This window comes from Microbacterium sp. Leaf288, assembly GCF_001422925.1.
Lineage (GTDB): Bacteria > Actinomycetota > Actinomycetes > Actinomycetales > Microbacteriaceae > Microbacterium.
In genome coordinates this window covers 111,589-226,931 of record NZ_LMNI01000012.1, presented here as the reverse complement: position 1 = coordinate 226,931, position 115,343 = coordinate 111,589, and the positions used below count along the sequence as shown (strand labels likewise).

Below are 115,343 nucleotides of genomic sequence, written 5' to 3'. Positions count from 1 at the left end.
ATCCGCGAGTTCCGGGTGCTCTGGCGCCAGGACCGCTTCGAGTTCGCGATCGGCGCGGTGTGCTTCCTCGTGACACTGTTCGTCGGCGCGATCCCCGGGATCGTCGTGGCGTTCGTGCTCGCGCTCATCAACCTCGCCAAGCGCGCGGCGAACCCCGCGATCGACGTCCTCGCCGCCGATGACGACGCGAAGCAGTCGCTCCTGGAAGACGCGGCGGCCGGCGCGACGACCGCGCCCGGCGTCGTGGTGGTGCGGATGGCAGCGCCGCTGTTCTTCGCGAACGGCGCCGTCTTCTCCGCCGCCGTCAAGCGCGCGGTGACCGGCGCCGACGAGCCCGTGAAGCACGTGGTCATCGACATGGAGGCGGTGACAGACATCGACGTGACGGGTGCCGAGGCGTTCGCGTCGCTCGAGGAGTGGCTCGACGAACAGGGCGTGAGCCTGGCGTTCAGCCGCGTGCGGGTGCCTACGAAGGCGCGACTCGACGAGCTCGGACTGCTGTCCGGGCAGACCGTCTACTCGACCAACCGAGAGGCTGTGGCCGCGCTGGAAGCGCGGGCGCCGCAGGACTGAGGGACTCACGGCCGCCGGGGCCGGAACGAAGGGAACAGGAAACATGGAACAGCGGGAACCGGAAGCGTCGATCCGTCAGGCTCACGCCGCCGCCCTGGCTGCGCTGCCGTTCGACGACGTCGATGACTTCGTCGCCGCGGACCGCGGATACATCGGCACGCTCGATGATCCGAAGATCCGCAACGACAAGGGCGACGTCGTGTGGGATGCCTCGAGCTACGACTTCGTGCAGGGCGACGCGCCCGCGTCGGTGCACCCGAGTCTGTGGCGGCAGTCGCAGCTGGTCGCCAAGCATGGACTGTACGAGGTCGTGCCCGGGCTGTACCAGGTGCGCGGACTGGACCTGTCGGTCATGTCGATCATCGAGGGTGACACCGGAGTGATCGTCGTCGACCCGTTGATCTCGGTCGAGACGGCCGCGGCCGCGATGGCGCTCTACCGCGCGCACCGTGGCGAGCGCCCGATCCACGCGGTGATCCACTCGCACAGCCACATCGATCACTTCGGCGGCGTGTTGGGAATCGTCAGCGAGGACGACGTCGACTCCGGAAAGGTGCAGATCATCGTGCCCGAGGGATTCCTCGAGCACTCGGTCGCGGAGAACGTGTATGCCGGCACCGCGATGGCCCGACGCGCCGGGTACATGTACGGCGCCGCCCTCGCCAAGGGACCGCAGGGGCAGGTCGGTGCGGGGCTGGGGCAGACCACGTCGACCGGAAGCCCGACCATCCTCCCGCCGACGCTGGAGATCACCACCACTGGCGAGACGCACACGGTCGACGGCGTCGAGTTCGAGTTCCAGATGGCGCCGGGCACCGAGGCGCCGTCCGAGATGCACTTCTACCTGCCGCGCTACCGTGCGCTGTGCATGGCCGAGAACGCGACCCATACGCTCCACAACCTCCTGACGCTGCGGGGCGCGCTCGTGCGCGACCCGCACGTGTGGTCGCAGTACCTCACCGAGGCTCTCGAACGCTTCGGCGAGGAGGTCGAAGTGGTGTTCGCGTCCCACCACTGGCCGACGTGGGGCAATGCGGAGATCCGCGAGTTCCTCGCGATCCAGCGCGACCTCTACGGCTACCTGCACGACCAGACGCTGCGGCTGCTGAACCAGGGATACAACGGCGCCGAGATCGCCGAGATGCTCGAGCTGCCCCCGGCGCTCGAAGCGTCGTGGAGCACGCACGGCTACTACGGCTCGGTGAGTCACAACGTGAAGGCGATCTACCAGCGCTATATGGGCTGGTTCGACGGCAACCCCGCGCGCCTGTGGCCGCACCCGCCTCAGGCTCAGGCGGAGCGTTACGTCGCCGCGATCGGCGGCGTCGACCGGGTGGTCGAGCTCGCGCAGCAGGCGTTCGACGCGGGCGACTACCGCTGGGCGGCGACACTGCTCGACCACGCGGTGTTCGCCGACGCCGACCACGAAGCGGCGCGCACCCTTTACGCCGACACCCTGGAGCAGCTGGCATACGGTGCCGAGAACGGCACCTGGCGCAACTTCTTCCTGTCGGGCGCCACTGAGCTGCGCGAGGGCAGCTTCGGCACGCCCACCCAGACGGCCGCGCCGCTGATCATCGCCCAGCTCACGCCTGAGCAGCTGCTCGACGCCGTGGCCATCCGCGTGAACGGCCCGAAGGCCTGGAGCCTCGACCTCGCCCTGGACGTGACCCTCACCGACCTCGGTCGCACCTTCCACGTGACGCTGCGCAACGGGGTGCTGGTGTATGTCGAGCGGGAGGCCGATCCCGAGACCCCGCTGCAGCTCACGCTCTCGAAGCCCCGCCTCATCCGGCTGGCCGGGGGCGATACGGACTCCGAGGGCATCGAGGTCCGCGGTGACGCCGGGGTGCTGCGGCAGATCCTCGGCGTGCTCGACCAGGGCGACCCGGATTTCGAGATCGTCCTTCCGTAATCGCGTGCCACCGGTCGCCGGCGCCGCGCCCCGCGGCGCCGGCGACCGGCTGTGAGGGGCGCTGGGGCGCCTGAACGGCCGGTGCGCGCGGGCCGCAGCATCCGCTCCCGCTGATCAGCCGACGAAGGGCGGACCACCGCTGGACCAGATCGCGTCCGGGCTGGGCGCGGGCAGCTCGTCCGGGAGGGGGATGATCGCCAGCGGAACCCCCCACCCTCCGCACACCCTGCAAGAGTGTCCGGATCTGCGACGTCACTCGCTCGACGCCCACGACTCGTGATGCGGTGCTCCAACCGGCTGCGACTCCCGCTCGAGCCACGCTGCCGCGGGCGGTCGATCCGCGTGGCTCTGCCAAGTTCTCGGGCTTTCTCCGCCACCTTTGCTCGCGGCACCCCCGATCGTCGTCGCGCCCGCTCCGGGTCAGTGAGACTCGTGGGTACGGCTGAGTGCAAAGGAACCTCGATGATCACTGTTCATCTTCGCTACGAGATCGATCCCGACAAGCTCGACGACTTCACCGAGTACGGCCGCGCCTGGATCCGACTCGTCGGCAAGCTCGGCGGCACCCACCATGGCTACTTCCTGCCCAGTGAGGGCGACAGCGACGAAGCGTTCGCGTTGTTCACCTTCCCGTCGCTTGCCGAGTATGAGGTCTACCGCAATGCCTCGAAGACGGATCCGGAGTGCCAGGAGGCGTTCGCGCTCGCGCGCGCCACGGGTTGCATCCGTCGCTACGAGCGTCGCTTCCTCTCTCCGGTCTTCTCCTGACAGCCGGCAGCCTGCGAACCTGCAGCCGTGGGGTCGACCTCGTCTCGCGGGAAGAGCAGAAGGATCGGGAGTCCTGATGACCCACCTTCGGGTGCGGGTGGAAGGGATTTCCCTTCCCGCTTCGTTCCGCTGATCCGCCCGACCCGGCTCCTCGCGAAGCGTGTTCGGAGGACACGAGCCGCACGGGTCAGAGGTGGGCGAACGCCGTGATGGTGCTGTCGAGTGGGACCTCCCACATCGAGACGTTCCACGCTGCGGTGCCGCAGCGGGCACGCGGTCGGTGAAGGTGAAGTTCACGCCCACGATCTGGCCCTGCGGGTTGCGCGCGATCAGGTCGATGCGCACCATGTCCTGGTCCTCGGAGAAGTTCGAGGTCACCGTGCCGTCGACGGTCATCCAGTCGTACTCCTGACCAGTCGTGATCGCGCAAGACGTCGACTGGCGACGGAGGGATCCGGCTGCGTCGTGCGAGGCGCCTCGACGCCCTACCAGTCTCTGGGGCCGGGCGTTGGGTTGAAGTCCGGGCGTTGCCGCCGTCCCTCGCGATAGTCGTCGAGCCCGCCGGGAGCCCGCCGCGAGGTTCCCGACGCGCCGGCGTCGGGGTAGCCGGCTCCAGTTGCCCACAGCTGTGGCAGCGGGTCGCGCTTGGACGACTTGAGGTAGCGCCGTTGCCGACGCCGCCGGCTCACGCGCTTCAACGCAGCAATCGCCCAACGGCCGGCCACCATCAGGAGCACTCCCCAGAGCACCCCGACAATGACCCCAGCCCAGAACGTCAACCCCACAGACGCATCCACGAGCCACACAGTAGCGCCCCACCTCGGTGCACGCCCTGCGCCTGCGCCGGCGCCGCAGATCCGCGCTGTCACAGCTCAGCTGGCGGGGCGCAGCTCCCGGATCATCTCCTTGAGCTCGACGATCTCGCTGCGCAGTTCCTCGACTTGCGTCTCCGTGGCGGAGACGGTCTTGCTGGTCTGGTCCGCGACGCGTTCGACGATCCAGGACGCGAGGGTGGCGGTGACGACACCGATGAGCGCGATGCCGCCGACCATCAGCCCGACTGCGACGATCCGGCCAGCGGCCGTCACGGGATAGTAGTCGCCGTAGCCGACGGTGGTGATGGTCACGAACGCCCACCACACCGCGTCGGGAAACGTGTCGATGTCGCCGACGCCGCGTTCTGCGTCGAACACGGAGAGCGCCGCGATGAACACGGTGAGGACGGTGGCGCCGACGGTGTACAGCACAACGCGGCCACGAAGCATGTTGCCGGTGCTGCGCCCGATCAGTGCCAAAACGGTCAGAAACCGCATGAGGCGCAGCGGCCGCAGCATCGGCAGCACGACGATCGCCAGGTCGAGCAGATGCCGGTAGAACCACCGCCACCGGCGCTTCGTGATCGCCAGCCGAACCACGTAGTCCACAACGAACACGGCCCACGTCGCGACCAAGACGATCTCGCAAGACAGGTTCAACAAACCGCCCGGTCGGGCAATGATCTGTATCGCGTAGGCGGCAAGGAAGAGGACGGCGGCGAGGGTGAGGGGCCATTCAACAGCCTTCTCCCATTTGGCGATACGTTCCCCATACATGGCGCGATTATCGCAACCGCATCGCCGCAACGGGGACGCCGGTGATGACGTGCAGAGCGTCTGCCGAGATCTGCCCCTCCGCGACGAGCCGTTGAGCTCATCTACGACGCTGTTCGAGTGCGATGTCATGGGTTCACACGAAGGCGCCCTTCGCGGCCGCCGACGGCACACGGATCCGCCGCGCTCGGTTCTTGCGTCTTCGAGGGTGCGGTGTCCAAGCTTGAGCCTCATGCCCGACGGACGGCCCTCCTCGTGCCACTGCCCGCACGAGGACCGTCGGGGTCGGCACGTCGACCAAGCATCGAGATGCGCGGTGCTAGTTGATGATCTCGGCGTCGCACTCGCGCAGCGCAGCCAGTCGGACGCGCCATGACTCGAGGGCCTCGGGTGTCAGCCGGGTCCATTCCGTGATTTCCTCGACGACGATCATGGGTGCGCTTGTCCGGTAGGAACGCGTGGGGTTGCCCGGGAACTTCTTGTCCGTGACGTTCGGGTCGTTCTCGAAGTCTCCGGTCGGCTCGACGAGGTAGACGTGCGGCTCCGCTTCGGCGGGTCCCAGCATCGCCGCGATCTCGGCGGCCAGGCCCGCGCCGTCTCGGAGGGCGGTGAAGTACACGTGGTTCATGATGACCTCGCGCCTGTAGTTCGACCGATGTCCGGCGACGAGCCGGTCTCCGGCGGCGAGGTTCGCACGCGTGCCGTGAAAGAACGGGCCGTCGTCGAGTGAAGCATTGCCGCTCATCGCGCAATTGTCGCACCCACCTCACGCAGGCTTGAGGATCGCGGCTGCACGGATGCGTCCCCTCAGTGCGCACCGCCCGTTTGTGGATCGATCGTGGCGTAGCAGATTGCGGCCTGATGGCGATCGGGTCAGGTCACGGGTGCAGCCAGCGTGTCGAAGGCGGGTTGCAGTCGTCGCGCGCGATCGGGGTCGGACTTCGTGACCTCTTCGAGGAGCAATCGGGTCAGTGCGATGCGGGCGCTGAGCGGGCAGTGCGCGTTTACGGATCCAGTGCGGCCCGGGATCGGCAGTTGTGCGAGATTGCTGGCATGCTTTCGCCTCAGTCGCTCAGCGAAGATGACCGGAGACAAGTCGCTGCGTGGGCAGCGGATTGCGCGGAGCGCGTCCTGGCGCTGTTCGAGTCCGAGGCGCCAGGCGACGACCGGCCGCGCGACGCGATCGCGCGCACTCGAGGGTTCGCCGCAGGGCGACTGACGGCCGCCGACCAGATCCGTCGACGGTTCATCGCAGGGCGCGCAGCCAAGTCCGCCGCCTCGCCGGCCGGCGCCGCCGCCGCTCGGGCCGCCGCGCAGGCGGCCGGTGTCGCGCACATGGGCGCGCACGCGCTTGGCGCAGCCGCCTATGCGGCCCGCGCGGTCAGGCTCTCCGCGGGCGACCCGAACGCTGTGAACGAGGAACTCGAGTGGCAGATCGCCAGCATGAGTTCCGACGTCGCGGCTGCACTCCGGTCGCTCCCGCCGATCGGCAGCGACTCTGCCGGCCCGCTCGGCCCGGGGATGCTGTCATCCGGTGAGCTCGGCGAACACATCCGACAGCTCCAGACGCGACTTCACAGCACGACCGCCTGAGCGCTACTCGCGCTCGGGCACGGCATCCGCACTGCTCGCAGAGGATCGACGCCGCTCGGGGGGTTACGGCCAGATAGTGTTCGCTCATGTCGTTTGCAATACTCACGACCCAGGCCGCATGGAGTGGATTCTGGGAATGGTCGCAGACGCAACTCGGGGCAACTATCGTCGGTGGACTCGTCGTAGCGGCGGTACTGGGCGCGGTCGGGTGGCTCGCACGTAGACGGCGATTGCGAAAGGCGGCCGCCACGAACCGGGTTGGCGAGAGTTCGGACGACTTGTCGACCACGCACCCGGCGAATCCGACCTTCCAGTGGCGTTTGGCCAAAGAAGGCGATGAAACCGTGCGGCTGATCAACGAGGGAGCCTTGGCTGAGGTGACGACCATCGTCGGCCGACCTGGACTCACCCGCGTGAGTACGGACTTCAGCCTCCCCGTCCGGGTGCCCCATAAGTCGTCGATCGAACTCCGTGTTCGCAAGGACGACGGGCACGAACGTCACTGGCTCAACGTCAATTGGCTCCGCGAAGGCAGAGGCAACTTGCAAAGTCACAGCTTCGACGTCTGATCGCCGACCCGCCCGGAGCAGCTGTCAGCACGCATCGGAACGCCCTCATGCACGCCCTGAGGCCTGCACGCATCGTTCCGGCTTCGCGCAGTGCCCGCAACGGGATCGACGACGCACGTCATGGTCTTCACAGGGGTGATGCCCGTTGAGGGATGCGCTCACACCGATGTCGGTTGCGATCCTCGACAACGGCCCCGGCAACGACCTGACAGCTCCACCGATCCGGACACCATCTGTCCGGGAGTATCGCTACCTTCTCATCATGACAACGGCAGATACTCCGGCATTCCTCTATGCGCAGATCCCGTACCGCGATGCACCCGCCGCCCTCCGATGGCTCGAGCGCGCGTTCGGGCTGACGACCACCGCGGAATGGCCCGACGGTGAGGGAGGCATCCAGCACGCCGAGATGCGGCGCGGCGATGCTGTCTTCACCGTCTTCACCGATCGAGCGGGCTACGACCGCGCGCAACCACGCGGCGAGTCGGTCGGGCTCGGGCTGGTGTTCGCCCTGTGCTCTCCGGCCGAGGTCGACGACATCTTCCGGTCTGCCGTCGCGGCCGGCGCAGAGGTCGTCTTCGCACCCACCGACACGGAGTGGGGGAACTATCGTTGCCGCGTCCGGGACCTCGAAGGCTATGAGTGGACCTTCGGGACGTATAAGCCCGGCGAGCCGCAGGAGTGGGCGGGCGACGACCAGGTGGACTAGCTGTTCTTCCCCGACACGTTGTGAACGGCTGAGGTGAGCGGAGACCGGTCGCGGTCGGTCCCGTATCCCGAGTTCCTGGCATCGCCGTTTGACGCAATAGCCGCTGCTCTCGATCGCGCCGAGCGCGCCACAGATGTTGTCAAGGTGTTGTCACGAGAAAGGGATCGAGAGTCCTGAAGACTCTCGATCCCTTGTCCCGACTGGTGCCCCCGACAGGAATCGAACCTGCGACCTTTGGTACCGGAAACCAACGCTCTATCCCCTGAGCTACGGAGGCGTGCCGATCGAGACTACCATCCAGGCGCCCGTCGCCCCGCCACCTCAGGGCGCCGGGGGAGTGTCGTCCAGCGGTGCGTCGGCGACGATCGCTGGCTGCTGCTCCATGCGTTCGATCGCCGTTGCGACGCGGTCGGCGAGGTAGGCGTGGCCGTTCGTCGAGGGATGGTCACGACCGATGGGCCCGGTGTCGATGACATCGAGGTAGTTGGCGTCGGTGATCCAGTCGTCGCGGATGGGGGAGACGTACCACCAGCCGCGTGCGCCGGCCAGCTCGCTCAGGTCGGCGTCGATCCGGCGCGTGGCGTCCTGTACCGGCAGCACCTGCGGCGACGGGCCGAGGATCACGATCTCGGCGTCGGGGTAGCGGGCCTCGAGGGCGTTCCACGCGGCGGTGACGGCATCCCGGTATCCGGCCGGATAGAGCTTGCGGTCGTTGATCGACCCCTCGACGATGATCAGGTCGGGGTCGAGAGCCGGATCCAGCCCGCCGATGCGCTCGCCGTAGGCGGGGCCGTCGAGGCCGGGCTTGAGGTAGCCGCTGCCGCGCACGCCGTCCACGACGGTCTCGACGCCGAGCTCGTCGGCGAGGAGGTAGGCGAAGCCGAGCGTCGGCACGTTCGCGGCCGAGCCGTAGACCCACGAGTCCCCGAAGACGAGCACACGCGCATCGTCTTCGAGTACGAGGGGAGCGGGAGGGACGGATGCTGCGACCGCCGCCTCACCCTCGGCCACCGCCGCCGGAGCCACCGGTTCGGATGCACCCCAGGGGCGCAGCACCGCGACCGCGCACACCGCCGCGACGGCCAGTGCGGCGCCCGCCAAGGGGAGCCATAGCCGCCGGGCTCGGGTGTTGCCGGGCGCGTGCATGTGAAGAGGGTAAGTCATGCACGGACGAGGTCGTCCCCTGGGCCGTGAACTGGGGAAAAGAGGGGCCCGATCCTGAGGGTGGGAATCGCTTCCAGAACACTCGCAGCAAGAGGTTGTCAACCCCGCGCGATCGAGCCCTCGCGGCATGCGAGGATACTTCGGTGCAACGCGTCGTGACCGCTGAGATGGACCTCGAATTGGGGGCATCCGTCGACCTCATCTTCCAGATCGCAGCCGCTCAGGCGGTGCCGATCTCGAATGAGCATCTGACGTTCATCCAGGGCGATCGCGTGTACACCCCGACCGAGATCGTCGATCAGTCGGGAAGCAGGCTGCACCGCCTCACGGGCGAGCCCGGCCACCTCGAGATCCGCTACGAGGCGACCGTCGACGGACAGGCCGCGAGCAGCCGCACGAGCGATCTCGAAGCCATCACCTACCTGCGCCCGAGCCGCTACGCGCAGTCCGACGAGGTGTTCCAGCAGGCCCGTCGCCAGTTCAAGGGGCTCTCGGGCCACGACCTCATCGCGGCGGTGTCGGAGTTCGTCTCGACGAGCACCACGTACACGCCGGGTCTCAGTCAGGGCACCGACAGTGCGGTCACGACCCTCATGACCGGCCAGGGCGTCTGCCGAGACTACGCGCACGTCGTCATCGCCCTGCTGCGCGCGATGGACATGCCGGCCCGCTATGCCGCGTGCTTCGCGCCGGGGCTGCGCCCGATGGACTTCCACGCCGTCGCCGAGGCGTACCTCGACGGCGCCTGGTACGTCATCGACGCGACACGTCTCGCGAACCGCAATTCTCTGGTGCGCATCGCGACCGGGCGCGATGCCGCGGACTGCGCATTCCTCAGCTACCACGGCGGCTACGTCGGCCTGAAGCGCCTGCGCGTCGACGCGTGGGTGGTCCCCGAGGCCGCGACCCTCGACGGACTCGACACTCTGCCCGAAGTGCTGCCCGAGGCATCCGATCCCGCCGCCGACGACTTCGGCGCGCTGGTGCAGATCTCCTGACCCCGCGCAGGGGCGGGGCGGGCCGCGCCCGTAGACTTGACGGGCTATGAATCCCGAAGCCCTCTCCGCCGCCCTGCTCGCCGTCGTCGCCCCGCTCGCGGAGGCGCGACGACCCGGTGCGGCCGAAGGGCTCACGGTCGCCGATCTGCCGCTCGAGCGGCCGAAGAACCGCGACCACGGTGACTGGGCCTCGAACGCGGCGCTCAAGCTCGCGAAGGCCGTCGGCGCGAACCCCCGCGAGTTCGCCGCCGACATCGCGGCCGGTCTCGCGCAGGTCGAGGGCGTCGCCGATGTCGAGGTCGCCGGTCCCGGCTTCATCAACATCCGACTGGATGCTGCCGCCGCCGGTGCGCTCGCGAAGACCATCGTCGACGCGGGCGCGGCGTTCGGAACGAACGAGTCGCAGCGCGGCAACACGATCAACCTCGAATTCGTCAGTGCCAACCCGACGGGTCCGATGCACATCGGCCACACCCGCTGGGCGGCGCTCGGCGACTCGATGGCGCGGCTGCTGCTCGCGAGCGGTGCGACGCTCGTCCGCGAGTTCTACGTCAACGACGCGGGCGCGCAGATGGACCGGTTCGGCCGCTCGGTGCTCGCCGCCGCCAAGGGCGAGCCGACCCCCGAGGACGGCTACCCGGGTTCGTACATCGCCGACCTCGCGCAGCGTGTGCTCTCGGCGGTGCCCGAACTGCTGACGCTGGCGGAGGACGAGCAGCTGCGGATCGCGCGCGACCGCGCCTACGAGCTGCAGCTCGGCGACCTGCAGTCGTCGCTCGAGAAGTTCAACGTGCACTTCGACGTCTTCTTCAGCGAGCGCACGCTGCACGCGAAGGGGGCCGACGGCGAGCCGAGCCTCGTGGACGAGGCTGTCGACCGCTTGCGCGAACAGGGCCACGTGTTCGACGACGAGGGTGCCGTGTGGGTGCGCACCACGGACTTCGGCGACGACAAGGATCGCGTCATCCGTCGCTCGAACGGCGAGTACACCTACTTCGCGGCCGACGCGGCGTACTACCTCAACAAGGGCGACCGCGGCTTCGCGCACAAGATCTACCTGCTCGGTGCCGACCACCACGGCTACGTGCACCGCCTCAAGGCGCTCGCCGGTGCGGCCGGCGACGACCCCGAGAAGGACATCGAGGTGCTCATCGGGCAGCTCGTGTCGGTCAACGGCGCACGGCTCTCGAAGCGCGCGGGCAACATCATCGAGCTCGACGACCTGCGGGACTGGATCGGCACCGACGCGCTGCGCTATTCGCTGGCGCGCTATCCCGCGGACTCGCCGCTCACGCTCGACCCCGAGATCCTGCGCAAGCGCACCAATGACAACCCGGTCTTCTACGTCCAGTACGCGCACGCGCGCACGCACAACGTGGCGCGCAACGCCCACGGCTCAGGTGTCGACCGTTCCGAGTTCGCCCCCGAGCTGCTGACCCACGAGACCGAGTCGGCCCTCCTCGGCGCGCTTCAGGAGTTCCCGCGCATCGTGGCGTTCGCCGCCGAGGTGCGCGAGCCGCACCGCGTCGCGCGGTACCTCGAGGAGCTCGCGGGGCTCTACCACCGCTGGTACGACAACTGCCGCGTGATCCCGCTGGGTGACGAGCCCGTCGAGCCGGTGCACCGCACCCGGCTGTGGCTCAACGACGCCACTGGCCAGGTGCTGCGAAACGGGCTCGATCTCCTGGGTGTCACCGCACCGGAACGGATGTAGCAATGGCCAGAGGCGACACGCAGGCGACCGAGCCGATCCCCGACGGGACGCTGTCGACGGCACCGGCGCAGCCGCGCCGCGTGTGGCCGTGGATCGTGGCGTTCGCGATCGTCGCTGTGCTCGCCGTGGCCGCGTGGTTCGCCGCCGAGGCGATCGCCCGGCAGATCGTGACCGGCGTCGTCCGCGACCAGGTGCGCACCCAGCTGTCGCTGCCTGCCGACCACCCGATCGACGTCGACGTCGCCGGCGCCGTCATCCCCCAGCTCATCTCGGGCTCCATCGACGACCTCACGATCGCCTCCGACGACGTCACGCTCGGCGGTGTCACCGGCGATGTGACGGTGACGGCGCACGATGTCGCCGTGCGCGGCACCGGAGAGATGAGCGGCGCCACGGCGACCGTCTCGCTCGACGAGTCGCAGCTGCGCACGCTGCTGGCGACGGTCGAGGGTCTCCCGTCCGACTCCGTGGGCCTCGCCGCGCCGAACGTGACGATGTCGATCGACCTGCAGCTGTTCGGCGCGTCCATCCCCGTCGGCGTCGCCCTGGCGCCGTCCGCGGTTGACGGCGCCATCGTCCTGACGCCCGCGGCGTTCCGTCTCGGCGAGTCGGAGGTGACCGCCGACGCCCTGCGCAGCCAGTTCGGAGGTCTCGCCGACATCGTCCTGCGCGAGTGGAACGTGTGCATCGCGCAGTACCTGCCATCCGGAGTGACCCTTACCTCCGTCGAGGTGACCGGCGACGTGCTCGTCGCCGACTTCGACGTCGATGGGGCGATCGCCACCGATCCGGCGCTGCAGGCGAACGGCACCTGCGCCTGAGCCGCCGCAGGGCGTCACACGGCGCAGGGCCCTGGAGCCGTGTGCCCTAGACTGCTACCACCGCCAGGCGCGTGACCCCCTCCGGCCTGGCAGAGCCGCACCCGGACTCCCGGACGGCCAGCGTCGAAGCTCCCACTGATTGGTCCACCGTGTCCGCCGACCCGCACCACCGTTCCGTCGCTCCCGCGTGGCTCGAGCGCCCCGCCGACGCGAACGGGCTCGCCCCGGCCGTCTGGCCGGCGGCAGCGGCGCGTGATGCCGACGGCGTGCTGGAGCTCGGCGGCATCCCTGCCACCGCCCTGCGTGAGCGATTCGGCACGCCTCTCTATGTCGTGGACGAGGACGAGGTGCGCCAGGCCGCGCGCCGCACACTCGACGCCTTCCGCGCGGCTGCGGCGCTGCACGGCGTTCAGGCCCGCGTCTACTACGCCGGCAAGGCGTTCCTCAGCACCGAGGTCGTGCGCTGGGTCACCGAAGAGGGGCTCGCCGTCGACGTGTGCAGCGGCGGAGAACTCGCCGTCGCGCTCGCGGCGGGCGCCGACCCTGCGCGACTGGGCTTCCACGGCAACAACAAGTCGGTGGCCGAGCTCGAGCGGGCCGTCGAGGTCGGCATCGGCTCGATCGTCATCGACAGCCTCATCGAGATCGAGCGTCTCGCGGCGATCGTCGAGCGCCGCGGAGCGACGCAGGCCGTGCTGCTGCGGGTCAACAGCGGCGTGCACGCCGAGACGCACGACTTCCTCGCGACGGCTCACGAAGACCAGAAGTTCGGCTTCACGCTGACGGATGCCCCGGCCGCCGTCGCCCGCATCCGCGAGCTCGGCGGGCTCGAGTTCGTGGGCCTGCACTGCCACATCGGCTCGCAGATCTTCGGCACCGCCGGGTTCGAGGAGTCCGCCGCCCGCCTGGTCGAACTGCACGCCGAGCTCCGCGAAGGCGGCGAGCTGCCGGTCCTGAACCTCGGCGGCGGGTTCGGCATCGCCTACACGTCGGTCGACGACCCCACCCCCATCGAGCAGCTCGCGCTGGGCATCGCCGAGTCGGTCGCGCGGCAGTGCGAGGTGCGGGGCATCCCCATGCCGAACCTGGCGTTCGAGCCGGGCCGTGCCATCGTGGGCCGCGCGGGCGTGACCTTGTACGAGGTGGGCACGACCAAGCCCGTCGCGCTCGAGAGCGGCGACACCCGCCTGTACGTGAGCGTCGACGGCGGCATGAGCGACAACGCCCGCCCGGCCCTGTACGGCGCGCAGTTCTCGGCCCGCATCGCGTCGCGCACCAGCGACGTCGAGCCGGCGCTCGCGCGCGTCGTGGGCAAGCACTGCGAGTCGGGCGACATCGTCGTCGACGCGGAGTACCTGCCGGGGGACGTCTCGCCCGGCGACCTGCTCGCCGTGCCCGCGACGGGCGCATACTGCTTCTCGCTCGCGAGCAACTACAACTACGTCTCCCGCCCGCCCGTCGTGGCGCTGCGCGGGGGAGAGGCGCGCGTCATCGTGCGCGGCGAGACGATCGACGATCTGCTCGCCCGGGACGCAGGCCTCAGCACCGTGCGCGACGGGCGCGAGCTCGCCGGCGCACCGACGGAAGGAAGACAACGTATGCCTGTACTGAGCGAGCGAAGCGAGTCGAAGTGACCGACTACCGCCGCCTCCGCGTCGCACTGCTGGGAGCCGGAGCCGTCGGCTCGCAGGTCGCCGCGCTGCTGCGTCAGCACGCCGACGAGCTCGCCGACCGCGCGGGTGCACGACTGGAGCTGGTGGGCATCGCCGTGCGCGACGTCGACGCCAAGCGCGAGACCGACCTTCCGCGCGAGCTCTTCACGACCGATGCGGACTCGCTCATCGTCGGCTCCGACATCGTCATCGAGCTCATGGGCGGCATCGAGCCGGCGCGAGAGTACCTGCTCCACGCGATCAATTCGGGCGCCGACATCGTGACGGCCAACAAGGCGCTCCTGGCGACGCACGGCCCCGAGATCTTCGACGCCGCCGATCAGGTGGGTGCCGAGGTCTATTACGAGGCGGCCGCCGCGGGCGCGATCCCCATCATCCGTCCGCTGCGCGATTCGCTCGCCGGCGACCGCGTCCAGCGCATCATGGGCATCGTCAACGGAACCACGAACTACATCCTCGACCGGATGGACACCGAGGGCGCCGAGTTCTCCGACGTGCTCGCCGACGCGCAGCGCCTCGGTTACGCGGAGGCCGACCCGACCGCCGACGTCGAGGGCTACGACGCCGCGCAGAAGGCCGCGATCCTGGCGAGCCTGGCGTTCCACACGACCGTGCCGCTCGATGCGGTGCACCGCGAGGGCATCACCTCGATCGACAAGTCGATGATGGATGCCGCACGCCACGCCGGGTACGTCATCAAGCTGCTCGCCGTGTGCGAGCGCCTGACCGAGGCATCCGGTGAATCCATCTCGGTGCGCGTCTACCCGGCGCTCATCGACCGCGCGCACCCGCTCGCGAGCGTGCACGGCGCCAACAACGCGGTGTTCGTTCAGGCCGAGGCCGCCGGAAACCTCATGTTCTACGGCGCGGGCGCCGGTGGCGTGCAGACCGCGTCGGCGGTGCTCGGCGACGTCGTCTCGGCGGCGCGCCGCCACATCGCCGGCGGCGTCGGCGTCGGCGAGTCGACGCTCGCGAACCTGCCGATCGTTCCCGTCGGACGCGTCACCACGCGGTACCAGATCACGCTCGAAGTCGACGACCAGCCGGGCGTTCTGGCTACGGTCGCGGGCATCCTGAGCGAGGGTCGCGTGTCGATCGCGACCGTCGAGCAGACCGTCGTCGAGTCGGCCGAGGGCGAGAGCGGCGTGGCGCGACTGGTGATCGGCACGCACAAGGCTCTGGAGCAGGACCTGAGCGAGACGGTGGACCGCCTCGCCGCGAGCGGCGTCGTCGAGCGCGTCGTCTCGGTGCTGCGCGTCGAAGGCAATTGAAGACTTTTCTGAAGGAGAACTGACATGGCACACGTTTGGCGCGGAGTCCTCCGCGAGTACGCAGATCGTCTGGGCGTCACGGATGCCTCGACCGTCGTCACCCTCGGGGAGGGTGGCACGCCGCTCCTGCCCGCTCCCGCGCTGTCGCGCCGCACCGGCACCGACGTGTGGGTGAAGTTCGAGGGCATGAACCCCACGGGCTCGTTCAAGGACCGCGGCATGACCGTCGCCGTCTCGCGTGCGATCGAGCACGGGGCGAAGGCCGTCATCTGCGCCTCGACCGGAAACACGTCCGCCTCGGCGGCCGCATACGCCGCCCACGCCGGCATCACCGCCGCGGTGCTCGTGCCCGAGGGCAAGATCGCGATGGGCAAGCTCAGCCAGGCCGTGGCGCACAACGGCCGTCTCATCCAGATCCGCGGCAACTTCGACGACTGCCTCGAGATCGCGCGCGAACTCGCCGACAACTACCCGGTGCACCTGGTCAACTCGGTCAACCCCGACCGCATCGACGGTCAGAAGACCGCCGCGTACGAGGTCGTCGAGCAGCTGGGCGACGCCCCCGACTTCCACTTCATCCCGGTCGGCAACGCGGGCAACTACACCGCCTACACGCGCGGCTACCGCGAAGAGGCCGAGGCCGGCGTCTCGACCCGCGTGCCGCGCATGTTCGGCTTTCAGGCCGCCGGCTCGGCGCCGCTCGTCACCGGTGAGGTCGTGAAGAACCCGGAGACGGTCGCCAGCGCCATCCGCATCGGCAACCCCGCGTCGTGGGAGCTCGCCCTCGAGGCGCGCGCCGCGACCGACGGGTACTTCGGCGCGATCGACGACGACCGCATCCTCGCGGCCCAGAAGCTCCTCGCGGGCGAGGTGGGCATCTTCGTCGAGCCCGCGTCGGCGATCAGCGTCGCCGGTCTCCTCGACCGTGTGGAGGCGGGCATCGTGCCGCAGGGCGCGCGCGTCGTGCTCACGGTGACCGGCCACGGCCTCAAGGACCCGCACTGGGCACTGCGCAACGCCGACGGCTCCGAGGTCGAGCCCACCGTGGTCGACGCCACGACGTCGGAGGTGGCATCCGTCCTCGAGCTCGCTCCCGCGGCGGCGACCGCGTGAACGCAGCCGTCGCTCCGGCCCCCGGCCGCCGCGTGGTGGTGCGGGTTCCGGCGACGAGTGCCAACCTCGGGCCGGGGTTCGACACCCTCGGCCTCGCGCTGAGCGTGTACGACGAGCTCGACGTCACGGCGCTGCCCGAGGGCGAGCTCGAGATCGAGGTCGAGGGAGCCGGTGCGGACGACGTGCCACGCGACGCCTCGCACCTCGTGGTGCGGGCGATCGCGTACGCGTACGAATCGGTCGGGCGACGGATGCCGGGACTCCGCCTGGTCGCCAAGAACGTGATCCCGCACGGACGCGGCCTCGGCTCGTCCGGCGCGGCGGTCGTGTCCGGCCTGCTGGCCGCGAAGGGCCTGCTCGAGGGCGACGTCGAGCTCGGCCCCGATGCCCTGCTCCGTCTCGCGACCGAGCTCGAGGGCCACCCCGACAACGTCGCGCCGGCGCTGTTCGGCGGCCTCACCATCGCGTGGGTGGACGAGGACGGCCCGCAGCACAAGAAGCTGCTCGTGCACCGCGGTGTGTCGCCGCTCGTCTTCGTGCCGACCTTCACGATGTCGACCGAGCTCGCGCGCAGCCTTCAGCCGATGCATGTGCCGCGAGAGGACGCTGTCTTCAACGTCTCGCGCTCTGCGCTCCTGATCGCGGCGCTCACGCAGAGCCCCGAGCTGCTGCAGGCGGCGACGGAGGACAAGCTGCACCAGAACTACCGCGCGAGCGCCATGCCCGAGACCGACGGTCTTGTGCGGGCGCTGCGCGCGGCAGGCTTCGCGGCGGTCGTGTCGGGGGCGGGACCGAGCGTGCTCGTGCTCGCCGACGGCCCGGGACGACGCCTCGAGGCGGCGGCGCTCGCGGGTACCGCGACCGACACCCCGTGGGAGGCGCTCATGCTCGCCGTCGACTTCAAGGGTGGTACAGTGAGGGAGTACGCGGAGGGTTCCACGTAAGACGTGAATCTGGCCTCCGTCGCAAATCTGCGAAACCACCGCACGGCATCCTGACCTGCTGACGTCCGCTGAGCACCCTCGCGGTCCCTCACCCCGTCGGCGGGCGTTTCGACAGGCGTGACAACTGATCGAGACAGGCAGACGCCACCCGGCAGCGCCGTGCGATCGTGCACAATCGTTCCGTTTTTCACAAGGGAGAACTCGTGGAGTCCATCTCCGAGATCCACGCCGACGTTCCGGCCGACGAGCGCGCGGAAGCGCCCGAGGCCTTCGAGGACGCCGGCAGCATCGAAGCCCAGGCCGAGGCCGTGGCTGAGGAAGCCGTCATCGAGGCCGTCGCGGCCGAGGTCGTCGCCGAAGCGGCCGTCGAGGTCGCCGAGGCGGCCGACGCCGTCGCCGACGAGGCCGTCGTCGAGGCGCTCGCCGCCGAAGAGGTCGCCGAGGAGGCGGTCGCCGAGGCGATCGTCGCCGAGGAGTCCGGTGACACCGCCGCCGCAGAGGCCGCCGAGGAAGCGGCAGAGGAGGCCGTCGCCGAGGCGATCGTCGCCGACGCCGTCGCCGAGGAGGCCGTCGCCGAGGCTGCGGTCGCGGACGCGGTCGCCGAAGAAGCGGTCGCCGAGGCCGTCGTCGCCGAGGTCGTGGCCGAAGAGGTCGTCGCCGAGGTCGTGGCCGCCGAAGCGGCTGCCGAGGCGCCCGCTGCGCCCGCCAAGGCCCCGCGCAAGCGCGCTCCTCGCCGTGCCAAGAGCACCGACGTCGCGCCGGCCGAGCCCGCCGCGGAAGCACCGGCCGAGGAGCCGGCATCCGCCCCCGCCGAGGCTGCGCCGGCTGAGGCCGCGCCGGCTGAGGCCGGCGAGCAGGCCGCAGACGAGGCATCCGCCCCCGCCGAGGCGTCCGCCGCCGATGCAGAAGCGCCCGCCGAGGGCCGCGAGCAGGCCGCTGAGGGCGAGGGCGCCGAGACGCCGTCGCGCGGCCGGAGCCGCAGCCGCAGCCGCAGCCGCAACCGCAACGCTCAGAACCAGAACGCCCAGGGCGGCCAGGGCGGCCAGGCCGCACAGGGCCAGAACGCGCAGGGCGGTCAGAACCAGAACGCCCAGCCCGTCGCGGAGCCGGCGAAGGCCGACGCGCAGGACGACGAGCAGTCGGCCCAGGGCAACGGCCGAGGCCGCCAGCGCAACAAGCGCCGTGGCACGCAGGCCGCCGCCGGTGGCGATGAGTTCGAGACCGAGATCGGCGAGGACGACGTCCTCATCCCGATCGCGGGCATCCTCGACGTGCTCGACAACTACGCGTTCGTGCGCACCTCCGGCTACCTGCCCGGCCCGAGCGACGTCTACGTCTCGCTCGGTCAGGTGAAGAAGTACAACCTGCGCAAGGGCGACGCGGTCGTCGGCTCGATCAAGCAGCCGCGCGAGGGTGAGCAGTCCAGCCGTCAGAAGTACAACGCGCTGGTCAAGGTCGACGCGATCAACGGCCTGTCGGTGGACGACGCTGCCGCGCGTGTCGAGTTCGGCAAGCTGACGCCGCTCTACCCGCAGGAGCGTCTTCGCCTCGAGACCGCGCCCGAGAAGCTGACGCAGCGCATCATCGACCTCGTCGCGCCGATCGGCAAGGGCCAGCGCGGCCTCATCGTCGCGCCCCCGAAGGCGGGCAAGACGATCGTGCTGCAGCAGATCGCCAACGCGATCTCGATCAACAACCCCGAGGTGCACCTCATGGTCGTGCTCGTCGACGAGCGCCCCGAAGAGGTCACCGACATGCAGCGCACGGTGAAGGGCGAGGTCATCGCCTCGACCTTCGACCGCCCTGCCGAGGACCACACCACGGTCGCCGAGCTCGCCATCGAGCGCGCCAAGCGCCTCGTGGAGCTCGGCCGCGACGTCGTCGTGCTGCTCGACTCGATCACGCGCCTCGGCCGCGCCTACAACATCTCGGCGCCGACCTCGGGCCGCGTGCTCACCGGTGGTGTCGATGCGTCGGCGCTGTACCCGCCCAAGCGCTTCTTCGGCGCCGCGCGCAACATCGAGAACGGCGGATCGCTCACGATCCTCGCGACGGCCCTCGTCGAGACCGGCTCCAAGATGGACGACGTGATCTTCGAGGAGTTCAAGGGCACCGGCAACAGCGAACTGCGCCTGAACCGCCAGCTCGCCGACAAGCGCATCTTCCCGGCGGTCGACGTCAACGCATCGTCCACGCGCCGCGAAGAGATGCTGCTCTCGCCCGACGAGGTCAAGATCACCTGGAAGCTCCGCCGCGCGCTGGCCGGCCTCGAGCCCCAGCAGGCCCTCGAGGTCGTGCTCGGCAAGCTCAAGGAGACGCAGTCGAACGTCGAGTTCCTGGTGCAGATGCAGAAGTCGATCCCGGCGCCCGCCAACGGGCACGGCGGCGGCCGCAGCCACGATCACGACAACAGCATCCGCTGAGCCGTGTTCGAGTCCGTCAAGGGACTGATCGACGAGCACCGCGCGGTCCAGGAGGAGCTCTCTGACCCCGCGGTGCACGCCGATGCGGCGCGCGCCAAGCGGGTGAACCGGCGCTACGCCGAGCTGTCGCGCATCGTGAAGGCCCACGAGGACTGGGTGGCGGCATCCGATGATCTGGATGCCGCCCGCGAGCTCGCCCGTGAGGACGACGCGTTCGCGGAGGAGGTGCCGGCCCTCGAGGCCGGGCTGGCCGAGGCGCAGGAGCGCCTGCGACGCCTGCTGATCCCGCGCGACCCCGACGACGCGCGCGACGTGATCATGGAGATCAAGCAGGGCGAGGGCGGTGCCGAATCGGCGCTGTTCGCGGCCGACCTCCTGCGCATGTACCTGCAGTACGCGGCGTCGAAGGGCTGGAAGACCGAGCTCCTCGAGCGCAACGAGTCCGACCTCGGCGGCTACAAGGACGTCCAGATCGCGATCAAGGGCTCCTCCTCCGACCCGGCGCAGGGCGTGTGGGCGCACCTCAAGTACGAGGGCGGCGTGCACCGCGTGCAGCGCGTGCCGGCGACCGAGTCCCAGGGGCGCATCCACACGTCGACCACCGGTGTGCTGGTGTTCCCCGAGGTCGACGAGCCCGAAGAGATCCACATCGACCCGAACGACCTGAAGATCGACGTCTTCCGCTCGTCGGGTCCGGGCGGCCAGTCGGTGAACACGACCGACTCCGCAGTGCGCATCACCCACCTCCCTACGGGGATCGTGGTGTCGATGCAGAACGAGAAGTCGCAGCTGCAGAACCGTGAGGCGGGCATGCGCGTGCTCCGGGCACGCCTCCTCGCCAAGCAGCAGGAGGAGCTCGAGGCTGCGGCATCCGACGCCCGCAAGTCGCAGATCCGCGGCATGGACCGGTCCGAGCGCATCCGCACGTACAACTTCCCCGAGAACCGCATCGCCGATCACCGCACCGGCTACAAGGCCTACAACCTCGACCAGGTGATGGACGGCGCGCTCGAGCCCCTCATCGAGTCGGCCATCACGGCCGACGAGGAGGCCCGTCTCGCGGCCCTCGGCTCCGACGACTGACCCTCCGCGCTGTGGCCGGGCGTGCGCGCCCAGACCTGGGGCGCAGCCCCCGGTCTCGGCGCGGATCCCCGGTCTCCGGATCCGTGGCGGTCGGCGGACTCCGGATGCTGCGCCGGTAGGCTTCGAGCGTGCTCACGCTGCTCATCCGCGCCCTCATCTTCCTGGTGTCGGCGGCGCTCGGCCTCATCGTCGCGGACCTCGTCCTGCCGGGCTTCTCCCTGCACTGGAACGACTGGTGGGGGATCCTCCTCGCCGTCGTGATCTTCGCCGTGCTGCAGAGCGTGCTCGCGCCCTGGCTGTTCAAGATCACGCGGCGGCACGCCAACGCGCTGATCGGGGGCATCGGACTGCTCTCGACGTTCGTGGCCCTGCTCATCGCGGTGCTCATCCCCGCGGCGGGCATCGGCATCGACGGCCCGGTCGCCTGGATCATCGGAACGCTCATCGTATGGCTGGTCACCGCGCTCGCGACGTGGCTGCTGCCGCCGCTGTTCATCAAGAACAAGGTGCAGGACCGCCGCGGCTGACGCCCGAAGACAGGGATTCCTCCCGATCCCGCCGGGCCGCCTCAGCCACGAGGCTGGTGGAATGATAGGCGGTATGCAGATCGGCCGGGTGCCCCTCGTCGGCCGCCAGGCGGACCTCGACGCGTTGCGCGACGAGGTCGACGCCGTGGGTGCGGAGGGCCGTGCCGTCGTCGTGTCGGGTGACGCCGGGATGGGCAAGACCCGCCTGCTCCGGGACTTCACCGACAGCCTCACCGACGTGGTCGTCGTCCGGGGCGCCTGCGTCGACTCCGGCTCGGGCCCCGCACCGCTGACCGCGATCACCGACCTCCTGCGCGACCTCGTCGACGCGCTGGGCGTGGAGGCGGTGCGCGAGGCCGCCGGTCCCGGCGCGGACGCGCTCGGCGTGCTCGTCCCGGCGCTCGCCGACAGCGCCGGCGACGCCGAGCGTCTGGCCGACGTCGTCGTCGAGCTGTTCTCGCAGCTGGCGCGCACGCACCGGCTGGTCGTCATCATCGAGGACCTCCACTGGGCCGACAGCACGACCTGCGACATCGCGGCGCGGCTGGTCCGCCGCGCGGCCGCGCTGCCGCTCTTCGTGCTGCTGTCGTACCGCACCGACGACGTCGGGCGGGCCCATCCGCTGCGTCCGGTGCTCGCCGAGCTCGACCGCGCGCGCCTGCTGACGCACCGGCCCCTCGCTCGCCTCAGCCCTGCCGAGGTCGGCGCACTCGCCAATGCGGTGCACGGCGACACGCTCGCGGCCGGCGTGCTGAACGACATCGCCGCCCGCAGCGACGGCATCCCGTTCTACGTCGAGGAGCTCGCGAGCTTCACCGGCGCGAGGCTCCCGGTATCGCTGCGGGACGTGCTCCTCCTGAGATACGAGCGATTGGATGCTGAGGCCCGCCGCTTCGCACGCGTGCTGGCGACCGGCGGGGTCGAGGTGGAGCACGCCGTCCTCCGCGACGTCTTCGACGGGGACGAGGCTGCCCTCGAGGATGCCGTGCGCAGCGCCGTCGACGCGCAGGTCGTCGTGATCCGCGACGAGGCGTACGCGTTCCGCCACGCGCTCATGCAGGAGGCGGTCTACGCGGAGCTCCTGCCGACCGAACGGACGCGTCTGCACACCGCCTACGCCGTGGCACTCGAGAACTCGGCGCCCACGGCCCGGGTCCTCGCGGACATCGCCCACCACTGGCGCGCGGCGCGCGTGCCCGACCGCGCGCTGGCCGCGGGGGTGGCGGCGCAGCGCGCCGCGAGCGTCGCATCGGCGTGGTCGACGGCGGCCGAGGCGGGGGAGCGGGTGCTCGAGCTCTGGGATTCGGTCCCCGACCCCGAGGGGATCTGCGGGATGCCGCGCGCCGAGGTGCTGCGACGCACCTCTGCCGCCCTCGTGTCGGCGAACCGGAACGACCGAGCCCTCGCGTTCGCGCAGGAAGCAGTCGCCCTCTGGCCCGAGGACGACGTCGTCGGGCGCGCCACGATGCTCGGCGACCTGGCGACGATCGAGTTCCAGGCGGGGGTGTCGGACGGGGTCGAGAGCATCGAGCAGGCGCTGTCGATCCTGGGCGACGACCCGCAGCACGACGTGCAGCGCGCGGGCCTCCTGCTCAGCTCCGCGCGCGTGCACATGCTCAACGGGCGCCAGGCACTCGGCGCGGAGGTCGCCGCGCAGACGCGGGCGACCGCCGAGGCAGCGGCTGCCGCGGGAGACCCCGCCGCGCGGGAGATCCTCGCGCAGGCGCTGCTCATCGCCGCGACGTGTCGCGCCAGCGTCGGCGACCCGGACGGCGTGAGCCTCTTCGAGGAGGCGCGTACGCACGCGGACGGGTTCGTCCGCGCGATGATGCGGTTCTACATCAACTACTCGAACACCCTCATGCTGATCGGCCGCTACGAGGACGCCGTCGCCCTGGCGCGGGAGGGGCAGGAGTACGGCCGCACCCACGTGGCCGACCTCGGCCCGCTCGTGATGATCGAGGCCAACATGATCGAGGCGCACATCTACGCGGGCCGGCTGCGGGAGGCCGAGGAGCTCGGCGGTCTGCTCCCGATGGTCGAACCGGGCCTCTACTCCGCCTTCCTGCGCGAGCGGCTGGTGTGCCTGGCGATCTGGCGCGGGCGTATCGACGGCGCCGAGGCGGCCCTGGACGCGGCCCGTCTGGAGCTCGACATGTTCGGCGCGTACGAGTTCCAGACCCGCTTCGGCATGGCGTACGACCTCGGCGAACTGGCGCTCGCGCGCGGAGACGCGCACGGAGCGCTCTCGCACGCGCGCCTGGCCTGGGAGACGCCCGCCGGCGGCGTGCTCGCGCTGCCGCTGACCGCGATCGCGGCCAGGGCGGTCGCGATGCTCCGCGAAGCCGGTGAGGATGCCGACATCGAGCCCTACCGAGCCGTGCTCGCCGGATTCGACGCCTGGCCGGTGACTCCGCTATGGGCGGCGGTCTTCGCCGCCGAGCTGGGCGAAGGACCGTGGACCGCCGCGATCGACGCGATCGGACCCGCCTACATCCGCGCGTACGCGCGCGTGCGGCACGGCGAGGCGCTGCTGGCGGAGGGCGACCGCGCCGGCGCGCGCGAGGCGCTCACGGGGGCGGCGTCGTACGCCGGGGAACTCGGTGCGGACGGCCTCGCCGCGCGCGCGAACGCGCTGCTGACGGATGCCGGACTCACGGGCGACGCGCCGCGCTCACTGCTGACCGCCCGCGAGGAGCAGGTGCTCGAGCTGGTCGCCGAAGGGCTCAGCAACGGGCAGATCGCGGAACGGCTCTACATCAGCGTCAAGACGGTCTCGGTGCACGTGTCGGCGATCCTGCGCAAGCTCGATGCGTCCTCCCGCACGGCAGCGGCCGCGATCTACCGTCGCAGCGCCGCGTAGACCCGGCCGGACCCGGTGCTCTACGAGAAGCCGCGGGCCGCGGCATCCGTCATCCGGCGTGGTCGGGCTCCGACACGGCTCGTTCCCTGCGCGACCTCGACCCGGCGTCAGATGTGGTACTCGGGCGTCGTCAGCAGGGCACGGGTGTCGTCGCCGACGCGGCGGGCGCGCGGCTTCGCGGGCACGCCGACCAGCACGCTGTCGGCGGGCGCGTACTTGGTGACGACCGCGTTCGCGCCGACGACGGATCCGGCGCCGATCGTGATCGGGCCGAGGATCTTGGCACCGGCGCCGACGGCGACGCCGTCCTCGATCGTGGGGTGGCGCTTGCCGCCCTCGCGCTGGCGGCCGCCGAGCGTGACGCCGTGGTAGAGCATCACGTCGTCGCCGACCTCGGCGGTCTCTCCGACCACGACGCCCATGCCGTGGTCGATGAAGAAGCGACGGCCGATCGTGGCACCGGGGTGGATCTCGATGCCGGTGAGCCACCGGGTGATCTGCGACCCGGCGCGCGCGACGAAGCGGAAGTCCCGCGTCCACAGGGCGTGCCACACGCGGTGCGCCCAGATCGCGTGCAGGCCGGGGTACAGCACGGCGATCTCGAGGCCGCCGCGCGCCGCGGGGTCGCGCAGCTTCGCCGCGGCGACGTCCTCGCGGGCCCGGGCGAAGAATCCGATGCGTTCGTCGGTCATTTGGTCTGGGCCTCCGGCTCGCGCAGGTGCTCGTACAGAGCGGTCGACAGGTATCGCTCGCCGGAGTCGGGCACGATCACGACGATGCGCTGCCCGGCGGCCTCGGGGCGCGCGGCGATCTGGAGCGCCGCCCACACGGCGGCGCCGGCCGACATCCCGGCGAGGATGCCCTCGCGGGTGGCGAGCTCGCGCGCGACCGTGATCGCGTCAACGAACTCGACGTCGAAGATCTCGTCGACGACCGAGCGGTCGAGCACCTCGGGGACGAAGTTCGGTCCGATCCCCTGGATCCGGTGCCCGCCGGCGCGGCCCTCCGTCAGAACGGGGGAGTCCTTCGGCTCGACGAGGACGATCCTGACGTGAGGGTTCCGCTCCTTGAGCACCTGACCCACGCCGGTGATCGTGCCGCCCGTGCCCGAACCCGCGACGAACCAGTCCACGCGGCCCTCGGTGTCGCGCCAGATCTCCTCGGCGGTGGTCTTGCGGTGGATCGCCGCATTCGCCTCGTGCTCGAACTGGCGCGCGAGGATGGCCCCGGGGGTCTCGGCGACGATGCGCCGGGCCGCGTCGACGGCCTCGGTCATGCCCTTGTAGGGGTCGGTGAGCACGAGCTCGGCGCCGAACGCCTTCAAGAGGGTGCGGCGCTCCTTCGACATCGAGGCGGGCATCGTCAGGATGACGCGGTAGCCGCGCGCGGCGCCGATCAGCGCGAGCGAGATACCGGTGTTGCCGCTCGTGGATTCGACGATCGTGCCGCCCGGGAGCAGCTCGCCTGCGGCCTCGGCGGCCTCGACGAGCGCGTAGCCGAGGCGGTCCTTGACCGAGGAGCCCGGGTTGTAGAACTCGAGCTTCGCGAGCACCTCCGCCTCGAGGCCCTGCGTGAGCGCGTTGAGCCGCACGAGCGGCGTCTCGCCGAAGGCGGTGGTGATGTCGGAATGGATGCCGGGCACGTGGAACTCCCTCGGATCAGCGGTGCGCGAAGACGGCGACGGCGCGCCGGCGCCCGAACGGGGTCGGGGCGGCCGGCGCGCCGTCGTGACGACTCAATCTTCGCGCAGATCCTCGTAGAGCGCGGTCGACAGGTACCGCTCGCCGAACGAGGGGACGATGACGACGATGTTCTTGCCGGCGGCCTCGGGGCGTGCAGCCACCTGGAGCGCCGCCCAGATCGCCGCACCAGACGAGATGCCGACCAGGATGCCGTCCTGCGCGCCGACGGCGCGTGCCGTCGAGATCGCGTCGGGGAACTCGACGTCGATGACCTCGTCGATGACGCCCTGATCGAGGATCGCCGGGACGAAGTTGGGGCCGATGCCCTGGATCTTGTGCGGGCCGGGCGTGCCCTTCGTGAGCAGCGGCGAGTCGGCCGGCTCGACGGCGACGACCTTGGCGCCGGGCACGCGCTCCTTGAGCACCTGGCCGACGCCGGTGATCGTGCCGCCCGTGCCGATGCCGGCGACGAAGTAGTCGATCTGGCCATCGGTGTCGCGGATGATCTCCTCCGCGGTGGTCTTGCGGTGGATCTCCACGTTCGCCTGGTTCTCGAACTGGCGGGCGAGGATCGCACCGGGAATGGCGGCGACGAGCTCCTCGGCCTTCGCGATCGCACCCTTCATGCCGCCGGCGGGGTCGGTGAGCTCGAGCTCGGCGCCGTAGGCCTTCAGCAGGAGGCGGCGCTCGATCGACATCGACGAGGGCATCGCGAGGACCACGCGGTACCCGCGCGCCGCACCGACCATCGCCAGCGCGATGCCGGTGTTGCCGCTGGTCGCCTCGACGATCGTGCCGCCCGGCTTCAACTCGCCCGAGGCCTCCGCGGCATCGACGATCGCGATTCCCAGGCGGTCCTTCACGCTCGAGGCGGGGTTGTAGAACTCGAGCTTCGCCAGGACGTTTGCGCCGGCACCGTTGGTGACGCGGTTCAGGCGTACCAGCGGCGTGTTGCCGAATGCGGAAGTGATGTCGGGATGGATGCCGGTCATGTCGGGACCTTTCGCGGGTTCTCGGCTGAATCGAGCACCAGCCTAGGGGGCGGTGTTTTCCATGAGTCCTTCTGTGACGAAAGGGTGGCGCGCACGCGGTACCCTCCTGCGCGCCTCGCACGGAGCCGGCCCTAAAGTGGATGCGGTCATGGCTTCTCCCGACGAATCCCCCCTGCTCTCCGATGCCCTCCGCCGCGCCGCCGCGCGTCTGGCCGAGGTCGGCGTCACCGATCCGTCCGTCGACACCGAACTGCTCGCCGCCTTCGTGCTCGGCTCCGGGCGCGGGGGAGTGCAGGCGGCCGCGATCCGCGGCGATCGCCTGGCCGCCGCCGACGCCTCCCGCCTCGACGAGCTGGTCGCCCGCCGCGCCACCCGCGAGCCGCTGCAGCACATCATCGGGACGGCACCCTTCCGCCACCTGGAGCTGCGGGTCGGCCCCGGCGTGTTCGTGCCGCGCCCAGAGACCGAGGTCGTCGCGCAGCTGGCGATCGACGCGCTGCGGGCCGCAGCATCCGCGTCTCCCATCGCGGTGGATCTCGGCACCGGCAGCGGCGCGATCGCCCTCGCCATGGCGACCGAGGTGCCGCACGCACGCGTCTACGCCGCGGAGAACTCGGTCGACGCCTTCGTGTGGACGAAGGAGAACTTCGCGCACGTCGGCGCCGACAACGCGACGCTCGCCTTCATCGACCTCGCCCACGCCTTCGGTGAGCTCGACGGCACGGTCTCGGTGGTGGCATCCAATCCTCCGTATGTTCCGGATGCTGCGATCCCGCGCGATCCGGAAGTCCGCTTCTTCGACCCGCCCGCGGCGCTGTACGGGGGAGAGGACGGCCTCGACGTCGTCCGCGCGCTGAGCGGGGTGGGCCTGCGGCTCGCGCACCCGGGCGGTCTGATCGTGATCGAGCACGGCGAGTGGCAGGGCGAGGCGATCCGCGGGATCCTCGAGGCCGACGGCTGGCGTGCCGCCGCGACCCACCCCGACCTCACGATGCGCGACCGCGCGACCACCGCCCTGCATCCCTGATCGCCCGTCCCGGTCTCGGAGCGTTCGTCCGGGGCCGCGCAACTAGACTTCCTCTGACATGTCCCCCATCTACGACTGCCGTGACGAGGCGCAGCTGCTCACCGGCATGCGCCAGGCGCGCCAGGCCATCGGCCGCGGCGAGCTCGTCGTCATCCCCACCGACACCGTCTACGGCGTCGCCGCCGACGCCTTCGACCACGCCGCCGTCGCCCGCCTGCTGGCGGCCAAGGGGCGCGGACGCCAGTCCCCGCCGCCCGTTCTCGTCGCAGGACTCACGACGCTGCGCGCGCTCGTGGCCGAGGTCCCCGAGCCGGTCGAACGCCTCGTGGAGGCGTACTGGCCGGGTGGCCTGACCATCGTGCTGCCGTCGCAGCCGTCGCTGTCATGGGATCTCGGCGAGACCCGCGGCACCGTCGCCGTGCGCATGCCGGCGCACCGCATCGCCCTCGAGCTCCTCGAAGAGACCGGTCCGCTCGCCGTCTCGAGCGCCAACCTCACCGGCATGGCGGCCGGCATCACCGCCGAGGACGCGGAAGGGATGCTGAAGGACAGCGTCGCCGTCTACCTCGGCGACGGACCGTCCAAGACCGGCATCCCGTCGACGATCATCGACGCGACCAGCCTCGTCGTCGGCGACGAGCCCCAGGTGCGCGTGCTGCGTGAGGGCGCGGTCAGCCGCGAGCAGCTGCGCGACGTGCTCGGCGACCTCCTCGAGCCCGACCCGGGTGCCGAGCCCGACGCCGACGCCGCGGATGCTCCGGCCGAAGAGGCTGCGGCGCCCGAGGCGCCGGAACCCGACCGCTCGTGAAGCAGTACGTCTTCACGATCCTCCTCACGGCGGCCGTCACCTTCGTCCTGTCGTGGGCGGTGTGGCGACTCAGCCTCAAGTACAAGCTGTATCCGGGCATCCGCGAACGCGACGTCCACAAGACCCCCACACCGCGCCTCGGCGGCATCGCGATGTTCCTCGGCGTGCTGGCGGCGTTCGCGGTGTCGTCGCAGCATCCCTATTTCTCCATCGTCTGGGCGCAGCCCCAGCAGATGTATGCCCTGCTCGGCGCGACCGCGCTCATCGTCGTCGTCGGCGTGCTCGACGACCTGTGGGACCTCGACTGGATGATCAAGCTCGGCGCGCAGTTCCTCGCCGCCGGCGTGATCGCGTGGTTCGGACAGCTCCAGATCTACACGCTGCCGCTCGGCGGCATGACGATCTTCTCGAGCTGGGCGAGTTTCACCCTCACCGTCTTCTCGATCGTCGTCGTCATGAACGCGGTGAACTTCATCGACGGTCTCGACGGTCTCGTCGCCGGCGTGTGCCTGATCGCGAACGGCGTCTTCTTCGCGTACTCCTACATGGTGTTCCGCGACATCGGCTCGAGCACGTACTTCACGCTGTCCTCGCTCATCGCCGCAGTGCTCATCGGCGCCTGCATCGGCTTCCTCCCGCTGAACTGGAGTCCCGCGCGCCTGTTCATGGGAGATGCCGGCGCGCTCATGCTGGGCCTTCTGATGGCGTGCTCGGCGATCTCGATCACCGGCAACTTCGACCCGGCGATGATCGCCGACAACGACGCGTTCGGCCGCTCGCAGCTCCTCGGTGCGTTCATCCCGATCCTCTTGCCGGTCGTCGTCGTCCTGCTGCCGCTGCTCGACTTCGGCCTCGCCGTCGTGCGGCGCATGAGCCGCGGCAAGTCGCCGTTCTCGCCCGACCGCAAGCACCTGCACCACCGCATGCTCGACATGGGCCACACGGATCGCGACGCCGTGCTCATCTTCTACGCGTGGACGGCGCTCGTGAGCCTGTCGGTGCTGCTGATGTACATCGGCACGACCCTCCAGTGGCCGGGGGACTACCTCTTCGGCGTCTTCTACGGCATCGTCGGCATCGCCGCATGCCTCGTCGTCACCCTTCTTCCCTCGCGCCGGCGCCCCGCACCCGCGGCGACCGCCGTCGATCCCCGACCCGAACCCGAACCGCAGCCCGATCCCGCGCCCGCACAGGAGGACGCCCGATGAGCACCAGCCCGAACCCCCGCACCCCGATCTCCAGCACCCCGATCCTGCGCACCGTCCTGGTGTGGTCGGGCTCGGTCACCGCGATCCTCGCCGTCATCGGCGCGATCGTCGGCTTCCTCGTCGCGGGCACGACGGGCCTCTGGAGCGCCCTCGCCGGCGTCCTGGTCGCCGCGGTCTTCCTCGGCATCACCGGGGCGAGCATCCTCATCGCGAACCGCTGGTTCGGCGACCCGCTCTACGTGCCGATCTTCTTCGGCATCGTGATGGGCGGGTGGATCCTCAAGTTCGTCGTGTTCATCGTCATCCTGCTCGTCCTTCGCGATCAGCCCTGGATCGAGCCGAGGGTGTTCTTCGTCGCAGCGGTCGTGAGCGTTCTCGCCTCACTGGCCGTGGACGTCGTCGTGATGGTGCGCATGCGGGTGCCCCACGTGAGCGATGTGGAGCTTCCGACCGACCCCGACGCGGGGGACAGGCGCGACGACGGGTCCTCCGGATCCTGATCCGCCGCCCCGCGGATTCAGCGACCTCACAAGTTTGATAGGCTGAACGAGCGCCCGCCCCACTCGCTTGGCGAGTACTTGCGGAGTGACGCTCATCGACCATCGTCGCAACGGTTCTCGACCGGTGCCCCGAAGCTGGAGCCAGCGCTGTCTATTCATGCTGCGACCCTGATCGCCCCCTTTGCCACGGATGAACCGCCCGTCTTCCACGGGCCCTCGATCGATGAGTTCTTCCCTGAGGTCCTCTTCAATCTGGCCGGTGTTCCGATCACTCGGATCCACCTCATCCAGTTCCTCGCCACGATCGCCGTCGTCGTGATCTTCTGGCTCGGTACGCGCCGCATGCGTGTCGTACCGGGGCGCTTCCAGAGCCTCGTCGAGATGGGACTGGACTTCGTCCGCGTCAACATCGGCGAAGACCTGCTCGGCAAGAAGGACGCCCAGCGCTTCCTGCCGATCCTCACGACGCTCTTCTTCATGATCCTGTTCATGAACATCACGGGCATCATCCCGTTCCTGAACATCGCCGGCACGAGCATCATCGCGGTGCCGCTGACGCTGGCGGTCGTGAGCTACGTCACGTTCATCTACGCCGGCATCAAGAAGAGCCCGAAGAACTTCTTCAAGAACTCGCTCTTCCCGTCGGGCGTGCCGTGGCCGATCTACATCATCGTCACGCCGATCGAGCTGATCTCGACGTTCATCATCCGGCCGGTGACGCTGACCCTCCGACTCCTCATGAACATGATGGTCGGCCACCTGCTGCTGGTGCTGTTCTTCGCGGCCACGCAGTTCTTCATCTTCGACATGGGCGGCTGGTGGTCCATCCTCGGCGCCGGCAGCCTCGCGTTCGGCTTCGTCTTCACCCTGTTCGAAATCCTGGTGGCCGTCCTCCAGGCCTACGTCTTCGCCCTTCTCACCGCGGTCTACATCCAGCTCGCGGTCGCCGAAGAGCACTGAAAGCGGGACGGCTCGCACGCCGCCCACAACTGAAAGGAAACACCCCCGTGGACGCAACTACGGTTCTCGCAGAGGTCACCGGCTCCATCGCCACCGTCGGTTACGGCCTCGCCGCCATCGGCCCGGCCATCGGCGTGGGCATCGTCGTCGGCAAGACGATCGAGGGCGTCGCCCGTCAGCCCGAGCTGGCCGGCCGCCTGCAGGTCCTCATGTGGATCGGTATCGCCTTCACCGAGGCGCTCGCCTTCATCGGCATCGCGACCGGCTTCATCTTCGGCTTCTGATCGCCACACTCTCGTCTAAGGAGACAGGATGCTGAACGCTCTTGTCACGTACGCCGCGGAAGAGGGCGCCGAAGCGGCGCACAACCCTCTGATTCCCGCGTGGTACGACATCATCTGGTCGTCGGTGTGCTTCATCGTCATCCTGGTCATCTTCTGGAAGGTCGCCCTTCCTCGGATGAAGAAGCTGCTCGACGAGCGCTCCGCTGCCATCGAGGGCAACATCGCGAAGGCCGACGAGGCCCAGCGCAAGGCCGAGGCCGCCCTCGAGGAGTACACGGCGCAGCTCGCCGATGCCCGCAAGGAGGCCGGTGAGATCCGCGACGCCGCCCGCGAGGACGGCAAGAAGATCGTCGCCGAGGCCAAGGAGACCGCTTCGGCGGAGGCCGCGCGCCTGACCACGACCGCGCACGCGCAGATCGAGGCTGAGCGCCAGACGGCACTCGTTTCGCTGCGCAGCGAGGTGGGCACGCTCGCTCTCGACCTCGCCGGCGGCGTGATCGGTGAGACGCTGTCCGACGACAAGAAGGCCCAGGCCGTCGTCGACCGCTTCCTCGCCGAGCTCGAAGAGTCCGAAGGGGCCAAGGCGTAATGGGCAGCGCGACCACTCAGGCCCTGGCGGCGACGACCGCGGCGCTGCGCGCCGCGTCGGGCGTCGACCTCGACGTGGCCGGCGAGCTGTTCGCCGTGGCGCGCGCCGTGGGCGACTCGTCGCAGCTGAGCGGCGCGCTCGCCGACTCCGCCGCGTCGGGCGAGGCGCGCCGCAAGGTCGTCGCCGACGTGTTCGGCAAGGCTGTGAAGCCCACGACGGCGTCGCTGCTGACGGCCGCCGTCGCCGAGCGGTGGTCCTCGTCCGGCGATCTCGTCGACGGCATCGAGGAGCTCGCCGTGCGTGCTGCCGCTGTCGCCGACGCGAACGCCGACGTCGAGGCCGAACTGTTCGCGTTCTCGCGGGCGGTCGCCGACAACCCCCAGCTCGAGCTCGCACTGGGGAGCCGGCTCGGTGACTCCGCCGCGAAGGGCACGCTCGTCGAGAGGCTCCTTGCGGGCCGCGCGAGCGCGGGGGCGACGCTGATCGCGTCCTCCCTGGTCCGCCAGCCCCGCGAGCGTCGCGTGCGTCAGCTGCTGGCGCGCGCCACGCGACTCGTCGCCGACCAGCGCAACCGCGCGGTCGCGACCGTCGTGGCGGCGGCCCCGCTCAGCGCCGCGCAGAGCGAGCGCCTCACGGCCGCGCTCACCAAGCGCTACGGGACGCCGGTCTCGCTGAACACCATCGTGGACCCGACCGTCGTCGGCGGTGTGCGCGTGCAGATCGCGGACGACGTGATCGACGCGAGCGTGTCGTCGCGCCTGGCCGACCTCCGTCAGCGGCTCGCCGGCTGACACAGACTTCCCGCTCACGCGGAGATTTCGGGGCCGAGGCCCCTTGAACGAAGGAAAACAATGGCAGATCTCACTATCAGCCCTGATGTCATCCGTGACGCGCTGAAGGACTTCGTCGCCGCTTACGAGCCCACCGGGGCTGCGGCCACCGAGGTCGGCACCGTCGTCGACGCCGCGGACGGCATCGCCCACGTCGAGGGCCTGCCCGGCGTCATGGCGAACGAGCTCGTGACGTTCGGCGACGGCACGCAGGGCCTCGCCCTCAACCTCGACGAGCACGAGATCGGTGTCGTCGTCCTCGGCGACTTCTCCGGCGTCGAGGCCGGCCAGCAGGTCACCCGCACCGGCGAGGTGCTCTCGGTGGCCGTCGGCGACGGCTACCTCGGTCGCGTCGTCGACCCGCTCGGCAACCCGATCGACGGCCTGGGCGAGATCGCCACCGTCGGCCGCCGCGCCCTGGAGCTGCAGGCGCCGGGCGTCATGCAGCGCAAGTCGGTGCACGAGCCGCTGCAGACCGGCATCAAGGCCATCGACGCGATGATCCCGGTCGGCCGCGGCCAGCGCCAGCTCATCATCGGCGACCGCCAGACCGGCAAGACGGCCATCGCGATCGACACGATCATCAACCAGAAGGCCAACTGGGAGTCGGGCGACGTCAACAAGCAGGTGCGCTGCATCTACGTCGCGATCGGCCAGAAGGGCTCCACCATCGCGGCCGTGAAGGGTGCCCTCGAGGACGCCGGCGCGCTGGAGTACACGACGATCGTCGCGGCCCCCGCCTCCGACCCCGCCGGCTTCAAGTACCTCGCGCCGTACACCGGCTCGGCCATCGGCCAGCACTGGATGTACGAGGGCAAGCACGTCCTGGTCATCTTCGACGACCTGTCGAAGCAGGCCGAGGCCTACCGCGCCGTGTCGCTGCTCCTGCGCCGCCCGCCGGGCCGCGAGGCCTACCCGGGTGACGTCTTCTATCTGCACTCGCGTCTGCTCGAGCGTTGCGCGAAGCTGTCCGACGAGCTCGGCGCAGGCTCCATGACCGGTCTTCCGATCATCGAGACCAAGGCCAACGACGTCTCGGCGTACATCCCGACCAACGTGATCTCGATCACCGACGGCCAGATCTTCCTGCAGTCCGACCTGTTCAACGCCAACCAGCGCCCCGCAGTCGACGTCGGCATCTCGGTCTCGCGAGTCGGCGGCGACGCCCAGGTCAAGTCGATCAAGAAGGTCTCCGGCACGCTCAAGCTCGAGCTCGCCCAGTACCGCTCGCTCGAGGCGTTCGCGATGTTCGCCTCCGACCTGGATGCCGCTTCGCGTCGCCAGCTCGCCCGCGGCGCGCGTCTGACCGAGCTGCTCAAGCAGCCGCAGTACTCGCCGTACCCGGTGGAGGAGCAGGTCGTCTCGATCTGGGCCGGCACCAACGGCAAGCTCGACTCGATCGAGGTCGAGGACGTGCTGGCGTTCGAGCGCGAGCTGCTCGACTACCTGCGTCGCAACACCACGATCCTCGACACCCTGCGCGACACGAACGTCCTCGACGACGACACCGCGGCCGAGCTGGCGAAGAAGACCGACGAGTTCATCCTCGAGTTCCAGGCCGGCAAGGGCCAGTCGATCACCAAGCCCGGCCACGAAGAGGTCGCGGCTGCGCAGGCCGACGACGTGAACCAGGAGAAGATCGTCAAGGGCCGCCGCTAAGGCGGGCCTGGGCTAGCAGACATGGGCGCACAACTCCGGGTCTACAAGCAGAAGATCTCTTCTGCTCAGACGACCAAGAAGATCACGAAGGCGATGGAACTCATCGCGGCTTCGCGCATCCAGAAGGCGATGGCGCGTGTGCGCGCGTCGTCGCCCTTCGCGCGGGCCGTGACGCGTGCCGTCTCCGCCGTGGCGACGCACTCCAACGTCGACCACCCGCTGACCGTCGAACGAGAGACGATCCGCCGCTCCGCGGTCGTGATCTTCTCGTCCGACCGCGGTCTCGCGGGCGCGTTCAACTCGCAGATCCTCCGAGAGGGCCTCGAGCTCGCGCAGCTGCTGCGCGAGGAGGGCCGGGAGCCGGTGTTCTACCTTGTCGGCCGCAAGGCCGTCGGGTACTTCCAGTTCCGTCGCATGGAGAGCGCTGCCGAGTGGACGGGTGACACCGACACCCCGCACTTCACCACGGCGGAGGAGATCGCGGCGACTCTGCTCGACGCGTACGACCGCGGCGGCGAAGAGAACGGCGTCGACGAGATCCACCTCGTCTACAACCGCTTCGTCAGCATGATGACGCAGTCGCCCGAGACGGTGCGACTGCTCCCGCTCGAGGTCGTCGAGGCGGAGGAGTCGTCCTCGGCAGCGGTCTACCCGCTGTACGAGTTCGAGCCGGACGCCGAGACCGTGCTCGACGCGCTCCTGCCGGTGTACATCCAGAGCCGCGTCTTCAACGCACTCCTGCAGTCGTCGGCCGCGAAGCACGCCGCGACGCAGAAGGCGATGAAGTCCGCCAGCGACAACGCCGACAAGCTCATCACCGACTACACGCGCCTGCGCAACAACGCGCGCCAGGCCGAGATCACGCAGCAGATCGCCGAGATCGTCGGCGGAGCCGACGCCCTGTCCTCGGGCAAGTAACGCTCCTGCGCAGACAGACCACACGAAAGAGAAGAAGCCATGAGCCTCACCGCTGACAAGACCGAGACGGCGGTCGTCGGGCGCGTCGCCCGCGTCACCGGCCCCGTCGTCGACATCGAGTTCCCGCACGACTCGATCCCCGACATCTACAACGCGCTGAAGACGACGATCGTGATCGGCGACGACGCGTCCGAGATCACGCTCGAGGTCGCTCAGCACCTCGGTGACGACCTCGTCCGCGCCATCTCGCTCAAGCCGACGGACGGCATGGTCCGCGGCCAGGAGGTGCGCGACACCGGCGGCCCCATCACGGTCCCCGTCGGCGACGTCACCAAGGGCAAGGTGTTCAACGTCACCGGCGACATCCTGAACGGCGAGCCGGGCGAGACGATCGAGATCACCGAGCGCTGGGGCATCCACCGCAAGGCGCCGTCGTTCGACCAGCTCGAGTCCAAGACCGAGATGTTCGAGACCGGCATCAAGAGCATCGACCTGCTCACCCCGTACGTGCAGGGTGGAAAGATCGGCCTGTTCGGCGGTGCCGGCGTCGGCAAGACCGTCCTCATCCAGGAGATGATCCAGCGCGTCGCGCAGGACCACGGCGGTGTGTCGGTGTTCGCCGGTGTCGGCGAGCGCACCCGTGAGGGCAACGACCTCATCGGCGAGATGGAGGAGGCGGGCGTCTTCGACAAGACCGCGCTCGTCTTCGGCCAGATGGACGAGCCGCCGGGGACGCGTCTGCGCGTGGCCCTGTCGGCCCTGACGATGGCGGAGTACTTCCGCGACGTGCAGAAGCAGGACGTGCTGCTGTTCATCGACAACATCTTCCGCTTCACGCAGGCCGGTTCCGAGGTCTCGACGCTGCTCGGCCGCATGCCGTCCGCGGTGGGCTACCAGCCGAACCTCGCCGACGAGATGGGCGTCCTCCAGGAGCGCATCACCTCGACGCGCGGTCACTCGATCACGTCGCTCCAGGCGATCTACGTCCCCGCCGACGACTACACCGACCCGGCGCCGGCCACGACGTTCGCGCACCTCGACGCGACCACCGAGCTTTCGCGCGAGATCGCGTCGAAGGGTCTGTACCCCGCCATCGACCCGCTGACGTCGACGAGCCGCATCCTCGACCCGCGCTACATCGGCGAGGACCACTACCGCGTGGCCACGGCCGTCAAGCAGATCCTCCAGAAGAACAAGGAGCTGCAGGAGATCATCGCGATCCTCGGTGTCGACGAGCTCTCGGAAGAGGACAAGATCGTCGTCTCCCGCGCGCGCCGCATCCAGCAGTTCCTCTCGCAGAACACCTACATGGCGAAGAAGTTCACCGGTGTCGAGGGCTCGACGGTTCCGATCAAGGAGACCATCGAGTCGTTCGACGCCATCGTCAAGGGCGACTTCGACCACGTCGCCGAGCAGGCGTTCTTCAACGTCGGCGGCATCTCCGACGTCGAAGAGCAGTGGGCGCGCATCCAGAAGGAGAACGGCTGACATGCCGCTCAAGGTGAGCCTCGTCTCCGCGGACGCGGAGGTCTGGTCGGGGGAGGCGTCGCTCGTCGTCGCCAAGACCGTCGAGGGCGAGATCGGCTTCATGACCGGCCACGAGCCGGTGCTCGCGATCCTCGCCGAGGGTCAGGTGCGCATCACCGAGACGTCCGGCACGAAGATCATCGCCAACGCGCAGGACGGGTTCCTGTCGATGGAGGGCGACGATCTCACGATCGTGGCCGGAAACGCCGCACTGATCTCCTGATCGACCATCATTCGCACTCGGCCGGTCCCCTCGGGGATCGGCCGAGTCGTTTCATCCGGCGACGTCGCCCCGAGCCCCGCCACGGAGAGCCATGCTGATCCTGCTGCCCCCGTCCGAGACGAAGCGGACCGGCGGCAGACGCGCGCCGCTGGATGCCGCAGGACTCGCGCTGCCGGAGCTCGCACCGCAGCGTGACGCCGTCGTGACGGCCCTGGTCGCCCTCTCGGCCGATGAGGAGCACGCCGCACGCGTCCTCAAGCTCGGCCCCCAGCAGCGCGGCGAGGTCGCCGTGAACGCCGTGCTGCGCGAAGCACCGACCATGGCGGCGATCGACCGCTACACCGGTGTCCTCTTCGACGCGCTGGATGCGGCATCCGTCTCCACCGCCGGACGTCGCTGGCTGGGAGCCCATGTCCTCGTGCACTCGGCGCCGTTCGGGCCGGTGGGCGCGCTGGATCCGATCCCGGCGTACCGTCTCGGCGCCGCCACGTCTCTTCCGGGCGTGCCGCCGCTGCGGCGACTGTGGAGCGCCGATGTGACCGCCGCTCTCGCTGCGCTCGCGCCGCGGTTCGTGCTCGATCTCCGCTCCGAGGCCTACGTCGGGCTCGGCCCCGTACCGGCCGGCGTCGCTTCGCGGTACGTGCGGGTCGTGAGCGAGGGCGCCGACGGCGCCGTGCGCGCCCTCAACCACTTCAACAAGCACGCGAAGGGCGCGCTCGTGCGCCGGCTGGCAGAGGATCGCCCGCGAATCGGGTCTGCCGCGGCCTTCCTGACATGGGCGGATGCTGCGGGCCTGCGCGTCCGCGAGACCGACGCCGGCGAACTCGAGCTCTTCGCCTGAGTTGCTACGCGGTCGGCGTGCGCACCGCCGAGAAGCGATTGCGGCGGCGCACCGCGAAGCCGAGACGCTCGTACGCGGCGATCGCCCCGACGTTCGACGCCGCCGCGTGCAGCAGTGCGCGGTCGCCGCGCTCCTGGATGTGGAAGGCGACGTCGAGCACGAGTCGCGACGCGAGCCCCTGACGGCGGTGGTCGGCGTCGACGGCGACGGCGCTGATCTCGGTCCAGCCCTCGGGGTGCAGGCGCTCGCCCGCCATTGCGACCAGCCGGCCGTCGCGGCGGATGCCGATGTACCGTCCGAGCTCGTAGGTGCGCGGCCGGAACGGGCCGGGCTGGTTTCGCTCGACGATCGCGAGCATCTCGGGAACGTCGTCGGCGCCCAGCACGATCGCTTCGGGATAGGGCTGCGGTCGCAGCGCGTCGGTCTCGACGAGCTGCACCCCCTCGCCCTGGCCGACGACCTCCCATCCCGCCGGCACTTCGCCCTCGTACCCCGACAGCCCGATCTCGGCACCGGGGCCCACGAGGTCGACGAGCGCCTGCCACACCGCCGGCTCGTCCCACGAGCGCACCGCGACGAACGGCGCCACGTCTTCCGGATAGCGGCGCACGAGGTCGTCGCCGATCGCGAACGAGGCGTGCGGACCGGTGAGCGCGTGCCACGGGGCGTTGTCGAGCACGGTGGCATCGGCGTGCGGGGCATCGAGGACGGGGGCGAGGGAGGCATCGGGCACCCGCCCACTCTGCGCCTGCCGTCCCGTCGCCGCAAATGCCCGGCGTCACCGCACGCAACACGTGCGATGACGCCGCCGGGTCAGCGCTTCGTGTGCTCGGCGGTGCGCTCGGTGTTCTCGGCGATCGCGATGAGGGCGACGACCGCCTCGATGATGAACCTGAGCAGGATGATCGCGAGGAACGTCACCACCGGCACCACGATGATGGTCGCGACGAGCCCGGTGATGCCGGCGCCGACGTTCAGCCACATCACCGAGATCGCACTCATGATGCCGCCGACGAAGTACACGATGAAGCCGATGGCGATCGCGATCAGGCCGACGAAGTAGAACACGCTCGCCAGTCGCCGCGTGATGAAGGTGCGGAACGACAGGTCGAACAGCGCCGAGAAGAACCCTCGGCCGACCTCGTTGACCTCACCGCGGACCGTCGGGACACCGGTGTCGTCAGGATCGGCCGCGCGCGCGGCGTCGGCTGCGGACTGCGGGGGCAGCGGCGGAGGAGTCGAGGCGGACGGAGTCTGGTCGGTCATGGCAGCCCTTCGGTCGGGAGATCTGCTCAGGGTATCCACCGCCGCCTCAGTGGGCCATCCCCTTGATATGGGGGGCCAATGCTGACAGGCAGCTGAGAGCGTCGCTAGCATGTGTCGAGCGGAGCAGGGGCTCCGTGGCGCGCTTGGGCGCTCCCCGAACCGACTCTCTCGGAGGTCGCTCCACATGGATTACAACGACGGCAGCGGAGCCGGGGCGCTCATCGCCTGGCTCGTGCTCGCTCCCTTCCTCTTCCTGCTCGCGATCGCCGGATACGTCATCGGCTCGTGGTTCCTCATGAAGGTCTTCGACAAGGCCGGCGTCCAGGGCCGCTGGCGTGCATGGGTGCCGGTCTACAACACGCTGATCTTCGTCAAGCTCGGCGATCTCAACCCGTGGTGGCTGCTGATCCTCTGGGGCGGCGCCGTCGTACTCGGGTGGGTTCCGGTGCTCGGCACCCTCATCGGGATCGCCGCCTTCATCTACACGCTCCTCGCCGCCTGGCGCGTGGGCCTGAAGCTGCAGAAGGAAGCCGTCTGGCTCATCCTCTACTTCTTCCTCGCGATCGTGTGGCTCGGCATCAACGCGTTCGACCGCTCGCGCTGGAACACGGCGATCCCCGCAGCCCCGTGGGCGGGCACCTTCCTCGCCGACAACACCGTGTGGTCGGGCATCCCCGCCCAGGCACCGGCCGGCGGCTACCCGCCGAACCCGGCCACCGCTCCCGGCTACGGCGCCCCTGCGGGCTACCAGCCGCCGGCCGGCTACACGCCGCCCGCGCCTCCCGCCGGCTACACGCCGCCGCCCGCGCCCCCGGCCGCGCCCGCCGCTCCGGTGCCGCCGCCCGCTGCCCAGCCCCCGGTCGCGCAGCCTCCGGTCACGCCGCCGGCCACGACCGAGCCTCCGGCAGCGCCTCCGGCCGCACAGCCCCCGGTGACGCCGCCGCCCCCGGCCGAGCCGCCCACCACCGAGCCGCCGGCGCCTGACGCGCCCAAGCCGTAACCGCATCGACAGCCCCTCGCCCGATGGCGAGGGGCTGTCGTTTCACCCCGGGCGGCGGCATCCGCATCCGGGGATAGCGTGGACGCATGACCTCGACTGTTCCCCTGCGCCGGGTCGGCGCGTCCGGCCTGCTCGTCTCCGCCGTCGGCCTCGGCTGCAACAACTTCGGTCGCCCCGGCACCCGCACCGAGACGCTGGAGGGCACCCGGGACGTGCTCGACGCCGCGATCGACGCCGGTGTGACGTTCCTCGACACCGCCGACATGTACGGCGGCGATCCGGGGCAGTCCGAGACGCTGATGGGGGAGGCGCTCGAGGGGCGGCGCGACCAGGTCGTCCTGGCGACCAAGTTCGGGCATCCCGGCCGCGACATGGGCTACCCGCCGTCGGGCGCGAAGGGCTCGCGGTCGTACATCCGGCGCGCGGTCGAGGCATCCCTCACCCGCCTGAAGACCGAGTGGATCGACCTGTACCAGCTGCACGTGCCCGACAACGACACGCCGATGGAGGAGACGCTCGACGCGCTCGGCGACCTCGTCCGGGAGGGCAAGGTGCGCTACATCGGGCACACGAACTTCTCGGGCTGGCAGGTCGCGGAGGGCCATTTCACCGCGCTCATGCGCCACGGCGTGCCCTTCGTCTCGGCGCAGAACGAGTACAGCCTGCTGGCGCGCGGAGCCGAGCGGAACGTGCTGCGGGCCGTCGAGCGCTACGGTCTCGGCTTCTTCCCGTACTTCCCGCTCCACAACGGGCTGCTGACCGGGAAGTTCACGCGGGATGCCGCGCCGGCCGACACGCGCATCATCCGGCAGCGTCGCCACATCTACGACGACGCGCCGTGGGAGGCACTCGAGGGATATCGGGCGTTCTGCGACGAGCGGGGCATCACGATGCTCGAGGCGACCTTCGGGTGGCTGCTGTCGCGTCCGGCGCTGTCGAGCGTCATCGCGGGTGCGACCACTCCCGAGCAGGTCCGCGGCAACGCCGCGGCGGCCTCGGCGTGGACGCCGACGGCCGCGGACCTTGCGGCGATCGACGCGCTGTTCCCGCCGCCGGAGGCCGCCGCCTGACGCCTCGACGCACCGCGTCGGGCGAGTTCGCCGAGGGCGTAGGTGCCGGACTGTCGGCGGAAAGCACGCAGGCGTAGCGTCGCTATCCGTGCGCGGTCCGCGTGAGCGGATGAGTCCGCGCGCCGGAAAGGACCGTCGTGCTCGGCAAGCTCCTGGTGCGGTATCTGAGTCCCGCGTGGCCGCTCATCGTGGCGGTGGTCGTCTTCCAGCTGGCGCAGTCGATCGCGTCGCTGTGGCTGCCGACCCTGAACGCCGACATCATCGACAACGGCGTCGTCACCGGCGACATCCCGTACATCTGGTCGACCGGCGGCGTGATGCTGATCGTGAGTCTCGTGCAGGTGGTGTGCGCGATCGTCGCGGTGTACTTCGGGTCGCGCCTCGCGATGGGCATGGGCCGGGACCTGCGCGGCGACCTGTTCCATCGGGTGGTCGCGTTCTCGCAGCGGGAGGTCGGCCAGTTCGGCGCCCCGTCGCTCATCACCCGCAACACCAACGACGTGCAGCAGGTGCAGATGCTGGTGCAGGTGTCGGCGACGCTCATGATCTCGGCGCCCATGCTGGCGATCGGCGGCGTGATCATGGCCATCAGCCAGGACGTCGGCCTGTCGTGGCTGATGGCGGTGGCGATCCCGGTGCTGCTCATCATCGTCGGGCTCATCGTGTGGCGCATGGTCCCGGCATTCACCCAGATGCAGAAGCGCATCGACCGCGTGAACCAGATCATGCGCGAGCAGCTGAGCGGCATCCGTGTCGTGCGGGCGTTCGTTCGTGAGCGTGAGGAGCGCGCCCGCTTCGAGGCCGCCAGCGACGATGTGAAGGCGACAGGTCTGCGTGCCGGCAACCTGATGGCCCTGATGTTCCCCGCGGTGATGCTGGTCATGAACGTCTCGAGCGTCGCGGTCATCTGGTTCGGCGCGTTCCAGGTGCAGAACAACGGCGTCCAGATCGGCACGCTGTTCGCGTTCCTCACCTACCTGATGCAGATCCTCATGGGCGTCATGATGGCAACCTTCATGTTCGTGATGATCCCGCGCGCCGCGGTCTGCGCGAACCGCATCGGCGAGGTGCTCGAGACCGATCCGTCGGTGTCGGCGCCCGAGACCGCGGTGTCGGCTCCGGCCCCCACCGGCCGCATCGAGTTCGACCACGTCGACTTCGCGTACCCCGGCGCCGAGGAGGCCGTGCTGCACGACGTCACTTTCACCGTCGAGCCGGGCACGACGACGGCGGTGATCGGCTCGACCGGCTCGGGCAAGACGACGCTCGTCAGCCTCGTGCCGCGCCTGTTCGACGTGACCGCGGGCAGCGTCCGCGTCGACGGCGTCGACGTGCGCGACTACGACCCCGATGAGCTCTGGACCCGCGTCGGGCTCGTCCCGCAGCGCGCCTTCCTGTTCTCGGGCACGATCGCGTCGAACCTGCGCTACGGCGATCACGATGCGACCGACGAGCAGCTGTGGACCGCGCTCGAGCTCGCCCAGGCAGCCGACTTCATCCGTGCGATGCCCGAAGGGCTCGAGGCGCCGATCGCCCAGGGCGGCACGAACGTGTCGGGCGGCCAGCGCCAGCGCCTCGCGATCGCGCGGGCGCTCGTGAAACGTCCCGAGTCGTACATCTTCGACGACTCGTTCTCGGCACTGGACCTGAGGACGGATGCGGCGCTGCGCCGCGCGCTCGACACCCACCTGCCCGATGCGACCCGGCTCGTCGTCGCGCAGCGTGTCTCGACGATCCAGCACGCCGACCAGATCCTCGTTCTCGAACACGGGCGCATCGTCGGGATCGGCACACACGACGAGCTCGTCGAGGCCAACGAGACGTACCGCGAGATCGTGGAATCCCAGCTCGCGGCGGAGGCGGCGGCATGAGCGGGCCGGGGCGGGCACCGCAGCGCATGCCGATCGGCCGCGGCCCCATGGGTCAGGCGACGGGCGGCGAGAAGGCGCAGAACTTCGGTCCGAGCGCGAAGCGCCTGCTCGCGACCCTGCGCTCGGACATGCCGCGGCTCTGCGTGGTGCTCGTGTTCAGCATCCTGTCGGTCACGCTCTCGGTGATCGGCCCGAAGCTGCTCGGCGAGGGCACGAACGTGGTGTTCGCGGGCTTCATCTCGCTGCAGGTGCCGGCGGGCGTGACCAAACAGCAGGTCGTCGACCAGCTCGTCGCGTCGGGCAATCAGGACCAGGCGAACATGGTCGCGGCGATGGACTTCGTGCCCGGTGCCGGCATCGACTTCGACCAGCTCGCGCGGATCCTCACGCTGGTGCTGCTCGTCTACGTGTTCTCTAGCCTGTTCGGGTGGCTGCAGGCCCGCATCCTCAACGGCGTGGTGCAGCGCGCGATGCACCGGCTGCGTCTGCAGGTCGAGGACAAGGTGCACCGCCTGCCGTTGTCGTACTTCGACCGTGTGCAGCGCGGCGAGCTGCTCAGCCGCGTCACGAACGACGTCGACAACATCGGGCAGACGATGCAGCAGACCCTGTCGCAGGTCGTCATCTCCCTGCTGACCGTGATCGGCGTTCTCACGATGATGTTCATCATCTCGCCGCTGCTGGCGGTCATCGCCCTCGTCACCATCCCGCTGACGATCCTCATCACCGTGCTCGTGGCCAAGCGCTCGCAGAAGCTCTTCGTGCAGCAGTGGAAGACGACAGGCGTGCTCAACGCCCGGGTGGAGGAGACGTTCTCCGGCCACTCGGTCGTGAAGGTGTTCGGCCACCAGAAGGAGGTCGAGGCGGACTTCCGCGCCGAGAACGAGGAGCTGTACCGGTCGAGCTTCGGGGCGCAGTTCCTCTCGGGCGTGATCATGCCCTCGATGATGTTCATCGGCAACCTCGTGTACGTCGCGATCGCCGTCGTCGGCGGACTCCAGGTGGCCGCCGGGCTCATGTCCATCGGCGACGTGCAGGCGTTCATCCAGTACTCCCGGCAGTTCACCCAGCCGCTCAGCCAGCTCGGGTCGATGGCGAACCTGCTGCAGTCCGGCGTCGCCAGCGCAGAGCGCGTGTTCGAACTGCTCGACGAGGAGGAGCAGACGCCCGACGACGACCCGGCCGAGACCGCGCCGGAGTCGGCGAGCAGGCTGGAGTTCGAGGGCGTCTCATTCCGGTACACGCAGGACAAGCCGCTGATCGACTCGCTGACGCTGGCCGCGCGGCCTGGCAGCACGGTCGCGATCGTCGGGCCCACCGGCGCCGGCAAGACGACCCTCGTGAACCTCATCATGCGGTTCTACGACGTCGACTCGGGCCGCATCGTCCTGGACGGCGTCGACACCCGGCGCATGACGCGCGACGACCTCCGCGCGCGCACCGGGATGGTGCTGCAGGACACCTGGCTGTTCGCGGGCACCATCCGCGAGAACATCGCGTACGGGCGACCGGAGGCGTCCGAGGAGGAGATCGTCGCCGCGGCGACGGCGGCCTACGTCGACCGCTTCGTGCACGCGCTGCCCGACGGCTACGACACGATGCTCGATGACGAGGCCACCAACCTCAGCGTGGGTGAGCGTCAGCTCGTGACGATCGCCCGGGCATTCCTCGCCGATCCGCGCATCCTCATCCTGGACGAGGCGACGTCGTCCGTGGACACCCGCACCGAGCTGCTCATCCAGCGAGCGATGTCGCGGCTGCGCGAGGACCGGACGGCGTTCGTGATCGCCCACCGGCTGTCGACGATCCGGGACGCCGACCTCATCCTCGTGATGGAGAACGGCGCGCTCGTCGAGCAGGGGTCGCATAACGAGCTGCTCGCGCAGAAGGGCGCGTACTGGCGCCTCTACAACGCGCAGTTCGAGGGCGCGGCCGAAGAGGAAGAGGCGCTCGAGGTGCCGACCGTGCCGCTGTCGCCGCCGCCCACGACTGCGCAGATCGTCGTCGAAGCGCTCGCCGAGTCCGAAGACGCCGTCGAGTAACCCACTAGTATGTGAGGACGCCGGGGCGATGGGTTCCGGCGTATTCCGACGGGGAGGACAGGGCGTGCCCGAAGTTTCCACCCAGTCTCTCGCCGTCCCGGTTCCCGGTGGCGTGCTCGAGCTCTCCTGGGCGGCCGTGACCGACACCGGACGCCGTCGCGAGGTGAACCAGGATGCGATGTTCGCGGCGTATCCGCTGTTCGTCGTCGCCGACGGCATGGGTGGGCATGTCGGGGGTGAGATCGCCAGTGCGAGCGCGATCGAGCGACTCCGCGCCGTCGCCGACAGCGGCACGGTGACGCCCAAGACCATCGAGAAGGCGCTCGCGCGCGCCGTCAAGGACATCGCGTCGCACCCCGAGGCGACGGACGACGGCACCGGCACCACGGTGACCGGCGTGTTCCTCGACACATCGGGGGACGCCGCCCACTGGGTCACGCTGAACATCGGCGACTCGCGGGTGTACCTCGTGCGCGATGGCGCGATCGTGCAGATCACCACCGACCACTCGGTCGTGCAGGAACTCGTCGCGGCAGGACGACTGAGTCCCGAAGAGGCCGAGAACCACCCCTACGGCAACGTCATCACCCGTGCCGTGGGGCCGAGCGAAGGCGTCACGCCCGACTACGTGCGGCTGGACGCTCTCGACGGCGACCGCTTCGTCATCTGCTCCGACGGGCTGACGAAGGAGCTCACCGACTACGGCATCCGCCACTTCCTCGAGGAGAACGCCGACGCGGGCGACGCGGCATCCGCCATGCTCGAGGCGGCGCTCGAGAACGGCGGCCGTGACAACATCACCATCATCGTGCTCGATGTGGGTCGCCCGGCCGACGACGTCTCCTCCACAGACGAGGACTGACCGCCGCGATCCACAGATCCGGCTTGCGGGGATCCGGGTCGATCCGGCTCGCGCTGGACTGGGCGCATGCGCTCGACCGCTCCTTCGACCTTCGCGACCGGTGGCGTCCTCGACGATGAGCCGCTCGCGCTGCCAGCAGCGTGGAGTCCTCCGCCGCGCCCCCCGCTGCCGCTCGTGGCCGGGATCGTGCCCGTCGTCGGTGCCGTCGCGCTCTGGCTCGTCACCGGCTCCCTCTTCTCCCTCTGGTTCGCGCTCCTCGGCCCGCTGATCGCGGCGGCGACCATGCTCGACGCACGCCGCGCCGCCCGCCGCGACGGCCGGCGCGCCGCAGCCGACGCGATGCGCGCCCGCGCCGAGGTCTCCGCGGCCGTGACGGCGCGTCACGAGAGCGAGCGGGCGCAGCTGTGGGCGCGGCATCCCGATGTCGCGCGCCTCGCCACCCGCGACGGCGAGATCTGGCGCGGCGGCCGTGATGCGTGCCTCGTGGTCGGCGAGGGCGAGCGCGCGAGCGTCGTCCGGGTGACCGGAGGAGACGGAGATCCGGATGCTGCGGAGCTGCGTCGTCGCGCGGCCCGCGTCGCGGGGGCGCCGGTGACGCTCCCTCTCGCCGCCGGCGTGGTGGTCGTGGGCGGTGAGACACTGGCCGCCGCCGTCCAGCGGGCGCTGGTCCTGCAGGCGTGCCTCGCCTTCGCGCCGGACGAGCTGCATGTCCTCCCGCCCCTCGGGCGCGGTCTCGACTGGATGGAGGCGCTGCCGCACCGGGACTGCCGGGGCGGATCACAGCTGGCAGTCGTCGGTCCCGGTGAAGTGGTCCCCGCGGACGCCGACCTCGTCATCGCGCGCGGTCGACCCGGCGAGCCACTGCCACCGAGGTGCCAGGCGGTGCTCACGATCTCCTCGCCCGGCGTCGCGCGTCTCGAGCACGCCGGCGAGGTCGTGCCGGTGCGCGTCGAGGCGGTGGCCCGGGGGCAGGCGGAGGAGATCGCCGCCGAACTCTCCACTCGCGCCGACCACAGCCTGGGACTGCGGCGCGGGGCGTCGGAGCCGATCGCCCTGTCACCGCTGCTGGCCGCCGTGCCGGCCACGGCCGGCGGGCTCCCTGCGGTCATCGGCGCGAGCCGCAGCGAGCCGGTGCTCGTCGACCTCGTCGCCGACGGACCTCACGCGGTGGTCGCGGGAGTCACCGGGGCCGGCAAGAGCGAGCTGCTGATCACCTGGATCCTCGCGCTCTGCGCCACCCGCTCTTCAGATGAGGTGACCTTCCTGCTGGCGGACTTCAAAGGAGGCACGGCGTTCGACGGCCTCGCCGGGGTTCCCCATGTCACCGGGGTCATCACCGACCTCGACGGCTCCGGCGCCCGCCGCGCCATCGAGAGCCTGCGGGCCGAGCTCCGCCGTCGCGAGGCGGCGATCGCCGCGGCCGGCGCCCGTGACATCGGCGACCCGCGGGTACGGCTGCCGCGGCTCGTCGTGGTGGTCGACGAGTTCGCGGCTCTCCTGGGCGATCACCCCGAGCTGCACAGTCTGTTCGCGGATCTCGCGGCCCGCGGCAGGGCCCTCGGGATCCATCTCATCCTCGGCACCCAGCGGGCGGTGGGGGTGATCCGGGACAACCTGCTGGCGAACTGCCCGCTGCGGATCAGCCTGCGCGTGACCGACGCGGCCGACAGTCGCGCGCTGCTGGGCACGGAGGATGCCGCGCGCCTGCCCGGCGGGGTCTCGGGCCGCGGGGCGGCGTTCGTCCGTCGCGCCGGCGATGCGAGTCCCGAGCAGCTGCGAATCGCGCTGTCCGCCCCCGCCGACGTCGCGGCGGCCGCGCTCAAGGTCGGGCACCGTGCGCCCCGTCGGCCCTGGCTGCCGGAGCTGCCGAAGCTGCTGACCCTCGACGATCTCGTGGGTCGCTCGGCGGCGGAGCGGGACGCACCTCCCGCGGGCGCCGTGCTTCTCGGGCTGGCCGACGAACCCGAGCACCAACGGCAGCCGGTCGCGTTCCTGGGCGCGTCCGACCGTGGGCTGCTGGTGCTCGGAGGGCCGGCGTCTGGGGTGTCGAATGCGCTCGACCTCGTGCAAGCCCAGTTGCGCGGGGCGGCGGTGCGCCTGCCGGCGCATCCCGAGCGGCTCTGGGATGCCGTCGCCGCACTGCACGAGGAGCTGCCGCGCCCCGGCTCGGCGGTGCTCGTCGATGATCTCGACGGGGTCGCACCGCGGCTGCCGCCCGAGTACGCGCAGATCGTCACGGAGCGGATCGAAGCGCTCGTGCGCCGGGCCGCCGATGCCGGCGTGCTCATGGTGGTGGGAGCGCACCGGCTGACCGGTCCCGTGTCGCGCATCGCCGAACTCTTTCCGCGTCGGCTCGTGCTGCCGTACGCCACGCGCGTCGATCACGCATCGGCCGGGGGTGATCCCTCGACGTTCGATGCGGCCGCGCCCTCCGGGCGGGGGCGACTCGACGGACGGACGCTCCAGCTCGCGATGGCGCCCTCCGCGTGGCGAGAGTCGTTCGAGCCCGACGCCCCGTGGATCCCCTCCGCCGCGCTCACCGGAGTCGTGGCTCGGCGCTCGCCGGCCGGGCGACGCGCGCTCGCCGCCTGGGAGGAGCGCGGGGTGCGCGTGCTCGGCGTCGAAGCCTACGTGGCGGAACCGGCTGCCGTGGCCACGGCGCGAGTGGTCGTCGTGGGGGAGCCCGACGACTGGCAGCGGCAGTGGCGCCTCCTCGCAGATGTGCGCGGCGACCACGACCTCGTGATCGACGCGTCGTGCGCGTCGGAGCTCCGCGTCCTCACGGGGTTCCGCGGAGCACCGCCCTACTGCGAGCCCGGTGCCGGGCGCGCGTGGCTCATCTCGGCCGGAGCGGATCCCGTCCGCATTGTCCTCCCGTCGTGACATGTCCGGCCTGACCGTCGGGCGGATGCCTTGACCGGTGCTTCTCGCACGCCATAGCGTCGGCCTGTGGCCACATCCCCGATCGATCTGCACCGCCCCGAGGGCAAGGGACTCGCCGCGGGCACGCTGGGCCTGTGGGGTTCCACCGTCATCGGCCTCGCGTCGACCGCGCCCGTCTACTCCCTGGTGGCGACCCTCGGGTTCGTTGTGCTGGCGGTCGGGGCGCAGGCGCCCATCGCGTTCGTCATCGCGTTCATCCCGATGCTCTTCATCGCCTTCGCCTATCGCGAGCTCAACAACGACGTCCCCGACTGCGGCACCACCTTCACATGGGGCACCAAGGCCTTCGGGCCATGGGTCGGCTGGATGGGCGGGTGGGGCGTCGCCGTCGCCGGCATGGTCGTGCTGGCGAACCTCGCGCAGATCGCCGGCATCTACTTCTGGGCGCTCGTGGACGGCATCGTGGGAAATCCCGAGGATGCACTCCTCGCCGACAACGTTGCGCTCGTCACGGCGACGGGTGTGGTGTTCATCGCGGCGATGACCTGGGTCAGCTGGCGGGGCGTCGAGATCGGCGAGCGCATCCAGAACGTGCTGCTGGCGATCCAGTACCTCGCCCTCGCGATCTTCGTGGTTGCTGCGCTCTGGCAGTTCTTCGCCGGCACGGCGCCGGACCCGACGCCGTTCGACTGGTCGTGGTTCAACCCGTTCGCGTTCACCGAGTGGAGCGGGTTCGTCGAGGCCGTGCTGCTCGCGCTCTTCATCTACTGGGGCTGGGACACGTGCCTCGCCCTCAACGAGGAGACCAAGGACCCCAAGCGCATCCCGGGCCGTGCGGCTCTGCTGACGACGGTCATCCTGCTCTTCACCTATGTCGGCGTGACGGTGGCCGCGATGATGTACGCCGGCCTCGGCGAGACGGGGACGGGCCTCGGCAACGAGGCGAACGCGGACGACTTCTTCCTCGCGATCAAGGACGGCCTGCTCGGGCCGCTGGGCTGGGTGCTGGTGGTCGCGGTGATGATCTCGGCGATCTCGTCGACGCAGACCACGATCCTGCCGACGGCTCGCGGCACGCTGTCGATGGCCGCCTACAAGGCACTGCCCCGCCGGTTCGCCACGGTGCACCCGCGGTACAAGACGCCGTCGTTCTCGACGCTCGTGATGGGCGTCGTCGCGATCGTCTACTACGTCGGCATGACCTTGATCAGCGACAACATCCTGCAGGACTCCATCCTGTCCCTCGGGCTCGCGATCGCCTTCTACTACGCGATCACCGGCTACGCCTGCGTGTGGTACTTCCGGCGGGAGCTGTTCAACAGCGCGAGGAACTTCTTCTACCGGTTCCTCTTCCCGCTGCTGGGGTCCCTGATGCTGACGTACGCGTTCGTGCAGTCCGCCAGCGACATGTACGACCCCGACTACGGCTATGGCGGTGGCATCGGCCCCGTCGGCAGCACGTTCCTGCTCGGCATCGGCTCGCTCGCGTTCGGCGTGCTGCTCATGGTCCTGTGGTTCCTCTTCCCCCGCGCGAAGGCGTTCTTCCGGGGGGAGAGCCTCAACCGGGACACCCCGGTGCTCGTTCCCGAGGACCCGGCAGACTTCGCCCGGTCGATCGACGGCGGGCTCGTCTGAAGCGGAGCGCCACGGCCCTCACGGACCGAGGTGCGCCCCGCAGCCGACGTCGTACGCCTCCCGCAGCCAGGCCGCGACAGCCTCGTCGAACTCGCCCGCGTCGGCGAGGCGGAGCTGGTGCACGAAAAGCCGTCGTCCGTACGGCGACGCGCTGAGGACACGGGGGTCGGGCGGAAGCTCGCGCATGAGGTCGAAGTACCCGCGAACCCCCGCGCGCCACGGCCTGAAGCCGGCGAACCCGCGACGCGGTCCCTTGAACGTGATCGTCGTCTTCGCGACCGAATGCGTCACGGGGCCGAACGATCGGATCAGCTCGTCGATGCGGTGCCACAACTCGACCGCGGCGGGGTCCGCATCCCTCAGGTGATCCTCCACCGTCCACACCCGGGCGTCCGTCATCCCCCCAGTCTCGGCCAGGGCGCCGACACGCGCACCTCGGCAGAAGGGCGGAAGCCCCGGACTCCCGAAGGAGTCCGGGGCTTCTGAAGCCGGGACCGCTGTCAGACCAGGGCGGCGTCCAGCGGCGCGAGCTCGAGTCCGTGCGCCGTCGCCACGCCCGCGTTGACCACGCGGCCGCCGACGGTGTTGAGACCGGCCGCGAGCGCGGCATCCGCTCGGAGCGCTTCCTTCCACCCGCGACGCGCGATCTGGCGGATGTAGGGGAGGGTGGCGTTGGTGAGCGCCGAGGTCGATGTGTTGGGCACCGCGCCCGGCATGTTCGCGACGCAGTAGAAGATGCTGCCGTGCACCGGGAAGGTCGGATCGGCGTGCGTGGTGGGGTGCGTGTCCTCGAAGCAGCCGCCCTGGTCGACGGCGATGTCGACGAGCACGGAGCCCGGCCGCATACGCGAGACCATGTCGTTGGTCACGAGCTTCGGCGCCTTCGCGCCCGGGATGAGCACCGAGCCGATGACGAGATCCGAGGCGGTGACCGCCCGATCGAGGTCGAGCGGGTTCGATGCGGCGGTCTTGACCCGGCCCTGGAAGTGGTCGTCGAGGTAGCGAAGACGCTGCACGTTGGTGTCGAACACGGTGACGTCGGCGCCCATGCCCACCGCGATCACCGCGGCATTGGCGCCGGCGACGCCGCCGCCGATGACGGTGACCGTGGCCGGTCGCGTGCCCGGCACCCCCGACATGAGCAGGCCGAGGCCTCCGGCGGAGCGCATCAGCGTCGCGGCGCCGACCGTCGGGGCGAGACGCCCGGCGACTTCGCTCATGGGCGCGAGCAGCGGGAGCCCGCCACCGGCCAGCTGGACGGTCTCGTAGGCGATCGCTGTCACGCCGTCGGCGACGAGGCGCTCGGTGAGCGGCCGGTCGGCCGCGAGGTGCAGGTACGTGAACAGCACGAGGTCGTCGCGGAAGTAGCCGTACTCGCTCGCGATGGGCTCCTTGACCTTGAGGAGCAGCTCGGCGCGCTCCCACACCTCGGCGGCATCGTCGAGCAGCACCGCCCCCGCGTCCTCGTACTCGGCATCCGGCATCGACGAGCCCTCGCCCGCGCCGCGCTGCACGAAGACCTCATGGCCGGATGCGACCAGGTCGTGCACGCCCGCGGGCGTGAGGGCGACCCGATACTCGTTGTTCTTCACCTCGGTGGGGACGCTGATCCGCATCGTGTGATCCTTTCCGCTCCGCCGTTGGAGCGCTCGGGCTCCTCGTGGGAGCGCCTCTAGAAAGCGGGGCGGATGGCCCCGACATCCTGTCCGCCGCCGGTGACGGCCAGCGGAAGCCTCGACATCGTGTCGGCGACATCCGCCGACGCCAGCGCGCCGTGCCGCTCGAGCAGGCGCACCGCGACGGCGGTCGCGGCGCGGCCGCTGCCGTCGAGCATCTTGAGTGCGACCGTCGTGCCGTTCGGGGCGACCATCACCATGACGCCCTCGGCGCCGCCCTTGGCGAACACGCCCAGCCGTTCGATGACGACCGTGTCGGCGCGGCCGGGGCCGTCGATCGTCCACGGGTCGGCGCGCACCGCTTCGACGAGTGCGCCCGCGCTGCGGTGCAGAGCGAAGGGGGACGTCGTCGACGAGTTGCCGATCCGATGGATCGCGCGCGCGAGACCGAACAGGGTCATCGCGTAGACGGGAGCGCCACAGCCGTCGACGGCGGTCGCGGCGACCTTCTCGCCGATCAGGCGTTCGACGGTCTCACGGACGAGGATCTGCACCGGATGATCCGGCGCCAGGTAGCTTTCGGGATCCCACCCGTTCAGGACGCTCGTGACGAGCATCGCGGCGTGCTTGCCGGAGCAGTTCATCCGGATGCGCGACGGCTGTCCGAGTTCACGCACCAGCTCGTCACGCGTCGACGTGTCGCCGGGCCACGCTGCGGGGCATCCCAGTGCGTCCTCGCCGAGTTCGGCGAGGGACAGGATGTCGCGGACCACCGCGACGTGACGGTCGGTGCCGGAGTGGCTCGCGGTCGCGAGGGCCAGTCGCTCGCCCTCGAGGGGCGCGCCTGCCGAGAGGCACGCGAGCGCCTGCAGCGGCTTGAGGCTGGAGCGGGGGAGGATCAGCGCCGAAGGATCGCCGAGCTTCTCGGCGATGGTGCCGTCGGCGGCGAGCACGATGGCGATGCCGGCGTGGCGCGACTCGACGAAACCGCTGCGTTCGACGACGGCGAGCTCGACGGCGTCGGTCGCGGCGAAGGTCTGCGGCACCCCGACAGCCTACCGCCGGAGGGGCTGTCCGCCCGCATGACAGACTGTGCTCATGTGGGGCGAGCATCGATACTCCGTCCGGACGACGTGGACCGGTGACCGCGGCACCGGTACGTCGGGCTACCGGGACTACGACCGGGCGACGACCATCGAGATCGACGGCAAGCCGGCTCTGCTCGCTTCCTCCGACAAGCCCTTCCGCGGAGACCCGTCGCGCTGGAACCCCGAGGACATGCTGCTGGCGTCGCTCAGCGAGTGCCACCTGCTGTCATACCTCCACGCGTGCGTGCAGGCGGGCGTGGTGGTCGTGGGCTACGAGGACGAGGCATCCGGTCTCATGGTCGAGGACGGCCGCGGCGGCGGCGCGTTCCGCGAGGTCGTGCTGCGCCCGCGCGTGACCGTCGCGGACGCGTCGATGACGGATGCCGCGGGCGCTGCGCATGCGCAGGCGAACGAGTGGTGCTTCATCGCGAACTCCGTGAACTTCCCGGTGCGCCACGAGCCCACGATCCTCGTCGCTCCGGCCGGTCGTTGAGCGCGCGGCATTCCCCGGTCTTTGAGCGGACTGCATTCCCCGGTCGTTGAGCGGGCTGCATTCCCCGGTCGTTGAGCGAGCTTGCGAGTCGAAACGCCGTCAGCGGCGCTCGTGGGGGAGGACCTGCTTGATGCGGTCGATCGTGTTGTGCGCGGGGACCTCGTTGTAGGCGTTCGCGAGCTCCTGGCCCGACAGGGCGTGGATCGCGGCCATGATCTCATCCGTCGCGAGACGGCGTGCCTTGCCCGAGGACGCCGGGCCGTGGTGGGCGAGGTCGAGCGGCTCGCCGAACTTGACCGTGATGCGGTGCTGGAACGACGGCTTCTTGGCCCCCACCGGCATGACCTTGTCGGTGCCGATGAGCCCCACCGGCACCACGCGGGCGCCCGACTGCAGCGCGAGGAACGCGACGCCGGTGCGGCCCTTGTAGAGGCGGCCGTCGAGCGAGCGGGTGCCCTCAGGGTAGAGCGCCACGGCCTTGCCCTCGTCGAGCAGGGCGCGCTGCTGGTCGAGCGCATCGAGGGCGGCCTGCCCGGCGCCGCGCTGCACCGGGATCGCGCCGATCGACGTGAAGAACCACCGCGACGCCGGCTTGTCGAAGTAGGTCGACTTCGCCAGGAAGTGCACGGGGCGCGGTGCCGCCACCGGGATCGCGATCGAGTCGATGAACGACAGATGGTTGCTCGCGAAGATCACCGGGCCGGACTTGGGGACGTTGGCCTTGCCCTCGATCCGCGGGCGGTACACGACTCGGGCCAAGGGGGTCAGGATGCTGCGCCCCAGCGCGTACGTGAAGCCCATGCGGCGCGCCGCAACGGCGGAGGATTCGGGTTCTTCCGCCGTCTCGTCGGCGGTGTCTTCGGCGCCGGGCACGAGGTCGGAAGTCACCCGTAGAGGGTACTCCCGATTGCATTCCGGTATCGGCATGCCGTTTCCCAGCGCGAACAGAGGGAAGATGCGAAAGGATGGAGGCTTCCCTTCCCCTGACTAGAGGTTGTTCCGTGCGCATTCGCCCGTTCGCCGCCCTGTCCGTCGTCGCCGCGGCGACTCTCCTGCTTGCCGGGTGCACCGGGTCGGCCGATCCGAACGCCACGCCGACGCCGACGTCGACCGCTTCGTCCGAGTGCCTGCTCGACGCGCAGCCGGGTGCGGACTCCGACGCCATCGAGGTCACGGGCAACGGCGCGGATCTCGCGGCGACCGTCCCCGACGACCTCGCCTTCGAGGGCGTCGAGCGCACGATCGTGACCGAGGGCTCCGGCGACGACGTCGTGTCGGGTGACCTCGTCAGCGGCTTCTACACGATCTATGACGGATCGACCGGCGAGGTCCTGCAGGACTCGTCCGAGACATCGGCCGACGACTCCGGCGAGGTCCCGATCATCATGGACCCGCAGCAGTACTCGCTGTTCGTCGCGGCGCTCGAGTGCGCGCCGATCGGGTCGACGGTCGCGATGTCGATCCCGGGGAGCGCGTTCGGCGAAGGCGCATCGCCTGTCGTGATCGTCGCCGAGACCACTGACTTCGTCCCGACCAGCGCGGACGGCGCCGAGCAGGACCCGGTCGACGGCATGCCGACCGTCGAGCTCGCCGACAACGGCGCGCCGACCATCACGATCCCCGAGGCCACCGAGCCGCCGACCGAGGTGCAGATCGCGGACCTCAAGGAGGGCGATGGCCCCGTCGTCGAGTCCGGTGACACCGTGTTCGTGCAGTACACCGGCGTCAAGTGGTCGGACGGCTCCGTCTTCGACTCCAGCTGGGACCGCGGCCAGCCCTCGGCGTTCCAGACGACCGGCGTCGTCGCCGGCTTCCAGCAGGCGCTCGAAGGACAGCCCGTCGGCTCGCAGGTGCTCGTCGTGATCCCGCCGGAGTTCGGCTATGGGGCTCAGGACGGTCACGAGCTGCAGAACGAGACGCTCGTCTTCGTCGTCGACATCCTCGGCGTGCAGCGCGCCGCCGCCCAGCAGTAACCCGAGGCGGCCGCATCCGGCCCGGCGATAGGCTGGCCGGATGCGGCGCGTCCTCATCCTCGGCTCGACCGGTTCCATCGGCACCCAGGCGCTCGATGTCGTGCGGGCCAACCCCCGGCGGTTCAAGGTGGTGGGTCTCGCTGCGGGATCCGACCGCGAGACGCTCGAGGCGCAGGCGACCGAGTTCGGCGTCGAGAGCACCGCACTCGGGGCCGTCGAGGCCGAGCAGCTCGTGCGCGATGTCGACGCGGATGTCGTGCTCAACGGCATCACCGGCTCCGTCGGCCTCGGCCCGACCCTCGCCGCACTCGAGACAGGTCGCACGCTCGCCCTCGCGAACAAGGAATCGCTCATCGTCGGCGGCGACCTCGTCACGGCCCTCGCACGCCCCGGGCAGATCGTCCCGGTCGACTCGGAGCACTCCGCCATCGCTCAGGCGTTGCGGTCGGGGGAGCGCAGCGAAGTGCGCCGGCTCGTGCTGACGGCATCCGGGGGCCCCTTCCGGGGCCGCAGCCGCGCCTCGCTCGAGGACGTGACCCCGGCCGAGGCCCTTGCGCACCCGACATGGGACATGGGCCGCGTCGTCACGACCAACTCGGCGACCCTCGTCAACAAGGGCCTCGAGGTCATCGAGGCGCACCTGCTCTTCAACGTGCCCTACTCCGAGATCGACGTCGTCGTGCATCCGCAGTCCATCGTGCACTCGATGGTCGAGTTCGTCGACGGCTCGACGATCGCGCAGGCCTCGCCGCCCGACATGCGCCTGCCGATCTCGCTCGGGCTCGACTGGCCCAACCGCGTCGCCGGCGTCGGCCGGCCGCTCGACTGGACCACCGCGACCTCGTGGACCTTCGAGCCGCTCGACGACGCCGCCTTCCCCGCCGTGCGCCTGGCGAAGCAGGTCGGGCGGGCGGGCGGCACCTACCCTGCCGTGTTCAACGCCGCCAACGAACAGGCGGTCGACGCGTTCCACGAAGGACGCCTGAGCTTCCTGGGCATCATCGATGTGATCGAGCGCGTGGTCGACAAGCACGACGCCCCTGACGCCCTCACCCGGGACGCTCTCGCCGACGCCGAGGACTGGGCACGCCGCAAAGCCGACAAGGTCATCGCCGCAGCATCCTGACGGCGCGACCCGTCGCGCCGGCTGACCTCTCCGGCTGGCGTTGCTCCCTCACCCGAGGTCCCGGTCCCGACCTCATTTGAGGAGGATTGCCGAGATGCGGATCGCGGTAGAAGGATGCCTCCGCATCTCCGCACGCGTCCTCATTTGAGGAGGGCAGCGGGAGCGTCCTCAATTGAGGAGGGCAGCGAGAACGTCCTCAATTGAGGAGGGCAGCGAGAACGTCGGGGGAGCCCCGAAGAGGTGCTCAGGCCTGCGGATAGACCGGACGCAGGGGGTCGGATGCCGGGGTCTCGTGCTCCGGGTACGGCACCGGCCAGTGCGGCTCGGGCACGGGCCAGCCGGCCTCGCGCAGCGCGCGGCGGGCGAGCTCGCGCGCCGAGTAGGGCGTGCGGACACCGCGGATGTCACGGTAGTCCTGGTGACCGGGGCCGGCCCACAGGATCGCGTCGCCGTCGCCGACGAGCGCGACAGCCTCGATGATCGCGCGCTCGGGCGGCGAGAACTCGTGGATCTCGGCATCCGGCTGCGCGCGACGCGCGCCCTCGACCAGGGTGGCGCGGATCGAGTCCGGATCCTCGTGACGAGGGTGGTGGTCGGTGATGACGAGGATGTCGCTGCCCTCGACGCCCGTGCGGCCCATGTCATGCCGCTTCGTGGCGTCGCGGTCGCCGTCGGCGCCGAAGAGCATGACGACCTTGCCAGGGGTCACGCGCCGGACCGCGGCGAGCGTCTTCTCGAAGGCGTCGGGGGAGTGGCCGAAGTCGACGTACACCGCGGGTCCGGTCTCACCCGAGACGAGCTCGGTGCGACCCGGGAGATAGGCCTCGATCCGGCCGCCGTCGAGGGCCTCCACCAGGCGCTCCCAGGTGTAGCCGCCCTCGTGGATCATCACGATCGCGAGCCCGGCGTTGGCGGCCATGTGCCGGCCGATCACGGGGACGAGCGTGGTCAGGGTGCGCCCGTCGCGGGCGGTGAGGCGGAACTCGGTGCCGACCTGGCGCTCGTCGAGGATCTCGACCACCCAGTCGGCGGCGGCCGCGGCATCCGGATCCGACGCGAGGGCGGGCGTGCCCACGGTGACCGTCGGCACCTCGCTGCGCGCGACGACCTCGGCCCCGGGCTCCGAGTCGACGCAGACGACGGCGCGACGCGCGCGGTCGGCGCGGAACAACGGCAGCTTCGCCTCGAAGTACTCGCGCATGTCGGCGTAGTCATCGAGGTGGTCGTGGGTGAGGTTCGTGAAGCCGGCGACGTCGAACACGATGCCGTCGACACGGCGGCGGCTGAGCGCCTGCGCGCTCACCTCGACGGCGACCGCTTCCACGCCGCGCTCGCGCATGAGCGCGAGCAGCGCGTGCATCTCGTACGCCTCGGGGGTCGTGAGGCGCGACACGATGACCTGCCCGGCGATGTGGCGCTCGGCGGTCGACGACAGTCCGCTCGTCACGCCGAGCTGCCCGAGGATGCCCTCGAGCAGGTGCGAGACGCTCGTCTTGCCGTTGGTGCCGGTCGTGCCGAACAGCGTGGGGAGATCGTCGTCGCGTCCCGTGCTGTAGACCCAGGCCGACAGCTCGCCCAGGACTGCTCGAGGATCGTCGACGAGCACCACGGGCAGCCCGCTCGCGGCCGCGGCGTCGGCTCCGGCAGCATCCGTCACCACCGCGACGGCGCCCTTCTCGGCGGCCGTGGCGGAGAACTCGGCTCCGTGGCGGTTGACTCCCTGCACGGCGACGAACACGTCGCCGGGGCGGAGGTCGGCGGTCGCGAGGGTGAGGCCCGTCAGTGCGGCGTCGGCGACGTCACCGCGGACGTCGACGGCGAAGCGTGCCGCGAGGTCTGCGAGCGAGTGTGTCGGCGGCGCGTCGGGGCGGAGTACCGGGGGCAGGTTCGAGGGCGCGTCGGTCGGCATGGCGCATCCATCTTCGCATGGGGGCCGGTCGTCGAGCGGCGGGTGGTGCGCTCGCCCGACGACCGGCGGGGGTTCGCGTCAGGCCCTGCGGCGTCCGCGCACCAGCACGACCACGAGCGCCGCGATCCCGGCGGCGAGTCCGCCGGCCGCCAGCCAGCGCGCGACCGGGTCGGCGGAGGCGACGGATGCTGCAGCCTCGGCATCCGCGGCGGCCGCGTCGTCCGACGCGTGGCCGGAACCGTCGGCGTCAGCGTGCCCGGCGTCCGCGTCGTCCGCCGCGGCGCCCACGGCGACCAGCGGCGCGGGCGCATCGAGGTCGTGCGGGTCCTCGCCGTCCTCGGCGATCTGGGTCCAGGCGGTCTCGCCCGCAGCACACGTCTGTGTCACGGGGAACGCGAGGGCCGTGCCGGCCGTGCCCTCGGTGAAGAGCACGTCCATCGAGACGGCGGCTGCGAACCCGTCCTCGACCGGGGTGTCGGCGGTGTACACGACGCGGGTCGGCACGCCGTCGGTGCCGAGTTCGCGCGTGATCGTCCAGCCGCCCTGCACGACGGGCGTCGCGTTGCCGACGCCCGCGGGGATGTCGACCGCGAGGGCCGTCGTGGGGGAGCCGTCGCAGCCGTGCGAGAACGAGAACGTGAGCGTCTCGGTGCCGCCCGCCGCCGCCGTCTCGGGGGTGACGTGGACGTGGGCGGATGCGGCGAGCGGCGCGCCGATCGCGAGTGCGAGGCCGGCGGTGACGCCGATCACGACGCGGCGGGTGCGGGAGGAACGGGAGATGGAATCGGTCATGGCTGTGCTGTCGTCTTTCGTCCGGGTCGTCGGCGGGATCGCCGATCGGGGCGCACCGGCGGGAGCCGGACGCGCGAGAGGGTTCCGGCGCGCGCATCGGGCGCGGGCCGGCGACGGTGCGGCGCGCGGCGCCGCTCAGACGAGTGCGGGAGGACCGCGCCGCGAGACGTCGGACAGGACGATCCGTGCCGCGACGACCGCAGGGCCGGCAGGTACCGGCACGAACCGCGGCATCGTCGGCCGTGGCGCGATCGCGCGGGCGCGCGAGAAGAGCGAACGGATGCCGCGGCCCAGGGCGCGCAGCATCCGTTCCCCGCCGTACAGTGCGGCGACGGTCGCGATCGCCGCGAGCACGTGCGCGGCGAACATGGGGGCGTCGGGGAGGACGACGGCGCTGAGGTCGCCGCCGAGGTGCGTCACGTGGTGCCCGTGAAGCGCGGCGGGATCGGCGTCGGCGGTCACGGCGAACGCGACGTGGAACAGTCCCTGGCTCGCGAGCACCGTGGCGCCGACGCGCCACGCGGCGAGCCGCCGGCCGATGAAGGCGACCGCGACGGGAGCGGCGAGGATGCCGACCGCCGCGACGAAGGCGGGAGACGGCGCGCCGCCCCCGCCGAGGGTGTGCGCCGTGGCGGCGACGACGGTCGCGACCCACGCGGCAGCGGTGCCGCGCAGCGCGCGCACGTGGCGTGGGGTCACGGCTCCTCCTCGCGTCGAGCCTACGGGAGGAGCGAGGCGCCTTGCGTCCGCCCGCGGTGGGCGGCCGTCACACCCAACTCAAAGGCTGGCGCGGGTACCGTGAGCGTGTGGAGATCCTCGCGTTCGTCATCGGTGTCGCCCTCATGGTCGTGGGCCTCGCGGTGTCGATCGCGCTGCACGAGCTCGGCCACCTCTGGCCCGCCAAGAAGTTCGGCGTGCGCGTCGGCCAGTACATGATCGGGTTCGGCCCGACGCTGTGGTCCAAGCGGTGGCGCGGCACCGAGTACGGGTTCAAGGCGATCCCGCTCGGCGGCTACATCTCGATGGCCGGAATGTACCCGCCGTCGCCGCAGGCGGCGACACGTGACGGCCGGGCCGCCGGGGGCTTCTTCGCGACCATGGTGCAGGACGCCCGGGACGCGAACGACGAGACGCTGCACGGCGATGACGACACGCACGTCTTCTATCGCCTCCCGATCCACAAGCGCATCGTCGTGATGCTCGGCGGTCCGCTGATGAACTTCTTCTTCGCGATCGTGCTGTTCTCGATCCTGCTCACCGGGATCGGTGTGCAGACGGCGACCACCGAGGTCGCGCGCCTGTCGGAGTGCGTCCCCACGACGAGCTCGACCGAGTGCACCGACGCGTCTCCCGCGGCTCCGGCCGAGGCCGCCGGCATCCAGCCCGGCGACGTCATCGTGTCGATCGACGGGGAGCCGGTCGCGGACTTCGCCGAGGCATCCGCCATCATCCGCTCGTCGCCCGGCGAGCAGCTGACCTTCGTCGTCGAACGCGACGGCAGCGAGCAGACGCTGCAGATCACCCCCGCCACGATCCAGACCGAGGTGACGGCCGCCGACGGCACGACCACCACCCAGGAGGTCGGCTTCGTGGGCATCGGCCCCACCGTCGAGTACGTGCAGCAGCCGATCTGGGCCGGGCCGCAGATGGCCGTGCAGAACGTCGGCGCGGTCGCGGGGATCATCTGGCAGCTGCCCGTCAAGGTGTGGCAGACCGGGGTCGACCTCGTCACCGGCCAGGAGCGCGACCCGAACGGCCCGCTCAGCATCGTGGGCGCGAGCCGCCTCTCCGGCGAGGTCGCCGCCGCCGACTCGCCCGTGCTCAACCGCGTCGCGGGGTTCCTGTCGCTGCTCGCGTCGCTGAACATCGCCCTGTTCGTCTTCAACCTGATCCCGCTGCTGCCGCTGGACGGCGGTCACATCGCGGTGGCCCTCTGGGAGGGCATCAAGCGGGTGTGGGCGAAGCTCTTCCGGCGTCCGCCGCCGAAGCCGGTGGATGCGACCAAGCTCGTGCCGCTCACGTTCGCCGTCTTCGTGGCCCTGCTCGTGATGGGCGGCATCCTCATTCTCGCCGACCTCTTCAACCCCGTCACGCTCTTCTGACGCCCCGCGCACCGGCCGCGAAGAATCCTGGTCGGTCGTGTCGAAATCGGTCTTGTCCGTTCGCTGTAGGGATGCAACGGTTCCACTGACGAAAGGACACGACCGTGAAGTACGTGATCATGTTCACCTCGACCCCCGAGCTCGACGCCGCCGTGCCGGATGAGCGACGCCAGGAGGTCTACGGGCGGATCTACGAGTGGTTCGGCACGAACGCCGACAAGATCGACGATTCCGGCGCCGAGCTGCACCCGGTCAGCACGGCGACGACGGTGCGCTCGGGCGATGACGGTCCGGTCGTCGCCGACGGGCCCTTCTCGGAGGCGAAGGAGGTCATCGGCGGGTTCAGCGTGATCGACGTGCCCGACCTCGACGCGGCGATCGAGCTCGTGAAGACCTGGCCGTCCCTCGAATTCCCGGGCGTGGCGGTCGAGATCCGGCCGATGGTCGTCGACTACAGCCAATTCGAGTGATGTCCGCAACGGATGCCGCGGCCCCGCGCGACCCGGACCACCCGGGCGAGGGCGGGGCCGCGGCATCCGATCGTCTTCTCGTGAGCGTCGTGCGCGAGGAGTCCGCACGCATCACGGCGGCGCTGACCGTCTCGTTCGGAAGCTTCGACGTGGCCGAAGAGGCAGTCGCCGAAGCGGTGGAGGAGGCGCTGCGCGAGTGGCGCGGCCGGGGGATCCCGCCGAAGCCCGGCGCGTGGCTCATGCAGGCCGCGAGGCACAACGCCCTCGACCGGGTGCGGCGCGAGCGCGTGCTCCGAGACAAGGTCGCGCTGCTCCGACCTGACCCGTCGGTCGACGGCGCGCCGGCGGATGAGCGGCTCCCGCTCCTCTTCGGATGCTGCCACCCCGCGCTCGCGCCCGACGCCCAGCTCGCCCTCACTCTGCGGGCGGTGTGCGGCCTCACGACCGTGCAGATCGCCCGGGCCACGTTCTCGACCGAGTCCGCCACCGCGCAGCGGATCTCGCGGGCCAAGCGCAAGATCGCCGACAGCGGCATTCCCCTGCGCGTTCCCGAGGGCGCGGACGCCGCCGCGCGCCTCGACCTCGTGCTCACGATCGTGTCGGTGATGTACAGCGAGGCCCACTTCGTGGCGGGGGCGGATGCCGCGGCAGACCGCGACCTCGCCGACGATGCGCTGTGGCTCGCCCGGGTGGTCGCCGAGGCGCTTCCTCGCGCCGCAGAGGCGTGGGGACTGCTGTCGCTGCTGCGGTTCCACCGGGCCCGCGAGTCGGCGCGGTCGGTCGACGGCGAGCTCGTGCTGCTCGCGGAACAGGACCGCACACGGTGGGATGCGGCGCTGCTCGCCGGCGCGCGCGACGCTCTCGGGCGGGCGGCACGCCTGCGGCGGCCCGGACGCTGGCAGCTGCACGCGGCGATCGCGGCATGTCACGCGGATGCCGCCGATGCGGCGTCCACCGACTGGCTCCAGGTGCTGACGCTCTACGACATGCTGCTCGCGTACGACCGGTCGCCGGTGGCGCGGCTCAACCGTGCGGTCGCGCTCGCACGGGTCGACGGCGCGGCCGTCGCGCTCGCCGAGGTCGACGCGCTCGAAGCCCCGCTCGCACGATCGCATCTGTGGCACGCCGTGCGGGCGTCACTGCTGCGCGACCTCGGACGCGACGACGAGGCGCTCGCCGCGGACCTCCGCGCCCTCGAGCTCACGGCAAACGAGGCCGAGCGCCGCCTGCTCGCCGCCCGCACCGGCTCGGCCCCCGGTCGTTGAGCCGCAGCATCCGTCGCTCGGTTCGGAGTTTGGGGCGCGCGTTGTTCGTCGGGGCGCAGAAGGTGCGCCCCAACGGAGGAAGTGCGCCCCAAACCCGGTGGCCGGGCCGATGTGTGGCAGTCGTCAGGCGGGGACGGGACTCAGCGCCTGTTCGACCAGGCGCTGGAGCGTCGTCATGCCGTCGCGCGACAGGATCGACTCGAGGTGGCCCTGCACGGACGCGAAACCGGGGCCACGCAGCGCGTAGACGTCACCCGCCGCGTCGGCGGCGACCTCCGCCTCGCCTACGCGCGTCGTTCCGGCGGGGACGCGCGCGGTGAAGGTGTTGTAGAAGCCGATCGATGCCGGCATGCCGAACACGTCGACCGACTTCTGCAGGCCCTGGTGCGGCGCGTCGAGCGGAGCGAGGTCGATGCCGAACGTGTCGGCGAGGATCTGGTGGCTCAGGCACACCGCGAGGAGCGGCCGGCCGGCGGCGCGGCGACGCGCCACGACCTCGCGCATGCGATGGATGCGGGGGCTCGACGCGTCGCGCGGGTCACCCGGCCCCGGCCCGGTCACGAGGAGCTCCGCCGCATCGATCTGCGCGTCGGAGACCTCGCTCCACGGCGAGATCTCGACCTCGAGCCCGAGGTGGCGCAGCTGGTGGGCGAGCATCGTGGTGAAGCGGTCCTCGGCGTCGACGACGAGCGCCGAGCGCCCCGCGCAGGGCCCGGGTTCGCCCGAGCCCTGCGGGTTCAGCCAGAACTCGGCGAGGCGGCCGTTGCGCGACGCCAGCAGCTCGGCGATCGCGGCGTCGTCGGCGAGGCGTCGGGGGGCCGCCGCCGGGGCGTCCTCGTCGATGACCTCGCTGCGCGCGGCCGCGGACTCGGCCTCGGCGTCGCGGGGAACGGCGCCGATCGCGCCGAGCACGCCGGCGGCCTTGCCGTGGGTCTCGCCGACCTCGCCGTAGGGGTCGGAGTGGCGCACGAGCGTGGCCCCGACCGGCACGCGCAGCCGGCCGTCCTGCAGGTACGCGGTGCGGATGAGGATCGGTGCGTCGAGGTCGTGGGTCGCCTCGCCCGCCCCTCCCGGTTGCTGAGCCTGTCGAAGCACGCGCGGTGTGAAGAGCGCCGCGACGCCCGAGTAGTAGCCGCGCGGGGTCGTCTCGTGACGGGTGATGACCGTGCACGCGTTCTGCATCGGCGAGCCGGTCACCGTCGGCGCGAACATCGTCTCGCGCAGGATGTCGCGCGGGTCGAGCTTGCTGCGGCCTCGCAGCACGTACTCGGTGTGCGTCAGCCGCGACATCTCCTTCAGGTGCGGCCCCGTGATGCGGCCGCCGTCCGAGCAGACGGCGCTCATCATCTTGAGCTCCTCGTCGACGACCATGAAGAGCTCCTCGGTCTCCTTCGTCGAGCGGAGGAACTCGCTGAGCGTCTCGGGGGTCGCCCCTCCCGCCGGGTGGCGGAACGTGCCGGAGATCGGGTTCATCGTCACGACACCGTCACGTGCGCTCACGTGCGCCTCGGGGCTCGCGCCCACCGCGACATGGCCGGGGGTGACGACCGCGAAGGTCCAGTACGCGCCCCGCTCGTGCTCGAGGAGAGCCCGGAACCACGTCAAGGCGGCGGTGGCGGCATCCGTCGACACGCCCGCGGTGAAATCGCGACGGATGACGAAGTTGGCACCCTCGCCGCGACCGATCTCGTCGGCGATCACGCGCCGCACGATCTCGGCGTAGTCCTCGTCGGCGATGTCGAAACCGGGGTCCTCGAGCGGGACCGCGGCGGTCGGCAGCTGTGCGAGGGCCTCGTCGCGGGGGAGCGAGGTGCGGCTCTGCACGATGAGGCACCGCAGCGGCGCACCGTCGTCGTGGCACTCGAACCCGCGCTCGCGCACCTGACGGAACGGGACAAGAGCGAGCACCTCGTTCGGCGCGCCGGACGCCCCCGTCAGCGGGATGTCGGCGAGGAGGTCGACGTCGACGACGTCGCCGGTCAGCACCTCGACGGTGCGGTCGTCACGCGCGATGAGCGCGAACGGGAGACCGCTCGCAGCGAGGTCGGGAAGGGACGGGGAATCGGGCCCGGACATGTGCATCGTCTTTCGTCGTGGGGCGGAGTCCCGTACGAAAAAGAAGACCGCCCCGTGGGCGGTCTGTGGTCGCGCGAAACCCACCGCCTATGCGGTGAGCCACCAGGAGAGGTGCGCGGACATGCGCCGAACCTACCACACGCCCGATCCGGCCATCGGCCCACCGGCCCCGCGTTACGCACCATACTGAGGCCAGCCCGTTTCCACGCATCCCCGCCTCGCGGAGGTACGCCATGACCCAGCTGACCATCACCGAGCGCTCGCCCGAGCCCGAACGGCCGGAGCCGCGCCGTCGTCGCGGTCCGTCGATCGCCGACCGCATCCGCAACATGGGGGAGCAGCGCACCGGCGCTCTCCTGCTGGTGCTCGCGACGCTCGTCGCGATCGTCTGGGCGAACATCTCCGCCACGTCGTACCACGACTTCTGGGAGACCGCGCTGACGATCGGGTTCGGCGACATCCATCTCGAGTTCACGCTGCACGCGCTCGTCAACGACGCGCTCATGGCCATCTTCTTCTTCACGGTCGGGCTCGAGGTGCGCCGGGAGTTCGCGATCGGCGAGCTCACGAGCTGGTCGCGCGCGATGATCCCCGTGATGGCCGCCCTCGCGGGCCTGCTCGTGCCGGCGGGGCTCTTCCTCGCGATCGCCGCCGGGTCGGGCAGCGAGCACGCGTGGGGCGTGGTGATCTCGACCGACACCGCGTTCCTCGTCGGCGCGCTCGCCCTCATCGGGCCTCGCGCCTCTGGCCGATTGCGCGTGTTCCTGCTCGCGCTCGCGGTCGTCGACGACATCGGAGCGCTGAGCATCATCGCGCTCTTCTACACCGAGAACTTCACCCCGTTGCCGCTCGTCGTGGCGGCGGTCGGGCTCGCGGGCATCTACTTCACCCGCTACGTGCGCCGCGGCCGCGGCCCCATCTACGCGACCCTGTCGATCATCGTGTGGCTCGCGTTCCTCGCGTCCGGCGTGCATCCGACGCTCGCCGGTGTCGCGATCGCCCTGCTGATCCCGGTCTACCGGCCGAATCGCCGCGACGTGGAGCAGGCGCTCGAGCTCGCCCGGGTGTTCCGGCAGTCGCCGAACACCGAGTACGCCCGGCAGGCGGCGAACAGCCTGCGCGAATCGATCTCGATCAACGAGCGCCTGCAGTCGGCGTACTCCCCGTACGTGGCGTACGTCATCCTCCCGCTGTTCGCGCTGGCCAACGCGGGCGTCGAGATCTCGGGGCCGATCCTCGCGGCGGCGGTGCAGTCGCCGGTCACATGGGCCATCATCGTGGGGCTCGTCGTCGGCAAGTTCGTCGGCGTCTTCGGCGCGGCCGCGATCATGAAGGTGTTCAAGCTCGGCGAGTTCGGACTCGGCCTCACCCTGGACCGCATCGCCGGCGGGGCGATGCTGTGCGGCATCGGGTTCACGATCTCGCTCTTCATCATCGATCTCGCGATCGACGACCCCGGCGTGCAGAACGAGGCACGCGTCGGCGTGCTCGCAGCATCCGTCCTCGCGTTCATCCTCGCGGCGATCGTGTTCCGCATCTCGGACGCGCGACGGCCCGACGAGGACGGCGGGCGCACCCTCGTGCGTGAGGTCGACCCCCAGCGCGACCACATCTACGGCGACGTGAACGCGCCGCTCACGATCGTCGAGTACGGCGATTTCCAGTGCCCGTTCTGCCTCAAGGCGTCCGGATCGATCGAGGAGGTGCGCCGCGAGCTCGGCGACCGACTGCGGTACGTCTGGCGGCACGCCCCGCTCGAGCGGCAGCATCCCAACGCGCTCGCCGCGGCGGAGGCCGCCGAAGCCGCGAATCTGCAGGGCAAGCTGCCGGAGTTCTCACGCAGCCTGTTCGCCGATCAGGACCACCAGCTGCCGTCCGACATCATCCGGCGCGCCCGCGAGCTCGGACTCGACGTCGAGCGCTTCGAGGAGGACCTCAGCTCGCCGAAGGTGACCGAGCGGGTGCGCGACGACATGCTGGATGCCGAGGCGATGGACATCACGTCGGTGCCCACGTTCTTCATCAACGGCGTGCGGCACGTCGGGCCGTACGATGCGCGCACGCTCGTGCGCGCCCTCACGGACTCGGAGGCGGCAGAGACCGGCACCCAGCCTGAGCCCCGCGCCGACGCGTAGTCGCGCCTGCGGCGCTCCACGCTTGCTCGCTCGGCCCCGTCCGCAAGCGGCCGGGCCTCACTCGCTGCGCGTAGGCTGTCACACGTGCCAGCCGTCAACATCGGGATGCCCAAGGTCGCCGAAACGCTCGCCCCCCGTCGCAAGACCCGCCAGATCAAGGTGGGCAAGGTGCTGGTCGGTGGCGATGCCCCCGTGAGCGTCCAGTCGATGACGACGACGCCGACGACCAACATCAACGCCACCCTCCAGCAGATCGCCGAGCTCACCGCCTCGGGATGCGAGATCGTCCGGGTCGCCGTCCCCTCGCAGGACGACGCGGACGTGCTGCACATCATCGCGGCGAAGAGCCAGATCCCGGTGATCGCCGACATCCACTTCCAGCCGAAGTACGTCTTCCAGGCGATCGACGCCGGGTGCGGCGCCGTGCGCGTGAACCCCGGCAACATCCGCAAGTTCGACGACCAGGTCGGCGCGATCGCGGCCGCCGCGAAGGCGGCCGGGGTGTCGCTGCGGATCGGCGTGAACGCCGGCTCTCTCGACAAGCGCCTGCTGGAGAAGTACGGCAAGGCGACGCCCGAAGCGCTCGTCGAGAGCGCCGTGTGGGAGGCATCCCTCTTCGAGGAGCATGACTTCCACGACTTCAAGATCTCGGTCAAGCACAACGACCCGATCGTCATGGTGAAGGCGTACCGCCTCCTCTCCGAGCGCGGCGACTGGCCCCTCCACCTCGGCGTCACCGAGGCGGGCCCGGCGTTCCAGGGGACGATCAAGAGCGCGACGGCCTTCGGCATCCTCCTCGCCGAGGGCATCGGCGACACGATCCGCGTCTCGCTCTCGGCCCCGCCGGCCGAAGAGGTCAAGGTCGGCCACCAGATCCTGCAGTCGCTCAATCTGCGCGAGCGCAAGCTCGAGATCGTCTCGTGCCCGTCGTGCGGCCGCGCCCAGGTCGACGTCTACACGTTGGCCGACGACGTGACCGAGGGCCTCAAAGACATGACGGTCCCGCTGCGCGTCGCGGTCATGGGCTGCGTCGTGAACGGCCCGGGCGAAGCCCGCGAGGCCGACCTCGGTGTCGCCTCGGGCAACGGCAAGGGCCAGATCTTCGTGAAAGGCCAGGTCATCAAGACGGTGCCCGAGGCCGACATCGTCGCGACCCTCATCGAAGAGGCGAACCGCATCGCCGACGAGATGGGCCCTGACGCGCCGATCGGCACCGCGCAGGTCGTCACGTCGTAGCGCCGGCGCCGGTCATCGCGGTCCGGCTCACCGCCGCGCGTGGTACCGGCCTGCGATGAACGCCGCCGCGACCTTGAGCAGCGGCGACTCGCCCAACCGGTAGTCCGCGCCGCGCGCGAGACGGTCGGCGAGGTCGGGCCTCCGGCTGCGGAGGTACTCACGTCCGACCGCGGCGTGGGGCGAGTTCGACACGACCTTGATGGCATCCGCGTCCTCGACGAGTGCGATCGCGTTCTCGATGTTCTGCTGCGTGGTCGTGCTCGTCGAGTCGAGCAGGATGCGCCCGGCGTAACCGCGACTCTCCCGGGCGTAGCGCGCCATCAGCTCGGCTTCAGGGATGTCGCCGCCGACGCTGCCGCCGCACAGCACCAGCACGCTCTCGCGCGCCCGAGGACTCTGCGAACGGAGCCCGACGCGAACGCGGTACCGGTTGACGAAGTTCGCGGCCGGCCCTCGATCGCGGTAGCCGAGGACCACCACAGCCTCGATGCCGTCTTCCCCGGCGCTGACGCCGAGCGCGCGGTGCGAGGCGCGCCAGTTCACGTACTCCGCCCACGCGAGCACGCCCAGGCCGGCCGCTGTCGCGGCCACCGCGAGCGGGGGGATCAGTCGACGCACACCCCGACCCTACGGGCACGGTCACGGCGCCCGTGGCAGGATCCGAGGGTGCATCACCCCTCCACGCCGCCCGTCGACGCCGGCCTCGGTCGTCTGTCGCCGCGGCAGCGTGCCCTCGTCGCCGCGTGGCTCCCGGGTGCTGAGGTCATCGCCGACCTCAGCTGGAACCAGGTCGAGACCGTCGTGCTGCAGGTGCGCCAGGGCGATCGCGCGCTCATCGTCAAGGCGGGCGGCGACGCCGATCACCACCTCGGCCGCGAGCTCGACGCGCACGAGGGCGGGTACGTCTCCCCGTGGGCGGAGCGCGGCCACGCGGCCAGGCTCCGGTGGGCCGATCGTGAGGCTCGCGTCCTGGTGCTCGACTGGCTTCCCGGCGAGCTGGCGTACCGCACGGCCGCAGGCGTCGACCCCGAGGTCCATCGTCGTGCGGGCGCGCTGCTGCGGCAGTTCCATGCGCAGGCGACGCAGCGCTCTGCGGGGACGGATGCTGCCGCCACCCGCCGCGCGATCGCCTGGCTGGACTCGTCCCACGCGATCGCGCCGGACGTCGAGCGCCGGCTGCGAGCCATGCTCGCCGCGCTGCCGCCGATCGAGGACGACCTCGTTCCGACCCACGGAGACTGGCAGCCGCGCAACTGGCTGGTCGACGGCGACGAGGTGCGCGTCATCGACTTCGGGCGCTTCGCGTTCCGCCCCGCCGCCACGGACTTCGTGCGCCTCGCCGCGCAGGAGTGGCGTGAGAACCCCGCGTGCGAGTTGGCGTTCCTCGATGGCTACGGCCCGGACCCCCGGCATCCGTCCCACTGGATCCTCCTGCGAGCGCGAGAGGCCATCGGCACGGCCTGCTGGGCGCATCAGGTCGGCGACGCCGAGTTCGAGGCGCAGGGGCATCGCATGATCGCGGACGTGCTCGCGGAGTTCGAGGCGCGCTGAAGCCTGCCGCACGGGGCCCTGCGAGGGCTCCGTTACTGTGAGCGCATGGTGCACTTGCGCAGGGTCGGCGATGTCGAGGTGTACGAGCGCCTGCGTTTCGTGCCGCTGACGGTCGGGGCGGCCGCCGCGGGCATCGTCCTCGTGCTGCTGCCGGTGTTCGACACTCGCTACCTCGGATTCTCGGCCGGGCTGGGTCTCGTGGTGTGGCTGCTGTGGGCGTTCGCGGTGTGGCCTCGCGTGACCGTGGAGACCGACGCGGTGCACGTGCGGAACACGTTCACGACCACCCGGTTCGCGCTCTCCGCCCTCGACGGCGTGACATCGGGCTTCACGCTCGACTTCCTCCTCCGCGGCGGCCGGCGTGTGCGGGCGTGGGCGGTGCCGGGGCAGCAGAACCTCGCCATGGAGGCGATGCGATCCGCGGACGCGCACGCGAGCGGGTTCCAGCCCGTCAGGCGGGTCGCCGAGCTGACTGTCGGCAGCGCGACCACGCCCGCCGGCCAGGTCGCGGCGTCCATCGCGCGCAGACTCGCTGTGGCAGGCGCGGGGCAGGTCGGCGTCACCGATCCGCCGGCGGATGCCGTTCGTCGGGTCAACGTGATCATGATCGCGGTGACCTGCCTGGTCGTGGTTCTCGCGGTCGCCGGCATCGCGGGCGTCGCATCGTGACCGCATCGCGAGGATCGCGACGGCACGAGGCATGACCGAGGACTCCTCGACCGGCGCCGCGGCGGCGGATCCTTCGCCCGCTCCGGCCGAGACCGCTCCGCTGTCGCGGCCGATCGTCGCGGGCATCGTGACCTCCCTCGTCGGCGTCACGAGCTCGTTCGCCGTGGTGCTGACCGGCCTCGACGCCGTCGGGGCATCGCGCGCGCAGGCGGCGAGCGGCCTCCTCGTGCTGTGTCTCACGATGGGGGCGTCGGCGATCCTCCTGGCGTGGCGCTATCGCATGCCGATCACCGTCGCGTGGTCCACGCCGGGCGCCGCGGTGCTCGCCGCCACCGGAGCCGTCGAGGGCGGCTGGCCTGCGGGGGTCGGCGCGTTCCTCGTGACCGCCGGCCTCATCCTGCTGACGGCGCTCTGGCCGCAGCTCGGCCGGCTCATCGCGCGGATCCCGCCGTCGATCGCACAGGCCATGCTCGCCGGCGTGCTGCTTCCGCTGTGTCTCGCGCCGATCACCGGGCTGGTCCTCAACCCGTGGGGCGTCGTGCCGGTCCTCGTCACGTGGCTCGTGTTCGTGCGGCTCGCGCCGCGGTGGGCGGTGCCGCTCGCATTCGTCGCGGCATCCGTCGTCGTGGCGGTGGATGTCGCGGTCACGGGCGCGACGATCGATCCGGCGCTGCTCGTTCCCCGACTCGAGTTCACGGCGCCGACGCTCACCTTCGGTGCCGTCGTCGGACTCGCACTGCCGCTGTTCCTGGTGACGATGGCGTCGCAGAACGTACCGGGCATCGCGATCATGCGCAGCTTCGGCTACCAGGTGCCGTGGCGGCCGGCGATGCTCGTGACCGGTGTCGGCACCGCGATCGGCGCGACGGCCGGCGGGCACGCGATCAACCTCGCCGCGATCAGCGCCGCGCTCGCCGCAGCACCGGATGCGGATCCCGACCCGAAGCGGCGCTGGGTGGCGGGCGTGTCGACGGGTGCGAGCGGCATCGTGCTCGGCGGGTTGTCAGCGGCGCTCGTCGCACTGGTCGTGGTGGCGCCGGAAGCTGTGATCCCGGCGGTCGCCGGCATCGCGCTGTTCGGCGCCTTCGGCTCGGCGGTGCAGCAGGCGATCGACGATCCGGGGGAACGGCTGCCGGCCGTGGTGACGTTCCTCGTGGCCGCGTCGGGCGTCGCGATCGCGGGCGTGAGCGCCGCGTTCTGGGCCTTGGTGGCAGGTCTCGTCGTGCGTGAGGTGCTGCACTTCGGCCGCCGCTCGCGCTGAGGCCGCCACATCTGTCAGGAGCGGAGGGGATGCGACGAGCGGAGGTTGACTTCGGCGCTTTCGGCCCTCCCCTCCTCACATTCCCTCCGCTCAGGACGCGGCGGGCGTCAGCTCTCGCGGGCCGCGCGGCGCCGGAGAAGCGACGCGTAGACGCCGAGGAGTCGCGGCACGACGACGTAGACCGCGAGCGGCACGACGACGGCGGTGAGCACCAGTGCGCGGAGGATGGGATGCCACGACTCCGACACGGGGGCGAGCAGCAGCATCCCCACCGACACGAGAGGGAAGATCGCCAGCCAGGTGATCACGGCGCGGACGTGGACGGACGGCGCGGGAGCGGGTGCGGCCACGCGAACGGGCTCGGTGCTCGAAGAAACGGACATGTGCGGCATCCTTCCGAAAAGCCAACTGAATGGTTGCAACTGGCTCGTTGTAAGTGAACCACCGCGCGAACTATTCCGCAACCACTTAGTTGGATTTCTTCGTTACCATGGGCGCATGGCGTGGGATACCGAGCGCACGAGGCGGCTGCTGCTTGCCGCTGCGACGGTGGAGTTCAGCGAGCACGGGCTGGCCGGCGCACGCGTGGACCGCATCGCCGCCGCCGCAGGCGTGAACAAAGAGCGCATCTATCAGTACTTCGGCAAGAAGGACGAACTGTTCGCCACGGTGCTGGCCGAGGCGCTCCAGGCCGCGTTGCAGGCGGTCCAGGTCGAGGGCACCGGGCCTCAGGCCGTGGGCGACTACGCCGCGCGGCTGTTCGATCACCACATGGCGAACGGCCACATCCCGCGCCTCGTCTACTGGGAAGGACTCGAACGCGGCATCGCGGCGGCGGAGAGCCCGGTGCGAGCCGAGTTCCACGCCGAGAAGGTCACGCGCATCCAGCGCATGCTGCCGGGTGTCGGTCGCGTCGAGGCGGGGGAACTGCTGCTCACCCTCGTGAGCCTCGTCAATGCCTGGCCCGTGCTGCCGCAGCTCGACGCCCTCATCGTGCCCGACGCCGGCGACGGCGCCGCGCGCACCGCGGCACGACGCGCCGCGATCGTCGCCACGGTGACGGCTGCCGCGATTGCTGTTGCGGCGTCCGCCTCGGCCGAGCCCGCCGCGCCCTGACGCCCTAGTCCGATCAGTGCAGCGTCCCGCCGGACGCGGCGGCGTCTTCGGCGACGTCGAGGCTCGTCCGCACGGCGATCTCGAGCGCACGGGCGATGTCCGAGAGCGGCAGGGCGGCAGACTCCGTCGTCGGCGCGTGCTCGGTGGACCAGGGCACGTGCACGAATCCGGCACGGGTTCCGGATGCCGCGGCCTCGAGCGCAGTGAAGAACACGTGGTTGCACACGAACGTGCCGGCCGAGTACGACACCTCGGCGGGGATCCGGGCGTCGGCGATGCGCCGTGCGATCTCCTTCACGGGGAGCGTCGCGAAATGGGCGGTTGCGGCACCGGGAACACTCGGCACGTCGACGGGCTGGTCCCCGTCGTTGTCGGGGATGCGCGCATCGACGAGGTTCACCGCCACGCGCTCGACGCCGATCGCGGCGCGACCGCCCGCGAGCCCGGCGGCGATCACGATGTCGGGCCGGTGCTCTGCCAGCAGTGCGCGCATCCGCTCCGCTGCGCCCGCGAACGTCACCGGCAGCACGGCGGTGACGAGCGCTTCGGGCCCTTCCCAACGCGAGGCCACGAGATTCACGGCGGCTCCCGACGGGTTGGAAGGGTCGCCGCCGAACGGCTCGAACCCGGTGAGCAGCACTGTCGTCATGCGACCACGCTATGCGCTGTGCTCGAGCACGACGGTGCCCGAATCGATGTCGGTGGACGTGAGGCGCAGTCGCACGGTCGCCCCCGCCCCCGCGTCGAGCCCCGCGACCTTCGCGGTGACCGGCGGATCCGTGAGCTGCACGCGGGCGCCGTCGCCGCGCAGGCCCAGCACCACGGCTTCGAACACCTGGCCCTCGTGGCCGGAGAGGAGCGCCGCCTCGACCCGGTCGACGGTCGCCGCCCCGAGACGATTCGCGACGCCGTCACTGCGTGCCATGATCTTCGGCAGCGACGCAAGGCTCTCCCGCGCCCACGCAGGCACATCCCGCCCGTTCGCGAGCGCCTCGCAGATCACGAGCGACCAGCGATCGACGAGTCGCCGCAGCGGCGCCGTGGTGTGCGCATAGGGTGCGCCGATCGCCGCCTGCAAGGGGTCGGCGGGCGGTGCGCCGTCGAAGGCCGCGTACCCCGCGCCGCGGAACAGGCCCGCAGCGGCATCCAGGATCGCGAGCGCGGCGGGCGAATCGCGGTCGAGACCGCGCAGGTAGTCGCCGTACGAGACGTCGGCCGGCCACGGGATGCCGAGCGCCACCGTCTGCGCTCGGAACGCGGCGACGTCGTCGGCCTCGGCAGCGGGCATCGTCCGCAGGATGCCCACGCGGCCCTCCAGCATGATGTCGGCGGCAGCCATTCCGGTGAGGAGCGAGACCTGGGCGTTCCAATCCTCGATCGCGAGCGGAGCGTCGCGTTCGAGGCGGTGACCACCGTCGTCGGCGACGATGCGGGTCTCGGGCACGTTCAGGCTCGCCCCGCCGCGCTCGGCCTCGCGTTCGAGCCGCAGCGGGCCGAACCACGCGAGCGCATCGAGGCTCGGCGGAGCGGTGCCGGCGTCGATCACGGCCTGGGCGTCGACGTAACTCCATTGCGCGCGCGACCGGATCACGGCGCGTCGCAGCGTCGTCTCGAGGGGGCGAGCCCCGTCATCGAGGACGAACCTCCAGACGAACGCCCGACGGTCCTGATCCGGCAGCAGCGACGCCGCCTCCTCGCTGATGACGACGGGATGCAGTGGGATCCGACCATCAGCCGCGTACAGGGTCTGCCCGCGCAGCCGCGCCTCCGCGTCGATCGCCGCGCCCGGGGTCACGAAGGCGGGGAGGTCGGCGATCGCATAGTGAAGCACCGCCCCGGTCGGCGTGCGCTCGATGTGAAGGGCCTGGTCGAGGTCGGTGGAGCCCGCGGGATCGATCGTCAGGAACTCGATGTCGCGCAGGTCGGCGAGCTCCGCTGTTCCCGGATCGGCGGAGACGGCGCGGGCGGCGCGCTGGGCCTCGGCCTCCACGTCAGCGGGGAAGCCGGCCGGAAGCTCCAGCTCCTCGCGCAGGTGCGCGAGCGACTCGACGAGCTCGTCGTGGGTTTGTGCAGGAGCGAGTCGAGGTCGGCGTGCGGGCACCCGATTAGTGTAGGGACCGGGGTGCGTGCGAGGCCGGGATTGACATCGGCGCGGGGGCGCAGCATCCATTCGCCCTAAACTTGACCCTCGTGGTCACCCGTCTGTCGCACTTCTTCCTCCGCACGCTCCGTGAAGACCCCGCCGACGCCGAGGTCACGAGCCACAAGCTGCTCGTGCGCGCCGGCTACATCCGGCGCCAGGCGCCAGGCATCTTCGCGTGGCTGCCGCTGGGTCTGCGCGTGAAGGCCAAGGTCGAACAGGTCATCCGCGAGGAGATGACGAACGCCGGAGCGTACGAGGTGCATTTCCCCGCGCTGCTGCCGCGCGAGCCCTACGAGATCACGAATCGGTGGGAGGAGTACGGCGACGGCATCTTCCGCCTGAAGGACCGCAAGGACGCCGACTACCTGCTGGCGCCCACGCACGAGGAGGTCTTCACACTCCTCGTGAAGGACCTGTACTCGTCGTACAAGGACCTGCCGCTCACGATCTACCAGATCCAGGACAAGTACCGCGACGAGGCGCGCCCCCGCGCAGGCCTCCTGCGCGGCCGCGAGTTCACGATGAAGGACGCGTACTCGTTCGACTCCTCCGACGCCGGACTCGACGCGAGCTACATGGCGCAGCGCGACGCGTACGAGCGCATCTTCCAGCGCCTGGGTCTCGAATACGTCATCGTGCAGGCGGATGCGGGGGCGATGGGCGGTTCGCGCTCCGAAGAGTTCCTGCACCCGACCGCCGTCGGCGAAGACACGTTCGTGCGCTCGGCCGGCGGGTACGCGGCCAACGTCGAGGCGTTCACGACCGTCGCCCCCGAGCCGATCGCGCTCGACGGGCTCGGCGGCCCGGTGATCTTCGACTCGCCGAACACGCCGACGATCCAGACGCTCGTCGACCACTCGAACGCGCACCTCGACGCACCCGCTTCGGGGATCGCCGGCCCCGCCACCGACGGCGTCACCGAGTGGACTGCCGCACACACCCTCAAGAACGTCGTACTGGCGCTGACCCACCTCGACGGCACCCGCGAGCTCGTGATCGTCGGCGTGCCCGGCGACCGCGACGTCGACGACAAGCGCGTCGAGGTGGCGTTCGCGCCGGCCGCCGTCGAGCCCGCCACCGAGCAGGACTTCGCGGCGAACCCGCTGCTCGTCAAGGGCTACATCGGCCCCTGGTCGGAGACCGGCGCCGTGCTCGGCGAGGAGTCGGCGACCGGCATCCGGTTCTTCCTCGACCCCCGGGTCGTCGACGGCACCGCGTGGGTCACCGGCGCCAACATCGACCAGAAGCACGTGCACACCCTCGTCGCAGGCCGCGACTTCACCGGTGACGGATTCGTCGAGGTCGCCAGCGTCCGCGCGGGTGACCCCGCACCCGACGGCTCGGGTCCGGTCGAGCTCGCCCGTGGCATGGAGATCGGGCATGTCTTCCAGCTCGGCCGCAAGTACGCCGACGCGCTGGGTCTCAAGGTCCTCGACGAGAACGGCAAGCTCGTGACCGTCACGATGGGCTCGTACGGCATCGGTGTCACCCGCATCCTCGCGATCATCGCCGAGCTGAACAACGACGCCAAGGGCCTCATCTGGCCCGCCTCGGTCGCGCCGTTCGATGTGCACGTCGTCGCGGCCGGCCGCGAACCGGTGATGTTCGATGTGGCCGCACAGCTGTCGGCCGACCTCGAGACCGCGGGCCTCGACGTGCTCTACGACGACCGGCCCAAGGTCTCGCCCGGCGTGAAGTTCGGCGATGCCGAGCTCGTGGGCGTGCCGAAGATCGTCATCGTGGGCCGCGGCGCCGCCGACGGCCAGGTCGAGCTCTGGGACCGCCGCACCGGCGACCGCGAGGTCGTCTCGGTCGCCGACGCCGTCGCCCGCCTCAGCGCTCGCTGAGGGTCGGCGGGTCGTCCGTCACGATGACTTCGGGCCGGGGCTCGGGACCGGGCTCGGGCACGGGCGGCGCCGGCGGGGGAGTGAAGCGCGGTTTCTTCCGGAAGTATTGGCCGACGGGTCGCAGGAACGGCAGGATCGCCGCTGCGATCGCCGTGAGGAAGAGGGCGCCCACGACCACCCAGAACGTCGTGTCGCCTCCGACCTCGGGGCCGACGAACGACATCGACGATGCCGCGGCCTGCCACGCCCACCACTGGTTCGACACGATCACCATCGCGAAGCCCGCGGCCGGCAGTGCGAGGACGGCCAGCACCACACGCGCCGCGCGGCTCGCGCGCCGCAGTCGCAGCACGAAGACCACCTCGACGACCACGAGCGCGAGGGTGGGCAGGCCGATCGGCACGTAGACGAAGAGGATGTCCCAGGCCGGAGCGCCGACCTCGGCGGCCTGACCGAAGACGAGTCCCATCCACGCGAGCCCGACGGACTGCACGAAGATCACCACCCACCAGAGGTAGAACGCTGCGACCACGGGCCAGGGCGCGCGGGGCCGCGGAAGTTCGGCCGTCTCCGGCTGTTCGAGAGCGATCGGAGTGCTCATCACGGTGTCTCCGCCCAGAAGACCGACTTGATCGTCCCGTCGGGCTCGAGCAGATCGAACTCGTATCCGCCGTTCGACACGTCCTTTTGCGAGACATCGAAGATGTCGTAGTACGTGAGGGTGCCGTCGCCGTTGTCGCGCCCGCCGTCCTCGATGGTCGGATACCCGGGGATCGACACCGTCGTGTATTCCGTGTAGTCGCCGTCGTACACGAACCAGTAGCTCGGAGGCGCAGTCCACGAGAAGCAGTCCAGCCCGCCGTCGGGCGTCGCCTCCATCGTGACGGGCACGGCGACATACATCCCGTTCTGCGGCGGCGCCGCGGCCTTCTCGGTGACGTCCACGGGGGCATCCACCGTGAACGTCGCGATGTCGCGTGGTTCCATCGCGGCGGTCGGCGCGACCGTGATCGTCCTGCCGTACGGGAACGAGGGTTCGGAGATGGTGTCGACCCCCACCAGGTCCGGGGCGAAGAAGGCCGAGTAGTAGGCGTCGGCGTCGATGTCGATGTCGTCCGGCGGGGTTCCCGAGAGCAGCTGGCAGTCCGCGTAGCCGTAGACGTGGACGCCGAGATCGGGCTGCGGGATCGCGCTCGCGGCGCCGAACACGCCCGCGACCAGCGCCATCACCACCCCCGCGACCGCGGCAGCGGAGCGACGCCCGCGCCCTTCGAGCGCGACGACGCCCGCCGCGATCGCGGCGACGGCGAGGGCCACGGTGACCGACGGCCCGGCGGTCTGGCCCCACCAGGCGAAGAGCAGGAGCAGGCACGAGAGCAACGCCGCGGCGCCGAGCGCGAGCGCGAGAACGGCGGGCAGCCGCGATCGAGCGGGCGCCGCCGACCCTCTGTCGAGGGCCGGCGGCGGACCGACCGGGGGGATGACGTATGCCGTCGGGGCAGCTTCCTGCTGCAGCGCCACCCCCTCGGCGGTCGCTCGTGGTGCGGGGCTGTAGCCGACGTCGCCGTCACCGGCGTCACCGCCGCGGCTCCACGGCTCGTCAGCACTCATGTCGCACCCCCAGTGGCATCCGCTCCCTCGCGCATGCCATGTGTCCCCAGGCAGAATGATGCACCCGACAAGCGTTTTGATACAACGGTGTATCCGAATCGATCCGTCGCGCCTCGTCCCGCGTGGCGAGAACGTTCACGCGTCGTCCACCGAACAGCGGCTCCGCGTGGCACTCTGGGCGTCATGGGCCCCAGCGACACCGGAACCATCCCGCACCCTGTGACCGAGGAGCTGCGCGCGACCATCGCCGCAGCAGGCATCACCGAGAGCACCGACCTGGTGGCACGCATCCTCGCGACGGGCATCGGGATGGGGATCGACGACACCGACCGCCTTGACCTCAAGATCACCTCGGCTGCGCTCAGCGAGATGCGCGCCGCGTTCCGGCTGTTCGCGCCGTACCGCGGAATCCCGAAGGTCACGATCTTCGGCTCGGCGCGCACGCTGCCCGAGGACGCCCACTACAGTCAGGCGTCGGACGTGGCCACGGCGCTCGCCGATCGCGGCTGGCTGGTGGTGACCGGTGCGGGGCCGGGCATCATGCAAGCCGCCGCCGAGGGTGCCGGGCCTCACAACTCGCTCGGCGTGTCGATCCGTCTTCCGTTCGAGGAGAAGCCGAACGCGATCGTGGGTGCGAACGCCCGCAACGTGGCGATGAAGTACTTCTTCACGCGCAAGCTCATGCTCGTGAAGGAGTCGAGCGGCTTCGTCTGTGTTCCCGGCGGCTTCGGCACGCTGGACGAGATGTTCGAGCTGCTGACGCTGCAGCAGACCGGCAAGGCCGATCCGACGCCGATCGTCCTGCTCGATGCGCCCGGCGGCACGTTCTGGGCGGGACTGCGCCGATTCGTCGACGATCACCTGATTCCGTCCGGCGTGATCTCGAAGGGCGACTTCGATCGCGTGCTCGTCACCGACTCGGTGACGGCCGCCGTCGACGAGCTCACCGGGTTCTACCGCAACTACGACTCGCTGCGGTGGGTCGGCAAGCGGCTCGTGCTGCGCGTGAAGGCGGAGCCGACGGATGCTGAGGTGGAGGCGCTCAACGCCGCGTTCGGCGACCTCGTCACCGAGGGCGGCATCGAACGGCGCGGACCGCTCGCCGTCGAGATCGAAGACGACGACGAGCTGCAGTGGCCGCGGCTGGTCCTGCGGCTGAACCAGTTCCGCGTGGGCGAGCTGTACCGCCTCATCCGGGCGATCAACACGCTGGAATCCGCACCGGCAGGCTGACGGCGCGCGGTCGCCGCACGGCGGAGGTGCGGCATGCGTCTCGATGAGGCCGTTCTCATGTCCTCGTCGCCGGCCGTTCACCTCCGGTTCGGGCGAGCTTCGCCGCACGCGGCGAGGCTGGCGCCACCCCACGCCAGCCCGTTGCCATGCATGCCGAGAGGACGCTCGTGAGCATCATCGAAGGATTCCGCCGTTCCCTGCCCATGGCAGACCACGCACGGGGCAAGCGCCTCGCCGTGACCTGCCAGTACAAGTGCGCCAACGCGTGCCTGGGCCCCGAGTGCAACTCGTCGCACAACGAGACCTTCCAGGAGGTGGCCGCAGCCGCGCTGTCGCGTCGCGCGCTGCTCGGCCTCGGTGCCGCGGGTGCCGTCGCCGTCGCCGTCGGCGGCCTCCGCGGGCAGACGCCGCTGTCGGGCCCGGGCTCGTCGGGTGTCGGGGGAGCGGGCGCCGCATTGGCGCGACCCGCGGGCGGCAGCCTCCCGTTCGACCCGATCGCGCCGGTGAATCGTCTGGTCGACGAGTTCACCGTGCCGGCCGGGTACACCTGGCGTCCGATCATCCGATGGGGCGACCCGCTCTTCTCGAACGCCCCGGTCTTCGACATCAACGCGCAGACGCCCTCCGCGCAGGCCGTGCAGTTCGGCTACAACAGCGACTATCTCGACATCGTCGCCGACCCGAGCGGCAAGACCGGTGTGCTGGTGAACAACCACGAGTACGTCAATCCCGAGATCATGTTCCCGCCGACCGCCGACGCCGCCGAACTGCAGCGTCGAGGCGACATCTACAAGGCCGCGCAGGGCATGTCGGTCGTCGAGATCACCCGCAAGCGCACCGGCGAGCCGTGGTCGTACGTCGTCGACGGCAAGCGCAACCGCCGCATCACGGTCGAGACGGTGTTCGAGCTGACCGGACCCGCCGCGGGCAGCGACCTCGTGAAGACGGCCGCCGACCCCGAGGGTCGCTGGGTCCACGGCACACTCGGCAACTGTGCCGGGGGCACCACGCCGTGGGGCACGATCCTGTCGGGCGAGGAGAACTTCAACGGCTACTTCGCGTGGGCCGCCGACACCGCCGCGCAGAAGCGCTACCAGTCCTCGTCGTCGACCTCGACGTCGACCGGCTGGGACAAGTACGACCCCCGCTTCGACGCGCACAACGCCGACTATGTCAACGAGCCCAACCGCTTCGGCTACATCGTCGAGATCGACCCGCAGGACCCCACCTCGACCCCGCGCAAGCACACCGCGATGGGCCGCTTCAAGCACGAGGGCGCCAACGTCATCGTCGCCGAGGACGGCCGCGTGGTCGCGTACATGGGCGACGACGAGCGCAACGACTACCTCTACAAGTTCGTCTCGAAGAACAAGATCTCCGGATCGCGCAAGAAGAACCTCCAGCTGCTGAGCGAGGGCGACCTGTACGTCGCCAAATTCTCGGGCAACTCGCCGGCGAACCAGATCACCGGCACCGGCGCCTTGCCGGCCGACGGCAAGTTCGACGGCTCGGGCACCTGGATCCCGCTCACGCAGAACGGCGAGAGCGTCGTCCCGGGATTCACGACGGAGCAGGTGCTCGTCTACACGCGTCTGGCGGCCGATGCCGTGGGCGCGACCAAGATGGATCGTCCGGAGGACGTCGAGCCCAGCCCCAAGACCGGCAAGGTGTATCTGGCGCTCACGAACAACTCGGCGCGATCGGTGGCGACCCTCGATGAGGCGAACCCCGTCACCGGGAACCGCTACGGCCACGTTGTCGAGCTGACCGAGACGGCCGGGCAGTCGGGCACCACGTTCGGCTGGAGCATCCTGCTCCTCTGCGGCGACCCCGCCGTCTTCGGCAACTCGTACTTCGCCGGCTTCCCCAAGGAGCTCGTGTCGCCGATCTCGTGCCCCGACAACGTCGCCTTCGACTCGGCCGGCAACCTCTGGATCTCGACCGACGGCGCGCCGAGCACGATCGGCTACAACGACGGCCTGTTCCTCGTGCCGCTCGAGGGCGCCGAGCGGGGCCACGTTCAGCAGTTCCTGTCGGTGCCGCGCGAGGCCGAGACGTGCGGTCCCGTCATCCACGACAAGGACGGCCTCGTGTTCGTCGCCGTGCAGCACCCGGGTGAGGGCGGCACGTTCGCCGCACCGACGTCCCTCTTCCCGGATTACGGCTCGTCGGCGTCGGGCGCCGTCGCCACCGCGCCCCGCCCGTCGGTGGTGCAGGTCTACCGCGCCTGAGCTCGGACGCCGGATCGAGACGCCGCCCCGCCTTCGTCAGGCGGGGCGGCGTCCTCGTCGTGGCGTCACGACTCCGGGTTGGGATCGCCCAGGATCCAGGGCGGTCCCAGCGGGACGACGCGGCGCCCCATGGTCCGCCAGTAGAACTTCTCGACGAGCATGTAGGCCGCGAGCGCAGAGGCCACCATCAGCAGGATCGAGCCGGTGATCGCGAGACCCTCCGTCGCGGTGAACGCCGCGACCGACTGGAGTCCCAGCCCGAGCGAGACACTCAGCAGCGTGATCGGCAGCACGGAGTTGTGCACCGCGCCCGCGGGCGTGAAGAGCAGCGCCAGGATCGCGAACACGAGCGAGAAGAGCCCACGCGCCTGGGCGGTCACCTCGAAGAAGCCGAGCTCCTCACCGAGGAGGAATCCCGGGACCACGATCCAGTACCAGCCGAAAGCGTTGTACACGATGAAGTGGAAGTTGTCGCCCGCGAAGTACGACAGCATGCCCGCTGTCACCTGCACGACGCCGCCGAACACGGCGCCCACCCAGAACACGGGCGCGTCGTCCTGAAGGCCGAGATGCGCGAGCTGCGCCGTGACGGTGGCGATCACGAAGCCCAGCAGGCCGATGAGCCCGGGGTCTGCGACGCGCAGACCGCCGCCGCGAGGAACGCGGATGGCGTCGGTGATCGCGATGTTCGTCGTGCCGTCGGTCATGCCCGTGCCCCCTGTGGATCGCCACTGCCGCCTGAGTCGTGCACGGCCAGTATGGCGGAGCGGAGGTGACGGGGAGAGCGTCCGCGCCGGTCAGCGGCGTGACGGCCGACGCCTGGCGGGCGTCAGCAGCTGACCCTGCCGTGCGACATGGTGTCGTCGGGCGTGTCCCGCGTCACGAGCGCCTTCAGCATGCCCGCCGCGGTGACGAGTCTGCCGTGCCGGGGCTCCCAGAACTCGCACTCGACGGGCGTCACGCGCAGCAGAACGATGCCGGGCGTCTCGAGTCCGTTCTCGAACCAGATGTCGAGGCTGGGGGAGTACAGCTCCTTCATCTTCGCCGCATCGCGAACGACCTGGGCCCGGCCGGCGACGGAGACGTAGCGGTGTCCTTTGGAATCGAGGTACGACAGGCCCACGTCATGCTGCGGATCCGCCTGGCTCTCCGACACCTTCGCCGTGTCGGCGAGCGTGAAGAACCAGATGTCGCCCTTGCCATCCATCTGGCGTGTGCTCATCGGCCGGCTGACGAGGTTCCCCGCGGAGTCGCGAGTGGTCAGCATGGTGAAGTCGATGTCCTCGACGAGTTCCTTGACCCGCGCGATCGCTTCGGGGCCGGTGACGAGATCTTCCTTTGTGTGCGTCATGCGTCCAGGCTCGATCGGGCGGTCGGCGGACGCCAGGCCATTGACATGAGGGATGCGGGCGCATAGCCCCGTCGCACCGTCCGGTCACATCTGCGCGAAGCGGGCGCGGGCGATGGTGAAGGCTGCGTAGGCGAAGAAGCCGATGCCGATGGTCCAGGCGAGCGCGGGACCCAGCGGCAGCCCCAGAATCGCGTCGATGGCACCGTCGAGGCTGCCCGCAGCCTCGGCGTCGGTGACGAGCGCTGCGACGCTGACGAGGACGCCGAGGGCCGTCAGGGCGACCCCTTTCGCAACGAATCCCACGATTCCGAGCACGGTGACCCACCGTCCCACGGTGCCGTCCGGAATCCGCATGCGCGCGCGGAAGCTGCGCCTCGCGCCCATGATCACGAAGACGACGCCGGCGATCCCGATCGCGAGGCCGATGACCGCCAGGACGATCGAGCCGCCGGGACTGCGGAGCAACTCGCGGCTGGCGTCCTCCGCGGTCTTGTCGGCGTTCGGTCGGGCGCCGATCGCCACCGCCGCCGAGATCAGACCGAACGCGAGGAAGACGACGGCCTGCCCCCATTCGGCAAGCCGGCGCCCCCACTTCCGAGCGGCGCCCTTCGTGTCGCCCGACCGATCTCGCGCCAGAAGTCCCTCTGCGGCGTGCCACCCTCCGAGCGCGCACAGTCCGATCGCGATGAGCCACAGCATGACGAAGCCCGCGGGTGCACCCGCCACGGCCTTCAGCGCGCCCACTTGGTCGCCCTCGCCCTTTCCGCCCGCGGCGATCACGAGCACGATGACGCCGATCAGCGCGTGGATGATCGCGTTGGCGACGTAGCCGGCGCGCGCCAGCACCTCGAAGACGGAGTTCGACTCCGCCTCGCGGGCGAGTCGCTTCGCGCCCGTCTTCACCTCGTCCCGTGTCCCCATCCCCCTCACGCTAACTGCCGGTGACACGGCGAGCAGGGGCTTGACGCAGCTCAGGCAGGGGGAGCCCGCGGAGGGGCACGGCCAGCCGGCCCCCGCCGAGATCACGGGCACGCGATCTATCATGGGGCGGATGATCCGCGAGGACCACAGGCCACCGGCGACCGGCTGGAGCGTCGTACCTCGCCTGGTGCGTGGAGCTCCCCCCGTCGTGCTGGTCGTCGTGGGCGCGCTCTCGCTCCTGGTCGGGCTGCTCATCGTGACACGACCGCTCACGTCCCTCGTGCTGCTGACCGTGTACGTGGGCCTCAGCGCCGTCTTCTCCGGCCTTGCGCGCATCATCGCCGCGCCCGAGACGCCGCTGTGGTCCCGAATGGTGTTCGGCGGCCTGTGGATCGCGCTGGGGCTGGCGGTGCTCTTCGGTCTCGGCCGCACGCTCGAGCTGCTGCCCGAGATCATCGCGGTGCTCCTCGTGCTGGGCGGCCTTGCGTCCATCTACGACGCGGTGTCGCGCGGCAGCGTGAGCCAGCGCGTGCTCGCCGGTGTCTGGGGTGGAACCCAGATCGCGTTCGGCGTGCTGTCGTACGCATGGCCCGACGTCACCGTCCTCCTCGTGGCGGTGATCTTCGGTGTCCGCACGGTCGTGTTCGGCGCCACCCTCCTGGTCCGCGCGGTGCGCGCCTTCGTGGAGGGAAGGCGTTCCGTTCCGGGGACAGGGCTGCCCGCAGCATCCGTTCCGGAATCCACGACGCGTCGCCGCCGCGCCCGCGCCGCGTGGCTGGCCGTGGGGCGTTACGCGCTCTCGGCGCTGCTGGTGGTGCTCGCGGTCGGCGGGTGGTGGGCGAACTCGTGGTTCGAGGACGGCGCCCAGGTGGTGGACGCGTTCTACGACCCGCCGGTGATCGTGCCGTACGACCACGGGCGCCTGATACGCAGCGACGACTTCTCCGGGCAGAAGCCCGCCGGCGCCGACGTCCGCCGCATCCTCTACACGACCCGCGACGCCAACGGCCAGCCGGCGGTGGCCAGCGCACTGGTCATCGTGCCGCAGGACCCGCCCCCTGGCCCGCGACCTGTCGTCGTGTGGAATCACGGCACCACCGGCGTCGCCCGCGGGTGCGCGCCGAGCCTGCGCGATGCGTCGGCGACGAAGTGGGCGATCCCCGGACTCGACCAGGCGATCGCGAACGGCTGGGTCGTCGTGGCCTCCGACTACTCGGGACAGGGGGCTCCCGGCGTGTTCCCGTACCTGATCGGCCGGGGCGAGGCACGCTCGTCGCTCGACGCCGTCATCGCCGCGCGCGAGCTCGACGGCGTCACGCTGTCGAGCCGGACCGTGGTCTGGGGGCACTCCCAGGGCGGACACGCCGCCCTCTGGACCTCGCAGATCGCCGACGACTACGCGCCCGATCTGGATGTGCGGGGCACGGCCCTGCTCGCACCGGCCGCAGAGCCGGTCGCGCTCGCCGAGGAGCTCACCAGCGGCGACGCGAACGCCCTGCTGTCGATCCTCATCTCGTGGGTGCTCGTGCCCTACGCCGACACCTACGACGATGTCGACCTCACCCGCTACATCGCTCCGGGCTCCGAAGCGATCGTCCGCGAGATGACGCAGCGGTGCCCGTCCGAGCCCGGCGTGATCGTGTCTGTCGCGACCGCGCTCGGCGTCTCGGAGGACCGCCCGCTCTACGTCGGCGACCTCACTGCCGGCGCGCTCGGCCGCCGCCTCGAGGACAACACGCCGACGGGTCCGTGGACGCAGCCGATCCTCGTCGCGTGGGGGGACCAGGACGAGGTCATCCCTCCCCACCTGCAGCGCGAGTTCGTCGACCGGCTGTGTGCGGACGGGAATCAGGTGCGCAGCCTCGAATACCGCGGCTATGACCATCTGCGCACGCTGCTTCCCGGATCGCACTTCGTCCCCGTGCTCATCGAGTGGACGGATGCCCGCTTCCGCCACTCCGACACCCACGTCGACGACTGCGCCAGGTGAGGGGGAGGAGGGCGCCGGCCGCTCTGCAGGGCGTGGAGCCGACTCGCAGAACCGTCGGACGCGGCATCCGGTAATGTTGGAGGGTTCCGGCGCGCGTCGACGTGCTGGTGAGAGCTGAATACGGAGGCCACTGTGGACATCGATCTCGGACTGCTGCGGACTGTCGAGCGCGAGAAGGAGATCCCCTTCGACGAGCTCGTGCGCATCATCGAACAGGCGATCCTGACCGCCTACGCCAAGCACACCTCGCCCACGGGCGAGCTGCCGGAGGGCGCGCGCGCGGAGCTGGACCGCAAGACCGGTCACGTGGCCGTGTTCATCCCCCTGCTCGACGACGAGGGCGCGGTCGTGGGCGAGGAGGAGTCGACTCCCGAGGACTTCGGCCGCATCGCCGCGTTCGCCGCGAAGCAGGTCATCAGCCAGCGTCTGCGCGACATCGCCGACGACGCAGTGCTGGGGGAGTTCCGCGGCAAGGAGGGCGACATCGTCGCCGGCATCGTGCAGCAGGGCCCGAACCCCCGCATGGTGCACGTCGACCTCGGCAGCGTCGAGGCGATCCTGCCCCCCGAGGAGCAGGTGCCCGGCGAGGACTACGCGCACGGCGCGCGTCTGCGCGTCTACGTCACGTCCGTCGCGAAGGGCACCAAGGGTCCGCAGATCACCGTCTCGCGCACGCACCCGGGGCTCGTCCGCAAGCTGTTCGCGCTCGAGGTCCCCGAGATCCCCGCGGGTCTGGTCGAGATCGTCTCGCTCGCCCGCGAGGCCGGCCACCGCACCAAGATCGCAGTGAAGGCGAACGACCCGTCGATCAACGCGAAGGGCGCCTGCATCGGCGAGCTCGGCCGCCGTGTGCGCGCCGTCACCGAAGAGCTCGGCGGCGAGAAGATCGACATCGTCGACTACGACCCGGAGCTCGCCAAGTTCGTCGCGAACGCGCTGTCGCCCGCGAAGGTCACGTCGAGCTTCATCCTGGATGCCTCTAACAAGGCCGTGCGCGCGCTCGTGCCCGACTACCAGCTGTCGCTCGCGATCGGCAAGGAGGGCCAGAACGCCCGCCTCGCCGCCAAGCTCACGGGCGCGAAGATCGACATCCAGCCGGACTCGATCCTCGAGGAGGGCTGACCCGCGGCGCTGGCTCCCAGCCCCGGGGTGTAAGATGGACGCTGTACGAACGTGCGTCGGATGCCGCACGCGTGCTCTCCGGACCACTCTCCTCAGGGTGGTCTCCATCGATTCCCACCTCGTCGTCGACGAGCGTGCATCGATGCCCGGAAGAGGCGCGTGGGTGCACGAGACGCCGGAGTGCGTGGATGCCGCCATTCGGCGCCGCGCCTTCGTGCGGGCATTGCGTGTGTCAGGCCCGCTTGACACGCAGACCATCGAAGAGCACATCCAGCGAAAAGGCTGAACGGCTATGGAAACAAAGTGAACGGCTCGAAATGAGACCCGTCCGCCGATAACGGTCTGCCCTGTCTGGGTAGGCCCTAGACAGGAGAATTGTGGCTGGCAAACCACGCGTGCACGAGATTGCTTCCGAGCTCGGAGTCGACAGCAAGGTCGCCCTCGAGAAGCTGAAGGCGCTCGGCGAATACGTCAAGAGCCCCTCGTCCACCATCGAACCCCCCGTCGCGCGCAAGCTGCGCGCGGCACTCGAAGCCGACGGTGCGGCCAAGTCCGCTGACGCGGCGCCCGCTGCGGCGAAGCCCGCGGCTGCGGCTCCCGGCGCGCCGGCGGCGAAGCCCGGCGCACCCGCCGGTCGTCCCGGCCCGGCTGCGAAGCCCGGTCCGGCGCGCCCGGCCGCTCCGGCTGCCCCCGCGGCTCCGGCCGCGAAGGCCGCTCCGGTCGAGGCTGCCCCCGCGGCTCCCGCCGCGAAGGCACCCGCGGCACCGGCTCCCGCCACGCCGGCGGCCAAGGCTGCTCCCGCCGCCAAGGCTCCGGAGGCCCCGGCCGCGCCCGGTGCCCCCAAGCCCGGCCCCGCCGCCGCGACTCCCCAGCCGCCGCGTCCGGGTGGCACCCCGCGCCCCGGCAACAACCCCTTCGCGTCCTCGCAGGGCATGGGCCAGCGTCCCGCCGGCCCGCGTCCGGGCAACAACCCCTTCGCGTCGGCGCAGGGCATGGGCCAGCGCCCGAGCCCCGGCAACATCCCGCGTCCCCAGGCTCCGCGCCCGGGTGCTCCCCGCCCCGGCGCTCCGCGTCCGGGTGGTGCGGGTCGCCCCGGTGGTGGCGGTCGTCCCGGCGCTCCGTTCCAGCAGCGTCCCGGCGGCCCCGGTCGTCCCGGCGGTGCCGGCGGCGGCTTCCAGCGTCCCGGCGGCGCGCCCGGTGCGGGCGCACCCGGCGGCTTCGCCGGTCGTCCCGGTGGTGGCGGCGGTCGTGGCCGTGGTCCCGGCGGTGGCACCGCAGGTGCCTTCGGCAAGGGCGGCGGCAAGTCGAAGCAGCGCAAGTCGCGTCGGGCGAAGCGTCAAGAGTTCGAGATGCGGTCGGCGCCGGTCGTCGGCGGCGTCAACGTCTCGAAGGGCAACGGCGAGATCATCCGCCTGCGTCGCGGCGCATCGATCGCCGACTTCGCCGACAAGCTCGAGGCGCTGCGCGGCTACACCGTGCAGCCCGGCACGCTCGTCACCATCCTGTTCAACCTGGGTGAGATGGCGACCGCGACCGAGTCGCTCGACGAGGCCACCTTCGAGGTGCTCGGCGCCGAGCTCGGCTACAAGATCCAGATGGTCTCGCCCGAGGACGAGGACAAGGAGCTCCTCGAGGGCTTCGGTCTCGACCTCGAGGCCGAGCTGGAGGCGGAGAACGAGGAAGACCTCGAGATCCGGCCTCCGGTCGTGACCGTCATGGGTCACGTCGACCACGGTAAGACGCGACTGCTCGACGCCATCCGCCAGACCAACGTGGTCGCGGGCGAGGCCGGCGGCATCACGCAGCACATCGGTGCGTACCAGGTCTGGACCGAGCACGAGGGCATCGAGCGTGCGATCACCTTCATCGACACCCCGGGTCACGAGGCGTTCACCGCCATGCGTGCCCGTGGTGCGCAGGTGACCGACCTCGCGATCCTCGTGGTCGCGGCCGACGACGGCATCATGCCGCAGACGGTTGAGGCCCTGAACCACGCGCAGGCGGCGAACGTCCCGATCGTGGTCGCGGTGAACAAGGTCGACAAGCCCGACGCCAACCCGGCCAAGGTGCGTCAGCAGCTCACCGAGTACGGTCTGGTCGCCGAGGAGTACGGCGGCGACGTCATGTTCGTGGATGTGTCGGCTCGTCAGGGCACCGGTATCCAGGAGCTCCTCGACGCGGTGCTGCTCACGGCTGACGCGGGCCTGGACCTCACGGCCAACCCGAACAAGGACGCGCGCGGTGTCGCGATCGAGGCCAAGCTCGACAAGGGGCGCGGATCGGTGGCCACGGTGCTCATCCAGTCCGGAACGCTCCGCGTCGGCGACGCGATCGTCGCGGGAACGGCATACGGCCGTGTCCGGGCGATGGCGGACGAGAACGGCGACCCGGTCCTCGAGGCCTACCCCTCGCGTCCGGTGCAGGTGCAGGGTCTCAACTCGGTGCCGCGAGCCGGCGACACGTTCATCGTGACCGAGGAGGACCGCACCGCCCGTCAGATCGCCGAGAAGCGTGAAGCGGCCGAGCGCAACGCCCAGCTGGCCAAGGCCCGCAAGCGCATCTCGCTCGAGGACTTCACCCGTGCACTCGAAGAGGGCAAGGTCGAGTCGCTCAACCTCATCATCAAGGGTGACGTGTCGGGTGCCGTCGAGGCGCTCGAGGAGTCGCTCCTCAAGATCGAGGTCGACGATTCGGTGCAGCTGCGCATCATCCACCGCGGTGTCGGTGCGATCACCGAGTCCGACATCAACCTGGCGACGATCGACAACGCGATCGTCATCGGCTTCAACGTCCGTCCCGACACGAAGGCGCGCGAGCGCGCCGCCCGCGAGGGTGTGGATGTCCGGTTCTACTCGGTCATCTACAACGCGATCGACGACGTCGAGCAGTCGCTCAAGGGCCTGCTCAAGCCGGAGTACGAAGAGGTCCAGTCGGGTGTGGCCGAGATCCGCGAGGTGTTCCGCTCCTCGAAGTTCGGCAACATCGCCGGTGTCATCGTCCGCTCGGGCACGATCACGCGCAACGCCAAGGCGCGCGTCATCCGCGACGGCGTGGTGCTGGCCGACGGCCTGGCGATCGAGTCGCTGCGCCGCTTCAAGGACGACGTCACCGAGGTCCGCACGGACTTCGAGTGCGGTATCGGCCTCGGCAAGTACAACGACATCCAGGTGGGCGACGAGATCGAGACCACCGAGATGGTCGAGAAGCCCCGCGCGTAAGTAGCGCAACGTGAGGGGCGTCCTGATCCGTCAGGGCGTCCCTCACGCTTCGAAAGGAGCATCATCATGTCTTCGGAACGTCAGGCCCGTCTGGGCGACCGCATCCGCGTGATCCTGGCCGAGAGGCTCGAGAAGGGTCTGCGCGACCCGCGCCTGGGCTTCGTCACCATCACCGACGTCCGCGTCACGGGTGACCTGCAGCACGCGTCGGTGTTCTACACCGTGCTCGGCTCCGCCGAGGAGCGCGAGGATTCCGCCAAGGCCCTCAAGGCGGCGACCGGGATGCTGCGCTCCGAGGTGGGCAAGCACCTCAACGTGCGCCTCACCCCGTCGCTCGAGTTCATCCCCGACGCGATCCCCGAGAACGCCGGGCACATCGCCGACCTGCTCCGTGAGGCGCAGGAGCGGGATGCGGCGGTCGCAGGCCTTGCGGCCTCGGCCACGTACGCCGGCGACGCCGACCCGTACCTCAAGCCGCGCGAACTCGACGACGACGAGTAAGCGCACCACAACGCACGCGGAACGCCGCGACCGACTACCTCGGTCGCGGCGTTCCGCGTACCCGGGCAGATTCGGTCAGAGGGGGAGGCGCAGCATCCCGTCGGATGCCTCGGCGAGCCCGTCCCCGATGAGCGAGTCGATGGCGCGGTCGCGCTGCAGCGCGTCAGGCCAGTCCGGCACGACGTCGGCGAGCGGCACCGCGTGGGTCGCAGCATCCCTCAGCGTCTTCAGCACCGCGCCGCGCGCCTGCCGGTCGCTGCCCTCGTACCGCGCCTGCTTGCGTCGCTCGTCGCCGGTGTCGGGCCGGCCGGCGGCGAGCCAGGCGCAGCGGTCGCTGAGGGGGCACACTTCGCAGCGCGGGACGCGAGCGGTGCAGACCGTCGCACCGAGCTCCATCGCCGCCGCGTTCACGGCGGCGGCTGCGGTGAGGTCCGGGGGCAGGATCTCCTCCATCGCCGCGAGGTCGCGCCGCGAGGGCGGCCCGGGCTGCGACCTGCCGTCGATGGCGCGCGCAAGCACTCTTCGCGTGTTCGTGTCGACGACGGGATGCCGGTCGCCGTACGCGAAGACCGCCACGGCCCGAGCGGTGTAGTCGCCGATGCCGGTCAGCGCGAGCAGCGCGTCCACGTCGCGCGGGACGACGCCGTCGTGCCGGTCGCGGATCTCCACCGCCGCACGGTGCAGCCACAGGGCCCGCCGAGGATAGCCCAGGTTCGCCCACTGGCGCACCGCGTCGGCGGGGGCGGCCGCGGCCAGATCTCTCGGCGTCGGCCATCGCGTGAGCCACGCCTCGAGAAGGGGGATGACGCGGTTCACCGGCGTCTGCTGCAGCATGAACTCGCTCACGAGCACGCCCCACGCCCCGAATCCGGGCCGCCGCCACGGCAGGTCGCGCGCGTTCTGGCGGTACCACTCGACCAGGGGAGCGGCGAGGTCGGGCATGCCTTCCAGCCTAAGTGGCGCCTCACATCGTCGGAGATCTGCACGACCGAGGAGCAATGCGCGCGCGCAGGTTGCCTCGTGTGTGCGGATCTCCTCGGATCTGCGGACAGAGGGCACCATGTGCCGCGCCGTAGGCTGGAGGCATGCGCCTGCCCGTCACTCCGACAACGACGCTGTGGCGCGATCTGCGCGACCGTGTGCGGCGGCGGTACCCCGCCGGCCGCGTGATCGTGGCGATCGACGGGCTCGACGGCGCGGGCAAGACGGTGTTCGCCGACGGTCTCGCCGAGGTCTTCGCCGAGACCGGCGACGCCGTGTTCCGCGCGGGGATCGACGGCTTCCACCGTCCCCGGGCCGAACGGTACCTGCGCGGGCGACGCAGCCCGGAAGGCTTCTACCAGGACTCGTACGACTACGCCACGTTCCGCCGCGTGCTCATCGACCCGTTCCGCGACGGCGCACAGACCGCCGCCGCGACCGGTTTCCAGCTCGCCGCCTTCGACGTCGCGCGCGACGCGCCGGTCGAGTCGCAGTGGGTCACCGCTCCGCTCGACGCGGTGCTCGTCGTCGACGGCATCTTCCTCAACCGTCCCGAACTGCAGGACCTGTGGGACTGGTCGGTGTGGCTCGATGTCCCCGTCGGCGTCGCCTACGGCCGCATGGCGCTCCGAGACGGCTCGGATCCGGATCCCGAGGCGCCCTCGAACGCGCGCTACCGGCAGGGGCAGGAGATCTACCTGAACGAGGCGCACCCGCGGGCCGCAGCATCCGTCATCGTCGACAACACCGACCTCGCACACCCCCGGATCGTGGGGCGCGGCTGATGGCGGCACCCGGACTCCTGCTGGTCGACAAGCCCGGCGGCATCACCTCGCACGACGTCGTCGCGCGCGCGCGACGCGCACTCGGCACGCGCAAGATCGGCCATGCCGGCACGCTCGACCCGATGGCGACGGGCCTGCTCGTCCTGGGCGTCGAGGGCGCGACGCGGCTGCTGACCTTCGTGGTCGGGCTCGACAAGACGTACGAGGCGACCATCCGGCTCGGTGTCGCGACCGACACCGACGACGCCGAGGGCCAGACGCTGTCGACGACGGATGCCTCGTCCCTCGCCTCCGCCGAGATCGCCGCCGGCATCGCCGCACTGACCGGCCGCATCTCGCAGGTGCCCAGCACCTACTCGGCGATCAAGGTCGACGGGCGCCGCGCCTACGACCTCGCGCGGTCGGGGGAGGACGTTCAGCTCAAAGCTCGCGAGGTCACCGTGTCGCGGTTCGACGTGCTCGCCGAGCGCCGCCCTCCGACAGGCTCAGGGGCCGAGGCGGTCGTCGACCTCGACGTCGTCGTGGACTGCTCGAGCGGCACCTACATCCGCTCGCTCGCGCGCGACCTCGGCACTGCGCTCGGCGTCGGCGGCCATCTCACGGCGCTGCGCCGCACCCGCATCGGCCCCTTCGACGTCGCGGACGCCGCCGATGTCGACGCGCTGGCCGACGCGCCGCTGCTCGGCCCCGCGGACGCGGCCACCGCTGTCCTCGGCAGGTTCGACGTCACCGCGGATGAGGCGCGCGACCTCCGCCACGGCAAGCGACTGCTGGGCGCCGCAGAGCGGCTGCCCGCGAACCCGACCGCCGCGATCGATCCGGAGGGTGTGCTCGTCGGCATCGTCGAGCGCCGCGGCGCCGACGTGAAGAGCGCGATGAACATGCCCGAGGAGGCCGCCCGATGATCCTGTGGTTCACGATCGCGCAGGTCGCCGTCGCCGTCGCTGCCGGGCTGTTCTGCGTGATCGCCGGCCTCGCAGGTCGTCGGCCCAGCGACTGGACGGTCGGCTCGCTGGCGCTCGTCGAACTGCTGCTGCTGGTGCAGGTCGTGATCGCGATCGTCGCGCCGCTCGCGGGCAATCCGCCGTCGGGGAGCCTGCTCGAGTTCTGGGTCTATCTCGTGTCGGCGGTGCTGCTGCCGTTCGCCGCCGTCGCGTGGGCGCTCCTCGAGCGCAGCCGCTGGAGCACGGTGATCATGGGCATCGCCGCCCTGTCGATCGCGGTCATGGTGTGGCGCATGTACGTCATCTGGACCGTCCAGGTGGCCTGAGAAGCCGCGGCCCCGGCGACAAGAACTAAACTCGTCTGGTTATGTCGACCACACCCGCTCGCCCCCGCATGACCGGCATCGGCCGCGTGCTCGTGATCGTCTACGCGATCATGGCCCTCGGCGCCACCGGTCGGTCCTTCGTGCAGATCGTCGAGCGTTTCGACGAAGCACCGGTCGCCTACACGCTGTCGGCGCTCTCCGCGGTCGTCTACATCGTCGCGACGCTCGCCCTGATCTTCGCCGGCCGCCGCGGCTGGTATGTCGTGGCGTGGGTGGCGATCGTGTTCGAGCTCGTCGGAGTACTGGTCATCGGAACGCTGAGCCTCGTCATGCCGGAGCTCTTCGCCCACCCGACGGTGTGGTCGTGGTTCGGCATGGGCTACCTGTTCGTCCCGCTCGTGCTGCCGTTCCTCGGCATCTGGTGGCTCGCGACGCACCACCCCGCGGCCGAGGTGCTCACCTCCGCACCCGCGGCGGTCGCCTCGTGATCGTCTTCCGCGATCCGAGTGAGGTGCCCGCGGGCTTCGGCCCCTCCGTCGTCGCGATCGGCAAGTTCGACGGCGTGCACTCGGGGCACCGCGCGGTCATCGACCGGGCGCGGGTGGATGCTGCCGCCTCCGGTGCGCGCGTCGTCGCGGTGACGTTCGACCGCAACCCGCTGGCGCTCCTGCGCCCCGAGATCTGCCCCGACAGCCTGGTGGGCGTGGAGCAGAAGCTCCGTCTGCTGGCGGACGCCGGCGTCGACGCGACGCTCATGCTCACGTTCGATCGCGCGCTCGCGGACCTGAGCGCACGCGAGTTCGTCGAGCACGTGCTCGTGGGCGCCCTCGGCGTGCGGATCGTGATGGTCGGCGCGGACTTCCGATTCGGCCGCGGCGGCGCCGGAAACCCCGAGCTGCTGCGCGAACTCGGACCCGAGTTCGGCTTCGAGGTCGACGTCGTCGACGACGTGCGCGCCATCGACGCCGGCCGCCGCGTCTCGTCGACATGGGTGCGCGAACTGCTCGACACCGGCGACGTCGCCGGCGCGACGCGTCTGCTCGGTCGCCCTCACTCCGTGCGCGGCGAAGTCGTCCACGGACTCAAGCGCGGACGTGAGCTCGGCTTCCCGACCGCGAACCTCTCGGCCGACCTCGAGGGGTTCGTGCCCGCCGAGGGCGTCTACGCAGGATGGCTGGTGGACGAGGGGATGCCTCGGGCCGGGGCGTCCGAGCCGCGCAGCAGCGTGCGGTATCCGGCGGCGATCAGCATCGGAACGAACCCCACCTTCGACGATGTGACCGTCCGCCAGGTCGAGGCGTACGTGCTCGACGAGACCGACCTCGACCTCTACGGACACATCGTCGAGATCGAGTTCGTGTCGCGGGTCCGGGGGATGGTCGCGTTCGAGGGGATCGAGCCGCTCATCGCGCAGATGGGCGACGACATCGTGCGGGTGCGGCGCCAACTGGCCTGACGCGCCGGGCCGCGGCATCCGTCCGTTCGCCGGCGCCTTCCTCGACCCGTAGACCGGCGCACCCGCTCGCCCCTACGATCGAGGCGTGCACGCGCTGGACCTGCTGGCGGCCGCCGGTGCCGCTGATTCCCCCAACCTGTGGGGTGCGCTGGGGTGCGCGGTCGCGTACTCCGCCTCGCTGCTGGCGACCCTCGACGCGTTCGCTGATCTCATCCTCGCGCGCGGCGACTCGCCGGCAGGGCGGCTGACACCGGGCATCGGCATGAAGTTCGCGTCGAAGCTCATCGCGGCCGCGATCGCGGTCGTGTCGGCGGCCATAGTTCTGGCGCTCGATGACAACTGGTTCGCGTTCACGACGCTGTCGATCGCGTTCGTCGTGGTCGTGGGGATCGGCGTCTTCGTCCTGCTGCGGCACGCGAAGGTCACCGCCGCGCCGCCGGCGTCGACGGGCGGTGGAGGCATCCGTCCCGCCTCTTGATCCTGAGCATCGTGCTCATGTGAGCAAAGTTTGTTCAGATGTTGGCGACCGCCCGCGGTCTGTGTCAGCCTGGAGAAGACGACGGAAGGAGGACCGTGGACGCCGTCGACGAACTTCTCTCGATCCGCGCGGCCGAGCTCTACTACGAGGAGAACCTCACGCAGGAGGAGATCGGCCGCAATCTCCAGATCACGCGCTGGAAGGTCGGGCGCCTGCTCACCCAGGCGAAGGACGAGGGCTTCGTCCGCATCGAGATCCTCCACTCCCGCGCGCGCCGTCCGCAGCTGGAGCGGCGCCTCCGCGAGGAGCGCGGCCTGGCCGACGCCGTCGTGGTCTCGCGCGCGGGCGTCCGCAGCGAGGACGAGCTCCAGCAGCGGGTCGCCCAGGCGGCCGCCGACCACCTCACCGGCCTCCGGCCGAGCCCACGCGTGCTCGGCGTCAGCTGGGGGCGCACCCTCTCCGACATCGCACACCACCTGCGCGACGGCTGGTCGCAGGCCACCGACGTCGTGCAGATCAACGGCGGCGTCAGCATGAGTCAGCGTCCCGGCACCGCGGCGGCGACCGCAGTCAGCATCGCTCAGAAGGGCGGGGGCACGGCGGCGCTGCTGCCGAGTCCCGCGATCCTCGAGCAGCGGGCGACGAAGGAGGCCATCGAGGCCGACCGCGTCGTGGCCCGAGTGCTCGACGCCGCGCGCTCGGCGAACGCGTACCTGTTCAGCGCGGGCGCCGCCGACCACGGCTCCGTCCACGTCGACAGCGGCTACCTCACGACGCCCGAAATCGATCGACTCGTCGCGGCGGGCGCCGTCGGCGACGTCGTGGGGCGGTACATCGACGCCGGCGGACGCATCGTCGACGCCGATCTCGATGCCCGCACGGTCGGCCTCTCGCTCGACGATCTGCGCCGTGCCGACAGCGCGATCGCCGCGATCGCCGGCGCGCCCAAACGCGCGATCGCTTCCGCGGTGGTGGCGTCCGGGCTGTGCACCGTGCTCGTCACCGACGAATCCACTGCGCAGCACCTGCTCGACGGGTGAACGTCGGCGTCAGCATCCCATCTCTCGACCCCAACGAAAGCCAGGTCATGACATGTCAGGCACCTCCATCGTGACGCTGCCCGAGAGGGCCGTCGAGCTGCTCGGCGGGCAGCCCGACGACACGACACTGCGGCGTTACCTCCACGGGCTCCCGGGCGTCGACGCCGTCGGGCTCGAGCAGCGCGCCGGGGATCTCGGCACCCGCTCCATCAAGACGACGTCGAAGGCGTGGGCGCTCGACAAGATCATCGAGCTGATCGACCTCACCACGCTCGAGGGCGCCGACACGCCCGGCAAGGTGCGCTCGCTCGTGGCGAAGGCGCTGAATCCGGATGCCTCCGACCCGACCTGTCCCCGCGTGGCGGCCGTGTGCGTGTACGGCGACATGGTGCCCTACGCCGTCGAGGCGCTGGGCGCCGCGCACGGAGACCCCGACGACGGGGGAGTGAGTGTGGCCGCCGTCGCCACGGCGTTCCCGAGCGGCCGCGCGTCGCTCGAGATCAAGCTGGCCGACACCGCGGAGGCGGTCGCCCACGGCGCCGACGAGATCGACATGGTCATCGACCGCGGGGCGTTCCTCGCCGGCCGCTACGGTCTCGTGTTCGATCAGATCGCGCGCGTCAAGCAGGCCTGCCGCCGCGAGGACGGCACGTACGCGTCGCTCAAGGTGATCCTCGAGACCGGCGAGCTCACCACCTACGACAACATCAAGCGCGCATCGTGGCTGGCGATCCTCGCCGGCGGCGACTTCATCAAGACGTCGACCGGAAAGGTGCAGCCCGCGGCGACGCTGCCGACGACCCTCCTCATGCTGGAGGTCGTGCGCGACTGGTACCGGGCCACCGGCGAGAAGGTCGGTGTGAAGCCGGCCGGCGGCATCCGCACGTCGAAGGACGCCATCAAGTACCTCGTCACCGTCGCCGAGATCGCCGGCGAGGAGTGGCTGCAGCCGCACCTCTTCCGGTACGGGGCATCCAGCCTCCTCAACGACGTGCTCCTGCAGCGGCAGAAGCTGAAGACCGGGCACTACTCCGGCGCCGACTACGTGACCATCGACTGAACCGGGAAGAAGACATGAGTTTCCTCGAGTACGCACCGGCGCCCGAGTCCCGCGCCATCCTGAATCTGCGCGATGAGTACGGGCTGTTCATCGACGGCGACTTCCGCGCAGGATCGGGCGAGCCGTTCGTCACGATCTCGCCCGCCGACGAGAAGCACATCGCCACCATCGCCACGGCGAACGAAGCGGATGTCGACGCCGCCGTCGCCGCCGCGCGCCGCGCCTACGACAAGACGTGGTCGAAGATGAGCGGGCGTGACCGCGGCAAGTACCTGTTCCGCATCGCGCGCCTCGTCCAGGAGCGGGCACGCGAGCTCGCCGTCGCGGAGAGCCTTGACAACGGAAAGCCGATCAAGGAGAGCCGCGACGTCGACGTTCCGCTGGTGGCCGCCTGGTTCTTCTACTACGCCGGCTGGGCGGACAAGCTCGACTACGCGGGCCTGGGCTCGGACCCGAAGCCCCTCGGCGTCGCCGGCCAGGTGATCCCCTGGAACTTCCCGCTGCTGATGCTCGCGTGGAAGATCGCCCCGGCGCTCGCGGCCGGCAACACGGTCGTGCTCAAGCCCGCCGAGACGACGCCGCTCACCGCGCTCCTGTTCGCCGAGATCCTGCAGCAGGCCGACCTTCCGCCGGGCGTCGTCAACATCGTGACGGGCGCCGGCGCGACCGGGGCCGCTCTGGTGCGGCATCCGGGCATCGACAAGGTGGCCTTCACGGGATCCACCGCCGTCGGCCGGGAGATCGCCAAGGCCGTCGCCGGCACCGACAAGAAGGTGACGCTCGAGCTCGGCGGCAAGGCCGCGAACATCATCTTCGAGGACGCGCCGATCGAGCAGGCCATCGACGGCATCGTCACGGGGATCTTCTTCAATCAGGGTCAGGTGTGCTGCGCAGGCAGCCGACTCGTGGTGCAGGAGTCGATCCACGACGAGGTCGTCGACCGGCTCAAGGCGCGCCTGTCGACGCTGCGTCTCGGCGACCCGCTCGACAAGAACACCGACATCGGTGCGATCAACTCGCTCGAGCAGCTCAATCGCGTGCGGGAGCTGTCTCGCATCGGCGACGAGGAGGGTGCCGAGCGCTGGACGGCCGACTGCGTGATCCCCGACAAGGGCTTCTGGTTCGCGCCGACCATCTTCACGAACGTGCAGTCGAGCCACCGCATCGCGCGCGACGAGATCTTCGGTCCCGTGCTGTCGGTGCTGACCTTCCGCACGCCCGACGAAGCGATCGCGAAGGCGAACAACACGCCCTACGGACTGTCTGCGGGCGTGTGGACCGAGAAGGGGTCGCGCATCCTCGCGGTCGCCGACAAGCTGCGCGCGGGCGTCGTCTGGGCGAACACGTTCAACCGGTTCGACCCGTCGTCGCCGTTCGGCGGCTACAAGGAGTCCGGCTACGGCCGCGAGGGCGGCCGCCACGGACTCGCCGCGTACCTCAAGGGAGCCTCGGCCGGCGATGCTGCGCGTCGCGTCGAAGCCGGCCGTTCGAAGAAGGAGGTCTCGGCATGAGCAAGCGACTGACCGTTCCCAAGACGTACAAGCTCTACATCGGAGGCGCCTTCCCGCGCAGCGAATCGGGCCGCACGTACGAGGTGGCGACGCCGAAGGGCGACTTCCTCGCGAACGCCGCGCTCGCCTCCCGCAAGGACGCACGGGATGCCGTCGTCTCGGCGCGCGGCGCCGTGAAGGGCTGGTCGGGCGCCACCGCGTACAACCGCGGTCAGGTCCTCTACCGTGTCGCCGAGATCCTCGAGGGTCGTCGGGCGCAGTTCGTGGACGAGATCGTGCAGCAGACGGGCGTCTCTGCCGCGGTCGCCGCAGCCGAGGTCGACGAGTCGATCGATCGCTGGGTCTGGTACGCCGGCTGGTGCGACAAGTTCGGCCAGGTCGCCGGCAACGGCAACCCCGTCGCCGGTCCGTACTTCAACATCTCGGTGCCCGAGCCGACCGGGGTCGTGGGCGTCATCGCCCCGCAGGACACGGCTCTCGTCGGTCTCGTGTCGGCCATCGCGCCCGCGCTCGTGACCGGCAACTCGGTCGTCGTGGTGGCGTCGCAGCGCTACCCGCTGTCGGCGATCTCCCTCGCCGAGGTGCTGGCGACGAGCGACGTGCCCGGGGGAGTCGTGAATGTGCTCACCGGCTCACCCGCCGAGATCGCGCCGTGGCTCGCGTCGCACCCCGATGTGCACGCGCTCGACCTCGTCGGCGCCGGCGACCTCGACTGGATCGACCTCCAGATCGCCGCGGCCGAGACGCTGACGCGCGTGCTCCCTCCCGAGAACGGAACGGATGCTGCGGCCCCGAGCCTCGCCCGCATCACCGCGTTCACCGAGACCAAGACCGTCTGGCACCCGAAGAGCCTGGTGTAACGGCGCGGGACGGCCGACGACGGGAGCGGGACGGATGCCTCGGGCCGAGGCATCCGTCCCGCTCCGTCGTGCCATCCGGTCTCGGGCGATCCCCGTCCGCTCGCAGAATCGGATCCGCACGTGCGGACGCTGTGTGTGACACGCCGGTCGGCACAGCCCGGAAGCGGCGTGTCGGCCCGTCCGTCCGCAGGAGCGGATCCGCGGTTGCGTACGAGCGGATCAGCGCGTCGGACGCCGAGGCGCCGCCTAGATGAGTTCGAGGCCGCCCCACTGGCCGGGCTCGCGCAGCTCGCCGTAGTGCACGTCGACGTCGTCGGCCGACACCGAGGCGACGCACGCCAGAAGTGACAGGGTGGGGTAGCCGAGCGGGCGGTTGTCGCGGATGATGGCGCCGTCGTCGGTGGGCGCGAGCTCGGCCGAGCGCTCGAGGACGTCGACCCACGGCATCCACCATCGTCCGTCCACGGCAGGCTCCGTAGCCCGGAACTCGCCCAGCCACCGGGCGATGCGGGGTGTGCCGCTGTCGTCGACGTCGTCGTGGGCGATCATGTGCGTGCCGGGCTCGAGCTCGGTCGCCCGGAGGGTGATGCCGTCCCACGTGAGCACGCGGGCCTGCGGTCCATCGACCTCCACGAGGTTGAACCCGTGAGTCCGTGGTTCGCCGGCGGGGGAGCGGCCGGCCACCGCGTCGAGCACGATGCCGCCGCGCGAGACGAGCTCGGATTCGGGGCGCGTCGACTCGTCTGCGCGGTTGAGGAGCACCGCGAGGCGGCCGGCCGCCGGATCGGCCGCGAGCCAGGCGCCGCCCGCGCGCACATCGCGCACGCCGACGACGCCGTCGTGCGCCTCGGGCCACCAGCGGCCGAGCGGGTTCCACGGCCGTTCGGGGTCCTCGTCGCGGATCGCGAGCACGCGCGTGGGTTCGTCCGGCGACTCGGGGACGCGGATCACGACGGTGCACATTGCGGCGCTCCTCGGGTGGTTCGTACGGCCGGTGGGCCGGGTGTTCGGGCAGTCGTGCCAAGATCGGAGGGTGTTCGTCGTGGTCGGGGTCACCGGTGGCATCGCCGCCTACAAAGCGGTTCAGCTCGTGCGCCTGCTCGTCAAGGACGGGCACGAGGTCCACGTCGTTCCCACGGAGGACGCGCTGCGCTTCGTGGGGATGCCGACCTGGGAGGCGATCAGCCGTCACCCCGTGACGACCTCCGTCCACGACGACGTCGCACGCGTTCGTCACGTCGCGCTCGGCCAGGCGGCCGACCTCGTGATCGTGGCGCCCGCGACGGCGAACACGCTGGCGAAGATGACCGCGGGGCTCGCGGACGACCTCCTCGGAACGACCCTACTCGCCACCACGGCACCGGTCGTCGTGGCCCCGGCCATGCACACCGAGATGTGGCGGCACCCCTCGACGGTCCACAACATGGCGGTGCTGCGCGAGCGCGGCGTCATCGTGGTCGGCCCGGAGGACGGCGAGCTCACCGGCGGGGACAGCGGACCGGGACGGATGTCGGAGCCCGAGGTCATCGTCGCCGCCGCGCTCGCCGCTGCCGAGGGCGGCGCCGGCGACCTGCGCGGACTGCGGGTCGTCGTGAGCGCCGGCGGCACCCGCGAGCCGATCGATCCCGTCCGCTACATCGGCAACCGCTCCAGCGGACGGCAGGGCGTCGCCGTCGCGCTGTCGGCGGCAGAGCGTGGAGCCGACGTCGTGCTCGTCGCCGCCCACGTCGACGACGGGGTGCTGGCCGCGGCATCGGCTCGTCCGGGTCTGCGGGTGGTGCGCGCGGGAACCGCGGCGGAGCTCGGCGAGGCCGTTGCGGCGGAGGCCGGAGGGGCCGACGTCATCGTGATGGCGGCCGCCGTCGCCGACTACCGCGTGGCCGAGGTGTCGCCGCTCAAGCGCTCCAAGGAGTCGGCTCCGGTCGGCGGCATCACGCTCGACCTGATCGAGAACGACGACATCCTCGCGGGGCTCGTCCGGCGCAGGCGCGAGGGTCAGACGATCGTCGGATTCGCGGCCGAGACGCCAGGCGACGGCGAGACCCTCCTCGACCGAGGGCGCCGCAAGGCAGCGCGCAAGGGAGCCGATCTGCTCGCGGTGAACGAGGTGGGCTGGTCGAAGGGATTCGAGGCGGCCGACAACGCCGTCACGATCATCGGCGCGGACGGCGAGGTCATCGGTGCCCGGCGGGGGACCAAAGAAGACGTCGCCGAGGCCCTCTGGGACGCGATCCGCATGGTGCGTGAAAGCCAAGCCAAAACAAAGTAACGAATAAGTAACGGCGCATGTAGAGTGGTCCGCACCACGTCGACGATGACGTGGGGTACGACCCCCGGAGGACATGCCCGATGCCCTACTCCGCGGCATCCGATCGCGCCCGCGACCGGATCCACGCTCTGTCCGTCATGTGCGTCCTCGCGATCGCGAGTCTGGTGATCGCCTTCCTCGGTGCCACCCCTGCGCGCGTGAGTTCGCGCGAGCTGATGGGGGACGAACGGACGCCGGGAGAAGCCGCGTTCATCGCCAGTCATCGCGGCGGAGCGGCGACGGCGCCCGAGAACACGTTGCCCGCCATCACCGCCGCGCTCGCCGCCGGGTTCGACTACGTCGAGGTCGACGTCGCGCTCACCGCCGACCGGCAGCCGGTGCTCATGCACGACAAGACGGTCGATCGCACCACCGACGGTCACGGGCGTCTCGCCTCCCTCAGCCTGGCCGAGGTGAAGGCCCTCGACGCCGGCGCCTGGTTCGACCGCGGCTTCACCGGCACCCCGGTCCCCACCTTCGTGGAGTTCCTCGACGCGCTCGTCGCCGCCGACGGGCGCGCGATCGTGGAGCTGAAGGGCGAATGGGATGCCGCGGCCGTCGACGCGGCGGTCGCCGATGTCGCCGCGCGCGGCCTCGAGCGCCGCATCGTCTTCGCGAGCTTCGATGCGCGGACGCTCGCGCTCGCCGCGGCCGGGTCGGACGTGCTGTCGCGGCTGCTCATCCTGAAGCAGCTCCCGTCGGACGTCGTGAGCGCGGTCGCCGAGGCCGGAGCGCGCGGTGTCGTCGTGAACCGCAAGGCGGTGCTCGCGCGGCCGGGCATCGTCGATGAGCTGCACGCCGCGGGTGCGCGCGTGGTCGTCTACACCCTCAACGACGACTCCCAGTGGGACGAGGTCACGGCCCTCGGCGTCGACGGCATCGTCACCGACGACCCGCACACGCTGTCGGAGTGGCAGAGCGTCTACGCCGGCCCGTGACGGCTGTGCTCGCGCGCGCGGCGTGGCCCGCGGCATCCGTCCGCCTGTCTCGTTAGGGTCGAAGGCGCGTCGCCCTTCCGTCTTCCGCGGCGCGCGAGGGGTGGCGTGGGAATGGTCGTGCAGAGCCGGTTGACGCGGATCGTGATCGGGTGCGTCGCGCTCACGGCCCTGGCGGCTGTCGTGACCGGATGCCGGCCCGAGTCCGAGGCGACGCCCTCGAGCAGTCCCTCGATCACGATGAAGGACCAGACGCCGGATCCGTCTGCGACCCCGGTCGAGACGGAGAAGCCCCAGGCCGGTTTCGAGGTGCCCGGCGGGTGCGAGGAGATCTACTCCGCGGCGATGCTCGCGCAGCTGCAGTCGGCGAACCCGCCTCTCAACGACCCCGGCGTGACGATGCTGTCGACGGAGAACGCCGATCTGCTCGAGCTCATCCACGGCGGAGCGCCGACGCTGCGCTGCTCGTGGGGGCAGCCGAGCGAGGTCGGGCTCGCGACCAACGTGACCGCGGTCGACGCCGAGCAGGAGAAGGCCGTGCTGGCGGCGCTGCCCGCGGCGGGCTTCGGCTGCGAGGCGCTCGGCGACGGCACCGTGTGCCGCATCGAGCAGAGGGGCGTGACGCTCGACGACGAGGAGTACACCCGCGGCGAGACCCACTACGTCGGCGGGGGCGGACTCGTGACGACGGCGTGGATCAACTTCGCCCCTGAGAGGTACACCGAAGACATCGTGGCGACGCTCTGGGGCTGAGTCCGGCGGTCATCCCGCGCGGGAATGCCCCGTTCCGGGGCCCGTTCCCCTAGACTGGTGCGCGGGGAACCGCTGACGATGTCGCAGCTCGCAGAAGCGAGTGCCCGCGACCGCCGGCGGCCAATCCCTGATCCCGCGTTCGCGACGGCGTTCGCGCCGCCCGCGGGAGCACGCAGAACCATCGGTGTCATCCGATCCCCGCCGGACCCCCTATCCGGCATTCACGCTCAGGAGGAGCATGCCGACCACGGCACCCGCCCAGACGGCGCAGCGTCGCCGCAAGTCCTCGTCCGCGCGCCGCGACGACGAGGCCCCCATCATCCCGATCCTCGCCCGCAAGGTCCGCGAGGTCGAGGCGAAGGCCCAGCGCGGCAAGCTCGGGCCGACCAACCGCGTCAAGTTCCAGGTCATCGCGTTCCTGGTGCGCGAGGAGCGCGCGCGGGTGAAGGGCGACTCCGAGCTGACGGATGCTGCGCGCGCCGAGTTGCTGAAGCGGCTCGACGGCGTCGCCACCATCCTCGCGAAGACCGCTGCGCGCGACACGTCGCTCATCCAGCTGCTCGAGGTCGACCAGGCCACTTCTCCCGTCGCCCGACGGATGCGCCGCGACTGGCTGCTCGAGTCGGGCGCCGAGCTGGCGCCCGACGAGCTCATCATCACCGATGTCGCCCCGGTCGTCGCGCCCGTCGTGCCCGCCGCCCTCGCCGAGCGCCAGGTCGTGCCGCCGCAGGTCGTGGCCCGCCGTGACTCCAACCCCTTCCTCGCCCCCGACCTCACGATCCGCGCGCCGAAGCAGACGCCCCGCCGCCGCCTCGACAGCTGGGAGCTCATGGGCCCGCTGTACAAGGCGTTCGAGACCGGCGCCGGCGGCGCGACCGCCTCGATGGATCTTCCGCCCGTTCCCGAGTTCGACCGCCTGTCGCCCAAGGGCCTCGAGGTCATGCCGCACCAGTCGCGGTTCCTCGAGTCGGTGCGCGCCGGTCACCGCACGTTCCTCCTCGCCGACGAGCCGGGCCTCGGCAAGACGGCGGAGTCGGTGCTCGCAGCATCCGTCGCGAACGCGTACCCGCTCCTCGCGGTCGTGCCGAACGTCGTCAAGATGAACTGGGCGCGCGAGGTCGAGCGCTGGACCCCGCAGCGTCGTGCGACCGTGATCCACGGCGACGGCGAGAACATCGACGCGTTCGCCGACGTGTTCATCGTCAACTACGAGATCCTCGACCGGCACCTGTCGTGGCTCAGCTCGATCGGCCTGAAGGGCATGGTCGTCGACGAGGCGCACTTCATCAAGAACCTCACGTCGCAGCGGTCGCAGAACGTGCTGGCGCTGGCGACGCGCATCCGCGAGCAGGTGCCCAACCCGTTGCTGCTCGCCCTCACCGGTACGCCGCTGATCAACGACGTCGAGGACTTCGACGCGATCTGGCGCTTCCTCGGCTGGACAACCGGCGAGAAGCCCGGCCCCGCGCTCATGGAGAAGCTCGACGAGACGGGCCTCACACCGGCCGACAAGTCGTTCTATCCCGAGGCGCGCGACGCGGTGATCTCGATGGGCATCGTGCGACGCAAGAAGAAGGACGTCGCCGCCGACCTGCCCGACAAGCTCATCGCCGACCTCCCCGTGGAGCTCGACGACGAGTTCGGCCGGTCGATCCGCCAGGCCGAGCGCGAGCTCGGCCAGCGGCTCGCCGCGAAGTACCGGCGCATCATCGAGGCGCGCGGCGATCGCGGCTACGGCCCGGGCCACATCGACGAGGACATCGTCCGCCTGGTGGCGCACAACGAGCTCGAGGAGTCGAAGGCCGCCGGCACCGGCTCCGAGAACGTCTTCACGATGGTGCGCAAGATCGGCCAGGCCAAGGCGGTGCTCGCCGCCGACTACGCCGTGCAGCTGCAGCGCTCGGTCGGCAAGGTCGTGTTCTTCGCCAAGCACATCGATGTCATGGACACCGCCGAGGCGCACTTCGCCGCCGCAGGGCTCAAGACCGTCTCGCTGCGCGGCGACCAGGCCACCACGGCCCGCCAGCAGGCGATCGATGCGTTCAACAACGACCCCGAGGTCGGCATCGCGGTCTGCTCGCTCACCGCGGCAGGCGTCGGCGTGAACATGCAGGCGTCGTCGAACGTCGTGCTCGCCGAGCTGTCGTGGACGGCCGCCGAGCAGACGCAGGCGATCGACCGCGTGCACCGCATCGGCCAGGACGAACCCGTGACCGCGTGGCGCATCATCGCCGCCCACACGATCGACACCAAGATCGCCGAGCTCATCGACTCGAAGCAGGGCCTCGCGGCCCGCGCGCTCGACGGCGAGGCCGTCGACCCGCAGTCGAGCGACTCGGTGCAGCTGTCGGCGCTCATGCACCTGCTGCGTCAGGCGCTCGGCGCCGCGTAACAGGCGATTCGACGAGGGGCGGTGCGGGTTTCGCGCCGCCCCTCGTCGTGTGCGGGCCGAGGCGGAGCGCCCCGTGTGGCAGGCCGGGCCATCCGGCACTAGTGTCAGGGGAGGCAGCGACGCCGACCCTCTTCACCGACCCGACAGCGAGGAACACAGCAATGAAGATCGGCATCCTGACGAGCGGCGGCGACTGCCCCGGGCTCAACGCGGTCATCCGTGGCGTCGTGCTCAAGGGCACGACGACCTACGACCTCGAGTTCGTCGGCATCCGCGACGGCTGGCGCGGTGCGGTCGACGGCGACTTCTTCCCGCTGACCCGGCACGAGGTGAAGGGCCTGTCGAAGGTCGGCGGCACGATCCTCGGCACCTCGCGCACGAATCCGTACGAAGGACCGCGCGGCGGCGCCGAGAACATCGCCAAGACGATGTACGGCCACCGCCTCGACGGCATCATCGCGATCGGCGGCGAGGGAACCCTCGCGGCCGCGAACCGCCTCTCCAACGACGGCATCAACGTGCTCGGCGTCCCGAAGACGATCGACAACGACCTGCGCGCCACCGACTACTCGTTCGGCTTCGACACCGCCGTCAACATCGCGACCGACGCGATGGACCGCCTGCGCACCACCGGCGACTCGCACCAGCGGTGCATGGTCGCCGAGGTGATGGGCCGCCACGTCGGCTGGATCGCCCTGCACGCCGGCATGGCCGCGGGCGCCCATGCCATCTGCATCCCCGAGGTGCCGATGTCGATCGACGAGATCACGGCGCTGGTCTCCAAGGCCCACGACCGCGGCCGCGCGCCGCTCGTGGTCGTGTCGGAGGGCTTCACCCTCACCGGCATGGACGAGGCCTACAGCGACAAGGGGCTCGACGCCTTCAACCGCCCGCGCCTCGGCGGCATCAGCGAGATCCTCGCGCCTGAGATCGAGCGCATCACGGGCATCGAGACCCGCGCGACGGTGCTCGGCCACATCCAGCGCGGCGGCTCGCCGTCGGGCTTCGACCGGGTGCTCGCGACACGCCTCGGCCTGCACGCCGCCGACGCCGTCGTCGACGGAGCGTGGGGTCAGATGGTCGCGATGCGCGGCACCGACATCGTGCGCGTCCCGTTCGCCGACGCGCTCGGCGAGCTCAACACCGTTCCCCTCTACCGCTACGAAGAGGCCGCCGCGCTGTTCGGCTGAGTTCGTCGTCGCCAGGTCTCAGGGGACGGATGCCTCGATCCGAGGCATCCGTCCGCACCCCTGACGTGCGGCTCGCAGGCGTGCCACGATGGCGTCGTGGCTGGGGTGGCCGTGAGTCCCGTGCTGATCGGACGCCAGGGGGAGTTCGAGGCGCTGCGCCGCGCGCTCGCGGACGGCAGAGGCGGGGTTCCGCGCGCGATGGTGATCCGGGGCGAGGCGGGGATCGGCAAGACCCGGCTCGTCCAGGAGGCGATCCGGGCGTTGCGAGCCGACGCGGCGGCAGACGATCCGCCTGTGGTGGTGGCGACGGCGCAGTGCGTCGACGGTGGTGACGGTGCACCGCCGTTCCACGCGCTGCGGGGATTGCTCCGTGATCTGCGGGCCGGCGTGGGGGACGGGCTGCTCGACGTCGCATCGGCATCACCGGGTGTGCTGCGCACTCTGGGCGTGCTGGTTCCGGAACTCGCGGAAGCCTCGGCGACGGTCGCGCCCGAATCGATCGAGCCTTCCTCCGACCTCGTCTCGGACACGATCGAGACCGTCGTGGAGCGCCTCAGCGAGAGGTTCCATGTCGTGGTCGTCGTCGAGGACCTGCACTGGGCGGACGCCCTCACTGCATCCTTCGCCACGCTGCTCGCGATGACCCGTCGTGGTCGCCATCTCACCGTCGTGCTGACCTACCGGTCCGATGAGGTGGCGCGCCGGACCATGCTGTCGGGCGTCGTGGCGCTCGAGGGCCGCCGCGACATCGAGCACCTGGAGCTCGCGCGGCTCTCCGGCGCGGAGGTCGGCAGCCAGATCGAGGCGATCGCGCCGGGCCGGTTCTCCCGTGCGGACACCGACGCGATCGCCGCGCGCAGCGGCGGGGTGCCGTTCTTCGTCGAGGAGCTCGTGTCGCTCGAGGCGGAGGAGCTGCCGGGGCCATTGCGCGACCTGCTGCTGCTCCGGTACCGCGGCACCTCGCCCGGGGCACGGCAGATCGTCGCACTGCTCTCCGTCGGCGGCGACGACGTCGACCACGACATCCTCCTGCGGGTGTCGGGAGGGGACCGCACCGTCCTCGACGACGGCGTCCGGGAGGCGCTCGAGCGAGGGCTCATCACGGTCACGGCGACCGGATACGGCTTCCGCCACGCGCTGCTGCGCGAGGCGGTGTACGGCGACGTGCTGCCCGGCGTGCGTCGTGACGCCCACCGGGCCTACGCCGATGCGCTCGAGCGCGCCGGCGCGTCGTTCTCGACCCTGGCCGCGGTCGCGGAGCATCGGGCGAGGTCCGGGGACGTGCCTGCTGCGTTCGACGCCACGGTGCGGTGTCTCGCCCAGCCCGGCTCCGAACTCGCGCCGTCGACGACAGCAGCGCTCTGGCGCCGCCTCGCCGAGTGGTGGGATGACGTCCCCGACGCGCAAGACCGGGTCGGCGGTGCGTCGCGCATGGAGGTGCTGCGACGTGCGGCGGAGTACCTCTGGCACGCCGGCGACTACCTCGAGGCGCGTTCGGTGGTCACCGCAGCGCTCGCGCTTCCCGGACCGAGCGACCCGGTCGAACGCGCGACGGCACTCTGGTGGCTCGTGATGTGCGAAGGCTGGATCAGCATCCGAGCCGATGAACAGGCACTCGCCGAAGCGGACGCGCTGCTCGTCGGCCGCACGGATTCGGCCGCGCTGGCGCAGCTCGCGCGCGTGCGCAGCATCAGCGGCCGGCACGACATCGCCTCGCTGGAGGACGCCGTGTCGATCGCACGCGACTCCGGCGATGCCGAGACGCTCGCGATCTGCCTGACGAATCTGGCGGTTCGCCGCGTGCACGACGGCGACGACGAACTCGCCGCCGCCGCCGCGCACGCGGCGCTCGAGGTGACGCCGCGCGCGGGCGGAAGGCACCGTGCCCTGCTGGTGCTCGCCGGCATCGCTCTCTTCGAGGCACGCTATCGGGAGGCCGCCGAGGGCTTCGAGAAGATGCGTCGCGAGGCCCTCGAGATCGGGCGTGAGCACGGACACGGAGCCATCGCGACCGTGGGCCTGGCGCACACGCTGATCCCTGTCGGACGGCTCGGAGAGAGCGAGGCTCACGCGCAGCGCGCGCTGCAGCTCCTGGTGGTGCCGTTCGACCGGTCGGCGGCCCTTCGCGTCCTCGCGGAGGGCGACCTGTGGGGCGATCGACCGGCGGCCTACGCCGAGAAGCGGCGTGTGATCGACGACGAGATGCCCGACGTCCTCGACGTGCCGGACGAGGACTACGGATGGCGGCGGCTCGATCTCTTGGAGGCGCTCGTCCGCATCGCCGATGAGCCCGACGACCGCCGCAGGCTCGAGCTGGTGCGCGCCGGCGTCTCGCGGGAGTCCGCGCTGCGCGCCGCCGAGACGCAGCCGTGGGTGCGGCCGTGGTCGCTGCCGATCCGCGCGTGGCTGGTGGCAGAAGGCCGCCGTGTCAGCGGCGCCGACCCGTCACTGGACCACGGGATCTCCCAGATCAGGGACGACGTCATGGCGCTGGTGTCACCGCCGACGATTCGCGGCGTCGCTGCGGTGCTCGTGGACTTCGTCGCAGCCGAGTCGACGGCGGATGCCGCCGTCGAGTCCCGCCTCGCCGCGTGGCGTGCGGTGCTCGCCGGGGTGCGCGCGGGCGAAGGCCTCGCGGTCCAGTTCGTGCACCTGGCGACGCTCCGCCTCGCGGAGGCGCTCGTCGAGTGCGGCGACCGCGCCGGCGCGGAGGCGACGCTCGCGGAGCTGGGTGCTTCCGCCCGCGCCGAGGGCGACGCGCTCGTCGCGCGGTGGGCCGCGCAGCTCGCGGCCCGCGCCGGTCTGGGCGGCGACCCGGGCTCGAGGATCGCGTCCCTCACCGAACGCGAGTCACAGGTCCTCGAGCTCGTCGCGCGTGGCATGACCAATCCGCAGATCGGCCGTGAGCTCTTCATCAGCCCGAAGACGGCGTCGATCCACGTGTCCTCGATCCTCACGAAGCTCGGCGTGGCCAACCGCACGGAGGCCGCCGCCTTCGCCCGTGCTCGCGCGCCGGCTGCGCCCGCACACGACTGAGGGCGGGCTCCGCAGAGATCCCGCCGTCGATGCGTGGGTCCGGTTCAGGCGTCGGCGACGCCCAGCACGTCCAGGAGCCACGCCAGCTCGAACGCGCGCTCGCGCCACGCGTTGTAGCGGCCCGAGACGCCGCCGTGGCCGGCGACCATCTCGCACTTGAGCAGCGCGTCGGCGCCGACTTCGCGCAGGCGCGCGACCCACTTCGCAGGCTCGACGTACAGGACCCGGGTGTCGTTGAGCGATGTGACGGCGAGGATGCGCGGGTATGCAGCATCCGTCCGCACGTTCTCGTACGGCGAGTACGACTTCATGTAGGCGTAGACGTCGGGGTTGTGCAGCGGGTCGCCCCACTCGTCCCACTCGATCACCGTGAGCGGCAGAGACGGGTCGAGGATCGTGGTCAGCGCGTCGACGAACGGCACATCGGCGAGCACACCCGCGAAGAGCTCGGGCGCGATGTTGGCGACCGCGCCCATGAGGAGGCCGCCGGCCGAGCCGCCCTCGGCGACAAGTTGCGACGCCGTCGTGTAGCCGTTGTCGATGAGGTGCAGTGCGCTGTCGACGAAGTCCGTGAAGGTGTTGCGCTTGTTGAGGAGCTTTCCGTCCTCGTACCACTGGCGCCCCATCTCGCCACCCCCACGCACGTGGGCGACGGCGAAGACGACGCCGCGGTCGAGCTCCGACAGGCGCGGCACCGAGAAGCCGGGCTCGATGGAGTGCTCGTACGAGCCGTAGCCGTACAGGTGCACCGGGCGCGGCGCCACGCCCGCGTCGCCGAACGAGCGCTTGTAGACGAGCGAGATCGGGATCTGCGTGCCGTCCTGGGCGGTCGCCCACACGCGGGCCTGCGCGTAGTCGTCGGGCTCGTAGCCGCCGAGCACCGGCTGACGCTTGCGCAGGTACAGCTCGCGCGTGGCGATGTCGAGGTCGTAGACGGTGCCGGGGGTGACGAACGAGCCGTAGCCGAGGCGCAGCAGGGGAGGAGCCCACTCCGGGTTGCCGCCGGTGCCCACCGAGTACAGCGGCTCGTCGAACGTGATCTCGTCGACGGCGCCCGTCGCGTAGTCGAGCATGCCGAGGCGGGCGAGGCCACCGCGGCGGTAGCCCACGACGCCCCAGTCGCGGAACGTCGAGACGCCGAGCAGGCGCTCGCCGGGACGATGGGGGATCACGACAGCACGGTCGCCGGACGGATCGGATGCTGCCACCCGCACGAGCTCGAAATCGAGGGCTCCGTCGTTGTGGAGGACGAACAGCACGTCCTCGCCGTCGACGACGGCGTGCTCGGAGTCGTATTCGACCCCCTCGGTGCGAGGCCACACCACGCGCGGCTTGCCACGGAGGTCGTCGGCATCCAGCAGCCATTCCTCGCTCGTGATCGAAGAGCCGAGACCGATCACGAGGAAGCGGTCGCTGCGCGTGAACCCGGCGCCCACCCAGTACTTCTCGTCGGGCTCATGGAAGAGCTTCGCGTCGTCGTCGACGGCCGTGCCGAGCTCATGCAGCCAGACGGTGTCGGGACGCCACGCGTCGTCGACGGTCGTGTAGACGATGAAGCGGCCGTCGGGCGAGAAGGTCGCGCCTGCGAAGGTGTCGGGGATCTCGTCGGGGAGCTGCTCGCCCGTCACGAGGTTGCGCACGCGCACCGTGTAGCGCTCGTCGCCCGCGACGTCGACGCCGTAGAGCATCAGCGTGCCGTCGTTGGAGACCTCGAAGCTTCCGAGCGAGAAGAACTCGTGGCCCTCGGCCTCGACGTTGCCGTCGAGGAGGATCTGCTCGCCTGCGACCTCGACGCCGGGGGAGAGCTCAGGGGGCGTCCAGTCGTCGGCGGACGCGAGCGGAGCGCGGCACTGGATGCCGTACTGCTTGCCCTCGAGCGTGCGGCCGTAGTACCACCACTCGCCCCGGCGGGTCGGCACCGAGAGGTCGGTCTCGAGCGTGCGGCCCTTGATCTCGCCGAAGATGCGCTCGCGCAGAGCGTCGAGGTGCGCGGTGCGCTGCTGCGTGTACGCGTTCTCGGCTTCCAGGTGCGCGATGACGGCGGAATCCTCCTTCTCGCGGAACCACTCGTAGCGGTCTTCGACGTCGTCGCCGTGATGGGATCGGACGATCGGACGGATGCCGGCGACAGGGGCGGACGGGGCGGGTGCGGAGTCGCTGAGAGTCACCGTTCCACGCTAGTCGCCTGCTGAGTTGACCGTCAGGGTCGCCGATGTAGGATTCTTCCTGGCCGGTTGCCGGTTCCTGAACTCTTGGTGAACTGTTCGTTCGTCGCGTCGATCTCGTCGGCACACTCTTTCTCCACTCCTCCTCCCCGAAAGCGAACGGTGGAAACCGCAACCCTCATCATCGTTCTGGTGATCGCGCTGGCGCTGTTCTTCGACTTCACGAACGGCTTCCACGACACCGCGAACGCGATGGCGACGCCCATCGCCACCGGCGCGCTCAAGCCCAAGACCGCAGTGCTCCTCGCCGCCGTCCTGAACCTGGTCGGCGCGTTCCTGTCGACGGAGGTCGCCCAGACGATCTCGGGCGGGATCATCAACGAGGAGCAGATCTCCCACGACATCTTCCCGGAGATCATCCTCGCCGGCCTGATCGGCGCCATCACGTGGAACATGCTCACGTGGCTGCTGGGCCTTCCGTCGTCGTCGTCGCACGCTCTCTTCGGCGGCCTGATCGGCGCGACGATCGTGGGCGTCGGCTTCACCGCCGTCAACTTCGGCGTGGTGATGTCGAAGGTGATCCTCCCGGCGTTCATCGCGCCCGTCACGGCCGGCGTCATCGCGTTCACCGCCACGAAACTCGCGTACGTCCTCACGCGCCGCTACGACAGCAAGCCCGACGGCCGCGACGGATTCCGGTTCGGCCAGATCTTCACGTCGTCGCTGGTGGCCCTCGCTCACGGCACGAACGACGCGCAGAAGACGATGGGCATCATCACCCTCCTCCTCATCACCTCGGGTCTGCAGTCGGCCTCGAACCCTGAGCCGCAGACTTGGGTGGTGTTCGCGTGCGCGATCACGATCGCACTCGGCACCTACATGGGCGGCTGGCGCATCATCCGCACCCTCGGCAAGGGCCTCACCGAGGTCAAGCCGGCGCAGGGCTTCTCGGCCGAGGCGTCGACGGCGTCCACGATCCTCGCCTCGAGCGCCCTCGGCTTCGCGCTGTCGACCACGCAGGTCGCCTCGGGGTCGGTCATCGGCTCGGGCCTCGGTCGTCGCGGCTCCCAGGTGCGGTGGCGCACCGCGG

General features: G+C 70.6%; 102 protein-coding genes and 1 tRNA gene (2 of these 103 only partly in view). 74 read left to right on the top strand and 29 right to left on the bottom strand.

The window, feature by feature from the left end:
- The 3 genes from ASF40_RS14640 to ASF40_RS14630 form a co-directional block, all read left to right on the top strand.
- Positions 1-573, top strand: partial view of a SulP family inorganic anion transporter gene (locus tag ASF40_RS14640; RefSeq protein ID WP_056370353.1) — the 3' portion only. The gene continues 1,080 nt to the left of window position 1, outside the view; the window shows 573 of its 1,653 coding nt (coding positions 1,081-1,653); its start codon lies off the left edge, out of view; its stop codon occupies positions 571-573.
- A 43-nt stretch (positions 574-616) separates the two neighbouring features.
- Positions 617-2,488 (top strand): alkyl/aryl-sulfatase, encoded by a 1,872-nt coding sequence (locus ASF40_RS14635; RefSeq protein WP_056370352.1) that lies wholly within the window; start codon positions 617-619, stop codon positions 2,486-2,488.
- 462 nt (positions 2,489-2,950) lie between these two features.
- Positions 2,951-3,256 (top strand): NIPSNAP family protein, encoded by a 306-nt coding sequence (locus ASF40_RS14630; RefSeq protein ID WP_056370349.1) that lies wholly within the window; start codon positions 2,951-2,953, stop codon positions 3,254-3,256.
- Between the two features lie 872 nt (positions 3,257-4,128).
- Here ASF40_RS14630 and ASF40_RS14625 read toward each other — a convergent pair.
- Both ASF40_RS14625 and arr read right to left on the bottom strand, forming a co-directional pair.
- The gene (locus ASF40_RS14625; protein WP_056370347.1) at positions 4,129-4,848 is read right to left on the bottom strand and encodes a potassium channel family protein; all 720 of its coding nucleotides are present in this window, start codon (positions 4,846-4,848) and stop codon (positions 4,129-4,131) included.
- 316 nt (positions 4,849-5,164) lie between these two features.
- Entirely contained in the window at positions 5,165-5,590 is a 426-nt protein-coding gene (gene arr, locus ASF40_RS14620) for an NAD(+)--rifampin ADP-ribosyltransferase (RefSeq protein ID WP_056370345.1), read from the bottom strand.
- A gap of 116 nt (positions 5,591-5,706) precedes the next feature.
- Here arr and ASF40_RS14615 point away from each other — a divergent pair, with 116 nt between their 5' ends.
- The 3 genes from ASF40_RS14615 to ASF40_RS14610 all read left to right on the top strand — a co-directional run bounded on the left by ASF40_RS14615 (position 5,707) and on the right by ASF40_RS14610 (position 7,716).
- A complete protein-coding gene (locus tag ASF40_RS14615) occupies positions 5,707-6,438 on the top strand; it encodes a putative immunity protein (protein WP_327037409.1) in 732 nt (243 codons plus the stop codon).
- 278 nt (positions 6,439-6,716) lie between these two features.
- On the top strand, positions 6,717-7,007 hold the full coding sequence (locus ASF40_RS21150) for a hypothetical protein (protein ID WP_157549696.1): 291 nt from the start codon (positions 6,717-6,719) through the stop codon (positions 7,005-7,007).
- 262 nt (positions 7,008-7,269) lie between these two features.
- On the top strand, positions 7,270-7,716 hold the full coding sequence (locus ASF40_RS14610) for a VOC family protein (RefSeq protein WP_200919497.1): 447 nt from the start codon (positions 7,270-7,272) through the stop codon (positions 7,714-7,716).
- A gap of 201 nt (positions 7,717-7,917) precedes the next feature.
- On the opposite strand, the gene ASF40_RS14605 is transcribed toward ASF40_RS14610, so the two are convergent.
- Together ASF40_RS14605 and ASF40_RS14600 are read right to left on the bottom strand one after the other, a co-directional pair.
- A tRNA-Arg gene (locus ASF40_RS14605) sits at positions 7,918-7,993 on the bottom strand.
- 44 nt (positions 7,994-8,037) lie between these two features.
- A complete protein-coding gene (locus ASF40_RS14600) occupies positions 8,038-8,862 on the bottom strand; it encodes an SGNH/GDSL hydrolase family protein (protein WP_235560251.1) in 825 nt (274 codons plus the stop codon).
- A 161-nt stretch (positions 8,863-9,023) separates the two neighbouring features.
- Between ASF40_RS14600 and ASF40_RS14595 the strand changes: the two genes are divergently transcribed.
- The 11 genes from ASF40_RS14595 to ASF40_RS14545 all read left to right on the top strand — a co-directional run bounded on the left by ASF40_RS14595 (position 9,024) and on the right by ASF40_RS14545 (position 24,310).
- Positions 9,024-9,878 (top strand): transglutaminase-like domain-containing protein, encoded by an 855-nt coding sequence (locus ASF40_RS14595; RefSeq protein ID WP_056370339.1) that lies wholly within the window; start codon positions 9,024-9,026, stop codon positions 9,876-9,878.
- 46 nt (positions 9,879-9,924) lie between these two features.
- Positions 9,925-11,592 carry an arginine--tRNA ligase gene (locus tag ASF40_RS14590; RefSeq protein WP_056370337.1) on the top strand — a complete coding sequence of 556 codons (1,668 nt, stop codon included), beginning with the start codon at positions 9,925-9,927 and terminating at the stop codon, positions 11,590-11,592.
- 2 nt (positions 11,593-11,594) lie between these two features.
- Positions 11,595-12,413 carry an LmeA family phospholipid-binding protein gene (locus ASF40_RS14585; protein WP_056370334.1) on the top strand — a complete coding sequence of 273 codons (819 nt, stop codon included), beginning with the start codon at positions 11,595-11,597 and terminating at the stop codon, positions 12,411-12,413.
- Between the two features lie 149 nt (positions 12,414-12,562).
- Positions 12,563-14,047: a diaminopimelate decarboxylase gene (lysA, locus tag ASF40_RS14580; RefSeq protein WP_056370332.1), complete on the top strand. Its 1,485-nt coding sequence runs from the start codon at positions 12,563-12,565 to the stop codon at positions 14,045-14,047.
- Complete coding sequence (locus ASF40_RS14575; RefSeq protein WP_056370330.1) at positions 14,044-15,357, top strand: homoserine dehydrogenase; 1,314 nt, start codon at positions 14,044-14,046, stop codon at positions 15,355-15,357. Before lysA ends, ASF40_RS14575 begins: the two co-directional genes overlap by 4 nt.
- 24 nt (positions 15,358-15,381) lie before the next feature.
- Positions 15,382-16,470 (top strand): threonine synthase, encoded by a 1,089-nt coding sequence (gene thrC, locus ASF40_RS14570; protein ID WP_056370328.1) that lies wholly within the window; start codon positions 15,382-15,384, stop codon positions 16,468-16,470.
- Positions 16,467-17,414, top strand: a complete 948-nt coding sequence (thrB, locus tag ASF40_RS14565; RefSeq protein WP_056370326.1) for a homoserine kinase — start codon at positions 16,467-16,469, stop codon at positions 17,412-17,414. Before thrC ends, thrB begins: the two co-directional genes overlap by 4 nt.
- A gap of 203 nt (positions 17,415-17,617) precedes the next feature.
- On the top strand, positions 17,618-19,837 hold the full coding sequence (gene rho / locus ASF40_RS14560) for a transcription termination factor Rho (protein ID WP_056370323.1): 2,220 nt from the start codon (positions 17,618-17,620) through the stop codon (positions 19,835-19,837).
- Positions 19,838-19,840: 3 nt separating this feature from the next.
- Complete coding sequence (gene prfA / locus ASF40_RS14555) at positions 19,841-20,920, top strand: peptide chain release factor 1 (protein WP_056370322.1); 1,080 nt, start codon at positions 19,841-19,843, stop codon at positions 20,918-20,920.
- Positions 20,921-21,048: 128 nt separating this feature from the next.
- A complete protein-coding gene (locus tag ASF40_RS14550; protein WP_056370316.1) occupies positions 21,049-21,447 on the top strand; it encodes a phage holin family protein in 399 nt (132 codons plus the stop codon).
- Positions 21,448-21,520: 73 nt separating this feature from the next.
- The gene (locus ASF40_RS14545) at positions 21,521-24,310 is read left to right on the top strand and encodes a helix-turn-helix transcriptional regulator (RefSeq protein ID WP_056370309.1); all 2,790 of its coding nucleotides are present in this window, start codon (positions 21,521-21,523) and stop codon (positions 24,308-24,310) included.
- A 107-nt stretch (positions 24,311-24,417) separates the two neighbouring features.
- Here ASF40_RS14545 and epsC read toward each other — a convergent pair whose 3' ends face one another.
- The 3 genes from epsC to cysK (ASF40_RS14530) all read right to left on the bottom strand — a co-directional run bounded on the left by epsC (position 24,418) and on the right by cysK (ASF40_RS14530) (position 26,984).
- Positions 24,418-25,002, bottom strand: coding sequence for a serine O-acetyltransferase EpsC (gene epsC / locus ASF40_RS14540; RefSeq protein WP_056370304.1), 585 nt, complete (start codon positions 25,000-25,002; stop codon positions 24,418-24,420).
- Positions 24,999-25,952, bottom strand: coding sequence for a cysteine synthase A (gene cysK, locus ASF40_RS14535; protein WP_056370301.1), 954 nt, complete (start codon positions 25,950-25,952; stop codon positions 24,999-25,001). Before cysK (ASF40_RS14535) ends, epsC begins: the two co-directional genes overlap by 4 nt.
- A 93-nt stretch (positions 25,953-26,045) precedes the next feature.
- A complete protein-coding gene (gene cysK, locus ASF40_RS14530; RefSeq protein WP_045297522.1) occupies positions 26,046-26,984 on the bottom strand; it encodes a cysteine synthase A in 939 nt (312 codons plus the stop codon).
- Positions 26,985-27,132: 148 nt separating this feature from the next.
- Between cysK (ASF40_RS14530) and prmC the strand changes: the two genes are divergently transcribed.
- The 13 genes from prmC (at position 27,133) to ASF40_RS14465 (ending at position 38,358) form a co-directional block, all read left to right on the top strand.
- Positions 27,133-28,011 carry a peptide chain release factor N(5)-glutamine methyltransferase gene (gene prmC, locus ASF40_RS14525; RefSeq protein WP_056370300.1) on the top strand — a complete coding sequence of 293 codons (879 nt, stop codon included), beginning with the start codon at positions 27,133-27,135 and terminating at the stop codon, positions 28,009-28,011.
- A gap of 58 nt (positions 28,012-28,069) precedes the next feature.
- Positions 28,070-28,819, top strand: coding sequence for an L-threonylcarbamoyladenylate synthase (locus ASF40_RS14520; protein WP_056370298.1), 750 nt, complete (start codon positions 28,070-28,072; stop codon positions 28,817-28,819).
- A complete protein-coding gene (locus ASF40_RS14515; protein WP_056370296.1) occupies positions 28,816-30,027 on the top strand; it encodes an MraY family glycosyltransferase in 1,212 nt (403 codons plus the stop codon). The genes ASF40_RS14520 and ASF40_RS14515 overlap by 4 nt, the downstream gene beginning before the upstream one ends.
- Positions 30,024-30,527, top strand: a complete 504-nt coding sequence (locus ASF40_RS14510) for a hypothetical protein (RefSeq protein ID WP_056370293.1) — start codon at positions 30,024-30,026, stop codon at positions 30,525-30,527. Before ASF40_RS14515 ends, ASF40_RS14510 begins: the two co-directional genes overlap by 4 nt.
- Positions 30,528-30,695: 168 nt before the next feature.
- A complete protein-coding gene (gene atpB, locus ASF40_RS14505; RefSeq protein WP_235560275.1) occupies positions 30,696-31,487 on the top strand; it encodes a F0F1 ATP synthase subunit A in 792 nt (263 codons plus the stop codon).
- A gap of 47 nt (positions 31,488-31,534) precedes the next feature.
- The gene (gene atpE, locus ASF40_RS14500; protein ID WP_045297529.1) at positions 31,535-31,771 is read left to right on the top strand and encodes an ATP synthase F0 subunit C; all 237 of its coding nucleotides are present in this window, start codon (positions 31,535-31,537) and stop codon (positions 31,769-31,771) included.
- Positions 31,772-31,799: 28 nt separating this feature from the next.
- Complete coding sequence (locus ASF40_RS14495; RefSeq protein WP_056370292.1) at positions 31,800-32,360, top strand: F0F1 ATP synthase subunit B; 561 nt, start codon at positions 31,800-31,802, stop codon at positions 32,358-32,360.
- On the top strand, positions 32,360-33,151 hold the full coding sequence (locus tag ASF40_RS14490; protein ID WP_056370290.1) for a F0F1 ATP synthase subunit delta: 792 nt from the start codon (positions 32,360-32,362) through the stop codon (positions 33,149-33,151). Before ASF40_RS14495 ends, ASF40_RS14490 begins: the two co-directional genes overlap by 1 nt.
- A gap of 60 nt (positions 33,152-33,211) precedes the next feature.
- The gene (gene atpA / locus ASF40_RS14485; protein WP_056370287.1) at positions 33,212-34,849 is read left to right on the top strand and encodes a F0F1 ATP synthase subunit alpha; all 1,638 of its coding nucleotides are present in this window, start codon (positions 33,212-33,214) and stop codon (positions 34,847-34,849) included.
- 21 nt (positions 34,850-34,870) lie between these two features.
- Complete coding sequence (locus ASF40_RS14480; protein ID WP_056370285.1) at positions 34,871-35,767, top strand: F0F1 ATP synthase subunit gamma; 897 nt, start codon at positions 34,871-34,873, stop codon at positions 35,765-35,767.
- A gap of 39 nt (positions 35,768-35,806) precedes the next feature.
- The gene (gene atpD / locus ASF40_RS14475; protein WP_056370284.1) at positions 35,807-37,255 is read left to right on the top strand and encodes a F0F1 ATP synthase subunit beta; all 1,449 of its coding nucleotides are present in this window, start codon (positions 35,807-35,809) and stop codon (positions 37,253-37,255) included.
- 1 nt (position 37,256) lies between these two features.
- On the top strand, positions 37,257-37,517 hold the full coding sequence (locus ASF40_RS14470; protein WP_045297537.1) for a F0F1 ATP synthase subunit epsilon: 261 nt from the start codon (positions 37,257-37,259) through the stop codon (positions 37,515-37,517).
- 91 nt (positions 37,518-37,608) lie between these two features.
- A complete protein-coding gene (locus ASF40_RS14465; protein WP_056370281.1) occupies positions 37,609-38,358 on the top strand; it encodes a YaaA family protein in 750 nt (249 codons plus the stop codon).
- A gap of 4 nt (positions 38,359-38,362) precedes the next feature.
- Here the strand turns inward: ASF40_RS14465 and ASF40_RS14460 are convergent, their stop codons facing one another.
- Positions 38,363-39,091, bottom strand: a complete 729-nt coding sequence (locus ASF40_RS14460; RefSeq protein WP_056370279.1) for a GNAT family N-acetyltransferase — start codon at positions 39,089-39,091, stop codon at positions 38,363-38,365.
- 80 nt (positions 39,092-39,171) lie between these two features.
- Positions 39,172-39,624 carry a DUF4282 domain-containing protein gene (locus ASF40_RS14455; RefSeq protein ID WP_056370278.1) on the bottom strand — a complete coding sequence of 151 codons (453 nt, stop codon included), beginning with the start codon at positions 39,622-39,624 and terminating at the stop codon, positions 39,172-39,174.
- Between the two features lie 184 nt (positions 39,625-39,808).
- On the opposite strand from ASF40_RS14455, the gene ASF40_RS14450 reads away from it, so the two are divergent.
- The 7 genes from ASF40_RS14450 to ASF40_RS14420 all read left to right on the top strand — a co-directional run bounded on the left by ASF40_RS14450 (position 39,809) and on the right by ASF40_RS14420 (position 50,987).
- Positions 39,809-40,624, top strand: coding sequence for a DUF5684 domain-containing protein (locus tag ASF40_RS14450; RefSeq protein ID WP_200919495.1), 816 nt, complete (start codon positions 39,809-39,811; stop codon positions 40,622-40,624).
- Positions 40,625-40,710: 86 nt separating this feature from the next.
- Positions 40,711-41,694 (top strand): aldo/keto reductase, encoded by a 984-nt coding sequence (locus ASF40_RS14445; RefSeq protein ID WP_056370276.1) that lies wholly within the window; start codon positions 40,711-40,713, stop codon positions 41,692-41,694.
- 137 nt (positions 41,695-41,831) lie between these two features.
- Positions 41,832-43,565: an ABC transporter ATP-binding protein gene (locus tag ASF40_RS14440; RefSeq protein WP_056370274.1), complete on the top strand. Its 1,734-nt coding sequence runs from the start codon at positions 41,832-41,834 to the stop codon at positions 43,563-43,565.
- A complete protein-coding gene (locus ASF40_RS14435) occupies positions 43,562-45,607 on the top strand; it encodes an ABC transporter ATP-binding protein (RefSeq protein WP_056370272.1) in 2,046 nt (681 codons plus the stop codon). Before ASF40_RS14440 ends, ASF40_RS14435 begins: the two co-directional genes overlap by 4 nt.
- A gap of 64 nt (positions 45,608-45,671) precedes the next feature.
- Positions 45,672-46,469, top strand: coding sequence for a PP2C family protein-serine/threonine phosphatase (locus ASF40_RS14430; protein ID WP_056370269.1), 798 nt, complete (start codon positions 45,672-45,674; stop codon positions 46,467-46,469).
- A 66-nt stretch (positions 46,470-46,535) separates the two neighbouring features.
- Positions 46,536-49,352, top strand: a complete 2,817-nt coding sequence (locus ASF40_RS14425) for an FtsK/SpoIIIE domain-containing protein (protein ID WP_056370267.1) — start codon at positions 46,536-46,538, stop codon at positions 49,350-49,352.
- Positions 49,353-49,418: 66 nt separating this feature from the next.
- Entirely contained in the window at positions 49,419-50,987 is a 1,569-nt protein-coding gene (locus ASF40_RS14420) for an APC family permease (RefSeq protein WP_056370265.1), read from the top strand.
- 18 nt (positions 50,988-51,005) lie between these two features.
- Here ASF40_RS14420 and ASF40_RS14415 read toward each other — a convergent pair whose 3' ends face one another.
- From ASF40_RS14415 to ASF40_RS14405, 3 genes are all read right to left on the bottom strand, one after another.
- Positions 51,006-51,386 carry a DUF5655 domain-containing protein gene (locus ASF40_RS14415; protein ID WP_056370263.1) on the bottom strand — a complete coding sequence of 127 codons (381 nt, stop codon included), beginning with the start codon at positions 51,384-51,386 and terminating at the stop codon, positions 51,006-51,008.
- Positions 51,387-51,487: 101 nt separating this feature from the next.
- Positions 51,488-52,603: an alanine dehydrogenase gene (ald, locus tag ASF40_RS14410; protein WP_056370261.1), complete on the bottom strand. Its 1,116-nt coding sequence runs from the start codon at positions 52,601-52,603 to the stop codon at positions 51,488-51,490.
- Positions 52,604-52,659: 56 nt separating this feature from the next.
- Positions 52,660-53,649 (bottom strand): asparaginase, encoded by a 990-nt coding sequence (locus tag ASF40_RS14405; protein WP_056370259.1) that lies wholly within the window; start codon positions 53,647-53,649, stop codon positions 52,660-52,662.
- A 52-nt stretch (positions 53,650-53,701) separates the two neighbouring features.
- On the opposite strand from ASF40_RS14405, the gene ASF40_RS14400 reads away from it, so the two are divergent.
- Positions 53,702-54,184 carry an OsmC family protein gene (locus ASF40_RS14400; RefSeq protein ID WP_056370257.1) on the top strand — a complete coding sequence of 161 codons (483 nt, stop codon included), beginning with the start codon at positions 53,702-53,704 and terminating at the stop codon, positions 54,182-54,184.
- A gap of 99 nt (positions 54,185-54,283) precedes the next feature.
- On the opposite strand, the gene ASF40_RS14395 is transcribed toward ASF40_RS14400, so the two are convergent.
- Complete coding sequence (locus ASF40_RS14395) at positions 54,284-54,985, bottom strand: lysophospholipid acyltransferase family protein (protein WP_056371480.1); 702 nt, start codon at positions 54,983-54,985, stop codon at positions 54,284-54,286.
- 200 nt (positions 54,986-55,185) lie between these two features.
- Here ASF40_RS14395 and ASF40_RS14390 point away from each other — a divergent pair, with 200 nt between their 5' ends.
- Together ASF40_RS14390 and dxr are read left to right on the top strand one after the other, a co-directional pair.
- Positions 55,186-56,157, top strand: coding sequence for an FKBP-type peptidyl-prolyl cis-trans isomerase (locus tag ASF40_RS14390; RefSeq protein WP_056370255.1), 972 nt, complete (start codon positions 55,186-55,188; stop codon positions 56,155-56,157).
- A gap of 40 nt (positions 56,158-56,197) precedes the next feature.
- Positions 56,198-57,283, top strand: a complete 1,086-nt coding sequence (dxr, locus tag ASF40_RS14385; RefSeq protein ID WP_056370253.1) for a 1-deoxy-D-xylulose-5-phosphate reductoisomerase — start codon at positions 56,198-56,200, stop codon at positions 57,281-57,283.
- Positions 57,284-57,527: 244 nt separating this feature from the next.
- Here the strand turns inward: dxr and ASF40_RS14380 are convergent, their stop codons facing one another.
- The 3 genes from ASF40_RS14380 to ASF40_RS14370 form a co-directional block, all read right to left on the bottom strand.
- Positions 57,528-59,192: a Mur ligase family protein gene (locus ASF40_RS14380; RefSeq protein WP_056370251.1), complete on the bottom strand. Its 1,665-nt coding sequence runs from the start codon at positions 59,190-59,192 to the stop codon at positions 57,528-57,530.
- 78 nt (positions 59,193-59,270) lie between these two features.
- Positions 59,271-59,984 (bottom strand): YcnI family copper-binding membrane protein, encoded by a 714-nt coding sequence (locus tag ASF40_RS14375; RefSeq protein WP_056370249.1) that lies wholly within the window; start codon positions 59,982-59,984, stop codon positions 59,271-59,273.
- A 135-nt stretch (positions 59,985-60,119) separates the two neighbouring features.
- A complete protein-coding gene (locus tag ASF40_RS14370; protein ID WP_056370247.1) occupies positions 60,120-60,683 on the bottom strand; it encodes a hypothetical protein in 564 nt (187 codons plus the stop codon).
- 107 nt (positions 60,684-60,790) lie between these two features.
- Between ASF40_RS14370 and ASF40_RS14365 the strand changes: the two genes are divergently transcribed.
- From ASF40_RS14365 to ASF40_RS14355, 3 genes are all read left to right on the top strand, one after another.
- Entirely contained in the window at positions 60,791-62,086 is a 1,296-nt protein-coding gene (locus tag ASF40_RS14365; RefSeq protein ID WP_056370245.1) for a M50 family metallopeptidase, read from the top strand.
- Between the two features lie 104 nt (positions 62,087-62,190).
- Positions 62,191-62,556 (top strand): YciI family protein, encoded by a 366-nt coding sequence (locus ASF40_RS14360; RefSeq protein ID WP_056370244.1) that lies wholly within the window; start codon positions 62,191-62,193, stop codon positions 62,554-62,556.
- Entirely contained in the window at positions 62,556-63,821 is a 1,266-nt protein-coding gene (locus ASF40_RS14355; protein WP_056370242.1) for an RNA polymerase sigma factor, read from the top strand. Before ASF40_RS14360 ends, ASF40_RS14355 begins: the two co-directional genes overlap by 1 nt.
- 123 nt (positions 63,822-63,944) lie before the next feature.
- On the opposite strand, the gene ASF40_RS14350 is transcribed toward ASF40_RS14355, so the two are convergent.
- Positions 63,945-65,897: an anthranilate synthase family protein gene (locus ASF40_RS14350; RefSeq protein WP_056370240.1), complete on the bottom strand. Its 1,953-nt coding sequence runs from the start codon at positions 65,895-65,897 to the stop codon at positions 63,945-63,947.
- Positions 65,898-66,130: 233 nt separating this feature from the next.
- On the opposite strand from ASF40_RS14350, the gene nhaA reads away from it, so the two are divergent.
- Both nhaA and ispG read left to right on the top strand, forming a co-directional pair.
- Complete coding sequence (gene nhaA / locus ASF40_RS14345) at positions 66,131-68,032, top strand: Na+/H+ antiporter NhaA (RefSeq protein WP_056370238.1); 1,902 nt, start codon at positions 66,131-66,133, stop codon at positions 68,030-68,032.
- A gap of 84 nt (positions 68,033-68,116) precedes the next feature.
- Positions 68,117-69,268, top strand: a complete 1,152-nt coding sequence (ispG, locus tag ASF40_RS14340; RefSeq protein ID WP_200919494.1) for a flavodoxin-dependent (E)-4-hydroxy-3-methylbut-2-enyl-diphosphate synthase — start codon at positions 68,117-68,119, stop codon at positions 69,266-69,268.
- Positions 69,269-69,295: 27 nt separating this feature from the next.
- Here ispG and ASF40_RS14335 read toward each other — a convergent pair whose 3' ends face one another.
- Positions 69,296-69,886, bottom strand: a complete 591-nt coding sequence (locus tag ASF40_RS14335; protein ID WP_200919493.1) for a YdcF family protein — start codon at positions 69,884-69,886, stop codon at positions 69,296-69,298.
- A 48-nt stretch (positions 69,887-69,934) separates the two neighbouring features.
- Here ASF40_RS14335 and ASF40_RS14330 point away from each other — a divergent pair, with 48 nt between their 5' ends.
- Genes ASF40_RS14330 through ASF40_RS14320 form a run of 3 tightly spaced genes read left to right on the top strand, consistent with a single transcriptional unit; the run spans position 69,935 to position 72,749 of the window.
- A complete protein-coding gene (locus ASF40_RS14330) occupies positions 69,935-70,819 on the top strand; it encodes an aminoglycoside phosphotransferase family protein (protein ID WP_082497082.1) in 885 nt (294 codons plus the stop codon).
- A 45-nt stretch (positions 70,820-70,864) separates the two neighbouring features.
- On the top strand, positions 70,865-71,488 hold the full coding sequence (locus ASF40_RS14325) for a hypothetical protein (protein ID WP_056370236.1): 624 nt from the start codon (positions 70,865-70,867) through the stop codon (positions 71,486-71,488).
- Positions 71,489-71,519: 31 nt separating this feature from the next.
- Positions 71,520-72,749 carry a benzoate/H(+) symporter BenE family transporter gene (locus tag ASF40_RS14320; protein ID WP_082497081.1) on the top strand — a complete coding sequence of 410 codons (1,230 nt, stop codon included), beginning with the start codon at positions 71,520-71,522 and terminating at the stop codon, positions 72,747-72,749.
- A gap of 107 nt (positions 72,750-72,856) precedes the next feature.
- Here ASF40_RS14320 and ASF40_RS14315 read toward each other — a convergent pair whose 3' ends face one another.
- The gene (locus ASF40_RS14315) at positions 72,857-73,132 is read right to left on the bottom strand and encodes a hypothetical protein (protein ID WP_235560250.1); all 276 of its coding nucleotides are present in this window, start codon (positions 73,130-73,132) and stop codon (positions 72,857-72,859) included.
- Between the two features lie 115 nt (positions 73,133-73,247).
- Here ASF40_RS14315 and ASF40_RS14310 point away from each other — a divergent pair, with 115 nt between their 5' ends.
- Complete coding sequence (locus tag ASF40_RS14310; protein ID WP_056370233.1) at positions 73,248-73,865, top strand: TetR/AcrR family transcriptional regulator; 618 nt, start codon at positions 73,248-73,250, stop codon at positions 73,863-73,865.
- A gap of 13 nt (positions 73,866-73,878) precedes the next feature.
- Here ASF40_RS14310 and pcp read toward each other — a convergent pair whose 3' ends face one another.
- The gene (pcp, locus tag ASF40_RS14305) at positions 73,879-74,514 is read right to left on the bottom strand and encodes a pyroglutamyl-peptidase I (RefSeq protein WP_056370231.1); all 636 of its coding nucleotides are present in this window, start codon (positions 74,512-74,514) and stop codon (positions 73,879-73,881) included.
- Between the two features lie 9 nt (positions 74,515-74,523).
- Positions 74,524-75,966 carry an RNB domain-containing ribonuclease gene (locus ASF40_RS14300; RefSeq protein WP_157549692.1) on the bottom strand — a complete coding sequence of 481 codons (1,443 nt, stop codon included), beginning with the start codon at positions 75,964-75,966 and terminating at the stop codon, positions 74,524-74,526.
- 89 nt (positions 75,967-76,055) lie between these two features.
- Here ASF40_RS14300 and ASF40_RS14295 point away from each other — a divergent pair, with 89 nt between their 5' ends.
- Positions 76,056-77,855, top strand: a complete 1,800-nt coding sequence (locus ASF40_RS14295) for a proline--tRNA ligase (protein ID WP_056371471.1) — start codon at positions 76,056-76,058, stop codon at positions 77,853-77,855.
- Here ASF40_RS14295 and ASF40_RS14290 read toward each other — a convergent pair.
- Together ASF40_RS14290 and ASF40_RS14285 are read right to left on the bottom strand one after the other, a co-directional pair.
- Positions 77,842-78,456: a hypothetical protein gene (locus ASF40_RS14290; protein ID WP_056370226.1), complete on the bottom strand. Its 615-nt coding sequence runs from the start codon at positions 78,454-78,456 to the stop codon at positions 77,842-77,844. The two genes, ASF40_RS14295 and ASF40_RS14290, sit on opposite strands and share 14 nt — an antisense overlap.
- On the bottom strand, positions 78,456-79,466 hold the full coding sequence (locus ASF40_RS14285) for a hypothetical protein (protein ID WP_056370225.1): 1,011 nt from the start codon (positions 79,464-79,466) through the stop codon (positions 78,456-78,458). Before ASF40_RS14285 ends, ASF40_RS14290 begins: the two co-directional genes overlap by 1 nt.
- 183 nt (positions 79,467-79,649) lie before the next feature.
- Between ASF40_RS14285 and ASF40_RS14280 the strand changes: the two genes are divergently transcribed.
- Both ASF40_RS14280 and ASF40_RS14275 read left to right on the top strand, forming a co-directional pair.
- The gene (locus ASF40_RS14280) at positions 79,650-80,699 is read left to right on the top strand and encodes a TIGR00730 family Rossman fold protein (protein WP_056370223.1); all 1,050 of its coding nucleotides are present in this window, start codon (positions 79,650-79,652) and stop codon (positions 80,697-80,699) included.
- Between the two features lie 203 nt (positions 80,700-80,902).
- Positions 80,903-82,930 carry a PhoX family protein gene (locus ASF40_RS14275; RefSeq protein ID WP_082497165.1) on the top strand — a complete coding sequence of 676 codons (2,028 nt, stop codon included), beginning with the start codon at positions 80,903-80,905 and terminating at the stop codon, positions 82,928-82,930.
- A 65-nt stretch (positions 82,931-82,995) separates the two neighbouring features.
- Here the strand turns inward: ASF40_RS14275 and ASF40_RS14270 are convergent, their stop codons facing one another.
- From ASF40_RS14270 to ASF40_RS14260, 3 genes are all read right to left on the bottom strand, one after another.
- Positions 82,996-83,637, bottom strand: coding sequence for an acetate uptake transporter family protein (locus tag ASF40_RS14270; RefSeq protein ID WP_082497080.1), 642 nt, complete (start codon positions 83,635-83,637; stop codon positions 82,996-82,998).
- 122 nt (positions 83,638-83,759) lie between these two features.
- Positions 83,760-84,281, bottom strand: a complete 522-nt coding sequence (locus ASF40_RS14265) for a pyridoxamine 5'-phosphate oxidase family protein (protein ID WP_056370221.1) — start codon at positions 84,279-84,281, stop codon at positions 83,760-83,762.
- Positions 84,282-84,365: 84 nt separating this feature from the next.
- Positions 84,366-85,202 (bottom strand): DUF1206 domain-containing protein, encoded by an 837-nt coding sequence (locus ASF40_RS14260; protein ID WP_056370219.1) that lies wholly within the window; start codon positions 85,200-85,202, stop codon positions 84,366-84,368.
- A gap of 130 nt (positions 85,203-85,332) precedes the next feature.
- On the opposite strand from ASF40_RS14260, the gene ASF40_RS14255 reads away from it, so the two are divergent.
- The 5 genes from ASF40_RS14255 to rbfA all read left to right on the top strand — a co-directional run bounded on the left by ASF40_RS14255 (position 85,333) and on the right by rbfA (position 92,033).
- Positions 85,333-87,192, top strand: coding sequence for a lipase family protein (locus ASF40_RS14255; protein WP_082497079.1), 1,860 nt, complete (start codon positions 85,333-85,335; stop codon positions 87,190-87,192).
- 132 nt (positions 87,193-87,324) lie between these two features.
- Positions 87,325-88,314, top strand: coding sequence for a transcription termination factor NusA (gene nusA, locus ASF40_RS14250; RefSeq protein ID WP_056370215.1), 990 nt, complete (start codon positions 87,325-87,327; stop codon positions 88,312-88,314).
- Positions 88,315-88,348: 34 nt separating this feature from the next.
- A complete protein-coding gene (locus tag ASF40_RS20905; RefSeq protein WP_082497078.1) occupies positions 88,349-88,600 on the top strand; it encodes a YlxR family protein in 252 nt (83 codons plus the stop codon).
- Positions 88,601-88,691: 91 nt separating this feature from the next.
- Complete coding sequence (infB, locus tag ASF40_RS14245) at positions 88,692-91,532, top strand: translation initiation factor IF-2 (protein WP_235560248.1); 2,841 nt, start codon at positions 88,692-88,694, stop codon at positions 91,530-91,532.
- A 66-nt stretch (positions 91,533-91,598) separates the two neighbouring features.
- Entirely contained in the window at positions 91,599-92,033 is a 435-nt protein-coding gene (gene rbfA / locus ASF40_RS14240; protein ID WP_056370212.1) for a 30S ribosome-binding factor RbfA, read from the top strand.
- Between the two features lie 75 nt (positions 92,034-92,108).
- Here rbfA and ASF40_RS14235 read toward each other — a convergent pair whose 3' ends face one another.
- Positions 92,109-92,975: an A/G-specific adenine glycosylase gene (locus tag ASF40_RS14235; RefSeq protein WP_056370209.1), complete on the bottom strand. Its 867-nt coding sequence runs from the start codon at positions 92,973-92,975 to the stop codon at positions 92,109-92,111.
- 143 nt (positions 92,976-93,118) lie between these two features.
- Between ASF40_RS14235 and ASF40_RS14230 the strand changes: the two genes are divergently transcribed.
- From ASF40_RS14230 to ASF40_RS14185, 10 genes are all read left to right on the top strand, one after another.
- Positions 93,119-93,799, top strand: coding sequence for a hypothetical protein (locus tag ASF40_RS14230; RefSeq protein WP_056370207.1), 681 nt, complete (start codon positions 93,119-93,121; stop codon positions 93,797-93,799).
- A complete protein-coding gene (gene truB, locus ASF40_RS14225; RefSeq protein ID WP_056370205.1) occupies positions 93,799-94,704 on the top strand; it encodes a tRNA pseudouridine(55) synthase TruB in 906 nt (301 codons plus the stop codon). Before ASF40_RS14230 ends, truB begins: the two co-directional genes overlap by 1 nt.
- Positions 94,701-95,069 (top strand): hypothetical protein, encoded by a 369-nt coding sequence (locus tag ASF40_RS14220; protein ID WP_056370203.1) that lies wholly within the window; start codon positions 94,701-94,703, stop codon positions 95,067-95,069. The genes truB and ASF40_RS14220 overlap by 4 nt, the downstream gene beginning before the upstream one ends.
- 68 nt (positions 95,070-95,137) lie before the next feature.
- On the top strand, positions 95,138-95,557 hold the full coding sequence (locus ASF40_RS14215; protein WP_200919521.1) for a hypothetical protein: 420 nt from the start codon (positions 95,138-95,140) through the stop codon (positions 95,555-95,557).
- Positions 95,554-96,525 (top strand): bifunctional riboflavin kinase/FAD synthetase, encoded by a 972-nt coding sequence (locus tag ASF40_RS14210; protein ID WP_056370199.1) that lies wholly within the window; start codon positions 95,554-95,556, stop codon positions 96,523-96,525. Before ASF40_RS14215 ends, ASF40_RS14210 begins: the two co-directional genes overlap by 4 nt.
- 85 nt (positions 96,526-96,610) lie before the next feature.
- Complete coding sequence (locus ASF40_RS14205; protein WP_056370196.1) at positions 96,611-97,003, top strand: hypothetical protein; 393 nt, start codon at positions 96,611-96,613, stop codon at positions 97,001-97,003.
- 95 nt (positions 97,004-97,098) lie between these two features.
- Positions 97,099-98,043 (top strand): sugar-binding transcriptional regulator, encoded by a 945-nt coding sequence (locus ASF40_RS14200; RefSeq protein WP_056370194.1) that lies wholly within the window; start codon positions 97,099-97,101, stop codon positions 98,041-98,043.
- Positions 98,044-98,095: 52 nt separating this feature from the next.
- Complete coding sequence (gene deoC / locus ASF40_RS14195; RefSeq protein WP_056370192.1) at positions 98,096-99,103, top strand: deoxyribose-phosphate aldolase; 1,008 nt, start codon at positions 98,096-98,098, stop codon at positions 99,101-99,103.
- 14 nt (positions 99,104-99,117) lie between these two features.
- A complete protein-coding gene (locus tag ASF40_RS14190) occupies positions 99,118-100,614 on the top strand; it encodes an aldehyde dehydrogenase family protein (protein WP_056370190.1) in 1,497 nt (498 codons plus the stop codon).
- On the top strand, positions 100,611-101,474 hold the full coding sequence (locus ASF40_RS14185; protein WP_056370187.1) for an aldehyde dehydrogenase family protein: 864 nt from the start codon (positions 100,611-100,613) through the stop codon (positions 101,472-101,474). Before ASF40_RS14190 ends, ASF40_RS14185 begins: the two co-directional genes overlap by 4 nt.
- Positions 101,475-101,720: 246 nt before the next feature.
- Here ASF40_RS14185 and ASF40_RS14180 read toward each other — a convergent pair whose 3' ends face one another.
- On the bottom strand, positions 101,721-102,437 hold the full coding sequence (locus ASF40_RS14180) for an NRDE family protein (RefSeq protein ID WP_056370185.1): 717 nt from the start codon (positions 102,435-102,437) through the stop codon (positions 101,721-101,723).
- Positions 102,438-102,507: 70 nt separating this feature from the next.
- Between ASF40_RS14180 and coaBC the strand changes: the two genes are divergently transcribed.
- From coaBC to ASF40_RS14150, 6 genes are all read left to right on the top strand, one after another.
- Complete coding sequence (gene coaBC / locus ASF40_RS14175) at positions 102,508-103,743, top strand: bifunctional phosphopantothenoylcysteine decarboxylase/phosphopantothenate--cysteine ligase CoaBC (RefSeq protein ID WP_056370183.1); 1,236 nt, start codon at positions 102,508-102,510, stop codon at positions 103,741-103,743.
- Positions 103,744-103,823: 80 nt separating this feature from the next.
- A complete protein-coding gene (locus ASF40_RS14170; protein ID WP_056370181.1) occupies positions 103,824-104,720 on the top strand; it encodes a glycerophosphodiester phosphodiesterase in 897 nt (298 codons plus the stop codon).
- Positions 104,721-104,831: 111 nt separating this feature from the next.
- The gene (locus ASF40_RS14165; RefSeq protein ID WP_056370180.1) at positions 104,832-105,470 is read left to right on the top strand and encodes a hypothetical protein; all 639 of its coding nucleotides are present in this window, start codon (positions 104,832-104,834) and stop codon (positions 105,468-105,470) included.
- Positions 105,471-105,708: 238 nt separating this feature from the next.
- Positions 105,709-107,862 carry a DEAD/DEAH box helicase gene (locus tag ASF40_RS14160; RefSeq protein ID WP_056370177.1) on the top strand — a complete coding sequence of 718 codons (2,154 nt, stop codon included), beginning with the start codon at positions 105,709-105,711 and terminating at the stop codon, positions 107,860-107,862.
- A gap of 161 nt (positions 107,863-108,023) precedes the next feature.
- Positions 108,024-109,052, top strand: coding sequence for an ATP-dependent 6-phosphofructokinase (locus ASF40_RS14155; RefSeq protein WP_056370176.1), 1,029 nt, complete (start codon positions 108,024-108,026; stop codon positions 109,050-109,052).
- Positions 109,053-109,148: 96 nt separating this feature from the next.
- On the top strand, positions 109,149-112,088 hold the full coding sequence (locus ASF40_RS14150; protein WP_082497077.1) for a helix-turn-helix transcriptional regulator: 2,940 nt from the start codon (positions 109,149-109,151) through the stop codon (positions 112,086-112,088).
- A 44-nt stretch (positions 112,089-112,132) separates the two neighbouring features.
- On the opposite strand, the gene ASF40_RS14145 is transcribed toward ASF40_RS14150, so the two are convergent.
- Positions 112,133-114,256, bottom strand: coding sequence for a S9 family peptidase (locus ASF40_RS14145; protein ID WP_056370172.1), 2,124 nt, complete (start codon positions 114,254-114,256; stop codon positions 112,133-112,135).
- A 159-nt stretch (positions 114,257-114,415) separates the two neighbouring features.
- Between ASF40_RS14145 and ASF40_RS14140 the strand changes: the two genes are divergently transcribed.
- Positions 114,416-115,343 carry the 5' portion of an inorganic phosphate transporter gene (locus tag ASF40_RS14140; RefSeq protein ID WP_056370170.1) on the top strand. It continues 368 nt past the right edge of the window, so the window shows 928 of its 1,296 coding nt (coding positions 1-928); the start codon lies at positions 114,416-114,418; its stop codon lies beyond the right edge, outside the window.

What these genes read in the sequence shown, in the direction of transcription:
- thrC (WP_056370328.1), top strand. Translation starts at nt 15,382, where the DNA reads ATGGCACACGTTTGGCGCGGAGTCCTCCGCGAGTACGCAGATCGTCTG.
- ASF40_RS14635 (WP_056370352.1), top strand. Translation starts at nt 617, where the DNA reads ATGGAACAGCGGGAACCGGAAGCGTCGATCCGTCAGGCTCACGCCGCC.
- ASF40_RS14155 (WP_056370176.1), top strand. Translation starts at nt 108,024, where the DNA reads ATGAAGATCGGCATCCTGACGAGCGGCGGCGACTGCCCCGGGCTCAAC.
- atpA (WP_056370287.1), top strand. Translation starts at nt 33,212, where the DNA reads ATGGCAGATCTCACTATCAGCCCTGATGTCATCCGTGACGCGCTGAAG.
- ASF40_RS14320 (WP_082497081.1), top strand. Translation starts at nt 71,520, where the DNA reads ATGACCGAGGACTCCTCGACCGGCGCCGCGGCGGCGGATCCTTCGCCC.
- epsC (WP_056370304.1), bottom strand. Translation starts at nt 25,002, where the DNA reads ATGACCGACGAACGCATCGGATTCTTCGCCCGGGCCCGCGAGGACGTC.
- ASF40_RS14230 (WP_056370207.1), top strand. Translation starts at nt 93,119, where the DNA reads ATGCGCCTGCCCGTCACTCCGACAACGACGCTGTGGCGCGATCTGCGC.
- ASF40_RS14450 (WP_200919495.1), top strand. Translation starts at nt 39,809, where the DNA reads ATGGATTACAACGACGGCAGCGGAGCCGGGGCGCTCATCGCCTGGCTC.
- ASF40_RS14545 (WP_056370309.1), top strand. Translation starts at nt 21,521, where the DNA reads ATGCAGATCGGCCGGGTGCCCCTCGTCGGCCGCCAGGCGGACCTCGAC.
- ASF40_RS14590 (WP_056370337.1), top strand. Translation starts at nt 9,925, where the DNA reads ATGAATCCCGAAGCCCTCTCCGCCGCCCTGCTCGCCGTCGTCGCCCCG.
- ASF40_RS14435 (WP_056370272.1), top strand. Translation starts at nt 43,562, where the DNA reads ATGAGCGGGCCGGGGCGGGCACCGCAGCGCATGCCGATCGGCCGCGGC.
- ASF40_RS14415 (WP_056370263.1), bottom strand. Translation starts at nt 51,386, where the DNA reads ATGACGGACGCCCGGGTGTGGACGGTGGAGGATCACCTGAGGGATGCG.
- ASF40_RS14610 (WP_200919497.1), top strand. Translation starts at nt 7,270, where the DNA reads ATGACAACGGCAGATACTCCGGCATTCCTCTATGCGCAGATCCCGTAC.
- dxr (WP_056370253.1), top strand. Translation starts at nt 56,198, where the DNA reads ATGCGGCGCGTCCTCATCCTCGGCTCGACCGGTTCCATCGGCACCCAG.
- atpD (WP_056370284.1), top strand. Translation starts at nt 35,807, where the DNA reads ATGAGCCTCACCGCTGACAAGACCGAGACGGCGGTCGTCGGGCGCGTC.
- ASF40_RS14585 (WP_056370334.1), top strand. Translation starts at nt 11,595, where the DNA reads ATGGCCAGAGGCGACACGCAGGCGACCGAGCCGATCCCCGACGGGACG.
- ASF40_RS14615 (WP_327037409.1), top strand. Translation starts at nt 5,707, where the DNA reads ATGGCGATCGGGTCAGGTCACGGGTGCAGCCAGCGTGTCGAAGGCGGG.
- ASF40_RS14160 (WP_056370177.1), top strand. Translation starts at nt 105,709, where the DNA reads ATGCCGACCACGGCACCCGCCCAGACGGCGCAGCGTCGCCGCAAGTCC.
- ASF40_RS14490 (WP_056370290.1), top strand. Translation starts at nt 32,360, where the DNA reads ATGGGCAGCGCGACCACTCAGGCCCTGGCGGCGACGACCGCGGCGCTG.
- ASF40_RS14455 (WP_056370278.1), bottom strand. Translation starts at nt 39,624, where the DNA reads ATGACCGACCAGACTCCGTCCGCCTCGACTCCTCCGCCGCTGCCCCCG.
- ASF40_RS14315 (WP_235560250.1), bottom strand. Translation starts at nt 73,132, where the DNA reads ATGTCCGTTTCTTCGAGCACCGAGCCCGTTCGCGTGGCCGCACCCGCT.
- ASF40_RS14495 (WP_056370292.1), top strand. Translation starts at nt 31,800, where the DNA reads ATGCTGAACGCTCTTGTCACGTACGCCGCGGAAGAGGGCGCCGAAGCG.
- ASF40_RS14180 (WP_056370185.1), bottom strand. Translation starts at nt 102,437, where the DNA reads ATGTGCACCGTCGTGATCCGCGTCCCCGAGTCGCCGGACGAACCCACG.
- ASF40_RS14480 (WP_056370285.1), top strand. Translation starts at nt 34,871, where the DNA reads ATGGGCGCACAACTCCGGGTCTACAAGCAGAAGATCTCTTCTGCTCAG.
- arr (WP_056370345.1), bottom strand. Translation starts at nt 5,590, where the DNA reads ATGAGCGGCAATGCTTCACTCGACGACGGCCCGTTCTTTCACGGCACG.
- ASF40_RS14310 (WP_056370233.1), top strand. Translation starts at nt 73,248, where the DNA reads ATGGCGTGGGATACCGAGCGCACGAGGCGGCTGCTGCTTGCCGCTGCG.
- ASF40_RS14600 (WP_235560251.1), bottom strand. Translation starts at nt 8,862, where the DNA reads ATGCACGCGCCCGGCAACACCCGAGCCCGGCGGCTATGGCTCCCCTTG.
- ASF40_RS14285 (WP_056370225.1), bottom strand. Translation starts at nt 79,466, where the DNA reads ATGAGTGCTGACGAGCCGTGGAGCCGCGGCGGTGACGCCGGTGACGGC.
- pcp (WP_056370231.1), bottom strand. Translation starts at nt 74,514, where the DNA reads ATGACGACAGTGCTGCTCACCGGGTTCGAGCCGTTCGGCGGCGACCCT.
- ASF40_RS14215 (WP_200919521.1), top strand. Translation starts at nt 95,138, where the DNA reads ATGACCGGCATCGGCCGCGTGCTCGTGATCGTCTACGCGATCATGGCC.
- ASF40_RS14425 (WP_056370267.1), top strand. Translation starts at nt 46,536, where the DNA reads ATGCGCTCGACCGCTCCTTCGACCTTCGCGACCGGTGGCGTCCTCGAC.
- truB (WP_056370205.1), top strand. Translation starts at nt 93,799, where the DNA reads ATGGCGGCACCCGGACTCCTGCTGGTCGACAAGCCCGGCGGCATCACC.
- ASF40_RS14400 (WP_056370257.1), top strand. Translation starts at nt 53,702, where the DNA reads ATGTGGGGCGAGCATCGATACTCCGTCCGGACGACGTGGACCGGTGAC.
- ASF40_RS14260 (WP_056370219.1), bottom strand. Translation starts at nt 85,202, where the DNA reads ATGGGGACACGGGACGAGGTGAAGACGGGCGCGAAGCGACTCGCCCGC.
- ASF40_RS14510 (WP_056370293.1), top strand. Translation starts at nt 30,024, where the DNA reads ATGAGCACCAGCCCGAACCCCCGCACCCCGATCTCCAGCACCCCGATC.
- ASF40_RS14165 (WP_056370180.1), top strand. Translation starts at nt 104,832, where the DNA reads ATGGTCGTGCAGAGCCGGTTGACGCGGATCGTGATCGGGTGCGTCGCG.
- ASF40_RS20905 (WP_082497078.1), top strand. Translation starts at nt 88,349, where the DNA reads ATGGACGCTGTACGAACGTGCGTCGGATGCCGCACGCGTGCTCTCCGG.
- ASF40_RS14630 (WP_056370349.1), top strand. Translation starts at nt 2,951, where the DNA reads ATGATCACTGTTCATCTTCGCTACGAGATCGATCCCGACAAGCTCGAC.
- ASF40_RS14275 (WP_082497165.1), top strand. Translation starts at nt 80,903, where the DNA reads ATGGCAGACCACGCACGGGGCAAGCGCCTCGCCGTGACCTGCCAGTAC.
- ASF40_RS14185 (WP_056370187.1), top strand. Translation starts at nt 100,611, where the DNA reads ATGAGCAAGCGACTGACCGTTCCCAAGACGTACAAGCTCTACATCGGA.
- ASF40_RS14470 (WP_045297537.1), top strand. Translation starts at nt 37,257, where the DNA reads ATGCCGCTCAAGGTGAGCCTCGTCTCCGCGGACGCGGAGGTCTGGTCG.
- ASF40_RS14325 (WP_056370236.1), top strand. Translation starts at nt 70,865, where the DNA reads ATGGTGCACTTGCGCAGGGTCGGCGATGTCGAGGTGTACGAGCGCCTG.
- ASF40_RS14190 (WP_056370190.1), top strand. Translation starts at nt 99,118, where the DNA reads ATGAGTTTCCTCGAGTACGCACCGGCGCCCGAGTCCCGCGCCATCCTG.
- ald (WP_056370261.1), bottom strand. Translation starts at nt 52,603, where the DNA reads ATGCGGATCAGCGTCCCCACCGAGGTGAAGAACAACGAGTATCGGGTC.
- ASF40_RS14395 (WP_056371480.1), bottom strand. Translation starts at nt 54,985, where the DNA reads ATGGGCTTCACGTACGCGCTGGGGCGCAGCATCCTGACCCCCTTGGCC.
- ASF40_RS14265 (WP_056370221.1), bottom strand. Translation starts at nt 84,281, where the DNA reads ATGACGCACACAAAGGAAGATCTCGTCACCGGCCCCGAAGCGATCGCG.
- deoC (WP_056370192.1), top strand. Translation starts at nt 98,096, where the DNA reads ATGTCAGGCACCTCCATCGTGACGCTGCCCGAGAGGGCCGTCGAGCTG.
- ASF40_RS14350 (WP_056370240.1), bottom strand. Translation starts at nt 65,897, where the DNA reads ATGTCCGGGCCCGATTCCCCGTCCCTTCCCGACCTCGCTGCGAGCGGT.
- ASF40_RS14255 (WP_082497079.1), top strand. Translation starts at nt 85,333, where the DNA reads ATGATCCGCGAGGACCACAGGCCACCGGCGACCGGCTGGAGCGTCGTA.
- ASF40_RS14355 (WP_056370242.1), top strand. Translation starts at nt 62,556, where the DNA reads ATGTCCGCAACGGATGCCGCGGCCCCGCGCGACCCGGACCACCCGGGC.
- ASF40_RS14520 (WP_056370298.1), top strand. Translation starts at nt 28,070, where the DNA reads ATGTCCCCCATCTACGACTGCCGTGACGAGGCGCAGCTGCTCACCGGC.
- ASF40_RS14465 (WP_056370281.1), top strand. Translation starts at nt 37,609, where the DNA reads ATGCTGATCCTGCTGCCCCCGTCCGAGACGAAGCGGACCGGCGGCAGA.
- cysK (WP_045297522.1), bottom strand. Translation starts at nt 26,984, where the DNA reads ATGACCGGCATCCATCCCGACATCACTTCCGCATTCGGCAACACGCCG.
- prmC (WP_056370300.1), top strand. Translation starts at nt 27,133, where the DNA reads ATGGCTTCTCCCGACGAATCCCCCCTGCTCTCCGATGCCCTCCGCCGC.
- rbfA (WP_056370212.1), top strand. Translation starts at nt 91,599, where the DNA reads ATGTCTTCGGAACGTCAGGCCCGTCTGGGCGACCGCATCCGCGTGATC.
- ASF40_RS14445 (WP_056370276.1), top strand. Translation starts at nt 40,711, where the DNA reads ATGACCTCGACTGTTCCCCTGCGCCGGGTCGGCGCGTCCGGCCTGCTC.
- ASF40_RS14235 (WP_056370209.1), bottom strand. Translation starts at nt 92,975, where the DNA reads ATGCCCGACCTCGCCGCTCCCCTGGTCGAGTGGTACCGCCAGAACGCG.
- ASF40_RS14625 (WP_056370347.1), bottom strand. Translation starts at nt 4,848, where the DNA reads ATGTATGGGGAACGTATCGCCAAATGGGAGAAGGCTGTTGAATGGCCC.
- nhaA (WP_056370238.1), top strand. Translation starts at nt 66,131, where the DNA reads ATGACCCAGCTGACCATCACCGAGCGCTCGCCCGAGCCCGAACGGCCG.
- ASF40_RS14375 (WP_056370249.1), bottom strand. Translation starts at nt 59,984, where the DNA reads ATGACCGATTCCATCTCCCGTTCCTCCCGCACCCGCCGCGTCGTGATC.
- ASF40_RS14220 (WP_056370203.1), top strand. Translation starts at nt 94,701, where the DNA reads ATGATCCTGTGGTTCACGATCGCGCAGGTCGCCGTCGCCGTCGCTGCC.
- ASF40_RS14270 (WP_082497080.1), bottom strand. Translation starts at nt 83,637, where the DNA reads ATGACCGACGGCACGACGAACATCGCGATCACCGACGCCATCCGCGTT.
- ASF40_RS14290 (WP_056370226.1), bottom strand. Translation starts at nt 78,456, where the DNA reads ATGAGCACTCCGATCGCTCTCGAACAGCCGGAGACGGCCGAACTTCCG.
- ASF40_RS14380 (WP_056370251.1), bottom strand. Translation starts at nt 59,192, where the DNA reads ATGCCGACCGACGCGCCCTCGAACCTGCCCCCGGTACTCCGCCCCGAC.
- ASF40_RS14280 (WP_056370223.1), top strand. Translation starts at nt 79,650, where the DNA reads ATGGGCCCCAGCGACACCGGAACCATCCCGCACCCTGTGACCGAGGAG.
- ASF40_RS14170 (WP_056370181.1), top strand. Translation starts at nt 103,824, where the DNA reads ATGCCCTACTCCGCGGCATCCGATCGCGCCCGCGACCGGATCCACGCT.